103 protein-coding genes, 3 tRNA genes and 1 riboswitch (1 of these 107 cut by a window edge) are annotated in these 113,290 nt (G+C 56.2%); of the genes, 53 read left to right on the top strand and 53 right to left on the bottom strand.

All coding sequences use genetic code 11. The features are described 5' to 3' along the window. On the bottom strand, positions 1-170 hold the 5' portion of the coding sequence (locus QEP11_RS11025) for a phage major capsid protein, P2 family (RefSeq protein WP_284336699.1). The gene continues 847 nt to the left of window position 1, outside the view; 170 of the gene's 1,017 nt are visible here — the first part of the coding sequence; its start codon is at positions 168-170; the stop codon falls past the left edge of the window. A 41-nt stretch (positions 171-211) separates the two neighbouring features. After that, positions 212-1,039: a GPO family capsid scaffolding protein gene (locus tag QEP11_RS11020; RefSeq protein ID WP_284336698.1), complete on the bottom strand. Its 828-nt coding sequence runs from the start codon at positions 1,037-1,039 to the stop codon at positions 212-214. Positions 1,040-1,198: 159 nt separating this feature from the next. On the opposite strand from QEP11_RS11020, the gene QEP11_RS11015 reads away from it, so the two are divergent. Both QEP11_RS11015 and QEP11_RS11010 read left to right on the top strand, forming a co-directional pair. Next, positions 1,199-3,055: a terminase large subunit domain-containing protein gene (locus tag QEP11_RS11015; protein WP_284336697.1), complete on the top strand. Its 1,857-nt coding sequence runs from the start codon at positions 1,199-1,201 to the stop codon at positions 3,053-3,055. Next, positions 3,055-4,053: a phage portal protein gene (locus QEP11_RS11010; protein ID WP_284336696.1), complete on the top strand. Its 999-nt coding sequence runs from the start codon at positions 3,055-3,057 to the stop codon at positions 4,051-4,053. Before QEP11_RS11015 ends, QEP11_RS11010 begins: the two co-directional genes overlap by 1 nt. A 304-nt stretch (positions 4,054-4,357) precedes the next feature. On the opposite strand, the gene QEP11_RS11005 is transcribed toward QEP11_RS11010, so the two are convergent. Then, positions 4,358-4,708: a hypothetical protein gene (locus tag QEP11_RS11005; RefSeq protein WP_284336695.1), complete on the bottom strand. Its 351-nt coding sequence runs from the start codon at positions 4,706-4,708 to the stop codon at positions 4,358-4,360. Positions 4,709-5,129: 421 nt separating this feature from the next. Between QEP11_RS11005 and QEP11_RS11000 the strand changes: the two genes are divergently transcribed. The 4 genes from QEP11_RS11000 (at position 5,130) to dcd (ending at position 11,207) form a co-directional block, all read left to right on the top strand. After that, positions 5,130-6,956: an ATP-binding protein gene (locus QEP11_RS11000; RefSeq protein ID WP_284336694.1), complete on the top strand. Its 1,827-nt coding sequence runs from the start codon at positions 5,130-5,132 to the stop codon at positions 6,954-6,956. Positions 6,957-7,870: 914 nt separating this feature from the next. Continuing rightward, positions 7,871-8,977 (top strand): BMP family ABC transporter substrate-binding protein, encoded by a 1,107-nt coding sequence (locus QEP11_RS10995; protein WP_284336693.1) that lies wholly within the window; start codon positions 7,871-7,873, stop codon positions 8,975-8,977. Positions 8,978-9,154: 177 nt separating this feature from the next. After that, positions 9,155-10,453 carry a guanine deaminase gene (gene guaD, locus QEP11_RS10990; RefSeq protein WP_284336692.1) on the top strand — a complete coding sequence of 433 codons (1,299 nt, stop codon included), beginning with the start codon at positions 9,155-9,157 and terminating at the stop codon, positions 10,451-10,453. Positions 10,454-10,640: 187 nt separating this feature from the next. Further along, the gene (gene dcd / locus QEP11_RS10985; protein ID WP_284336691.1) at positions 10,641-11,207 is read left to right on the top strand and encodes a dCTP deaminase; all 567 of its coding nucleotides are present in this window, start codon (positions 10,641-10,643) and stop codon (positions 11,205-11,207) included. Between the two features lie 65 nt (positions 11,208-11,272). Here dcd and QEP11_RS10980 read toward each other — a convergent pair whose 3' ends face one another. Continuing rightward, the gene (locus QEP11_RS10980) at positions 11,273-12,967 is read right to left on the bottom strand and encodes a sensor domain-containing diguanylate cyclase (RefSeq protein WP_284336690.1); all 1,695 of its coding nucleotides are present in this window, start codon (positions 12,965-12,967) and stop codon (positions 11,273-11,275) included. Positions 12,968-13,063: 96 nt separating this feature from the next. Here QEP11_RS10980 and QEP11_RS10975 point away from each other — a divergent pair, with 96 nt between their 5' ends. The 3 genes from QEP11_RS10975 to QEP11_RS10965 all read left to right on the top strand — a co-directional run bounded on the left by QEP11_RS10975 (position 13,064) and on the right by QEP11_RS10965 (position 15,867). Continuing rightward, complete coding sequence (locus QEP11_RS10975; RefSeq protein WP_284336689.1) at positions 13,064-13,453, top strand: hypothetical protein; 390 nt, start codon at positions 13,064-13,066, stop codon at positions 13,451-13,453. A gap of 18 nt (positions 13,454-13,471) precedes the next feature. After that, positions 13,472-14,341 (top strand): KPN_02809 family neutral zinc metallopeptidase, encoded by an 870-nt coding sequence (ypfJ, locus tag QEP11_RS10970; protein ID WP_284336688.1) that lies wholly within the window; start codon positions 13,472-13,474, stop codon positions 14,339-14,341. A gap of 110 nt (positions 14,342-14,451) precedes the next feature. After that, positions 14,452-15,867 carry a DEAD/DEAH box helicase gene (locus tag QEP11_RS10965; RefSeq protein ID WP_284336687.1) on the top strand — a complete coding sequence of 472 codons (1,416 nt, stop codon included), beginning with the start codon at positions 14,452-14,454 and terminating at the stop codon, positions 15,865-15,867. 70 nt (positions 15,868-15,937) lie between these two features. Here the strand turns inward: QEP11_RS10965 and QEP11_RS10960 are convergent, their stop codons facing one another. Further along, entirely contained in the window at positions 15,938-16,783 is an 846-nt protein-coding gene (locus QEP11_RS10960; protein ID WP_284336686.1) for a symmetrical bis(5'-nucleosyl)-tetraphosphatase, read from the bottom strand. Positions 16,784-17,025: 242 nt separating this feature from the next. On the opposite strand from QEP11_RS10960, the gene QEP11_RS10955 reads away from it, so the two are divergent. Together QEP11_RS10955 and QEP11_RS10950 are read left to right on the top strand one after the other, a co-directional pair. Next, positions 17,026-17,316, top strand: coding sequence for an H-NS histone family protein (locus QEP11_RS10955; protein WP_284336685.1), 291 nt, complete (start codon positions 17,026-17,028; stop codon positions 17,314-17,316). Between the two features lie 224 nt (positions 17,317-17,540). Further along, a complete protein-coding gene (locus tag QEP11_RS10950; RefSeq protein WP_284336684.1) occupies positions 17,541-18,752 on the top strand; it encodes an FAD-dependent monooxygenase in 1,212 nt (403 codons plus the stop codon). A gap of 71 nt (positions 18,753-18,823) precedes the next feature. On the opposite strand, the gene QEP11_RS10945 is transcribed toward QEP11_RS10950, so the two are convergent. After that, a complete protein-coding gene (locus tag QEP11_RS10945) occupies positions 18,824-20,077 on the bottom strand; it encodes an MFS transporter (RefSeq protein WP_284336683.1) in 1,254 nt (417 codons plus the stop codon). 112 nt (positions 20,078-20,189) lie between these two features. Between QEP11_RS10945 and QEP11_RS10940 the strand changes: the two genes are divergently transcribed. Further along, positions 20,190-20,732 carry a methylated-DNA--[protein]-cysteine S-methyltransferase gene (locus QEP11_RS10940; RefSeq protein ID WP_284336682.1) on the top strand — a complete coding sequence of 181 codons (543 nt, stop codon included), beginning with the start codon at positions 20,190-20,192 and terminating at the stop codon, positions 20,730-20,732. A 76-nt stretch (positions 20,733-20,808) separates the two neighbouring features. On the opposite strand, the gene QEP11_RS10935 is transcribed toward QEP11_RS10940, so the two are convergent. From QEP11_RS10935 to QEP11_RS10925, 3 genes are all read right to left on the bottom strand, one after another. Beyond that, positions 20,809-21,456, bottom strand: coding sequence for a 3'-5' exonuclease (locus QEP11_RS10935; RefSeq protein ID WP_284336681.1), 648 nt, complete (start codon positions 21,454-21,456; stop codon positions 20,809-20,811). A 16-nt stretch (positions 21,457-21,472) separates the two neighbouring features. Then, complete coding sequence (gene kynB / locus QEP11_RS10930) at positions 21,473-22,108, bottom strand: arylformamidase (RefSeq protein WP_284336680.1); 636 nt, start codon at positions 22,106-22,108, stop codon at positions 21,473-21,475. 73 nt (positions 22,109-22,181) lie between these two features. Then, positions 22,182-23,543 carry an amino acid permease gene (locus QEP11_RS10925; RefSeq protein ID WP_284336679.1) on the bottom strand — a complete coding sequence of 454 codons (1,362 nt, stop codon included), beginning with the start codon at positions 23,541-23,543 and terminating at the stop codon, positions 22,182-22,184. Positions 23,544-24,464: 921 nt separating this feature from the next. Here QEP11_RS10925 and QEP11_RS10920 point away from each other — a divergent pair. Then, positions 24,465-25,166 carry a hypothetical protein gene (locus QEP11_RS10920; RefSeq protein ID WP_284336678.1) on the top strand — a complete coding sequence of 234 codons (702 nt, stop codon included), beginning with the start codon at positions 24,465-24,467 and terminating at the stop codon, positions 25,164-25,166. A 191-nt stretch (positions 25,167-25,357) separates the two neighbouring features. Here QEP11_RS10920 and QEP11_RS10915 read toward each other — a convergent pair whose 3' ends face one another. From QEP11_RS10915 to QEP11_RS10900, 4 genes are all read right to left on the bottom strand, one after another. Continuing rightward, positions 25,358-25,684 carry a YkgJ family cysteine cluster protein gene (locus tag QEP11_RS10915; RefSeq protein WP_284336677.1) on the bottom strand — a complete coding sequence of 109 codons (327 nt, stop codon included), beginning with the start codon at positions 25,682-25,684 and terminating at the stop codon, positions 25,358-25,360. A gap of 10 nt (positions 25,685-25,694) precedes the next feature. Next, positions 25,695-26,060, bottom strand: coding sequence for a YkgJ family cysteine cluster protein (locus tag QEP11_RS10910; RefSeq protein ID WP_284336676.1), 366 nt, complete (start codon positions 26,058-26,060; stop codon positions 25,695-25,697). Between the two features lie 475 nt (positions 26,061-26,535). After that, on the bottom strand, positions 26,536-27,459 hold the full coding sequence (gene argF / locus QEP11_RS10905; protein ID WP_284336675.1) for an ornithine carbamoyltransferase: 924 nt from the start codon (positions 27,457-27,459) through the stop codon (positions 26,536-26,538). Positions 27,460-27,476: 17 nt separating this feature from the next. Beyond that, complete coding sequence (locus QEP11_RS10900; RefSeq protein WP_284336674.1) at positions 27,477-28,673, bottom strand: aspartate aminotransferase family protein; 1,197 nt, start codon at positions 28,671-28,673, stop codon at positions 27,477-27,479. A gap of 240 nt (positions 28,674-28,913) precedes the next feature. Between QEP11_RS10900 and QEP11_RS10895 the strand changes: the two genes are divergently transcribed. After that, entirely contained in the window at positions 28,914-29,228 is a 315-nt protein-coding gene (locus tag QEP11_RS10895; protein ID WP_284336673.1) for a DUF3579 domain-containing protein, read from the top strand. A 200-nt stretch (positions 29,229-29,428) separates the two neighbouring features. On the opposite strand, the gene rpsT is transcribed toward QEP11_RS10895, so the two are convergent. Then, a complete protein-coding gene (gene rpsT, locus QEP11_RS10890; RefSeq protein ID WP_284336672.1) occupies positions 29,429-29,722 on the bottom strand; it encodes a 30S ribosomal protein S20 in 294 nt (97 codons plus the stop codon). A gap of 230 nt (positions 29,723-29,952) precedes the next feature. Between rpsT and murJ the strand changes: the two genes are divergently transcribed. Together murJ and QEP11_RS10880 are read left to right on the top strand one after the other, a co-directional pair. Further along, positions 29,953-31,515 (top strand): murein biosynthesis integral membrane protein MurJ, encoded by a 1,563-nt coding sequence (gene murJ, locus QEP11_RS10885; protein WP_284336671.1) that lies wholly within the window; start codon positions 29,953-29,955, stop codon positions 31,513-31,515. A 56-nt stretch (positions 31,516-31,571) separates the two neighbouring features. Then, positions 31,572-32,420, top strand: a complete 849-nt coding sequence (locus QEP11_RS10880; RefSeq protein ID WP_284336670.1) for a SirB1 family protein — start codon at positions 31,572-31,574, stop codon at positions 32,418-32,420. 70 nt (positions 32,421-32,490) lie between these two features. Here the strand turns inward: QEP11_RS10880 and QEP11_RS10875 are convergent, their stop codons facing one another. Beyond that, complete coding sequence (locus QEP11_RS10875) at positions 32,491-33,552, bottom strand: AI-2E family transporter (RefSeq protein WP_284336669.1); 1,062 nt, start codon at positions 33,550-33,552, stop codon at positions 32,491-32,493. Positions 33,553-33,575: 23 nt separating this feature from the next. Beyond that, positions 33,576-34,628: a phosphoribosylformylglycinamidine cyclo-ligase gene (gene purM / locus QEP11_RS10870; protein ID WP_284336668.1), complete on the bottom strand. Its 1,053-nt coding sequence runs from the start codon at positions 34,626-34,628 to the stop codon at positions 33,576-33,578. A 362-nt stretch (positions 34,629-34,990) separates the two neighbouring features. Between purM and hda the strand changes: the two genes are divergently transcribed. Genes hda through folK form a run of 4 tightly spaced genes read left to right on the top strand, consistent with a single transcriptional unit; the run spans position 34,991 to position 38,493 of the window. Continuing rightward, complete coding sequence (hda, locus tag QEP11_RS10865; RefSeq protein WP_284337018.1) at positions 34,991-35,689, top strand: DnaA regulatory inactivator Hda; 699 nt, start codon at positions 34,991-34,993, stop codon at positions 35,687-35,689. Positions 35,690-35,744: 55 nt separating this feature from the next. After that, the gene (locus QEP11_RS10860) at positions 35,745-36,446 is read left to right on the top strand and encodes a histidinol-phosphatase (protein WP_284336667.1); all 702 of its coding nucleotides are present in this window, start codon (positions 35,745-35,747) and stop codon (positions 36,444-36,446) included. Then, positions 36,443-38,002, top strand: a complete 1,560-nt coding sequence (gene pcnB / locus QEP11_RS10855; RefSeq protein WP_284336666.1) for a polynucleotide adenylyltransferase PcnB — start codon at positions 36,443-36,445, stop codon at positions 38,000-38,002. Before QEP11_RS10860 ends, pcnB begins: the two co-directional genes overlap by 4 nt. Next, positions 37,999-38,493, top strand: a complete 495-nt coding sequence (folK, locus tag QEP11_RS10850; RefSeq protein WP_284336665.1) for a 2-amino-4-hydroxy-6-hydroxymethyldihydropteridine diphosphokinase — start codon at positions 37,999-38,001, stop codon at positions 38,491-38,493. The genes pcnB and folK overlap by 4 nt, the downstream gene beginning before the upstream one ends. Positions 38,494-38,681: 188 nt before the next feature. Here the strand turns inward: folK and QEP11_RS10845 are convergent, their stop codons facing one another. Beyond that, a complete protein-coding gene (locus QEP11_RS10845; protein ID WP_284336664.1) occupies positions 38,682-39,140 on the bottom strand; it encodes a RidA family protein in 459 nt (152 codons plus the stop codon). Positions 39,141-39,226: 86 nt separating this feature from the next. Here QEP11_RS10845 and QEP11_RS10840 point away from each other — a divergent pair, with 86 nt between their 5' ends. The 3 genes from QEP11_RS10840 to QEP11_RS10830 all read left to right on the top strand — a co-directional run bounded on the left by QEP11_RS10840 (position 39,227) and on the right by QEP11_RS10830 (position 44,367). Next, the gene (locus QEP11_RS10840; RefSeq protein WP_284336663.1) at positions 39,227-41,590 is read left to right on the top strand and encodes a DNA internalization-related competence protein ComEC/Rec2; all 2,364 of its coding nucleotides are present in this window, start codon (positions 39,227-39,229) and stop codon (positions 41,588-41,590) included. A 125-nt stretch (positions 41,591-41,715) separates the two neighbouring features. Continuing rightward, positions 41,716-43,260, top strand: coding sequence for a circularly permuted type 2 ATP-grasp protein (locus tag QEP11_RS10835; RefSeq protein WP_284336662.1), 1,545 nt, complete (start codon positions 41,716-41,718; stop codon positions 43,258-43,260). Between the two features lie 144 nt (positions 43,261-43,404). Then, entirely contained in the window at positions 43,405-44,367 is a 963-nt protein-coding gene (locus QEP11_RS10830) for an alpha-E domain-containing protein (protein ID WP_284336661.1), read from the top strand. Between the two features lie 70 nt (positions 44,368-44,437). Here the strand turns inward: QEP11_RS10830 and bfr are convergent, their stop codons facing one another. Then, positions 44,438-44,920 (bottom strand): bacterioferritin, encoded by a 483-nt coding sequence (bfr, locus tag QEP11_RS10825; RefSeq protein WP_284336660.1) that lies wholly within the window; start codon positions 44,918-44,920, stop codon positions 44,438-44,440. Between the two features lie 241 nt (positions 44,921-45,161). Between bfr and ahpC the strand changes: the two genes are divergently transcribed. From ahpC to chrA, 3 genes are all read left to right on the top strand, one after another. Continuing rightward, positions 45,162-45,725: an alkyl hydroperoxide reductase subunit C gene (ahpC, locus tag QEP11_RS10820; protein ID WP_284336659.1), complete on the top strand. Its 564-nt coding sequence runs from the start codon at positions 45,162-45,164 to the stop codon at positions 45,723-45,725. A 96-nt stretch (positions 45,726-45,821) separates the two neighbouring features. Then, the gene (ahpF, locus tag QEP11_RS10815) at positions 45,822-47,378 is read left to right on the top strand and encodes an alkyl hydroperoxide reductase subunit F (protein WP_284336658.1); all 1,557 of its coding nucleotides are present in this window, start codon (positions 45,822-45,824) and stop codon (positions 47,376-47,378) included. Positions 47,379-47,555: 177 nt separating this feature from the next. After that, positions 47,556-48,767, top strand: a complete 1,212-nt coding sequence (chrA, locus tag QEP11_RS10810) for a chromate efflux transporter (RefSeq protein ID WP_284336657.1) — start codon at positions 47,556-47,558, stop codon at positions 48,765-48,767. A 31-nt stretch (positions 48,768-48,798) separates the two neighbouring features. Here the strand turns inward: chrA and QEP11_RS10805 are convergent, their stop codons facing one another. Then, a complete protein-coding gene (locus tag QEP11_RS10805) occupies positions 48,799-49,758 on the bottom strand; it encodes a LysR family transcriptional regulator (protein WP_284336656.1) in 960 nt (319 codons plus the stop codon). A 65-nt stretch (positions 49,759-49,823) separates the two neighbouring features. On the opposite strand from QEP11_RS10805, the gene QEP11_RS10800 reads away from it, so the two are divergent. After that, entirely contained in the window at positions 49,824-50,438 is a 615-nt protein-coding gene (locus QEP11_RS10800) for a LysE family translocator (protein WP_284336655.1), read from the top strand. A 178-nt stretch (positions 50,439-50,616) separates the two neighbouring features. On the opposite strand, the gene QEP11_RS10795 is transcribed toward QEP11_RS10800, so the two are convergent. The 3 genes from QEP11_RS10795 to QEP11_RS10785 all read right to left on the bottom strand — a co-directional run bounded on the left by QEP11_RS10795 (position 50,617) and on the right by QEP11_RS10785 (position 54,410). Continuing rightward, the gene (locus QEP11_RS10795; RefSeq protein WP_284336654.1) at positions 50,617-51,582 is read right to left on the bottom strand and encodes a tripartite tricarboxylate transporter substrate binding protein BugE; all 966 of its coding nucleotides are present in this window, start codon (positions 51,580-51,582) and stop codon (positions 50,617-50,619) included. Positions 51,583-51,818: 236 nt separating this feature from the next. Then, positions 51,819-53,072: a CaiB/BaiF CoA transferase family protein gene (locus tag QEP11_RS10790; protein ID WP_284336653.1), complete on the bottom strand. Its 1,254-nt coding sequence runs from the start codon at positions 53,070-53,072 to the stop codon at positions 51,819-51,821. Between the two features lie 147 nt (positions 53,073-53,219). Then, on the bottom strand, positions 53,220-54,410 hold the full coding sequence (locus tag QEP11_RS10785; RefSeq protein ID WP_284336652.1) for an acyl-CoA dehydrogenase: 1,191 nt from the start codon (positions 54,408-54,410) through the stop codon (positions 53,220-53,222). A gap of 212 nt (positions 54,411-54,622) precedes the next feature. Between QEP11_RS10785 and QEP11_RS10780 the strand changes: the two genes are divergently transcribed. Continuing rightward, positions 54,623-55,567 (top strand): LysR family transcriptional regulator, encoded by a 945-nt coding sequence (locus QEP11_RS10780; protein ID WP_284337017.1) that lies wholly within the window; start codon positions 54,623-54,625, stop codon positions 55,565-55,567. A 144-nt stretch (positions 55,568-55,711) separates the two neighbouring features. Here the strand turns inward: QEP11_RS10780 and QEP11_RS10775 are convergent, their stop codons facing one another. After that, the gene (locus tag QEP11_RS10775) at positions 55,712-56,668 is read right to left on the bottom strand and encodes a LysR family transcriptional regulator (protein ID WP_284336651.1); all 957 of its coding nucleotides are present in this window, start codon (positions 56,666-56,668) and stop codon (positions 55,712-55,714) included. Positions 56,669-56,757: 89 nt separating this feature from the next. Here QEP11_RS10775 and QEP11_RS10770 point away from each other — a divergent pair, with 89 nt between their 5' ends. Beyond that, positions 56,758-57,717 carry a DMT family transporter gene (locus QEP11_RS10770; RefSeq protein ID WP_413788717.1) on the top strand — a complete coding sequence of 320 codons (960 nt, stop codon included), beginning with the start codon at positions 56,758-56,760 and terminating at the stop codon, positions 57,715-57,717. A 40-nt stretch (positions 57,718-57,757) separates the two neighbouring features. On the opposite strand, the gene QEP11_RS10765 is transcribed toward QEP11_RS10770, so the two are convergent. From QEP11_RS10765 to QEP11_RS10735, 7 genes are all read right to left on the bottom strand, one after another. After that, on the bottom strand, positions 57,758-58,480 hold the full coding sequence (locus tag QEP11_RS10765) for an LrgB family protein (RefSeq protein WP_284336650.1): 723 nt from the start codon (positions 58,478-58,480) through the stop codon (positions 57,758-57,760). Then, entirely contained in the window at positions 58,477-58,839 is a 363-nt protein-coding gene (locus tag QEP11_RS10760; protein WP_284336649.1) for a CidA/LrgA family protein, read from the bottom strand. The genes QEP11_RS10765 and QEP11_RS10760 overlap by 4 nt, the downstream gene beginning before the upstream one ends. Positions 58,840-59,127: 288 nt before the next feature. Further along, positions 59,128-59,577: a LexA family protein gene (locus tag QEP11_RS10755; RefSeq protein ID WP_284336648.1), complete on the bottom strand. Its 450-nt coding sequence runs from the start codon at positions 59,575-59,577 to the stop codon at positions 59,128-59,130. Between the two features lie 14 nt (positions 59,578-59,591). After that, complete coding sequence (locus QEP11_RS10750; protein WP_284336647.1) at positions 59,592-60,899, bottom strand: Y-family DNA polymerase; 1,308 nt, start codon at positions 60,897-60,899, stop codon at positions 59,592-59,594. Between the two features lie 604 nt (positions 60,900-61,503). Beyond that, positions 61,504-61,977 carry a MarR family winged helix-turn-helix transcriptional regulator gene (locus QEP11_RS10745; protein WP_284336646.1) on the bottom strand — a complete coding sequence of 158 codons (474 nt, stop codon included), beginning with the start codon at positions 61,975-61,977 and terminating at the stop codon, positions 61,504-61,506. 109 nt (positions 61,978-62,086) lie between these two features. Next, complete coding sequence (locus tag QEP11_RS10740) at positions 62,087-63,052, bottom strand: Bug family tripartite tricarboxylate transporter substrate binding protein (RefSeq protein WP_284336645.1); 966 nt, start codon at positions 63,050-63,052, stop codon at positions 62,087-62,089. Positions 63,053-63,297: 245 nt separating this feature from the next. Beyond that, complete coding sequence (locus QEP11_RS10735; protein WP_284336644.1) at positions 63,298-63,777, bottom strand: Lrp/AsnC family transcriptional regulator; 480 nt, start codon at positions 63,775-63,777, stop codon at positions 63,298-63,300. A 235-nt stretch (positions 63,778-64,012) separates the two neighbouring features. Between QEP11_RS10735 and hppD the strand changes: the two genes are divergently transcribed. Next, entirely contained in the window at positions 64,013-65,095 is a 1,083-nt protein-coding gene (hppD, locus tag QEP11_RS10730; protein WP_284336643.1) for a 4-hydroxyphenylpyruvate dioxygenase, read from the top strand. 71 nt (positions 65,096-65,166) lie between these two features. Here hppD and maiA read toward each other — a convergent pair whose 3' ends face one another. From maiA to QEP11_RS10695, 7 genes are all read right to left on the bottom strand, one after another. Beyond that, positions 65,167-65,817 (bottom strand): maleylacetoacetate isomerase, encoded by a 651-nt coding sequence (gene maiA, locus QEP11_RS10725; protein ID WP_284336642.1) that lies wholly within the window; start codon positions 65,815-65,817, stop codon positions 65,167-65,169. A gap of 16 nt (positions 65,818-65,833) precedes the next feature. Then, the gene (gene fahA, locus QEP11_RS10720; protein WP_284336641.1) at positions 65,834-67,162 is read right to left on the bottom strand and encodes a fumarylacetoacetase; all 1,329 of its coding nucleotides are present in this window, start codon (positions 67,160-67,162) and stop codon (positions 65,834-65,836) included. Between the two features lie 93 nt (positions 67,163-67,255). After that, positions 67,256-67,795, bottom strand: a complete 540-nt coding sequence (locus QEP11_RS10715) for a VOC family protein (RefSeq protein ID WP_284336640.1) — start codon at positions 67,793-67,795, stop codon at positions 67,256-67,258. A 36-nt stretch (positions 67,796-67,831) separates the two neighbouring features. Beyond that, the gene (locus QEP11_RS10710; protein WP_284336639.1) at positions 67,832-68,026 is read right to left on the bottom strand and encodes a DUF2783 domain-containing protein; all 195 of its coding nucleotides are present in this window, start codon (positions 68,024-68,026) and stop codon (positions 67,832-67,834) included. Between the two features lie 20 nt (positions 68,027-68,046). Next, positions 68,047-69,744 carry an FAD-dependent monooxygenase gene (locus QEP11_RS10705; protein WP_284336638.1) on the bottom strand — a complete coding sequence of 566 codons (1,698 nt, stop codon included), beginning with the start codon at positions 69,742-69,744 and terminating at the stop codon, positions 68,047-68,049. A 483-nt stretch (positions 69,745-70,227) separates the two neighbouring features. Continuing rightward, positions 70,228-70,683 (bottom strand): RrF2 family transcriptional regulator, encoded by a 456-nt coding sequence (locus tag QEP11_RS10700; RefSeq protein ID WP_284336637.1) that lies wholly within the window; start codon positions 70,681-70,683, stop codon positions 70,228-70,230. A gap of 16 nt (positions 70,684-70,699) precedes the next feature. After that, positions 70,700-71,929: an NnrS family protein gene (locus QEP11_RS10695; protein WP_284336636.1), complete on the bottom strand. Its 1,230-nt coding sequence runs from the start codon at positions 71,927-71,929 to the stop codon at positions 70,700-70,702. Between the two features lie 365 nt (positions 71,930-72,294). Here QEP11_RS10695 and napE point away from each other — a divergent pair, with 365 nt between their 5' ends. Genes napE through ccmI form a run of 14 tightly spaced genes read left to right on the top strand, consistent with a single transcriptional unit; the run spans position 72,295 to position 82,927 of the window. Continuing rightward, positions 72,295-72,453 carry a periplasmic nitrate reductase, NapE protein gene (napE, locus tag QEP11_RS10690; RefSeq protein ID WP_284336635.1) on the top strand — a complete coding sequence of 53 codons (159 nt, stop codon included), beginning with the start codon at positions 72,295-72,297 and terminating at the stop codon, positions 72,451-72,453. A 12-nt stretch (positions 72,454-72,465) separates the two neighbouring features. Next, a complete protein-coding gene (locus QEP11_RS10685; protein WP_284336634.1) occupies positions 72,466-72,741 on the top strand; it encodes a chaperone NapD in 276 nt (91 codons plus the stop codon). Beyond that, positions 72,734-75,229 (top strand): periplasmic nitrate reductase subunit alpha, encoded by a 2,496-nt coding sequence (gene napA, locus QEP11_RS10680; protein ID WP_284336633.1) that lies wholly within the window; start codon positions 72,734-72,736, stop codon positions 75,227-75,229. The genes QEP11_RS10685 and napA overlap by 8 nt, the downstream gene beginning before the upstream one ends. Positions 75,230-75,250: 21 nt before the next feature. Then, positions 75,251-75,739, top strand: coding sequence for a nitrate reductase cytochrome c-type subunit (locus QEP11_RS10675; protein ID WP_284336632.1), 489 nt, complete (start codon positions 75,251-75,253; stop codon positions 75,737-75,739). 14 nt (positions 75,740-75,753) lie between these two features. Next, on the top strand, positions 75,754-76,392 hold the full coding sequence (locus QEP11_RS10670) for a cytochrome c3 family protein (protein WP_284336631.1): 639 nt from the start codon (positions 75,754-75,756) through the stop codon (positions 76,390-76,392). A gap of 4 nt (positions 76,393-76,396) precedes the next feature. Further along, a complete protein-coding gene (gene ccmA, locus QEP11_RS10665) occupies positions 76,397-77,077 on the top strand; it encodes a cytochrome c biogenesis heme-transporting ATPase CcmA (protein WP_284336630.1) in 681 nt (226 codons plus the stop codon). Then, positions 77,074-77,730, top strand: a complete 657-nt coding sequence (gene ccmB / locus QEP11_RS10660; RefSeq protein WP_284336629.1) for a heme exporter protein CcmB — start codon at positions 77,074-77,076, stop codon at positions 77,728-77,730. Before ccmA ends, ccmB begins: the two co-directional genes overlap by 4 nt. Position 77,731: 1 nt before the next feature. Further along, positions 77,732-78,499 carry a heme ABC transporter permease CcmC gene (ccmC, locus tag QEP11_RS10655; RefSeq protein WP_284336628.1) on the top strand — a complete coding sequence of 256 codons (768 nt, stop codon included), beginning with the start codon at positions 77,732-77,734 and terminating at the stop codon, positions 78,497-78,499. After that, the gene (ccmD, locus tag QEP11_RS10650) at positions 78,499-78,627 is read left to right on the top strand and encodes a heme exporter protein CcmD (RefSeq protein WP_284336627.1); all 129 of its coding nucleotides are present in this window, start codon (positions 78,499-78,501) and stop codon (positions 78,625-78,627) included. Before ccmC ends, ccmD begins: the two co-directional genes overlap by 1 nt. Next, complete coding sequence (gene ccmE / locus QEP11_RS10645) at positions 78,627-79,070, top strand: cytochrome c maturation protein CcmE (protein ID WP_284337015.1); 444 nt, start codon at positions 78,627-78,629, stop codon at positions 79,068-79,070. Before ccmD ends, ccmE begins: the two co-directional genes overlap by 1 nt. Next, complete coding sequence (locus tag QEP11_RS10640) at positions 79,067-81,070, top strand: heme lyase CcmF/NrfE family subunit (protein WP_284336626.1); 2,004 nt, start codon at positions 79,067-79,069, stop codon at positions 81,068-81,070. Before ccmE ends, QEP11_RS10640 begins: the two co-directional genes overlap by 4 nt. Then, positions 81,067-81,594 carry a DsbE family thiol:disulfide interchange protein gene (locus QEP11_RS10635; RefSeq protein ID WP_284336625.1) on the top strand — a complete coding sequence of 176 codons (528 nt, stop codon included), beginning with the start codon at positions 81,067-81,069 and terminating at the stop codon, positions 81,592-81,594. Before QEP11_RS10640 ends, QEP11_RS10635 begins: the two co-directional genes overlap by 4 nt. After that, positions 81,591-82,052, top strand: coding sequence for a cytochrome c-type biogenesis protein (locus tag QEP11_RS10630; RefSeq protein WP_284336624.1), 462 nt, complete (start codon positions 81,591-81,593; stop codon positions 82,050-82,052). The genes QEP11_RS10635 and QEP11_RS10630 overlap by 4 nt, the downstream gene beginning before the upstream one ends. After that, positions 82,049-82,927, top strand: a complete 879-nt coding sequence (ccmI, locus tag QEP11_RS10625; RefSeq protein ID WP_284336623.1) for a c-type cytochrome biogenesis protein CcmI — start codon at positions 82,049-82,051, stop codon at positions 82,925-82,927. Before QEP11_RS10630 ends, ccmI begins: the two co-directional genes overlap by 4 nt. 226 nt (positions 82,928-83,153) lie before the next feature. On the opposite strand, the gene QEP11_RS10620 is transcribed toward ccmI, so the two are convergent. From QEP11_RS10620 to QEP11_RS10610, 3 genes are all read right to left on the bottom strand, one after another. Further along, positions 83,154-83,238, bottom strand: a tRNA-Leu gene (locus QEP11_RS10620). 53 nt (positions 83,239-83,291) lie between these two features. Further along, positions 83,292-83,368 (bottom strand) — tRNA-Met (locus tag QEP11_RS10615). A 43-nt stretch (positions 83,369-83,411) separates the two neighbouring features. After that, positions 83,412-83,496, bottom strand: a tRNA-Leu gene (locus QEP11_RS10610). 39 nt (positions 83,497-83,535) lie between these two features. Here QEP11_RS10610 and cysM point away from each other — a divergent pair. The 3 genes from cysM to QEP11_RS10595 all read left to right on the top strand — a co-directional run bounded on the left by cysM (position 83,536) and on the right by QEP11_RS10595 (position 85,703). Next, positions 83,536-84,444: a cysteine synthase CysM gene (gene cysM, locus QEP11_RS10605; protein ID WP_284336622.1), complete on the top strand. Its 909-nt coding sequence runs from the start codon at positions 83,536-83,538 to the stop codon at positions 84,442-84,444. A 202-nt stretch (positions 84,445-84,646) separates the two neighbouring features. Beyond that, positions 84,647-85,258 carry an NUDIX domain-containing protein gene (locus tag QEP11_RS10600; RefSeq protein WP_284336621.1) on the top strand — a complete coding sequence of 204 codons (612 nt, stop codon included), beginning with the start codon at positions 84,647-84,649 and terminating at the stop codon, positions 85,256-85,258. Positions 85,259-85,475: 217 nt separating this feature from the next. After that, positions 85,476-85,703, top strand: a complete 228-nt coding sequence (locus QEP11_RS10595; RefSeq protein WP_284336620.1) for a sulfurtransferase TusA family protein — start codon at positions 85,476-85,478, stop codon at positions 85,701-85,703. Positions 85,704-85,784: 81 nt separating this feature from the next. On the opposite strand, the gene galU is transcribed toward QEP11_RS10595, so the two are convergent. From galU to hemC, 6 genes are all read right to left on the bottom strand, one after another. Further along, positions 85,785-86,672, bottom strand: a complete 888-nt coding sequence (galU, locus tag QEP11_RS10590; protein WP_284336619.1) for a UTP--glucose-1-phosphate uridylyltransferase GalU — start codon at positions 86,670-86,672, stop codon at positions 85,785-85,787. Positions 86,673-86,746: 74 nt separating this feature from the next. Continuing rightward, the gene (locus QEP11_RS10585) at positions 86,747-89,635 is read right to left on the bottom strand and encodes a valine--tRNA ligase (RefSeq protein ID WP_284336618.1); all 2,889 of its coding nucleotides are present in this window, start codon (positions 89,633-89,635) and stop codon (positions 86,747-86,749) included. Positions 89,636-89,814: 179 nt separating this feature from the next. After that, entirely contained in the window at positions 89,815-91,098 is a 1,284-nt protein-coding gene (locus tag QEP11_RS10580; protein WP_284337014.1) for a heme biosynthesis HemY N-terminal domain-containing protein, read from the bottom strand. 23 nt (positions 91,099-91,121) lie between these two features. Then, on the bottom strand, positions 91,122-92,222 hold the full coding sequence (locus QEP11_RS10575) for a uroporphyrinogen-III C-methyltransferase (RefSeq protein WP_284336617.1): 1,101 nt from the start codon (positions 92,220-92,222) through the stop codon (positions 91,122-91,124). Continuing rightward, positions 92,209-93,003: a uroporphyrinogen-III synthase gene (locus tag QEP11_RS10570; RefSeq protein WP_284336616.1), complete on the bottom strand. Its 795-nt coding sequence runs from the start codon at positions 93,001-93,003 to the stop codon at positions 92,209-92,211. Before QEP11_RS10570 ends, QEP11_RS10575 begins: the two co-directional genes overlap by 14 nt. Before the next feature lie 9 nt (positions 93,004-93,012). Further along, complete coding sequence (gene hemC / locus QEP11_RS10565) at positions 93,013-93,948, bottom strand: hydroxymethylbilane synthase (RefSeq protein WP_284336615.1); 936 nt, start codon at positions 93,946-93,948, stop codon at positions 93,013-93,015. A 93-nt stretch (positions 93,949-94,041) separates the two neighbouring features. Here hemC and ppc point away from each other — a divergent pair, with 93 nt between their 5' ends. Beyond that, positions 94,042-96,894 carry a phosphoenolpyruvate carboxylase gene (gene ppc / locus QEP11_RS10560; protein WP_284336614.1) on the top strand — a complete coding sequence of 951 codons (2,853 nt, stop codon included), beginning with the start codon at positions 94,042-94,044 and terminating at the stop codon, positions 96,892-96,894. Between the two features lie 326 nt (positions 96,895-97,220). Here the strand turns inward: ppc and QEP11_RS10555 are convergent, their stop codons facing one another. Together QEP11_RS10555 and QEP11_RS10550 are read right to left on the bottom strand one after the other, a co-directional pair. Beyond that, positions 97,221-97,673 carry a Fur family transcriptional regulator gene (locus QEP11_RS10555; protein ID WP_284336613.1) on the bottom strand — a complete coding sequence of 151 codons (453 nt, stop codon included), beginning with the start codon at positions 97,671-97,673 and terminating at the stop codon, positions 97,221-97,223. Between the two features lie 122 nt (positions 97,674-97,795). Beyond that, a complete protein-coding gene (locus QEP11_RS10550; RefSeq protein ID WP_284336612.1) occupies positions 97,796-98,809 on the bottom strand; it encodes a cytochrome-c peroxidase in 1,014 nt (337 codons plus the stop codon). Positions 98,810-99,134: 325 nt separating this feature from the next. Between QEP11_RS10550 and QEP11_RS10545 the strand changes: the two genes are divergently transcribed. Next, positions 99,135-100,781 carry an acyl-CoA synthetase gene (locus QEP11_RS10545; protein ID WP_284336611.1) on the top strand — a complete coding sequence of 549 codons (1,647 nt, stop codon included), beginning with the start codon at positions 99,135-99,137 and terminating at the stop codon, positions 100,779-100,781. An 82-nt stretch (positions 100,782-100,863) separates the two neighbouring features. Then, positions 100,864-100,982: riboswitch (TPP riboswitch) on the top strand. Between the two features lie 303 nt (positions 100,983-101,285). After that, entirely contained in the window at positions 101,286-103,220 is a 1,935-nt protein-coding gene (thiC, locus tag QEP11_RS10540) for a phosphomethylpyrimidine synthase ThiC (RefSeq protein WP_284336610.1), read from the top strand. A 98-nt stretch (positions 103,221-103,318) separates the two neighbouring features. On the opposite strand, the gene QEP11_RS10535 is transcribed toward thiC, so the two are convergent. The 5 genes from QEP11_RS10535 to QEP11_RS10515 form a co-directional block, all read right to left on the bottom strand. Then, complete coding sequence (locus tag QEP11_RS10535; protein WP_284336609.1) at positions 103,319-104,530, bottom strand: ABC transporter substrate-binding protein; 1,212 nt, start codon at positions 104,528-104,530, stop codon at positions 103,319-103,321. A 145-nt stretch (positions 104,531-104,675) separates the two neighbouring features. After that, positions 104,676-105,839 carry a lytic murein transglycosylase B gene (mltB, locus tag QEP11_RS10530; protein WP_284336608.1) on the bottom strand — a complete coding sequence of 388 codons (1,164 nt, stop codon included), beginning with the start codon at positions 105,837-105,839 and terminating at the stop codon, positions 104,676-104,678. Next, positions 105,836-107,863, bottom strand: coding sequence for a transglutaminase TgpA family protein (locus tag QEP11_RS10525; protein WP_284336607.1), 2,028 nt, complete (start codon positions 107,861-107,863; stop codon positions 105,836-105,838). The genes mltB and QEP11_RS10525 overlap by 4 nt, the downstream gene beginning before the upstream one ends. 54 nt (positions 107,864-107,917) lie before the next feature. After that, the gene (locus tag QEP11_RS10520) at positions 107,918-108,937 is read right to left on the bottom strand and encodes a DUF58 domain-containing protein (protein WP_284336606.1); all 1,020 of its coding nucleotides are present in this window, start codon (positions 108,935-108,937) and stop codon (positions 107,918-107,920) included. Next, positions 108,937-109,854 carry an AAA family ATPase gene (locus QEP11_RS10515; RefSeq protein ID WP_284336605.1) on the bottom strand — a complete coding sequence of 306 codons (918 nt, stop codon included), beginning with the start codon at positions 109,852-109,854 and terminating at the stop codon, positions 108,937-108,939. The genes QEP11_RS10520 and QEP11_RS10515 overlap by 1 nt, the downstream gene beginning before the upstream one ends. A gap of 42 nt (positions 109,855-109,896) precedes the next feature. On the opposite strand from QEP11_RS10515, the gene QEP11_RS10510 reads away from it, so the two are divergent. From QEP11_RS10510 to QEP11_RS10500, 3 genes are all read left to right on the top strand, one after another. Continuing rightward, positions 109,897-110,850, top strand: a complete 954-nt coding sequence (locus QEP11_RS10510) for a histone deacetylase family protein (RefSeq protein WP_284336604.1) — start codon at positions 109,897-109,899, stop codon at positions 110,848-110,850. A 3-nt stretch (positions 110,851-110,853) separates the two neighbouring features. Then, positions 110,854-111,630, top strand: coding sequence for an enoyl-CoA hydratase (locus QEP11_RS10505; RefSeq protein ID WP_284336603.1), 777 nt, complete (start codon positions 110,854-110,856; stop codon positions 111,628-111,630). Between the two features lie 89 nt (positions 111,631-111,719). Continuing rightward, positions 111,720-113,024, top strand: a complete 1,305-nt coding sequence (locus QEP11_RS10500; protein ID WP_284336602.1) for a mechanosensitive ion channel family protein — start codon at positions 111,720-111,722, stop codon at positions 113,022-113,024. Positions 113,025-113,290: the final 266 nt, after the last annotated feature.

Below are 113,290 nucleotides of genomic sequence, written 5' to 3'. Positions count from 1 at the left end.
ATGTTGATTTTGCTCAGGAACTCGCTGGACTCCTGCACGGCAGTTTCCAGCTTTTGCTGCACGCTGGGCGCCACAGAGAAAGTTTTGTCGGTGTCGCCGAGGGCAACGGCAGAGAGAGTGGCTACGCGGTCCAGGTATTTGTTGAATGCAATGCGGCTTTCGTTACGCATGATGAAATCCTTTGGTGTGTGATGGGGCGGATGGGTGCGGCTTAGAAGTCGGCTTGCACGTCACCGTTGCCGCCGCTGGCAGTGGGGCGCCGGGTAGGGAGTTCGGTGGTGTCGAGCTGGGCGTATTGCGTCTGGAGCTTTTCAACGTCAGAGCGCAAGGTGGCCAGGGCTTGGTCAGTGGTGGCCTGGTGTTTGGCAACATGGCCCGCATGCGCTGCAAAGCTGTCACCCATTTGCACCATGGTTTCGGCTACGACGTCAAAGCGGGCGTCGTCAGCAGCGCCTTTGCCGGTGAACTTGGCCATGGCTGCTGTCAGCTTGGCCTTGAACTTTTCAAGCGCCCCGGCGTCAGCTTCGTCCTCAAACTCCAACGCCACGGGCTCGGCGGCGGTGAACAAGTCATCGGGGTGTTCTTTGCGCAGCTTGAAGGGGTTGGCGTTGGGGTTCTGGGCTGCGAACTGCAGCATTTCGGTACCCAGGCTGGCGGGGTTGTCGGTGACAGCCATGCCCACCAAATAAGCCTCGCCGGTGTCGGCAAAGCTGGGGCGAATTTCAATGGAGCTGTAGATTTTCTGGCGGCGTTTGTTCAGGTCAATCAGCTCATCGGTGGCATCGATCTGGGCGTAGAGCGCCAGCTTCTTTTTGCCGCCGATATCCACTTCTTCGGTTTTGACGGCCAGTACATCGCCATAGGCGCGGAAGTCCCCAGCGGGGTTCAGCCCGCGGATGTGTTCGAGGTTGATGCGGGCGCCATAGACCTTGGGGTCGTAGTTCTTGGCGATTTGCAGCAGTAGTTCACGGTCGATGGTGCGGCCATCAGAGGTGGCACCTTCTACGGCTACGCGGAAAAACCGGGTTTTCTTGGGCATGGGGCAGGGCCTCGCTGTGGTGGGTGAAAGTCTTGGTGGATTGCAAAGACTTCATGGTGCGTAGCGGTGCAGCGGCCCTCAAGCAGAGGTTGTTGTGGCGGTTTAGGTGACGGATTCGGGCGCTGGAGCGTTGCCAGTGCCCCCGGAACACTTCCTGCCATGCAGGAAACGATCACACCACAACAAGCCTCGGTTGATATGCAGCCGGACTTAGCCGCACTGCTGGCCGCGCAAGCCCATGTTGATGGCGCCGCACGCCAAGTAGCTGCGCTGGCCGATGGCTCCCAGCCGCGCACCGTGGCGCGGCACATGTACTGGACGGGCTGGCGCATCAAGCTGATTGCCGAGCACCTGGGCCTGCCTGCCAGCACGGTCTACGGCTGGTGCAAGAGCGAGAAATGGGACGAAGCCAAGCCGCTGGAGCGTGTGAACGGCACGCTGGAGCTGCGCTTGGTGCAACTCATCATGCGAGAGAGCAAGACCGGGGGAGACTTCAAAGAGATTGACCTGCTGGGCCGTCAGCTGGAGCGCACAGCCCGCATTGAGCGCTACCAGGACAGTGGCAAGGAGGGTGACCTCAACCCCAATATTGCCCGGCGCAATGCCACTCCCAAGCGCAAGCCCAAGCGCAACGAGTTTTCGCAGGAGCAAATTGACCAGCTGGTGGAAATCTTCCACGCGGGCAATTTCGTGTACCAGAACCGTTGGTTTGAGGCGCAACAGGAACGTATCCGAATCTTACTTAAAGCCCGGCAACTCGGGGCGACTTGGTACTTTGCACGGGAAGCACTGATTCGCGCTATCACGGAAGGCCGCAATCAGATTTTTCTGTCTGCATCAAAGGCCCAGGCGCACCAGTTCAAGAACTACATGATTGCTTTTGCGCGTGAAGTGGATGTGGACTTGAGCGGTGACCCCATCATGCTCTGGAACAACGCAGAGCTGCATTTTCTGGGTACCAATGCGGCCACGGCGCAAGGGCGCAGCGGGGACTTTTATTTTGATGAGTTCTTCTGGGCAGGGAACTTCAAGGTGCTCAACAAGGTGGCAAGTGCCATGGCCACGCACAAGCACTGGCGCCGGACTTACTTTTCAACGCCATCTGCCAAGAGCCATGAAGCCTATGCGTTCTGGACGGGGCAGGATCGCAACAAGGGGCGAGACCAGTCCAAGCATTTGCAGCTGGATGTGAGCCACAGGGCGCTGGCTGCAGGCATGCGCTGTGCGGACGGGCGATTCCGTCAGATTGTGACGATGGAGGATGCAGTGCGCCAGGGCTTCAACCTGGTGGACTTGGAAGAGCTGCAGGATGAGTACCCAGCGGACGAATACGCCAATCTGTTTGACTGCGAGTTCATCGACGATAGCAATTCGATTTTCACGCTGGCTGCCATGCAGTCGTGCATGGTGGATGCGTGGGTCGAGTGGGCCGATGACTGGAAGCCCTTGGCACAGCGCCCGTTTGCCCGCAAGCCTGTGTGGGTGGGTTATGACCCCTCATATACCGGCGACACCGCCGCCCTGGTGGTGATCGCTCCACCGGAAGTGCCTGGAGGCAAGTTCCGGCTGCTGCATCGTCAGCAATTTCGCGCTGTGGACTATGAGGACCAGGCGAAATACATCTACAGCATTACCGAGCAGTACAACGTGGCCTTTATGGGGATGGACACCACGGGCATGGGACATGGCGTGTACCAGCACGTCATCAAGTTTTACCCGCAGGCACGGGCGTACCACTATGACCTGGCGCTCAAGTCTCGTCTGGTACTCAAGGCGCAGCATGTCATCACCAAAGGGCGGTTGCAAATGGACCATGAATGCACGGACGTGGCCGCCGCATTCATGGCCATCAAAAAAGTGCTGACCCCGAGCCAGCGGCATGTGACTTATCACAGCGGTCGATCGGATGACATTGGTCATGCGGATTTGGCCTGGGCGGTGATGCATGCGCTGGATAACGAAAACCTGGCCGGTGATGTGCTGGGCGGCAATTCTTCTGTGGAGATTTACGAGTGATGAAAGCAATGAACAAAGCGGCCTCCTTGGGTGTGGGCGAGATGGAGGTGTTCACCTTTGGTGAGCCAGAGCCCATGGACCGGATGCGCTTGCTGGACTATGCGGAGGCTATGTTCAATGGGCGCTGGTATGAGCCGCCATATCCGCTGGATGGGCTGGCGAATGCGTTTCGAGCGTCACCGCACCACAGCTCTGCGATTTTCCTGAAACGCAACCTGCTGACATCGCGCTTTGTGCCGCACCCGATGCTTTCGCGTGAGACATTCAGCGCCTGGGTGCTGGACTTTCTGATTTTTGGCAATGGCTACCTGGAAAAACGGCGGGCACTGACAGGGCGTGTGCTGCGCTATGAGCATGCACTGAGCCGCTACACGCGGCGCGGCAAAGATGATCGCTTTTTCTACGTTCCCAACTACGCGGAAGAACACGAGTTTGCTCCGGAGTCGGTGTTTCAGCTGCGCGAATACGACATCAATCAGGAGCTGTATGGGTTGCCGGAATACATCAGCTCCATTCAGGCTTCCATGCTGAATGCGTCGGCCACCATGTTTCGCCGCCGTTACTATGAAAACGGCAGTCACGCAGGTTTCATCATGTACCTGTCAGACGCAGCAGTGGGCAACACCGATGTGGACAAGCTGCGCGAACAACTGCGCCGCTCCAAGGGCCCAGGTAACTTCCGCAACCTGTTTGTGCACGCACCGAACGGCAAGCCAGACGGCCTCAAACTGATTCCAATCAGCGAGGTGGCTGCCAAGGATGATTTCAGTGCGATTAAAAACGCCAGCAAGGAAGACGTGCTGGCCGCGCACCGCGTACCACCGGGCCTGCTTGGCATCATCCCCAACAACACCGGCGGCTTCGGCAACGCCGCGGAGGCCCGTCAGGTGTTCATCGAAAACGAAATTGAGCCGCTCAAAACCAAGTTCATGGGTATCAATGAGTGGGCACGGGAGGAGCTGGTGAGGTTTGTGGAGGAGCGTGGCGGTGAGGGGTGATTAGTTGTAGGCTTTTGATGGTCAGAAGAGGTCTGTTTTGCAGCGATTGCTGCGGCTCATGTCGGCTGCCCGAACAGCCGGTTCCAGCCTGATAGCAGCCACCCCAAGTACATCTTCGGCAAACCCTCACAGGCTGGTTTCAGGTGAGTAGCGGACAGTGACCAAGATGGGGGGGCAATGTCCGCTCTCACGGGATTTGAAGTGGCGTTATCGACCCTGAGCAGACAGCCAAATTACTAAGGTTTGACTTCAGCGGACCAGCCAGCGTAGCTGGCGCAGGTCCACTGTAAGGATGGGTTAGCAGTCATTTGCGATAGAAGCCAGCGGCTTGAAGCTGAGGCAAACGCCGTTTGATCGGGTGATACATCGCAGCGAAACACAGGCCGAAACAAAGCATAGGCCAAAGCATGGCTGGAAGCTCAATTAGATCGGGCAGATGAAGCTTAGTCACGGCGATCCATCCGAACAGCGGTGCCACACCCATTGCACTGAGCAGGAGCCATAGCAATGCCCCAATGGCAACCCGAAACAAACGAGGAAAGCCACCGATGACCAGCAACCCGCGAACGTAGACCCGAGTAACCACAAGCAACAATGCGGCACACATGCCGAACCAAATCGGTGGTGCGAGCAACTGAACGACAAAGGAGAGCATGATCGCTAACTTGATTTAGAAGACTTGCGATGCGCATGCCTAGTTCGCCTAATACTATATGAGTGTGCAACTCCACAGGCAAATTCGCTGTTGCAGCGTTTAGGCTCACCTAAAAATTTTGATCTTAGTCTTTGGCGGTGCCTGAAGATCAGAGTCCGAAAGACTGCTTCTGGCCGAGAGCGCCATTTCGGTCAATCCCCCGAAGGCAGGCGCTAGTTAGTTTGCTCCTGCTAGTGATTGACAGCTTTGGGGAGCCATGACGATCGCATGCTTCCGGCCAGGAGTTGACCGTCAGATAGGTACGCCGAGACCGGATATATGTAGCTTCGTTGCGTACCATCATGCCTTGGCAAGACTCATGGGTGTGCGATGATAAACATGTAAAAAAATGTTTTATCTACCATGCATGAGGGTGAGACGAATGCGCTTGAGGACTGTAACGATTAACAATTTCCGTTGTTATAGGGAAGAAATCAATATAGATTTTTCTGACCTCACTACCTTTGTCGGGCGAAACGACATAGGTAAGTCAACGGTTCTGGAAGCTTTAGAGATTTTCTTTAACAACAGCATAGTCTCAATTGAACAAAGCGATGCGCATGTACACAGCGGCATTGAAAAGGTCGAAATCACTTGTGAATTCACAGATTTCCCTGATTCGCTAACCCTCGACGCTGGAGCTGAAACATCCCTGGCGGAGGAGTACTTGTTGACGAACACTGGAACCCTAAAGCTTCGAAAAATTTATGACTGCGGCAATAAGAAGCCTTCGGTTGAAATTTTCGTGCTTGCCAATCACCCTTCTGCCGCAGGCTTTCAAAACCTTCTCGAACTGAAAGAAAAAGAACTGCAGGCAAAGGTCAGGGAATTGAAGCTGGATGTACCACTGAAGGGCAATCCTGGAATGCGTAAGGCAATTTGGGCTGCGGGTGGTAATTTGCAGCTCAGAGAAACCGCCATCCCCGTGAGTAAAGCAAAGGAAGACGCAAAGAGAATTTGGGATCAGATCGAAAGCTACCTTCCAATGTTCGCCCTTTTCCAAAGCGACAGAAGCAGTAAGGACTCCGATGACGAAGTGCAAAGCCCAATGAAAGTGGCTGTGGCTGCTGCATTAGCCGAAGTTCAAGCAGATATAGCAAGGATTCAGCAACGTGTCCAAGAAAAGGCTGAGGAAATTGCCAAAAACACCCACGAAGCACTAAAAACCATTGACCCTGGGCTAGCTAACGAGTTGAGTCCAGAATTCACTCCACCAACCGCTGCCAAGTGGCTTGGCTTGTTCTCCATCGGACTTAACACTGATTCCGGCATCCCCCTGAACAAACGTGGTAGTGGTGTCCGGCGGCTGGTTCTCGTTAGTTTTTTTAAGGCTGAGGCGGAACGTCGTCTGAAGACCAGTAACCGTCGCAGCATCATCTACGCAATCGAAGAGCCGGAAACCGCACAGCATCCCAATAACCAACGGATATTGATTGAATCATTCAAATCCCTCGCTTCGGAATCTGGATGTCAGGTCGTTCTTACCACGCACAGCCCTGGGTTTGCCGCCGAGCTTCCAAATGAAAGCATTCGCTTTATTTTTCGGGATGGTGCTACAGGAAAGCCTGTTATCCAAGCTGGTGCCGACGTCTTCGGTGCTGTCGCGGAAACTCTTGGAGTGACACCTGACAGTCGCGTCAAGGTATTGCTATGCTTAGAAGGCCCCACTGACGTTAGCGCATTAAAAGCCCTCAGCAAGGCGCTACACGCAGAGGACAACTCGTTGCCGAACCTTGAAAACGATGACCGAGTTGCTTTCATCGTGCTCGGGGGGGGGAACCTAAAGCATTGGGTTGATGAGCACTACTTACGCGGACTTAGCCGAAAAGAAGTTCATATCTATGACGGCGATGTCGCTAGCTATGCTGCGTCAGTCGCAACGATAAATGCTCGCGGAGATGGTTCCTGGGCTGCTCAGACCATCAAGCATGAAATTGAGAGTTACCTTCATTCCGATGCGATCAATGATGCATTCAACGTATTAGTGGAAGTCACCGACCATCCTGTCGATGGCAAAGCAACTCCAAAACGCTTCGCAGAGGCGTATTCTGCAGCACAGAATTACGACGGCGTAATGAAAGACGGCACAGCCAAGATTCGGCTAGCAGAGCGGGCCTTCCCTTTGATGACCGCCGCTCGAATTCATGCCCGTGATCCAGAAGGTGAGGTCGTAGGATGGATGCGGAGAATTAGAGACATGCTCCAGTAAACCGTGCCAGAGTTTGCCATATTTGGAAGTGTTTGGATCAGAACTATTGCGCAACGTACGAATCAAACCTCATCTTCTCGATTTCCATAATGTCGCCTTTGAGTCGCAGCACCAATTCAACTCGTGCAATAGCTGTCACTCGGAGCTCGTCAGAGTCCTGTGACTGCTTTGAGGTGCATAACGGACCTGTAAGGAGGAATCAATGCAATGACTGCTTTGGGTAGCAGCAGTCATTGACCTTGCAGGATTGACCGACTGCAAGCAGCCTGAAGCGATCTACTAAACAATCGCATTGTGTGATCGCTTTTGCCCATATTCGGCCCATCTGATTCATCGCACAGGCAAGTCGATGAATGACCGATTTGTTATCCCAAACAGGTGCTGCTAGCGCCTTTTTGTGGGAGTTCTTTGCGCCTGATCGAGTATCCACACGGGGGTTCTTAGGTCTCTGAATACGCTTTTCAAGTAGATGCACACCATTGCCTTCTCAACCCCACGGCGCGCCACATCGCCCCCACCGCGCCTGCCCGCTTCGTGTACTGCAAATTACTTGCAGGTCGCTGGAGCCTGAATGGCTCCAGGCTTGGCGCTGACGCCAGTTTCACGGCCTAGCTTAATTACGGGGAATTACGAGAAATTTTTACGAAGCCGCTGGGTAAGTAAGATCAATCTTTTAGCCGTGGATGACGGTTTGTAGGGTGTGTTGGGCATCTCAGAAAAAATGATGCTTTTTCCCCTCATAATCACGCCCTCGTGACAGTTTTGCTCTGCACTGTCACCAAACTGTCACCGTAAGGCGACTGTGTGAATTTTGATAAGCAGAGTTTTTTGCTTAAGCAATTGTTTTTATTGATGAAAAACTTGCTTAACGCCTTTAGCCTAGGCGATTAAATTGGCTCATGTAGAGGAACACCATGTACAAAAACCTCGCAGCCACGCTCGTGGCCGCCTGCGTTATTGCCCCCGCTTTTGCACAGCCTTCGGCAACGCTCAAATCCCCCCCCTCAGATTCACCACCGCTCAAGGCTGCTTTTGTCTATGTCACGCCGGTTTTGCCTGCAGGTTGGACACGTCAGCACGAGGAAGGCCGTCTGATGTTGGAAAAAGCCTTGCCTGGGAAGGTGCATACGACGGCGGTGGACAACGTTCCCGAAGGGCCGGACGCCGAGCGGGTGTTGCGCGATTTGGTGGCGCAGGGCAACCAGCTCATCTTTACCACCAGCTTTGGCTATATGGAGCCTACGCTGCGCGTGGCCAAAGAGTTTCCAGCGGTGAAGTTTGAGAACATCACTGGTTACAAGCAAGCAGCCAATGTGGCCACCGCCAATGCGCGTTATTACGAAGGTCGCTATCTGTCGGGGATTGTGGCAGGGCGCATGAGCCAAAGCGGCGTGGCTGGCTTTGTGGCGGGGTTTCCTATTCCCGAGGTTGTGCAGGGCGTGAACGCGTTTGCGCTGGGCATGCGCAGCGTCAATCCCAATGCGCAGGTCAAAGTGATCTGGCTTAACACCTGGTTTGATCCGGCACGTGAGCGCGATGCTGCGATGAGCTTGATGGACCAGGGCGCAGATGTGCTGTCTTTCCAGGTGGCGAGTACGGCAGTCATGGCGGCGGCGCAAGAGAGGGGCAAGATGGCCATTGCTTTTCACTCCGACATGCGCAAGGACGGTCCGGATGCCCAACTGCTGGCTGTAACCCACCATTGGGGCAGCTACTATGCCGAACGCGCCAAAGCCGTGCGAAACGGTTCATGGCAGGCTGGCGATGTATGGGGCGGTGTCAAAGAGGGCATGGTGAAGGTTGAGCACTTTGGCCCAAGCTTGCCCGAAGCAGTGCGCAAGGAAGTGCTGGCACGCCAAAAAGCGATGGCACAAGGCAGACTCCAGCCATTCCACGCTGTGGATGCGGATGTGCGCGACAACCACGGCCAGTTGCGTATTCCCAAAGGTACGCAGTTGACAGATGCGCAATTGCTGCAAATGGATTGGCTGGTGCATGGCGTGGTGGGTAGCGTGCGCTAGCCTTCACAAAAGCCAGCGCTTGTGTGGGCGGTAAGTACGTAGCCTGCAGACAGCGCATTCACTGGAAAATCGGGGGTTAGCTGCGCGAGCAGTCTCAGGTATGGGGCTAGCTACACGTGCCAAAGCCTTGAGGGCCAAACGCTCGTTACTTCTATTATTTTGGGATTGCCAGAACTTATGTCCACCACCATCTATCGCAGTGCATTGCTCCGTTTTTCCGAAGATGGCTGCCCGCTTTACGACAGCGATGGTTTGCTGGCAGTCCGAGCGGATGCCCATGGGCAGCAGCGTGTTGTGGCTGCCGGTAGCTGGCAAGCGCTTCAAGCTCAGTATGTAGGGCAGGCCGATACTGAACTGGTGGAGTTTTCGGGAAAGCTGATTGCCCCCGGTTTTGTGGATATGCACATTCATTACCCGCAAACCGATGTGATTGGCGCACCTGCCGATGGCCTGCTGCCTTGGTTGGAACATTACACTTTCCCGCATGAATCTCGGTTTCATGACCGTGCATATGCCGACAGCGTGGCGGAATTCTTTTTGGATGAACTGCTGCGCAATGGTGTGACCACGGCGCTGACTTTTGCGACCTCTCATCCTGCATCCGTGGATGCCATCATGGCGGCTTCGCAATCGCGCGGTATGCGCATGATGGCTGGCAAGGTGCTGCAAGACCGCCACAGCCCTGATGGGGTGCGCGACGAGACCGAGCAAGGCTTGATCGATACCGAAGCGCTGATTCAGCGCTGGCACGGCATGGATCGGCTAGGTTATGCGATCACCCCGCGTTTTGCACCCACCAGCAGCCCAGCGCAATTGAAGGGCGCGGGCGAACTGGCGGCCAAATATCAAGACGTTTGGATTCACTCTCACGTCTCTGAAAACCTGGATGAAATTCGCTGGGTACGTGATCTTTATCCTGAGGCCCGCAGCTATCTGGATGTTTACCAGCGTTTTGGTTTGATGCGCGAGCGTGCCGTGTATGCGCACTGCATTTGGTTGGATGAAACAGACCGGGCATTGATGCGTGAGACACAGACTGCGGCAGCCATCAGTCCAACCAGCAATCTGTTTTTGTCCAGTGGTTACTTTGATTACCGCAAAGCCGATGCTGCGGGGTTTATGTACGGCCTGGCCAGTGACGTTGGTGGAGGGATGAGCTTTTCTCCTTTCCGAACCATGCAGGCAGCCTATGTTGTTGGGCGTGAGCACCACAGCAAAGAGGGGCTGAGCCTCAAGCCTAGTCACCTTTGGTGGCAGCACACCGCCGGTGCAGCCAAGGCGCTGGGCCTAGCGGGTGTGGTTGGTAATCTGCTGCCAGGTTGCGAGGCTGATTTTGTGGTGATCAACCCTGCATGCACGCCTTTGCTTGCGCGCAAAACACAACAGACAACCTCGCTGGATGAGTTGCTTTTTGCCATGATTGTGCTCGGAGATGACCGCTTGATTGAGCGAACCTTTGTCTCTCAAGCAAAATAGCGTTATTGCGCGTAGACCCGCCAACACCATCTTTGATACATCGTTGCTTCGTCTTGCCGTACCTGATGTACTGTCTGCGGCTTTGCGCTTTGTTTCAAACAACAGCCTTCGAATGGCTGGATGGTGTGAGCGTCTTTGATCAGGTCGTGCACACAGCTATAAAAAATTCAGTGAACAGGACACCTTCATGAGCATCATGAGCGACAAGTGGATCCGCAAGATGGCGGAAGAGCACGGCATGATTGAGCCGTTTGAGCCCGGCCAGATCCGCGAAGCCGATGGAAAAAAAATTATCAGCTATGGCACATCGAGCTATGGCTACGATATTCGTTGCGCACGTGAATTCAAGGTGTTCACCAACATTCACAGCACTGTGGTGGATCCCAAGAATTTCGATGAAAAAAGCTTTGTTGATTTCGAAGGTGACTACTGCATCATCCCACCCAACAGTTTTGCCTTGGCGAGAACAGTGGAGTACTTCCGCATTCCGCGTGATGTGCTGACGGTGTGTCTGGGCAAGAGCACTTACGCACGCTGCGGCATCATTGTGAATGTGACTCCTTTTGAGCCCGAGTGGGAAGGCTATGTGACGCTGGAGTTCTCCAATACAACGCCTTTGCCTGCCAAGATTTATGCAGGCGAAGGCTGTGCTCAGGTGTTATTTTTGCAGGGCAATGAGCCGTGTGAGACCAGCTACAGAGATCGTGGGGGCAAGTACCAAGGTCAGCATGGAGTGACCTTGCCACGCACTTGATTGCGCTGGAAGTTTGCAAAAAAGCCGACTTGGAGTCGGCTTTTTTTGTGTATGTGGGCGAGGCATCAGTCCATGCGGCAAACGCGGTTGCGACCGTTCTGCTTGGCCTGGTACAGGGCTTCGTCACTGCGCTGAAGCATGGCGTCAATATCGCCTGCATCTTTGCTGCGCAAGCTGCTGACGCCAACGCTGATGTGGACAGTGCCCACTGGAGGAATATCCAGTGCTGCAATGCTTTGACGTAGTGTTTCGGCCAGATGCATGGCGGAGTCCCCGTCGGTATCTGGAAGTAGCAGCACGAATTCTTCGCCGCCAAAGCGGGCAATGAGATCCGCTTGCCGTGTGCGTTGGGTCAATGCCTGTGCCACTCGTTGAAGTACCAGGTCGCCTACGCCGTGGCCAAAGCTGTCATTGATGCGTTTGAAAAAGTCAATGTCCAATGACAGTGCGCTCAAAGGCCGTCCACTGCGTCGCGCCAAGGCCAGAGCCAAGGCCGCTTGTGATTCGAAGCCACGTCGGTTGAGTAACCTGGTCAAGGGATCTGTGCTGGCCTGACGCTGCAATTCTGCGTTGACAATTTCAAGCTCTTTGGTGCGCTGGCGCACCTGTTCTTTCATTTCTTCATTCGCACGCAACAGCTTTTGGGTCATATGGGATAAGGCGTGCGAAAGCTGTCGTACTTCGCGACTGTCCCCGGTGACAGGCAAGGGCGTGTGAACCGCACCTTCTTGCAAGAGCTCTGCTGCTGAGGCCAGGGTCTTGAGGTCTTCACTGAGGTGCTGAGCCAATCGCCAGGCCACAATGGCGGCGAGCAACCCCACAAACAAGCCTATTGCCAAGGCTAGCCAGATAATGCGGTTGGCCCCTGCAAATGCAGTCTCGATAGGCTGACGGGCAACGATCCACCAGTCTAAGTCTGTGATGTTGTCGGGCAACTGGACGGCAGTGGTGAGAAAAGGCTGCGTTCTGTCTTTCCAAACAGCTTGTACTGGCACGCCAGCCGCAGCATCACGCAGTGATTTGGGATCAAGCGGGAGGCGTTGACCCAATTCTGTATATGGAGACATGAGCCCGGAGGGGGCGTAGATCAATTCACCGTATTGATCAAAGATGAAAATATCTTGTTGCAAGGCGTGGCCTGCACCTTGCAACAAACGCTCGACCGAGTCGCGAACCCAATCCCAGCTGGTATGAAGACCGAGCACGCCTACAACGCGGCCATCTGGGCTATAGATGGGAGCCGAGAAATCTACCAGCCGCAATGGCTCTCCATGAAGTCCGCGAGGCAGCAAATCAGCCAGGAGCTTTGCGGGATGCACCTCGCTGATGAAAGGGCTGTTCAAACCTTCTTGAAACCAGGGACGGGAAGAGACGTCTGTTCCTTGCAGCATGCCGCCAGTGGCGTTGAGTATGGTGCCTTGGGCATTGGCAACGCCAATCCAGACATTGTGTGGATTGATGTGTTGCACGCGGTTGAGCATGGTGCTCACGCTGTGTGCTTGTAAGCCGTTTTCCCATAGCTCCTTAGAACGTGCCAGAACTTGGGTTCTGTGACTTTGCTGCGCAATCTCTTCATGCAGCAAGGTGGCTGCATTGCTAGCCACCATGCCAAGCATGGTGGCGGCTTGCTGTTGCAGCCGCAGCTTGAGCAGTTCACCGGCGGACAAACACAGAGCAATTGCCAGCAGGGCAGTGAAACCTCCAAAAACCAAGGCAATTTGCGTGCGAAGACTGCTCGAGGAAGAGAGGCGCTTACTCATGAGGGAATGGGGCGTAAGAGTCATGCATGGTCGTTCTCCGAAGTGGCGGCAGTGGCCCATCGCTGTCAGATACTTTTGAACGTATAGTGCGCTGTCTTGTTGACAAGCTGGCAACGAAAACTTTTCCTACATGTAATTGGCGTGCAGCCAACATCGCAACTCAGAAAGAAAAAACTAGCATTTGGGCAAGTTTTTATGAGTGTTGCTATGGATGCAAACAAGTTTGAAAAGTCGAGGCAGAAGCCATTGCTGCGTTGGGGTTTGGCAGTGCTTGGCCTGGGATTGGTAGTTTGGCAATTTTTCACATTCTTGGATATTGTGGAAGTGCACACTGCGCATGCGCAAAAAATTAGCCAATCTGCCAGCTGGGCCGGTCAGCCAGTGGGAGTGATGCCGCAGGTCCAGCCAGAAGCGGGCGCAGGGTTGGTGCCGCTAGATCATGCGCAGATCCCAAATACAGGCATGATGCGCGCTAATTTGCCTTAGTGCGATGAGGAGAAAATTATGAAATGGGAAGGCAATCGCCAATCCAGCAATGTGGAAGATAGACGCAGTGGCGGCGGTGCCCCCATGTTCGGCGGTCGCAATATCGGTATTGGCACCATTGTCATTGCTTTGGTTGGTGGCTGGGCCTTGGGTATCAATCCGTTGACAATCTTGGGGGTGCTCAGTGGAGGTGGCGGTGCGCCAGTGGCACAGCAGAACACTCCCGCACAAGGGCCACCTGCCAACGACAGCATGGGGCAATTTGTCTCAACCGTATTGGCGGATACCGAGGATGTTTGGGGCTCACTCTTCAAGCAAGCAGGCGTCAACTACGAGGAGCCCAAACTGGTGCTGTTTCGGGGGGCGGTGGGCACGGCATGCGGCACCGGTCAAGCAGCCATGGGGCCGTTTTATTGCCCTGGAGACCACAAGGTTTATATCGATCTCTCTTTCTATGATCAGCTCAGGAGCCAATTGGGTGCTCCTGGTGACTTCGCGCAGGCTTATGTGATTGCCCACGAAGTGGGTCACCATGTGCAAAATCTGTTGGGTATTTCGGGCCAGGTTGACCAAAGGCGCAGTCGTGTCAGCCAGGTGGAATACAACAGGTTGTCTGTGAAGCTGGAATTGCAAGCAGACTGCTTTGCAGGCGTTTGGGCACACCATGCCCAGAACCAGCGCCAGATTCTGGAGCAAGGTGATGTGGAAGAGGCAATGAATGCTGCGGCCAAAATTGGTGATGATGCCCTCCAGCGTGCTCAGACTGGACAGGTGGTGCCGGACAGCTTTACCCACGGCTCAAGTGCACAACGTCAGCGCTGGTTCAAAACCGGTCTGGAGACAGGCTCAATGAAGGCTTGTGATACTTTTTCTGCAGCCAGCTTGTAACAAGTCTTGCGTATAAGTGCGGCTTTATTTCCACGGAATCCGCGAAGTCACGCTGGATTTAATGACCCCACATAGTGCTTGGCCCGCACAGTGCGACAATAGCAGGCTCAATGACAAGTTCTTTTTCCTCTTTACTCTTGGCGGAGCCACTGGCACGCGCCGTGGCCGAAATGGGCTACGAGTCCATGACACCCATCCAGGCCCAGGCGATTCCGGTGGTACTAACCGGCAAGGATGTGATGGGTGCAGCGCAAACCGGGACTGGTAAAACAGCCGCTTTTTCGCTGCCGCTGCTGCAACGTTTGATGCGGCATGAGAACAGTTCGGCCTCGCCCGCACGCCACCCCGTGCGTGCCCTGGTGCTGTTGCCGACGCGTGAGCTGGCCGATCAAGTGGCCCAGCAAATTTCCCTATATGCCAAGCACACCAAGCTGCGCAGCACCGTGGTGTTCGGCGGCATGGACATGAAGCCTCAGACCATTGAGCTGAAAAAAGGCGTGGAAGTGCTGGTAGCCACACCAGGCCGCTTGCTGGATCACATCGAAGCCAAAAACGTGGTTTTGAATCAAGTGGAATATGTGGTGCTGGACGAAGCAGACCGGATGCTCGATATTGGTTTCCTTCCGGATCTGCAGCGAATCTTGAGTCATTTGCCCAAGACGCGTACCACCCTGCTGTTCAGTGCGACGTTTTCGCCGGAAATCAAGCGTTTGGCAGGCTGTTACCTGCAAGATCCTGTCACGATTGAAGTGGCACGTCCCAATGAGACAGCATCTACGGTTGAGCAGCGCTTTTACAGCGCCAACGATGATGACAAGCGCCGGGCTATTCAAGTGGTGCTGCGTGACGAAGGGATTCGTCAGGCATTCATCTTTTCCAACAGCAAGCTGGGATGTGCCCGCCTGACACGTGCGCTGGAGCGTGATGGCTACCGTGCTGCCGCGCTGCACGGTGACAAGAGCCAGGACGAGCGCTTGAAGGCCCTGGAAGCTTTCAAACAAGGCGAAGTGGATTTGCTGGTATGTACCGATGTGGCTGCGCGGGGCCTTGACATCAAGGATGTGCCGGCGGTGTTTAACTACGATGTTCCCTTCAATGCGGAGGACTATGTACACCGCATCGGCCGAACAGGGCGCGGTGGTGCCACTGGTCTGGCTGTCACCATGGTGGGCTCGTCAGACAGCAAGCTGGTGGGTGAAATTGAAAAGCTGATCAAACAGAAGATCAATATTCAAAGCATTCAGCTGCCTGAATCTCGACGTTTCAGAGATCGTGACAGTCAACGTGATGTGGCAGGTCGCGAGGAAGTGCAACGTAGTGCGTCAGCCCACGGTACACGTCCTGCGCGTGGAGCACGTCCCATGCGCAGTGCTCCGGCGGACCCTTTCTTTGACAAGCCATACCAGGCAACTGACTCACATATTCCTGCCTGGGATGCCGCTGGTAAAGCGTCGCCCAAAACATCGCCAGGGACCAAAGCCAAACGCAAGGTTGCTGCGCTGTTCAAGCCCATGGGTAGCTTCTAAGGCCTGCTACAGAATCTTTGTGGAAAAAGCCATGTCATGTGACGTGGCTTTTTTGTATGGACTGTGTGGTTTAGCCTGGCTTTTGCTCCTGCGTGCACCGAATCTGGTGCAGCTGGCGCTCTTGAAAGTCGTCGCCAATTTCCATGGCACTCAAACAGCCTCCCCAGATGCAGCCTGTATCCAGGGCGATCAAGTTGGGTCGATTGATCAGTCCAAGTGTGGACCAATGGCCAAAAGCGATCGTGTCTTTGGCTGTTTGACGGTTGGGACACTCAAACCAGGGCATTAAACCTGCAGGCGCTGCATTGGCAGATTCTGAGCTTCCAAAGTCCATTATTCCGTCTGCATTGCAAAAACGAATACGTGTCAGGGCATTCACAATGACACGAATTCGCTCACCACCGGTTAACAGTGGATCCCATTGATTGGGAAGGTTGCCATACATATGCATTAAGAAAATTGGCAAAGCATCGCCTTTGACTTGCTGGTGTACTTCGTCTGCCAGTTGCAATGTGTCTTCAAAGCTCCACTGAGGCAATACGCCCGCATGAACCATCAATATGCGTTGTCCTTGTCCATTTTCCAAGTAGCGTGCCAAAGGTTGTTGTGATACCCAATGCAGTAGAGCCTGCCTATCTGGTGCACTCAAAATACTTTGCAAGGTATCTCGTTTGCCCGGTTTGCGAATCCCATGGGCACTTGCCAGCAAATGCAGATCATGGTTTCCCAATAATGGTTTGATTGCATCCCCCACTTCCATGCATCGTCGTAAAACTTCAGCAGATTGAGGGCCTCGGTTGACCAGGTCACCCAGCAAATACACAGTGTCTCGGCTTGGGGAGAAGGAGATGTGTTGCAGAATTCGTTCGAAAGCTGCATTGCAGCCTTGGATATCACCAATCAGGTATGTACTCACTCTGTATCTTTCTAATGACCTTATCAAAGGTGTGCAGACATTGTCTTATTGACATGTAAGTGAATTTTAAGTCGGTTGTCGCGCATGCATGATGTAAGCCACTTCTTTAAGGCCTGTAGCTTGTGTTTTTGTAATATGGCTGTCATGGCATAAATGTAAAAATATCTTTTGTGCGATAAACGATTGTTGGATTTATTTATATATATATCTATAATTTGATGACCAACTGAAAGGAATCGGCAATGAGTTCTTATAAAGATCTTTTGAAGCAGCGTGATGATTTGGAAAAGCAAATTCAGGAGGCTCGCAAGCGTGAGTTGGCTGAAGCTGTCGGCAAGGTGCGCGCTTTGATTGAAGAACATGGATTGAGTGCAGAAGATGTATTCCCGCCAGCTCGTTCTTCGCGCGGTGCCAATGCGGGAACCAAGGTCGCACCTAAGTATAAGAATCCAGAAACCGGTGAGACTTGGACAGGACGCGGCAAGGCTCCAAAATGGATCCAAGATCAAGATCGCAGCAAGTTTGAGATCTGATTATGTGTAAGAAAAGGCCTGAATCTAAAGGCCTTTCTTACTTGCCTCATCAGACCGTCAATTATTCTTGCATTCAATCTGTAATAAAGTGTTGATTTGTTTTTTCTATTTTTGAAGCCCGCTGTGGTATCGCCGCTTCATTTGTGCGCGGTGTTTGCTTCTTATCAGCCTTCTGCAGGGCCTTCAGTGCACGCGCAGTGCAATTCAGCGCCACAATTTAGCGCATGAAAAAACAAGTATTGATTGCTGGCGGTGGCATTGCGGGGATGGCTGCGGCTTTGGGTGCATCGCACGCAGGCTGGGACGCACGCTTGTTTGAACGGGCAGCTGAGTTTTCGGAAGTTGGCGCTGGCGTGCAACTGGGGCCCAATGTAGTGCGTCGCCTACAAGCTTGGGGGTTGCAAAGACCTTTGCTCCAAGTGGTCGCAGTGCCCCAGCAACTGGTCGCCCGGAGTGCTGTCAATGGCCAGGTTTTGGCTTGTGCTCCGCTGGGGCAATCCATGGTGGAGCGTTATGGCGCAGCATATGTGACCATCCATCGTGCGGATCTGCATGGTGTGCTGTATGAAGCTGTGCAAGAGCGTGCCGATACTTTTATCAACCAAGGTCAAGAAGTCGTTGAGGTGCTGGGCACCGAGCGTGTCACCACAGTCAGACTTTCCAACAACAAAGAAGTTGAAGGTGATGCACTGATGCTGGCGGATGGTGTCTGGAGCAAGCTGCGAGGTCCCTTGCTGGGAGATCTCAGCCGTCCCCGGGTCTCTGGGCACTTGGCATACCGTGCGCTGTTGCCGATGTCGGACGTTCCTGCTGGCTGGCGCAGCAATGAGGTGACCGTGTGGTTGGGGCCGCACATGCATGCGGTTCACTATCCTGTGCGCCGGGGTGAGATGATGAATATCGTGGTCATCATTGAAGGCCCTGCTCCGCAAGATCTGGAGCAATGGGATCATGCAGGCAATGCACAGGTGCTGGAGCAAGCGTTGAAAAACTGCAGCAGCAATTTGCAGGATTTGATCCGCAGTGTACCCGCTGCAGGTGCGCAATGGCGTTTGTGGCCTTTGTCGGACCGAGCACCTATCCAGGGTCCTGAAGCCATGGTCAAAGGGTTGGTCGGCTTGATTGGCGATGCAGCTCATCCCATGCGGCCTTATTTGGCGCAGGGTGCAGGTATGGCTATTGAAGATGCCGCTGAACTCCAGCGAGCCTTGGCTATGGATGACCTGGATATTGAATTGCGCCTGAGCCGATATGCCTTGAATCGCTGGGCCCGCAATGCACGCGTGCAAGCGCGTTCCATACGCAATGGCAAAATTTTTCATGCCACAGGCCCGGTGCGTTGGGGACGAGATTTGGCGATGCGCACTTTGGGGGCCAAGCTGATGGATGTGCCGTGGCTCTACAGTGGAGAGGGCTCCAGCGCCAGCATCTTGTAAGCGCTGCTCTTTTGGTATTTGACGGTGATCGGCCTATTTTCTTTGGGGAATAGGCCGATTGGTTTTTCAGCTCACACCTTGGCTGTTCGCAGCAACGGCGATGCCGGCAGAAGGCGGTAGGCAATGGATGCTATGGCCAGCCACAGTGCAATGGTGAGCGCAACAGCGGTATAAGCTTCCCAGCCCTTGCTTATAGCCCAGGCGGCAACGACACCGGTAAACCACTGCATCAACGCGATACCTAAAAACATGGACATGGTGTAGAGCGACAGCGCCCGCCCTGTCATATGGCTGGGATAAGAGGCTCGCACATCGGCATATTGCAGCAATCCATAGCCTGAGAGCATGGCCATCAGCACGATGGTGAGCACATTGGCTGTTGCTTGGTGCCACAGGGCAAGGGTGACGAACAATGCCGCCATGCCCAGTGATAGGTTCGCCAGCCACTGGCGTCGTTTATATATGCCCGGATCCAGTCGACCAAAAATGGCTGGCGTAAATAGAGAAATAAGTGACACCACAAAAGCCACATGCCCGCTGTGCACCAGGCTGAATCTGTGGCGCTCCATGAGTAGTGGCGCAATCCAAAGTCCGCGCAGCGACAGAAAGGCTGCGTAACAAGACATGCCAAGCACCAAAATACCCCAGGTGTGTGGCAGTGTTAGCAGCTCGGCCATGCGTATGAACGCATGGCCCCATGTTTCTTTTGGGGGGCTGTCCGTATTAGGTAGTGCAGGCTCATGAACTTTGAAGAAGATCAGCAGCCAAGATAGTGCGCACAACAGGCTCAGCAGCCAAAAAGCACTGCGCCAGCCATATGATTCAACAACCCATGCCAGAGGCGTGCCTGTAAACAGAAGGCCCAGGCCCCCAAAACCTAGAGACAGGCCAGAAATAAACGCAAAGCGTTCTGCGGGGAAATGGCGTGCAATGAAGATGGTGCAGGCCAGAAAGGCTGGAGAACAGCCTACGCCGATCATCAGCTGGCCGAGCATCAGCCAGCCATAGCTGGGTGCCGCAGCAGACACCACAGCTCCCAGCGTGGCAAACGGGAAGGCATACAGCACCGTGCGGCGCAGACCATATAAGTCCATACCAATGCCCATCAGCAATTGAACAACACCAAAGGACAAGCCAAACAAGCCCGCAAAAGCTCCCAATGAACTGGCACTGATGCCAAAGTCTTGTTGCAAGCCCTGGGCCAGGATGGCCGTGATGGTGCGAAAGGCTTGGCTGAGCGCAAACCCGGTGAGTAATGCCAAAAGCATGATCCACAATGGGCGCTGCTGGCTGGGTTGAGCGAAGGTTGCTTGATTGGTCGACATCCGGTGACTATCTCCTGCTGGTAAGCCTAGCTTTAAGCTGTGCAGTGAACTGTCACCCCTGTGTGGGGATTTACCCTTGGCGAGCCTGCGCAGCTGACATAGAGTGGAAACTATGAGCACACGCACTTCTACACCCGTTGAAACTCTGGTTTTGCACTACACCGTGCGCAGATGTCCTTTGGGGCAAGTATTGGTTGCAGCAACACCGAAAGGGATTGCGGCAGTGTTGCTGGGCGACAACAAATCTGCATTGATTGAGGATCTGCAGCAACGTTACCCAGGTGCACAGCTGAACACAGGAGGCCCTGTGCTGCACCGCTGGAGTGATACGGTGCTGGAGATTCTGGAGCACCCCACGTTGCAGCATGTGGTGCCGCTGGATGCGATCAGTGGCACAGATTTCCAGCGCAAAGTGTGGAAGGCCCTGCGGGGTATTCCTGCCGGGCAAACGCGTACCTATACCGAACTGGCCCAGGCCGTAGGCCAGCCCCAAGCCGTGCGTGCTGTGGCGAGTGCTTGTGCAGCGAATCCTTTGGCGGTGCTGGTTCCATGCCATCGTGTGCTGCGCAGTGATGGCGGGTGGGGGGGCTATCGCTGGGGACTGGAACGCAAGCAGCAATTGCTTCAGCAAGAAGGTGCTATTGCAAAGCCATAGTTGATGGTGGAGGGCGGCGCATCTGTGTGGCTTATGCTGCGGCTGTGTGTCCTGAAATTGGGCATTGACTAACACCTTACACCGTCAAACCGGGTAGCTGTGGCTGGGTTTGCAAGGCCGCAGTGCGTCGCAGCAGGTGCGGGATATGCTGACGCTGGCTGGTCTGTATTTCACAGAGCAAGCGGTGAAGCGGTAGGGGAATATGCCAGCGGTGCTGAAGATCGCTTTGCATGCGCAGCAACAAGTGAGCGGTCATTTCAGCGTCGGCCAGCGCGCGGTGGGCTTTGTCTGCTGATGGGAGGCCCAGATAGCGGACGATACGGCCCAATGAATGGCTCGGCGCTTCAGGGTACAGGCGGCGTGACAGCAGAACTGTGCAGGCGAAAGGATGCATGGGCGCGCACCCGACGCGCTGTAATTCATCAATCCAGAATTTGCGATCAAACGAGGCGTTGTGAGCCACCATTGGCGTGTTGCCCACAAAGGTTGCCGCATCCCGCATGACAGTGGCGGCAGCTGGGGCAGCTTGCAGCATGGCATTGCTGATGCCGGTCAGCTGTGTGATGTTCCATGGCATGTGCTGGCCTGCGTTCATCAGGCTTTGGAAGCGATCAACTATCTGTCCACCCTCGATCAGCACAATACCGATTTCCGCGGCACGAGCACCGTGTGCGGGACTCATGCCTGTGGTTTCAAAGTCGATGATGGCAATGCGTTCGGTCATACAGGGCTATGCAAGGTCAAAGGCTGCGCAAGATGGCACGTACCGGTGATGCCTCTGCCTGCATCAGCTTGAGGGGCAGGGCAATCAGCTCGTAATCACCTTCGGCCACGCCGTCCAGTACCAGGTTTTCCAGCACATTCAGATTGCGCGTGCGCACAAGCATGTGACTGTCCAGGCTGCGGCTATCTGCAGGATCAATGCTGGCGGTGTCGATGCCGATCAACCGCACACCCAAATCAGCCAAGCGCTCCACAGTGGACGGCGCAAAGGCGCTGAGGTGTTCATCCCAGTACTCGGGTACTTGCTGATAAGTGCGGACCAGCACACGTGCAGGCAGTGGCGTGTGTGTAGCGTGTGCAATGTGCTCCCACTCAATCAAGGGCCCGCAATGCATGGCGTGAATGACGCGGCAGCGGCCTATATAGGGCTCCAAGTTGACTTCACCCATGCTTTGTCCCTGCGCATCGTAATGCAGTGGGGCGTCAGCATGGCTGCCAATATGAGGGGACATGCTGATGGTACTGACATTCACCGGGCATTGCGGACTAATGCTGGACGACCAGCTTTGTTGATAGGGCGAGTCACCGGGGAAGACCGGGCTGGCACTGTGAATGGGGGCTGAAATATCCCAAATCTGTCGGTGAGTGGTCATATGGAGCCTCTAAGAGCTGTAAAAAAAAGCCCGCACCATGAGTGGCACAGGCTTGAAAGTATGCGTGCAGCGCTTACTTTTTGCGACGCAAAAGGTAAATCACACTCAATACAAGCAGCCATGGCAAACCAAATGCCAGTGTGAGACGGAACTCGGGAGTAAATGCCGTCGTGATCAGCACTGCAGCCATCAACATTGCACCCAGCAAGGTCAGCCATGGAAATCCCCACATGCGAAACGGGACTTGCCCAGCCCCTTCACGCTCGCGGCGGGCGCGGAATGCAAGGTGGGTGACGAACACCATGAACCACGCAAACATGGCGCCAAACATGGCGATTGACATCATCCACATAAAGGACTGCTCGGGCCAGAATGCGTTGATCACCATGGCCACAGCAGCGCCGAGGCTGGAAATCAGAATGGCTGCGACGGGCACGCCATTGGCATTGGTTTTGCCAAATGTGGCGGGTGCTTGACCAGCACGCGCCAGACTGAACATCATGCGCGAGGTAGTGTAGAGCTGGCTGTTCATGGCAGACAGAGCGGCCACCAGCACCACAAAGTTCAGCACAGCTGCAGCGTAGGGAATATTGATGATTTCCATCACGCGCACAAAAGGACTGGTCTGGGTGGCGGCCTCGGTCCATGGAACGATGGCAAGCATCAGTGCCAGCGTGAGCAGATAAAACAGCACCAGACGCAGCACCGTGGTTTTCATGGCGCTTTGCACCGCTTTTTGCGGGTGCTGTGCTTCACCTGCAGCCACGGCAATGGCTTCCACTCCCAGATAGCTGAACATGGCCACAATCACGCCCAGCCACATCCCGCTGATGCCTTTGGCCCAGAAACCACCACCAGCTTCGTAGTTTTGCAGGCCAATGCCTGGTATATGGGCACCAAACACCACATAGGCACCGATAAGTACAAAAGCGACAATGGCGGCAACTTTGATTGCGGAGAATGCGTATTCGGCTGCGCCATAAACTTTGACGCTGCGTAGATTGATACCAATGAGCATGGCAGAGAACAAGGCAACCCAGATCCACTGTGGAACATCCGGGAACCAGTACGCCATGTACATCCCTACAGCCGTGACTTCCATGCCCACGGCAAGCACCAGGGCGGCCCAGTAGGCGTAGCGCAGTACAAAACCCGTCATTGGACCGAGGTAATACTCCGCATAAGCGCCAAAGGATCCGGAAGTGGGGTGGGCGACGGTCATTTCACCCAGGCAGCCAATGAGCAACAAGGCAATGAAGGCGCCAATTGCGTAGCTGATCAGCACCGCTGGACCTGCAAAACCAATGGCAAATGCACTGCCCATGAACAGGCCGGTACCTACGGCACCTCCGATGGCAATCATCACCATCTGGGCACTGGTCAGATGCTGCTGCAGCCCTTTTTCGCGTTGTTGTATATCTTGGAAGTCGGCCATGTATGCCTAGATTGAAGTCGAAACGAAACCTCCAAGTATCGACGCAGGCGCTATTTGTTGCATGCACAGGGAGATGACCCGGATCACAAATCGTTGGAGTTGTTGTCTGTCAATGTTTGCTCCATGCTCATCACCGCTGCCAACAAGCCCGCCACAATCAATGCACTTGCAATCACCATAAGAAATGTGAACATGGCAACCTCCTGGAGTGGGAGTGATGGGTGAGTACAGTATGGTCGGACATTGCATTTTTGTCTGCGCGTGCTTGCCCTGAGTGTGTGCAAGCGCAGCGCTTACAGCGTTTGTAGCATCTGACTTCGTGCTCTCTTATCGTGGGGCTTGTTGCGCCGATTGCTATGGTTTGAAGCGGCACCATCCTTGGCAAAAGGCGCTGCTTTGTCTGGAGCGACACCACCGGAGCCTGATCGACCGTACGTATCTTTCCTGCGCTTGAAGCTTTTGGAACTCTACCCAAACCTGAATGAGTGTGCCATCAATGTTGAAGTGCTCATGGGACAAGCATTGCAGTGCTCAGCAATCTGCACGAGGTCGCTGAGGAACGCGATGACAGTGTGCCGTGTTGAGCCAGCCGTTTGTGTTTTGCTGAAGACTGTGGCTCCCGTATGGTATTGAGCGTGGGCAGGCTGATGAGCCAGTTGGATTTGTTGGGGGGGCACAAGCGAAGATTGCTTCAAATAAAGTATTCAAGATTGCGCATATTGAACAGGCACTAGAAACTGATAGATGACGGTATTGATGCCTTGTACAACGATGACATTCTGTAGGCGGGGACGTGAAGGGACGGCCAACTACATCACCACTGAGGGTGCACGGCAGGGAGAATATCTGTGAGATAACACCTGAGTTGTGATTCTTACTATGTAACGTGGATGGACTACAGCGTCAGAAAGTTTCAGTTTTGTGAAAAAAATACCCCAAAGACTCTTCGGATTGTTGAGCCGTATCTTTGCCTGCGGGATGAGCGCCATCCTGATGGCAGGATGTCATGTTGCGACCCACCGTCCCTCCGAAAAGGCTATCGTCAGATTTGCAGGTAATCTTGGTGTTGGTAGCCTCATATTCCGTGTAGACAATCCGTACAACGGATCGCAGTCGCGTATCACGGTTTATGAAGTCCTTCAGGTTGCGGGGATGGAAAATGACTACGTGTTGACTCGTCCCGTCGTAAGAACCGATGGTAGAGATATGAGCCAGCAGGACTACAAGGACTTGATGGCTGGTATCGGTTCCGGACAAATCCGGCAGTGGGATATCGCCCCTCCTGGCCATGCTGTAAAGCAATCGATATCACCGATCGAGGATTTTCGTACCTATAAAGCGGCGTTGGCTGCCAAGCAGAGTGCGGATCGGGCGGCCCGCTATTACATCCCGTGCAATCTCGAGATCAAGCATATCTATAGCCGGTCCGGTATAGAGACTCAAGGGGAGCTTCAATGGTACAAGCCGTGGTGGAGCGCTAGGTTGGATGGCAGGAGGATAGCGATGCTCGGCCAGTACATCGAGGAGGTGACGGAACCTATTTTGGAGAACACTGGCACGTGCCGTGACCTCGGGAATTGGTCCGCGCGCTTTGAGGCGCCAGAATCCAAACAACGTCGATAGACAAAAAAATTTGAAAGCTATTTCTGCTGGGGGCTGGATTACTTAATTCACAGCACTAGAACTAGAGATAGTCTGGAGCAAGCCGGGTGCTTATTCACAGGCGGCACATTGCCGCTGTGATCACAGCTTGTATTAAAAAAATTGCAGTGCGGGTACAAATTGCGATAGCGATGGAGATGCCTAGAGAACGCTTAGAGCAAGCCACTGGTCAACGCGGGCATGCCGTGGCGTAGACGCACGCGGTTGCAGGCGTCAGAGCCTGCTGCGAATTCTCGGCATGGAGATGGGCGCCACTCGTAAATACCGCAAGCAGCTTTTTCCCCTACCTTGCCTGTCAGTGCAGCACACCGAGGACGGGCGTAGTCTGTACCACGCATGCGACAGGTGTAATCCGTCACTTCTTCAATCAGGCCGCGAGGAACGCGACCACCATTTTCTTCGGATTCATGGATCGAGAAGTCAACGCGAAATGAGGCGCAGCATGCGCCACAGGATAGACAAGGGTGTGGTTCAGACATGGCAGAGTGCTCAGGCAATCGCAGTCCAGCGTTCGACTTCTTCTTCGGTCAGTTCTGTCATGCCAAACTTGGCGCGTGTGTCATGGCAGCCGTAGGAGGCGAATGGAAAGTCGCGGCACGGGCGTGAGCGTTGCTCGTAAATGCCGCAGCCCACGCAGCCTTCGCCAAGGTGAGGAAGCTCTGATAGCGCAACGCAGCGCACGGGATGGCGTTCGGTGCCGTTCATGCGAGCACGGTTGCCTTTGCCTGGGACTTCGTGGGCCATGTGGTCGGGGACGGTGCCGCCCATGGATTGCAGCTCGTAAATAGAAAATTCCACGCGGTAATTGGTGCAGCACACGCCGCAGGTCAGGCAGGGATGAATGGCTTCGGACATAGGGAAGCGAGAACTTTAGGTATGGTCAATAGGCAAAAATCCAGGACTCACGGCACACACGCATGCCACGGATTCAGCCTGTGCTTGCAGAAAAGCAAGACACAGACCAACCCACGGCAAGCGCAATGCATGCAGTGAAAAGCAATGAATAAAGGCCCTAGGTGTGTCCCAGGAGATAGCGCGGTGTTTTCAGCAAGTGGCTGCAAGCAATGGCGTGCATTGCGCAGCGCCTGCGTGCAAAGCGGCGAAAGTCCAGGCTCCGCGTGCCGCTGGCGGAGCAGGAAAAGGGTTGTTGCGCACGCAGCGCGTTGAGGGGGCTGCGAAGCTTAAATGAGAAAAGAGCTGCCAGTGCAAATCCTGCCTTGCTTTTCAAGCAAAAGACGCGAGAAAGCATGAGCAGGCGCGCATAGGCAGCTCCTTTTGGGGTGAGAGGCGAGCTATGGGCGCGCATCACTGGAATGGAGTTCCGTAAGGCTTAGTCCGCCAGCTTGCCCAGCAGCAGGTACTCCATGAGCGCCTTTTGCACGTGCATGCGGTTTTCCGCCTCGTCCCAGACCACTGACTGAGCACCGTCAATAACTTCGGCAGTCACTTCCTCGCCACGGTGTGCAGGCAGGCAGTGCATGAATACCGCTTCTGGTTTTGCAGCCTGCATCATTTCCTGATCGACGCACCAGTCAGCAAAGGCTTTCATGCGCACGGCATTTTCTGCTTCGTAGCCCATGCTGGTCCACACATCGGTGGTGACCAGATCGGCGCCTTTGCAGGCTTGCAGCGGATCCTTGAAAACCTTGTAGCAACCTTCGCGGGGCGTTTTCCCATTGAACGCAAGTTTTTCGTCCACCTCATAGCCACCAGGGGTGCTGACATGTACGGTAAAGCCCAGCAGGTCGGCAGCTTGCAACCAGGTATTGGCCATATTGTTGCCATCACCCACCCAGGCGACGACCTTGCCTTGGATGGAGCCGCGGTGCTCAATGAAGGTAAAGATATCCGCCAGGATCTGGCAAGGGTGAAACTCGTTGGTCAGTCCGTTGATCACGGGCACGCGCGAGTGCGCCGCAAAGCTTTCGATCTTGTCCTGGCCGAAGGTGCGAATCATCACCAGGTCGGTCATGCGGCTGATGACGCGGGCGCTGTCTTCGATGGGCTCCGAACGGCCCAGCTGGCTGTCACCGGTGGTCAGGTGCACCACCGAGCCACCCAATTGATACATGCCAGCTTCAAAGCTCACACGAGTACGCGTACTGGCTTTTTCGAAAATCATGGCCAGCGTGCGGTCGCTGAGTGTGTGATGCTTCTCGTAGTTCTTGAACTTCTTTTTGATCAATGCTGCGCGTGACAGCAGATAGTCGTATTCGTCAGCGGTGAAGTCGCTAAATTGCAGGTAATGCTTCATGCAGTATTCCTTGGGTTTTAAGCGGCCAGCAGGGCTTGGACCAGAGGCTTGAGTTTGGTGACGATTTCGTCAGCTTCATCCTTGGTCAAGATCAGTGGGGGCACAAGACGGATCACGGTGTCTGATGTCACGCTCAGCAGCAGGCCCGCTTCGGCAGCCTGCTCGATCAGCTGGCCGCAAGGCTTGGTCAGTTCCACACCAATCATCAGACCCTGGCCGCGAACTTCCACAAAACCATCCAGGTCACTGAGTGCGGTTTCCAGCTTGGTTTTGAGGTAGTCACCCACTTCGGTTGTGTGGGCCAGAAGACTGTCTTCTTCCATGATGTGAATGGTTTCCACTCCGGCACGCATGGCCAGCGGGTTGCCGCCGAAGGTGGAGCCGTGGTTGCCTGCAGTGAGTACTTGCGCAGCCTGGTTGTGGGCCACTACCGCCCCCACGGGCACGCCAGAGCCCAGGCCCTTGGCCAGCGTCATCACATCAGGAACGATGCCAGCCCACTGGTGGGCAAACCACTTGCCGGTGCGGCCCATGCCTGCTTGCACCTCATCCATGATCAGCAGCCAGCCCTTGGCGTCGCACAGGTCACGCACCTGCTTGAGGTAATCGACACGCATGGGGTGCAGACCGCCTTCGCCCTGGATGGGCTCCATCATCACGGCCACAATATTGGGATTGTCCTCGGTGGCATCCACCAACGCCTGGTAGTCGTTGGGAGCTACGCGGGTGAATCCGTCGAGCAAGGGGCCAAAGCCGTTGCGTACCTTGGGGTTGGCCGTGGCCGACATGGTAGCCATCGAGCGACCGTGGAAAGCATGGTCATAGACCACGATTTCAGGCTTATCAATGCCCTTGTCCACGCCGTACTTGCGTGCAATCTTGATTGCTGCTTCGTTGGCCTCCAAACCGGTGTTGCAAAAGAACACATTGGTCATGTGGCTGCGTTCAGTCAGCAGTGTGGCCAGTTGCTCCTGACCAGGGACGTGATAGTAGTTGGAGGTATGGATCAGCTTGGTCAGCTGCTCTTGCAGCGCGGGAACCAGCTTGGGGTGGTTGTGCCCCAGTGTGTTGACAGCGATGCCGCCCAGCGCGTCCAGGTATTCCTTGCCGTTCACATCCCATACGCGGCAGCCTCGGCCTCGTTCCAGCGCGATAGGTACGCGGCCGTAAGTGGGCATAACGTGGGGCGAGGCAGCCTCAATGTGAGCGGTCATGAATCAATCTCCTGACATGGCAGTCGTGGCACAACTTTTGCAGGTTTTGCAAAAGACAAGGGAATGATTTTAGAGCCCTGCAAGCATTGCGGCATGTTTGTGCAACATATTTGGAATAAAGCTATGCAGGGTTGGCAATCCCTAGTGAAGTGCTCGTGTCTTATATAAGAGTTAGAATTGATGAGTCGGTGCACAAGGCGGCGATCCCGCAGCGCACCCCGTCTTACCGGATTGATCTTGATGGTTTCCCCAAGCTCCAAAGAAATCTTCATCCAAGGTGTGACCTTGGAGGGAAAAACTTTTCGCCCCAGTGATTGGGCTGAACGTTTGGCGGGGGTGATGAGCCAGTTTCGTCCCGGTGGCGCCCAGCGTGGCAGCCATTTGGGCTACTCCCCGTGGTGTATTCCCACCACCATGAATGGCTTTAAATGCATTGTGGTGCATCGTGATTTGCAGGCGCATGAACCGATGGCCTGGGACTTTGTGGTGAACTTCGCGCGCGACAACAATCTTCAAATTGTGGAAGCGTGTCTGATTCCAGACGAGAAGAAATGAGTCGCTGGTTTTAGGTAAAAGTATGTGAAATCAAGCCGCCGTAGGGCGGTTTTTTCATGCCTGTTCGTTGTGAACTCAGAAGAGATCTTCATGCAATGGGTACAAAAAAACCGCCGTGAGGCGGTCCTTTTGTTTCGCTGGCAGCGCACCCGAAGCAAACGGCGAATGGCTAGGCCATTCGTGCGATGCCTAAATGTGGATTAGACGGCCAGTGCCAAGGCCTTGACCTTGGAAGACAGACGGCTCTTGTCGCGAGCAGCCTTGTTCTTGTGGAAGATGCCCTTGTCAGCAACGGTGTCCAGCACGGACTGCGCCTTGGCGAACAGTTCGGTAGCCTTCACCTTGTCACCGGCCAGAACAGCCTTCTCGACGTTCTTGACAGCAGTACGGTACTTGGAACGCAGCGATGTGTTGGCGGCGTTCAGCTTGACGTTTTGGCGTGCGCGCTTGCGGCCGGAGGCCAAGCGGGGGTTCTTTTTGGCTTTAGTTGCCATGATGTAATTCCTTTGGTTGTCTGGGGATGATGCCAGCGAAGCCAGCCATTATAGCAACGCTTGCGCAAAGCTGCAGGATCAGGCGGTAATGCATTGGAATGGTGCGTTTGTATGTATTTGGTGCATGCGTGCACCAAACTGGGCTGATGGTGGCGTGTTGTTGTTACAACTTGAGGTGTTGTACGCGCGCACAGTGACTTTGGATGGCCGCGCATAGCTACACTGCGTGGGTGTCACTCCTTAAATCTGCTTCCACCGTTTCGTTGCTGACCCTGGCCTCTAGAGTCACGGGCTTGGTTCGTGATCTGATCATGGCGTCCATGTTCGGTGCCAATGCGCTCACGGACGCATTCAACGTCGCGTTCCGCATTCCCAATCTGTTTCGCCGCTTGTTTGCCGAAGGTGCGTTCAGCCAGGCTTTTGTGCCGGTGCTGGCGACCACCAAGACGCAAGAAGGCGAAGAGCGCACACGCCAGCTTGTTGGCAACGTGGCGACTGTGTTGTTCTGGGTGCTCCTTCTAACCTGTGTGCTGGGTGTGGCGGGCGCCCCAGTGCTGGTCTGGCTGCTGGCCAGCGGTTTTGAAAGCGGCCATGCCCAGGAAGCTGCTGTGCTGATGACGCGCTGGATGTTCCCCTACATTGGCTTTATGTCCATGGTGGCGTTGTGCGCCGGGGTGCTCAATACCTGGAAGCAGTTTGCCGTGCCAGCAGCCACCCCGGTATTGCTCAATGTGTGCATGATTGCTGCGGCCTTGCTTTTGGCTCCGTGGCTGGATCGTCAGGGAATCGAGCCCATTTATGCCATGGCGGCGGGCGTGATGCTGGGAGGTGTGCTGCAACTGGGGGTGCAACTGCCAGCGCTCAAGAAGATTGGCTTGCTGCCGCGTATTGGCTTTTCTGTGTCCGCTGTGCAGGAGGCTTGGCATGACGGCGGGGTGCGCCGCATCCTGTCGCTGATGGCGCCGGCCTTGCTGGGGGTGGGTGTTGCGCAAGTGAGCTTGATGATCAACACGCAAATTGCGTCCTACCTGACGCCGGGCAGCGTGACGTGGTTGTTTTACGCAGATAGGTTGATGGAATTTCCTACTGCTTTGCTGGGCGTGGCTTTGGGGGTGGTGCTGACGCCTCAGCTTGCATCGGCCAAGGCTGCGGGTGACACGCAACGCTATTCACAGATGCTGGACTGGGGTTTGCGCTTGGTGGTTTTGCTGGCTGTGCCATGTGCGGTGGGCTTGTTGGCTTTTGCTGAACCGCTGGTAGCCACTTTGTTTCATCGTGGCGCCTTGCACAGCAGCGATGTTGCCAAGATCGCCTTGGCGCTGATCGGCTATGGCGCGGGGCTGGTGGGGCTGGTGGCAATCAAGGTGCTGGCGCCTGGTTACTTTGCCAGTCAGGACATGAAAACACCCGTGAAGATTGCAGTAGCCGTGCTTGTGCTGACTCAAATCATGAACGTGGTGCTGGTACCCTGGCTGGCTCATGCGGGGCTGGCGCTTTCGATCGGCCTGGCTGCGCTAGTCAATGCCTGTTGGTTGTTGATTGGATTGCTGCGCCGGGGTGCTTATCAGCCTGGCAAGGGGTGGCTGCTGTATGCCTTGCAGGTGCTGGCAGCCTCCATGTTGCTGGCGGCATTCCTGCTATGGGGCACCGAGCATTGGGACTGGAAGGCCTTGCAGGCGCAGGAGTTGCAGCGCGTAGGCTTGATGGCGCTCATGATGCTGGGGGCTGCTGTGATTTATTTTGGTGCGCTATTGGCATCCGGCCTGAAGCTGCGCAGTCTTTTGCGTCGCTGATCAGTGCGAGGAAGGTGGGTGCTTGGCATGCAGCGAAATCGCGGTAGAGTGCAGTCATGCCGCTGAAATTCGAAGTCCCCTCCACGCTAGACCACTTTGCTTGCTTGGTCGGGCATGATGTGGCTTTTCCATTGCTGGAGGCTGCGGCAAGTCTGGCGGTTGATGCAATGCCAGAGCTGGATGTGCAGGATGTGCTGCTGCAATTGGATGGATTGCTTGCACGCCTTCGCAAATCCATTCCCAGCGGTGCAACGCCAATGCAGCGTTGCTACACGCTCAATGAGTTTTTCTATGAAAAACTTGGCTTTGCAGCGAATGCCAACGATTTTTCTGATCCGGCCAACAGCTATATGCACCATGTGCTGCACACGCGCCGAGGCATTCCCATTTCTCTGGCAGTGCTGTGGATGGAACTGGCGCAGGGCATCGGACTCAGGGCCGATGGCATTTCTTTTCCCGGACACTTTCTGGTGAAGGTGTATGTGGATGAGGGCATCATCATTCAAGACCCCCTGACTGGGCGCGGCCTGACGCAAAACATGCTGTCTGAGCGATTGGAGCCTTTTCGGGAAGGCTGGGGTCTGGCGGAGGAAGAAATTGCACCACTGCATCTTTTTCTGATGCCTGCCAGTGGACGCGAAATCATAGAGCGCATGTTGCGCAATCTAAGAAGCGTGTATGAACAGGAGCAGCAACTGTCCTTGTTGCTCGGTGTATTGCATCGGCTTGTGATCTTGCGTCCGGATTTTGCAGAGGCTTACCGTGATCGTGGACTGGTGTTGGCGCAGATGGGGCAGCGGGATGCAGCCTTGCAGGACCTGCAAACTTATGTGCGCACAGCCCAGGCGCCACAGGATTTGCCGGTGATCGAGGCGCACATTGAGCTGCTTCGGGCAGAAGGCTAAAGTCAAAAAACAAGGAAAAAAAAGAGAGCGCTTAGCGCTCTCTTTTTGGAAACCGTGTGCGAGTTGCGACTCAGACCAGTCGAGCGGCTTCCAACTCCTTTTTGAGATAAGCGTAAAACAGGGGGGCGGCCACGAGACCTGCAGGACCGAAGACGGATTCAGCGATGAACATCACGGTCAGCAACTCCCATACTGCCATGTGGGTGCGCTGACCAACAACACGCGCGTTGATGACATATTCCGCTTTGTGAATCAGGATCAAAAAGCCCAGACATACGGCGGCTGCCAAGGGCGATACCGATAGCCCCACGATAGTGAGCACCACATTGCAAAACAGATTGCCCACGATGGGGATCAATCCTGCAATAAAGGTCAACATGATCAGCGCTGGTGTGTAAGGCAGCGCCATGTCGAACACTGGCAGGATAAGCAGTAGAAACAGCGCGGTCAGGCAGGTGTTGAACAATGCAATCCAAAACTGCGCAGCCACAATCTGGCGGAAGGCTTCACCCAGCAGCATGACACGGCGTTGCAGTGCCTGAGTCAGAGGTGCTCGCGGTAGTGTGCGTGGACGTACAGCAGCCAAAGTGCCGATCAGCAAGCCGACGTAAGCGTGTAAAAGACCTCCAAGCCAAGCTTTGCCTGCCATGGCAAGGGCTCCTGCTTTGGTTGCCAGGTTGGTTGCGATAGCTTGCTGAATTTCTGCAGCACCCTGCGGAAGCAGAACGCCAAGCTCAGGAGGGAGCTTTTGTTGCAATTCAAGAACGGTGTGCGCAAGGAAGTCCAGCAATTCCTTGTACTGGTGAGGAATATCGGTCAGATAGCCGCGTGAATGTGTCAAGGCAATGCCTATCCAGATCAGCGGGGCAAAGATGACCAAAGTGGCTGCGGTGACCTGGGCCCAGCGGTCTGGCGTTGGCCCGGGGGGGCGGCGGTCTATCCGTGCCAGCAATGAAGCAAGTGCACGGGTCAATAAAAAGCCCAGGCATGCGCAAAGCAGCCCGGGCAGGAGCTTTTGCCACATGACCAGCAGCAATGTGCAAGCCATGAGCAGGTAGCTGGCAATCATGACGTTGCGCGAGGGCTGCGCGGGGGACGGGCAAACGGACGGAAGTTGATGCGGTGTCCCCATGGCTGATTGCTTAAGAAGAAATACTATTTGACTTGGACTGCGGCGCCTTCGCTGCGTTCCGTAATGTTACCGATCGTATAGACAGTTTCACCCAAATTGCGCAAAGTTGCGGCGGTTGCCTGTGCATCTTCTGGGGCTACCACCAACACCATACCAATGCCGTTGTTGAAGGTGCGGTTCATTTCCACATCGTCAATGCCTGCGGTTTTTTGCAGCCAGGCAAACAACTCTGTCTGTGGCCAGCTACCAGACTTCAAATCGGCGCCGGTACCTTCGGGCAGCACGCGAGGAATGTTTTCCAGCAGACCTCCGCCTGTGATGTGGGCCAGAGCCTTGATCGGGTGTTGAGCCAGTGCAGCCAGCACGTTCTTGACGTACAGGCGGGTGGGTTCCATCACTGCTTGCTTGAAAGGTTTGCCATCCAGTGTTTCAGGAATGGTGTTGTTGGCCTGGGCACGCTCGATACACTTGCGTACCAGCGAGAAGCCGTTGGAGTGCACTCCTGCCGAAGCCAAGCCCAGCACCACGTCGCCGGGCTTGACGTTTTGGCCCGTCAGAATCTTCGACTTTTCAACCGCACCCACTGCAAACCCGGCCAGGTCGTACTCGCCATCAGGGTACATGCCGGGCATTTCAGCGGTTTCGCCACCAATCAGTGCGCAGCCAGACAGCTCGCAACCCTTGGCAATGCCTCCCACTACGGCGGCGGCGGTGTCCACATCCAGCTTGCCGCAGGCAAAGTAGTCGAGGAAGAACAGGGGTTCTGCGCCTTGCACCAGTACGTCGTTGACGCTCATGGCAACCAGATCAATCCCCACGGTGTCATGCATATTCCATTCAAATGCCAAGCGCAGCTTGGTGCCCACACCATCGGTGCCAGAGACCAGTACAGGTTCTTTGTAACGCTTGGGTACTTCAAACAACGCACCAAAGCCGCCAATACCGGCCATCACGCCTTCACGCATGGTTTTTTTGGCCAGCGGTTTGATACGTTCAACCAGTGCATCACCTGCGTCGATGTCAACGCCAGCGTCTTTGTAAGAAATGGGAGTGGATGGGGAGGCAGAGGAGCTCATGGGGTCAATCTGTGCAAGGAGGGAGCCACGCGGGCGGGTGAGACTGGGCGATTCTAAGTCTAGACCTAAGGGTATGTCCCCCATATCGGGCAAAGGAGGCAGGGCATCGCAGCTTGAGAGTGCCTGCGCAAGGCGACTTTGCTAGTGTAGCGATCAGGGTTCTATCTGTGAGTTTGATGGAAGCAGACTAAAATACGCAAATTGCCGTAGCCAATGGCTAAATGGCTTGAATGCCCCCTGCCAGTTCGCGCAGGGCTTTTTCGTTCTTTCTTCCCCATGCCTACGTTGTTGCCTTTGATTGCTTTGATAGTGCATATGCGCTTGCTCGATCACAGGCAGGATGTGGTGATTGCATGCCCTCTATGAAGCAACTGGCGCTGGATATTGGCTTGCCCACAGGGCCTTCCCTTTCGCGCTTTTATGCTGGCCGCAACAAGCCGGTGGTCAGCCACCTCCAAAATTGGGTCAGCGACGGCTTTGGCGCAGCACCACGTTCGCCAGTACCCACTTATTTGTGGGGGGCTTCGGGCTCTGGCAAAACGCATTTGCTCAAAGCAGTGCGCGAAATGCTGCGCGAACAGGGTGCGCAAGTTGGCTGGATGGATGCCTCCACAGGCTTTCCTCCAGAGTTTGATGAGCGCTGGTCGGCGGTGGTGATGGACGATGTGCATATGTACACGCCCATGCAGCAGTCCCGTGCCTTTAACTGGTTCGTGAATGCCATCAATCCGCCTAGCGGTTCTCCGCGCTGGATTTTGTCAGCGGGTGATGCGCCGCCTGCGGCCATGGTGGTGCGCGATGATTTGCGCAGCCGTCTCGGCTGGGGGCATGTGTTTCAGCTGCATGTACCCAACGAGGAAGAGCGCCGTGAAGTGCTCAAGACCGAGGCCGCAGCCCGCGGTGTGACCTTGAGCGCGGATGTGGTGGACTACATGCTCAAACGTTTCTCGCGTGACTTGGCCAGTCTGATGCAATTGCTGGATATGCTCGATGAGTTTGCGCTGCGCAACAAGCGGGCCATCACTATTCCATTGCTCAAAACCATGCTGGAGACGGAGTGAGTTGGGTGCTGAGTGTGTCTGATTCTTGCGTCTTTGTTCTTATTTGAAAGTCTTCATGTCTTCTGTTCCCCAGACTCAGCGGTCACGCTTGGCACTGTTTGATCTTGACCACACGTTGATTCCCATGGACTCTGACCATGGTTGGGGAGAGTTTGCGATTGCCATTGGCTGGTGTGATCGTGAGGAGTTTGGCCGTCGCAACGATGAGTTTTTTGCCCACTACCAAGCGGGCACGCTGAATGTGCACGATTACGTGCGTTTTGCAACGGAAGCTGTCGTGCAGCGAGGTCAGGTGCAATCACAGGCCGCGCATGAGCGCTTCATGGAGGCAGTGATTCGCCCCGCGATGAAACCGCAAGCCATCGAGCTGGTGCAAAGCCATTTGCGTGCGGGAGATACGGTGGTGATCACCTCAGCGACGAATGAGTTTGTGACCCGTCCTATTGCGGCTGCTTTCGGCGTCAAGGAGTTGATCGCTACCGAGCTGGAGCGTGATTCCAGCGGGTGGTTCACCGGTGCAGTGAAAGGCCTGCCCAATATGCGTGAAGGCAAGGTCGCGCGCATGGATGCATGGCTGGCTGCTCGCGGTCTGAGCTGGGATGCGGTGGAATCGACGTTCTACAGCGACTCCATGAATGACGTGCCTTTGCTCGAGCGTGTGAATCACCCCGTGGCTACCAACCCAGAGCCCCGCTTGCGCGCATTGGCGCAAGAACGTGGATGGCGCGTGCTGGATCTGTTTACTGAAAACCCATGATTAAAACCATCATTGATAAATTGCTGGGCAAAGAGCCCGCCACCCGTTCGCGCAAGCCGCGTTTTGGCAAGCGTGAGGAGGTGTCGGCCAGCGTGCACGGCATTGATCCGCAACTGGTGGACCCGCGTGCCGTGGATGTGGTGCGTACTCTCAAAGATGCCGGCTATGAGGCCTACATCGTCGGTGGAGCTGTGCGCGACTTGCTGCTGGGCCTGCGTCCCAAAGACTTTGACGTGGCCACCGATGCCACTCCTGAACAGGTGAAAAGCCTGTTTCGCCGTGCCTTCATCATTGGCAAGCGTTTTCGTATCGTGCACGTGGTTTATGGCCGTGGGCGTGAGCACGAGGTGATCGAAGTCTCCACTTTCCGAGCTTTTCTGGACAACAGCCAGGCTGAGCAAGTCAGTGGCAATGAGCGCACCAGCAAGCTGGCGTTGGCGCACATGAAGCACGCGGTGGATGCCAGTGGCCGCGTGTTGCGCGACAACGTATGGGGGCCGCAGGACCAAGACGCCACGCGCCGTGATTTCACCGTGAATGCCATGTATTACGACCCAGAGACACAGGTGGTCGTGGATTTTCACAAAGGTATTCAGGACGCGCAAAAACGTGTGTTGCGCATGATTGGTGATGCCGCCACGCGTTACCGTGAAGACCCGGTGCGCATCATTCGCGCGGTACGCTTTGCGGCCAAGCTGAGCCCGCTGGGCTTCAAGCTGGAGCCCAAAACGGCAAAGCCCCTGGTGGAGTCGGAGCATTTACTCAAGGAAGTGCCCCAAAGCCGGCTGTTTGATGAAATGCTCAAGCTGCTTCAGACGGGGCACGCGCTGGCGTCGATCGAGCAGCTCAGGAAGCAGGGGCTGGACAAGGGCATTTATCCTTTGCTGGATGTGGTGGTCGAGCGCGCAGAGCATCCTTTTGTGCAAGCCGTGCTGGCCGATACGGATCGTCGCGTGGGTGAGGGCAAGCCGGTGGCACCCAGCTTCATGCTCGCTTGTGTGCTGTGGCAAGACGTCAAGGCCGGTTGGGAGCGCCGCCTGAAAAAAGGCTACAACGCATTCCCAGCATTGAGCGAAGCCATTGACGAGGTGTTTGACCAGCGTATTGGTGATGTGTCGGGTCGCGGCAAGCTGGCCGCAGACATGCGTGAAATCTGGGTAATGCAGCCACGCTTTGACAAGCGCACAGGCGCTTCGCCATTCGGCATGGTGCTGCAGGCGCGTTTTCGTGCCGGTTTTGACTTTCTGCGCTTGCGTGCGGACGTGGGCGAGGTGGACGAGGCACTGGCGCAATGGTGGCAGGACTTCCAGTCTGCCGATGATGCCCACCGGGAAGACCTGGTGGCCCAGGCACGCGAGGAGCAGCGTCAAAAGCAAAAAGCCGCGCAACCCCGCAAAGCGCCTCGCCAGACCGAGACTGCAGCATCCCCGCTGGATGCCGTTGCGCATGAGGGTAGCGAAGCCATGGGTGAGGCCCCTTCCAAGAAACGGCGTCGCCGTCGTCGCAAGCCAGCCGCAGCCAGTGGTGCTGGCGCAAGCGGCAACGTCGACGCATGAGCGTGCAGGTTTTTGTTGGTCTTGGGGCCAATCTGGGTGACCGGGGTGAGGCTTTACTGCAGGCCCTGAAAGGCATGGCAGTGTTGCCGCAGACGCAATTGCTGGCAGTTTCATCGCTTTACAGCAGCGCACCGGTGGACGCTACCGGACCAGATTATTTGAATGCGGTGGCGATGCTGGAAACAGCGCTGTCGCCTGAGGCTTTCTTGCAGTTGCTGCAGGCGCTGGAGCAGGCCGCTGGCCGCGAGCGCCCTTACCGCAATGCGCCGCGAACGCTTGATCTGGATGTACTGCTGTGGGGTACACAGCAGTTGAACACCTCAAATTTGATAGTGCCCCATCCCCGGATGTACGATCGCGCATTTGTGCTCAAGCCCCTGGCGGAGTTGGATGCAACACAAGTGAGTGCAGCCCAGTTGGCTGCAGTGGCGGATCAGCGTATTACCGTGGCACAAGATGCACAGTGGGCTGCTGCTGCGCTGCCCACCTGAGTGGCCACTGCGATGTGAGCTTGTGAAACTGATCAAAAAAGCGCCCTGGAAACCAGGGCGTTTTTTTGTTGGTACATCACATTGTCGTTGTACACATGTGCGAAGCGCACGAGAGCAGGTTGTAGCGGCAGAGATGACTTGCGTGTCTGGTCTGCGTTGCCTGCCCGGCGCAGTTGGGCATGTTGCAATCAGCCAATTTCGGCGATCAACTCAATTTCCACGCAAGCCCCCATGGGGATTTGTGCCACGCCAAAAGCACTGCGCGCATGGGTACCCTTGTCACCAAATACTTCCGCGATCAATTCAGAACAGCCATTGGTTACCAAGTGTTGTTCTGTGAAGCTGGCGGTGGAGTTCACCAGACTCATGACTTTTACAACGCGCTTGACGCGGTTCAAGTCACCACCACAGGCCACTTGCAATGTTCCAAGCAAATCGATAGCCACAGCACGTGCGGCTTGCTTGCCTTCTTCGGTGCTGATGTTGGCGCCTAACTGACCGGCCCACACCTGGCCGTCTTTCTTGGCAATGTGGCCGCTCAAAAAGACCAGGTTTCCGGTCTGCACAAAAGGTACATAGGCCGCTGCTGGTACGGCGACGGGAGGGAGCTGAATGTTCAGGGCTTGCAGTTTGTCATAGATGCTCATGGAGTTTTCCTTTCGTCTTCTCTGAATGGGATTGGTCTGGGTGACCGGCTTTGCCAACCCAGCGTGTGCATCGCATGCTTGCCAGTATGCCAAGACATTGCGTTGCTGCTGCACAAGTCCCCGTCACCGGCGTGTGTGCCATGTGTGGTGTTGTGGTGGGCGTTGCCTTGCAGTTGCAGCAAGGCGTGCTGTGGTCGGCATGGGTGTACGCATGCATCGGCATGGTGGCATTGCTAGCCTCGGTAGGGGGATGGAAGTGGCGCAACAGGCGCATTTCCTGGTTGATTTTTGCATTGACCATGGTTGTCGCTGGTGCCGGTACGGGCTGGCGTGCCGCCATGTTTCAAGCCAACGCCATGCCTGCACAGTGGGAAGGGCGCGACGTGCGCGTGGTGGGGGTGATTGATGCGATGCCGCAGACTGTGGAGCGTGGCGTGCGCATGCATTTTCAGGTGGAACGCGCTTGGGTTGCGCAGCAGCCAGTGCCGCTGCCGCCATCTATTGTGCTGACGTGGTATGGCCCAGCTCCTCCGCAGGGCTTGCGCGCTGGCCAGCGCTGGGAGTGGACGGTAAGGCTGAAGGCGCCCCATGGTGCGCGCAACCCTCACAGCATGGATTGGGAGTTATGGCTGTGGAGCCATGGGATACAGGCGACGGGCTATGTTCGCCCCACAAAGGGAGATGCCGCTGCGCTATGGCTGGGGCAGACATGGCATGCGCCGATGGCCCAGTGGCGCGGGGACTTACACTGGTCCATGCAAGCTCCTGAAGAAGCCTTGGAGCGCGAGCAAGCCTCCAGGGGCGTGGTGCAGGCGCTGGTGACAGGGGCTCAGTCCAGCATAGGCCGTGCAGACTGGCAGTTGTTCCGTGATACCGGCGTTGCGCATCTGGTCAGTATCAGTGGATTGCATATCACCATGTTTGCCTGGCTGGCCATTGCGGTGGTGAACGCCATTTGGCGGCGTTCGATGCGCTTGTGTCTGTGGGTGCCAGCACCCATTGCAGCAGCATGGGCAGGCTTGGTGCTGGCAGCAGTCTATGCGCTGTTCAGTGGCTGGGGGATACCGGCACAACGCACCATCGGCATGCTTTGCATTGTGGTTGTGCTGCGTGCGAAAGGGTATGCCTGGCCCTGGCCTTATGTGTGGTTGGTGGTGTTGACGGCTGTAGTGGTGGCAGACCCATGGAGCCTGTGGCAAGCAGGTTTCTGGCTGAGCTTTGTAGCCGTTGGTGTGCTGTTCGCCGCGCACCCCCAAACGCACAGTCCGGTTGCACATCGCTGGTGGCATGCTGGCAAGCGATTACTGCAAGAACAGTGGACAGTGGGGCTGGCATTGGCTCCGTTGACGCTGCTACTGTTTGGTCAGATATCCGTGGTGGGGATGTTGGCCAACTTATGGGCCATTCCATGGGTGACGCTGGTGGTCACTCCGTTGTCTATGCTGGGGGCCCTGTGGTCGCCACTATGGACTCTGGCAGCGCATGCGGTGACAGCCATGGTGTGGTTGCTGGAGTACATGGCTGCGTGGCCGCTGGCGGTACTTTTCTTTGCGCAACCAGCACCTTGGGCCGCAGCCGCAGGAGTGTTGGGGTGTTTATGGCTGGTCATGCCTCTGGGGTGGCGCTGGCGATGCTTGGGACTTCCGGCCATCGTTCCCATGTTGTGGTGGCAGCCTCCTGCGCCGGAATGGGGGCAATTCGATGTGCTGGCGCTGGACGTGGGGCAGGGCAGCGCGGTTTTGCTCCGAACCCGACAGCATAGCTTGCTGTTCGATGCAGGCCCGCGCTGGTCTGAGCATTCAGATGCCGGGGAACGTACGGTAGTTCCGGTTTTGCGGGCATGGGGTGTAGATCTCACAGCACAAATGATCAGCCATGCAGATAGCGACCACGCAGGAGGCGCACAGTCTGTGCAGCAGGCATTTCCGAATGCGCAGTGGATGGGGGCTGGCGGTGAGCCGTGTCAGCAAGGACAGTCCTGGACGTGGGATGGTGTATTGTTTCAGGTGCTCCATCCTTTGCAGGTAGTGTCAGGCAGAGCAAATGCTAAAAACAATGCCAAGAGTTGCGTGCTCAAGGTGCGCAGTGAGACAGGGCGCAGTGTTTTGTTGACTGGAGATATTGAGGTACAGCAAGAGCGTGCCTTGCTGCGAGCGAGCGTTGATTTACGCGCAGATATTCTGCTGGTGCCTCACCATGGCAGCACGACCTCTTCAAGTGCTGCTTTCATTGCTGCGGTACAGCCCCGGATTGCCATTGCGCAGGCAGGCTATCGAAACCGGTTTGGGCATCCGGCACACAGCGTGGTGCAGCGTTACCTGGAACAGCGGGTCACATGGGTCTCCAGCCCAAGCTGTGGTGCGGCATGGTGGCGTTCTTCGCATCCTGAGTCGGTGCAGTGCGAGAGGGTGATTCGGCGAAGGTATTGGTCGGCTGTGAACACAGATTGAAAAGCCTGTTGCTACACTAAATGCAACATCAAGTGCCATAGCTGGCTGGCTTTCAGAAAAAGTGGAAGTAGCAGGCCTGATTCTTGCTGGAGACGTATCTATCCCATCGCAGGAGGCGTGCGAATATGCAGAAGTTCGATGAAATGTATGCAATGCTGCCCTTTGAAGGCAGTGATGTGCGGCCACATTACAAGGCATACGCCCGGTGGCTGGCGCGCCAGACGCAAACCTCCATGCAAGCCAGGCAGGCCGAAGCAGAAATGATCTTTCGCCGCGTGGGCATTACCTTTGCAGTCTATGGAGAAAAGGACGAGAGTGGCGCAGGCACCGAGCGCTTGATTCCGTTCGATCTGATTCCCCGCATCATTCCAGCCCAGGAGTGGCAGCGCTTACAGCAAGGGCTGGTGCAGCGTGTGACAGCGCTCAATAGGTTCATCGGTGATATTTACAACGGACAGGAGATTCTGCGCGCTGGCATCGTGCCACGGGAGTTGATTGACGGCAATACACAGTTCCGTCCAGAAATGCAGGGCTTGCAGGTGCCTGGCGATATCTATGCGCACATTGCAGGTATTGACATTGTGCGAGCGCCGAATGGGCAAGGCGAGGGCGAGTACTACGTGCTTGAGGACAACCTGCGTGTGCCGTCCGGCGTGTCGTACATGCTGGAAAACCGCAAGATGATGATGCGCCTTTTTCCCGAGTTGTTCAGCACACATGCGGTGGAGCCGGTTGCGCATTACCCCGATCTGCTTCTCGACACTTTGCGTGCCAGTGCGCCACCTGCGGCCGCTGCAGCTTCGGCCACAGTGGTGGTGCTGACTCCCGGCATGTACAACAGTGCCTACTTCGAGCACGCTTTTTTGGCCCAACAGATGGGTGTTGAGCTGGTGGAAGGCCAGGATCTGGTGGTGCGGGACAAGGTGGTCTATATGCGAACCACTCGTGGGCTGCAGCGTGTGGATGTGATTTACCGTCGTGTAGATGATGATTTTCTGGACCCGGATGTTTTCAGGCCCACATCCAGCCTGGGTTGTGCGGGATTGATGGAAGCGTATCGCGCAGGCAATGTCACGATTTGCAATGCCGTGGGCACGGGCATTGCCGATGACAAATCCGTCTACCCCTACGTGCCGGACATGATTCGTTTCTATCTGGGCGAAGAGCCCATTCTGAACAATGTGCCAACCTGGCTGTGCCGCAAGCCCGATGATCTGCAGTATGTGCTCGATCACCTCGGCGAGTTGGTCGTCAAGGAAGTCCACGGAGCGGGCGGCTATGGCATGTTGATTGGACCAGCGGCGAGCAAAGCGGAGATTGAGGATTTTCGTCAGGCCTTGCTGGACAACCCCGCTGGCTATATTGCGCAGCCCACGCTGAGTCTGTCGAGCTGTCCAACGATGGTGGAAGCGGGAATTGCGCCGCGCCATATCGATTTGCGCCCCTTTGTGCTGAGCAGCAGTCAGGGGGTGAGGATGGTGGCCGGGGGGCTGACGCGGGTGGCCCTTAAGGAAGGATCGCTGGTAGTCAACTCCTCGCAAGGAGGCGGAACCAAAGATACCTGGGTATTGGGCGATGACAGCAGCGGGGGCATTCAGCAAACACTGGGCGGTATGACACAAAGCATGGGAGTGTTCGGCATGCAGCAATCGCTTCATGGAGGCCTGTGATATGTGCCGCAACCACTCAAGCTTCACACTTTGCCGGGTGAGCGATGTAATGCGCGTGCCCGCCCCAAATGCGCTTGTCGCAAAGCGCGATCTGACTGCGCAACCGATACCGCAATCGTTACAACGTTTGCATAAGGAGAGCCCATGCTAAGTCGCACTGCCGATCATCTGTTCTGGATGTCCAGGTACACCGAGCGGGCCGAGAATACTGCCCGCATGCTCAATGTCAGCTATGACACGTCAATGCTGCCCATGCGTCCAGAGGTTGCCATGCAGGCATGGCAAGGGGTGCTGTCTATCAGTGAATTGATTCCCGCATACCAGCAGCGATACCGCGATATCACGCGGGATAACGTGTTGTATTTCATGGCGGCTGATGAGAGCAACCCGGCATCCATCGTCTCTTGTTTGCGTGCTGCACGAGAGAATGCACGCGCGGTGCGCGGGGCATTGACAACGGAGGTGTGGGAGACCCAAAACCAGACCTGGCTGGCCCTGCGCAAGCAGCTCAAGGATGGCGCTTTGGGCAAAGATCCTGGACAGTTTTTCGAGTGGGTGAAATATCGCTCCCACCTGTCGCGCGGAGTTGCGCTGGGCACGATGCTGCAGGACGAGGCATTCAACTTTGTGCGTCTGGGGACCTTTCTGGAACGGGCGGACAATACCGCCCGCCTTCTGGATGTGCGCTTTCATGCGCTGCAGCGCGACTACCACGGTATTGATCCGCAGCGAAAGAGCGCGCAGCAATTCGATTACTACCATTGGAGTGCGTTGCTGCGCAGTGTTTCGGCCTTTGAGGTGTATCGCAAGGTGTACCGGGATGTGATCACTCCTGAGCGTGTGGCCGAACTGCTGGTCTTGCGGCCTGATATGCCACGCTCATTGCATGCCTGCATGCGAGAAGTGGTGCAGAACTTGCAGGCCGTGGCGCATGAAGGTGCGCTGGACAGTCAGCGCAAGGCCGGGCGTTTGCTTGCGGATGTGCAGTTCATTCGCATTGATGAGATTTTGGATACTGGCTTGCATGCCTACCTCACTCAATTTCTGGATCGGGTCAATCAGCTGGGAGAGCTCATCACCAAGGATTACCTGGTGCCGGAGTTGTAAGCAGCAAGCACAGACGAAAAAAAGGAGCCATTGGCTCCTTTTTTGTGGCAAGCGATGCTGCAATTTCGTCTTAGTGAGCTTCGCTTTCACCCATCTGAGTTTGCAGATAGTTTTGCAGACCCACTTTTTCAATCAGATCCAGCTGGGTTTCGAGAAAGTCGATGTGTTCCTCGGTGTCGTCAAGAATTTTCAGCAGCAAGTCGCGTGAAACAAAATCATGGGCTGCTTCGGCTGTCTTGATGCCATCTTTGATGGTGCTTTGTGCTGCTGTTTCCAGGTTCAGGTCGCACTGCAGAGCCTCAGGCACGTCTTCACCAATTTGCAGCTTGCCCAGATCTTGCAGGTTGGGCAGGCCGTCGAGCATGAGGATACGGTCCATCAGCCAGTCGGCATGCTTCATCTCGCCGATCGACTCCTTGTATTCCACCTTGGCAAGCGCATCCAGACCCCAGTGCTTGAACATGCGGTAGTGCATGTAGTACTGGTTAATGGCGGTCAATTCGTTTTTGAGTTGTGCTTGCAGAGCTGCAATGACTTGCGGGTCGCCTTTCATATGGGGCTCCTTTTTTTGATGTCTAGGTAGGCATTATTGTCAGCTAAGAAGCGATATCGGTTTGCACAAGTCCACACTGCAGCGTATTGGCTGCGGCTGAGGGTGAGTCGTGTTTGCGTTTGAAAGTTCATTAGTTTATGACTATCAACTTGATAATGTCAATTGATTAGTAGTATTGATTGTTAAGCCTTAGACTACATACTGTTTTCAGTCGCACATCGCATCTCATAAAGGAAACGACATGTCCGTTATCAATACCGTTATCAAGCCTTTCCAAGCTTCCGCCTTCAAGGACGGCAAGTTCATCGAAGTGTCCGAAAAGGACGTGCTGGGCAAGTGGGCTGTGTTCTTCTTCTACCCTGCCGACTTCACATTCGTTTGCCCTACAGAGCTGGGCGACGTTGCTGACCATTACGCTGAATTCCAGAAGCTGGGCGTGGAGATCTACTCTGTGTCCACCGACACTCACTTCGTGCACAAGGCATGGCACGACTCTTCCGAGACCATCGGCAAGATCAAGTACACCATGCTGGGTGACCCAAGCGGCGTGATCACCAACAACTTCGAAAACATGCGTCCCGGCGTTGGTCTGGCTGACCGCGGCACATTCATCGTCGATCCTGATGGCGTGATCCAGGCTGTGGAAATCACAGCTGAAGGCATTGGCCGTAACGCAGAAGACCTGCTGCGCAAGGTGAAGGCTGCTCAGTACGTGCGCAACCACCCCGGTGAAGTTTGCCCAGCCAAGTGGAACGAAGGCGATGCAACTCTGGCTCCTTCGCTGGATCTGGTTGGCAAGATCTAATCTGATTGCCCAAAAAAGCCTGGGCATTGCCCGGGCTTTTTTACAGCTGCGCTATCTATAACTATCAAAAAAGAATTTTATTAGGATTTGACTATCATGCTGGACGCCAATCTCAAAACTCAACTCAAGGCATATCTGGAGCGCTTGCAAAAACCTCTGGAAATTACCGCCACGCTGGATGACAGCAAGGCGGCTGGCGAAGTCAAGTCCCTGTTAGCCGATCTGGTTGCGCTGAGCGACAAGATTACCGTTGTCGAGAACAATGATCTGCAGGTTCGCAAGCCTTCGTTCCTGATCGGCAATCCTGGTGTTGACACTGGCGTGCGCTTTGCCGGTGTTCCTCTGGGCCACGAATTCACCTCTCTGGTATTGGCACTTCTGCACGTGGGCGGCCACCCTTCCAAAGAGTCTGCAGACCTGCTGGAGCAAGTGAAGGCCATTGACACGCCTTTGAACTTCGAGACCTACTACTCGCTGTCTTGCCACAACTGCCCTGACGTGGTGCAGGCGCTGAATCTGATGTCTGCGCTGAACCCCAATATCACGCACACGGCCATTGACGGAGGCTTGTTCCAGGACGAAGTCAAGGAACGTGAAGTCATGGGCGTGCCTACCGTATTTGTGAACGGCGAGCGCTTCGGCCAAGGTCGTATGGAACTGGCCGAGATCGTCGCCAAGGTGGACACTGGTGCCGCAGCGCGTGAAGCCGCCAAGATTTCTGCCAAAGACGCATTTGACGTGCTGGTCGTGGGCGGTGGCCCTGCGGGGGCGGCTGCAGCGATTTACTCGGCTCGCAAGGGCATCCGTACCGGTATTGCAGCAGAGCGTCTGGGTGGCCAGGTGCTGGATACGGTGGACATTGAAAACTTCATCTCGGTTTCCAAGACTGAAGGCCCCAAGCTGGCTGCAGCCATGGCTGCCCATATTCGAGACTACGAAGTGGACATCATGAACCAGCAAACCGGAGCCAAGCTGATTCCTGCTGCCACCGAAGGTGGCTTGATCGAAGTGCACACCGAATCGGGTGCCGTGCTCAAGGCCAAGACCGTGATCCTGTCCACAGGTGCTCGCTGGCGCAATATGAATGTGCCTGGGGAAGAGCAGTACCGCACCAAGGGTGTGACTTTCTGCCCCCACTGCGACGGCCCCTTGTTCAAGGGCAAGCCTGTGGCCGTGATCGGCGGCGGTAACTCGGGTGTGGAAGCTGCGATTGACCTGGCTGGTATCGTCAAGCACGTGACCCTGCTGGAGTTTGCCGATACCCTGAAGGCCGATGCTGTGTTGCAGAAAAAGCTGCACAGCTTGCCGAATGTGACTGTGATCACCAACGCCCAGACCACCGAAGTGAATGGTGACGGCAAGAAGGTCACTGGCATCACTTACAAGGACCGCGTGACTGAAGAGGTTAAGACCATCGCTTTGGACGGCATCTTTGTGCAAATTGGCTTGCTGCCCAACACTGGCTGGCTCAAGGGTACTGTGAACCTGAGCCGCTTCGGTGAAATCGAGATCAATGCCAAGGGCGAGACCAATGTGCCAGGCGTGTTTGCTGCAGGTGACTGCACCAATGTGCCTTACAAGCAGATCATCATCGCCGCTGGCGCAGGCGCTACCGCTGCACTGTCGGCATTTGATCACCTAATTCGCCATTGATCGGTTTAACGGCAAATGTGCTGCTAGCGCTTGTCAAAAAAGCGTAGCTGGCTGTCAAAAGAAAAAGGACTGCTCGAAAGGGTGGTCCTTTTTGTTTTTCATGGTGGAATCATTTCGGCGAGGAGCAGATGCTGAAAGCGATGCTTCTGCATTGAAATGCATGGAAAATCCTTTGCTATGAATCTTCGATCCACCGCGAAGGGGCCAGTCAAGGGCTCTTTTTTAGAGGTATTTCTGGCTTTTCTGAAGCTGGGATTAACGTCTTTTGGTGGACCTGTCGCTCATCTGGGCTACTTTCGCACCGAATTTGTAGAACGTCGAAAGTGGCTGGACGACAAAAGCTATGCAGATTTGGTCGCGCTGTGCCAGTTTTTGCCCGGCCCTGCCAGCAGCCAGGTGGGGATTGCGTTGGGACTGGGGCGCAGTGGCTGGCGTGGCGCATTGGCGTCGTGGACGGGCTTCACGCTGCCCTCTGCGGTTGCTCTCATTCTTTTCGCCTTGGGGATTTCGCAATGGCCCGAGGTTGCGCAATCCGGAATCATCCACGGCCTCAAGGTTGCTGCGGTCGCTATCGTTGCACATGCGGTCTGGAGCATGGCCAAGACGTTGTGCCCAGACTGGCCACGGGCAGGGATTGCCATTGCGTCAGTGATCATGGTGATGGCGATACCTTCCACGACGGGGCAAATCATTGCGCTGGTGTCAGGCGGTGCGTTCGCGATGCTGATGCAGCAAAGAGGGCAGGGCTCGCCAGTCCAGCATCATGACTATGGCCTGAGCAGGTTTGCTGGGGGGATTTTGCTGATCATTTTTGCTATGTTGCTGGTGGCGCTACCGCTTGCCAGTGCATGGCTTCAGTTGCCCGCACTTACGATGTTCAAGGATTTTTATCAGGCGGGCGCCTTGGTGTTTGGGGGTGGGCATGTCGTGCTGCCGTTGCTGCAGGCTAGCGTAGTGCCCAGTGGCTGGGTGTCGAGTGACATCTTTCTTGCAGGCTACGGTGCTACCCAGGCGATTCCGGGTCCATTGTTCACATTTGCCGCTTACCTTGGGGCGGTCATGCCCAGTCCTTTTGGCGGCTGGATGGGGGGCTTTGCTTTGCTTCTGGCAATTTTCTTGCCTGCCATGCTGCTGGTTGCTGGCGCATTGCCGTACTGGGAAAGGTTGCGTCAGCATGCAGGTCTACAACAGGCCATGGCCGGAGTGAACGCGGCCGTGGTTGGTGTATTGGCTGCGGCTTTGTATTCGCCGATGTGGACAAGCTCCATTCATTCAATATCCGACCTTGGGGCGGCCTTGCTGGCATTTGCGTTACTGGTCTACGCACGTCTTTCGCCGGTGCTGGTGGTAATGCTGACAGCATTTTTGGGGTGGCTGCTTGCACTCTGAAGCCAGCACGTCCCATGCCTTCCGAGGCAACCTAGTCTGTCGTATCTGGGGCGTCTAGCGGGCCTGGTGAAGCCGTGTTTTTCAACCAGTCCAGCAAGATGGCTTGAGGCCCATGCTGATGCGCAGCCGGCGAGGAAAACAGGCAGTATTGAGAGCCATCGTTCACGAAACCCAAAGGAGCGGCCAGCAAGCCACTTTGGAGGTCGTTGCACACCAGATGCCAGGGGCCGATGGCAACGCCCAAGCCTGCAACGCTTGCTTGCAAGCTGAAATAAAAATGCTCAAAAAGATGGCTGTTTTTTTTGGGCACAGCTTTCCTGGTTACCCTGGACCAGTCCGACCATGCCGTTGGACGCGTGGAAGTGTGCAGCAGCGGCGTTTCAGGGTGTAGTTGCTGGCACTTGCTGTCTGAAACAAACCAATTTTTCACCTTGTCAGGTCGGCATACAGGTCCGATTTTTTCTGTGAAAAGTGGTTCCACCTGATAGCTGGCAGGCCAGGAGAAGTCGTTGCGGCGTATCGCAAAGTCAATGCCATGGGCAAACGAAAATTCACCACCACCGGCCATGAGATGGATATCAACGTCAGGATGTTGTGCTTGGAACGATGGCCATCGAGGAATAAGCCAACGCATCAGCAAAGTCGGTTCGCACGACAGTACCCATGGTTTCGCTTTGCGCGCATTTGCACGTATATCGCTCAAAGCATTGCGGATGAGTCCAAAGCCTCCCGCCACAGCGTTCGAAAGCTGGCGCCCCGCATCAGTGAGGTAGACGCGCCGGCTGCGTCGTTCGAACAAAGCAATGCCCAGATCATCTTCTAGCAGGCGGACCGCCCGGCTGACTGCTCCGTGCGTGAGGTGAAGTTCGTCGGCGGCACGGCTGAAATTTTCCAAACGAGCGGCAGCTTCAAAACAGCGCAGTGCCAAAAGGGATGGCAGGCGTGAATTGGTTTTTTGTGAGTTCAGTTCACCGTTGATGTCAGAAATCATCGTTATGAATCGGCCCTTCATCTGCATATTATTGGAATTATTACCAATGACTGAAGTGTATTCGCATGACTGAATTGATAGCTGTGGTCACAATAACCTTGCTTGCTGTGATAAGCCCCGGGCCGGACTTTGCCATGGTGAGTCGCAACAGCCTGCTCATGTCCCGGCGCTCAGGGGTACTTACTGCGTTGGGGATTGGTTTGGGCGTGCTTTTACATGTCAGCTACACCTTGATAGGTGTGGGTCTGCTCATTCAGCAGTCCATGTGGCTGTTCAATGCCATCAAACTTTTGGGTGCGCTGTATCTGATTTATCTGGGCTGCAAGATGCTCAGAACCCAAGGAGGGGGTGAGCTGGTAACTGCAAAAGTTGCGCCAATGTCAGACTTGAAAGCCTTGCGCATTGGTTTTCTGACCAATGCCTTGAACCCCAAGACCACGGTGTTCATCGTGAGCTTGTTTCTCCAAGTGGTGCACCCAGACACATCGCTTGCATTGCAAGTGGGCTATGGGGTGTTCATCTCGGTGGCACATATGGCATGGTTTTCGATAGTTGCCTTGTGTTTTTCAGCTGATGCTGTGCGGGTGCGCTTGCTCTCAGTGCGTCACTGGATTGACCGCGCTTTTGGCGGCATGCTGGTTCTTTTTGGAGTCGGCTTGGGAGTTGCCAGCAACGCGTAATGTGTGGAGGCTTTCGCAAGAGCCCTTCGGTGCCCTAGGCATGATGTGCCTGGATCACCATGGCCGTTCGCAATTGCGCTCAGCCATCAGTTCATACCTTTCAAAAAATCAACGGCTGCCTCTGGCAGCCGTTTCTTGCTCCACTGCAGCGCAGGTCATGCCAGCAGTAGCGGCAAGCTTAGTCCATGGTCAGCTTTTGCTTGTCCACCACTTCCTTGTAGGCGGTGTATTCGGCCTTGATTTCCTGGGCGAACTTTTCGGGGGTGTCGGCCACGATCAGCGAACCGGTTTCTTCAATGCGTTTGCGCACGCCGGGGTCTTGCAGTACCTTGTGTACCGCCTTGTTGACCTTGTCCACGATGTCCTTGGGCATGCCCTTGGGGCCGACCACGCCGTAGTACGCCATGCGGTTCACGCCAGGCGCACCGACTTCGGCCAGGGTCGGCACATCAGGCAGCACTGCCAGTCGCTGTGGCGCGGCCACTACCAGCGGAGTCAGGCGCTTGCTTTGCACAAACGGCAGGGTGGAAGGGAAATTGTCAAACAGCAGCGGAATCTGACCAGCTACCGCATCGTTGAGCGCAGGACCAGAGCCGCGATAAGGCACGTGCTGCATTTGGGTGCCGGTGGCCAGCATGAACATTTCCATCATCAGGTGGCCAATGGACCCCGTGCCTGGTGAGCCAAACGAGTGCTTGCCGGGGTTTTTCTTGATTTCATCCAGGAAGCTCTCGTAGTCCTGACCGACAAACTTGGGATTGGCCGCGATGATGTTGGGCGTGGCCGCAATGTTCACGATGGGAGTGAAATCGGTGAAAACGTTGTAGGGAATCTTGGGGTTGATAGCAGGGTTGGTGGCTGTGGTGGATACGGTAGCCAGCCCGAGGTTGTAGCCATCGGGCGCGGCGCGGGCCGTCTCTGCTGCACCAATGGCGCCGCCACCACCGCCCTTGTTTTCCACAATCACGGGTTGGCCCAGTTCACGGCCCAGAGGGTCTGCTACCACACGGGCAATCAGGTCGGTGGTGCCGCCTGCGGCAAAGGGCACCAGCAGCTTGATGGGTTTGTTGGGGTAGCTGGCTTGGGCGTGGGCTGCGCCGAGGGTAGTCAGTGCGGCCAGGGCCAAAAGGGTGCGACGCATCATGTGCAGGTCTCCATGTCGTTGTTGTGTTGAACGTTGGAAATCCTAATGAGGCGGCTGTCGCTTGTGGGCGAAAAATCTTAAGTGCAAACCCTTGATCGAGGGTTTTTTCTAGGATAAAAAACGCGATTTTTGGTGCGTGTTTTTCCCTGGCAGCAACGGCCATGATCTGGGTCGTGTCCAGAGTCTTCGGCACTGTGCGCAAGCCCTGCAGCTTGTGCACAGCAGGGACTGCAAGGCTAAATCACTTGGCGTGACTGCAGTCTGGCAATCGCCTCGGCATCCAGCCCCATGGCTTGCAAAACCTCATGCGTGTGTTCACCAAGCGCAGGGGGGGCGCTGCGGTATTGCACAGGTGTGGCGGAAAGACGCATGGGGTTGGCAACGGTTGCAATTTCAGCCATGCCATCACCTTTGGTGCATGGCAGCGTTTGCCGAATATTGCGATGGCGCACTTGTGGATCATCAAACGCCTGGGCAATGGTATTGATGGGGCCGCAAGGCACGGCCTTGTCTTCAAATAAAGCGATCCAGTCTGCCGTGCTGCGGGTTTGCATCAGCGGCTGCATGAGCTTCAGCAAGGCATCACGGTTCTGTACCCGCGCGGTGTTGGTGGCGAAGCGAGGGTCCTGCGCCCAGGCAGCGTGTCCGACTGCATGGCAAAAGCGGGCAAACTGACCGTCGTTGCCAATGGCCAGCAGCACATTGCCGTCCAGCGTTGGGAAGTCTTGGTAAGGGGCCAGACTGGGGTGAATATTGCCTGCGCGTGTCGGTGTTTGCTCGGTGGCCAGATAGCCTGCAGCCTGGTTGGCAAGCACAGCCATGCCAACGTCCAGCAGTGCCATGTCGATGTACTGGCCTTCGCCGGAGCCATTGCGCACATTGTCGCGTGCATTCAGGGCTGCCAGGATGGCGTTGCTGGCGTAAAGGCCTGTGAACACGTCAATGACCGCCACGCCCACCTTGAGTGGACCCCCGCCGGGTTGATTGTCGGCATGGCCGGTGATGCTCATCAGGCCACACATGGCTTGCACCATCAGGTCGTATCCAGCGCGTTCTGCATACGGTCCATCCTGACCAAAGCCGGTGATGGAACAATAAACAAGTCGAGGGTTCAAGGCTTTGAGGCTATCGTAATCCAGGCCATATTGCCTGAGTCCGCCTACCTTGAAATTCTCTACCACCACATCCGCCTCTTGGGCCATGCGGCGCAGCAGGGCCTGGCCTTCGGGATGGGCCATGTCCACGGTAATGCTGCGTTTGTTGCGGTTGCAGGCAGTGAAGTAGCTGGCCTCGCGCGTGTCATTGCCTTGCGAGTCTTTAAGGAAGGGTGGTCCCCAGTGGCGCGTGTCATCACCGGCCAGTGGTCGCTCGACTTTGATCACATCTGCGCCCAGGTCGGCCAGCATCTGGGTGGCCCAGGGGCCCGCGAGCACGCGTGACAAATCCAGTACCTTGATGCCTGCCAGTGCACCTTGTGCTGTCGTTGGCATGATTCGTCCTTGGAAAAGAGAAGCTGCTGGCGCTTGCTAAGCAGCAGTTGCAGAGCTTGTGAGTGCTACAAATGCCTTTAGTGGTGCGCGAGCAGCTTCTGAACATAGAGCGCATGTGCATACGCCCTAGGAGACAACAGGTAAAAATCAGTTGGCAAAGGCTGCGATGCCGGTTTGCGCACGGCCCAAGATCAGGGCGTGCACATCGTGGGTGCCTTCGTAGGTGTTCACCACTTCCAGATTCACGAGGTGGCGGGCAACGCCGAACTCGTCGGAGATGCCGTTGCCGCCCATCATGTCGCGTGCCAGGCGGGCCACGTCCAGGGCCTTGCCGCAGTTGTTGCGCTTGATCAGCGAGGTGATTTCGATCACGTTCTGGTACTCGTCCTTCATGCGGCCCACGCGCAGGGCAGCTTGCAGGCCCAGCGTGATTTCAGTCTGCATGTCGGCCAGCTTCTTCTGGATCAGCTGGTTGGCGGCCAGGGGACGGCCAAACTGCTTGCGGTCCAGTGTGTACTGGCGGGCAGTGTGCCAGCAGAACTCGGCAGCACCCATGGCGCCCCAGGCAATACCAAAGCGGGCGCTGTTCAGGCAGGTGAAGGGGCCCTTCAGGCCACGCACTTCAGGGAAGGCGTTTTCTTCGGGGACAAACACATCGTCCATGACGATTTCGCCGGTGATCGATGCGCGCAGACCCACTTTGCCGTGGATGGCGGGGGCGCTCAGGCCCTTCCAGCCTTTTTCCAGAATGAAGCCGCGGATCTGGCCCACGTTGCCGCCTTCGGACACTTCCTTGGCCCAGACAACGAACACGTCTGCCACAGGGCTGTTGGTGATCCACATCTTGGAGCCCTTGAGCTTGTAGCCGCCATCAACTTTATAAGCCCGGGTGGCCATGGAGCCGGGGTCGGAACCGTGGTCAGGCTCGGTGAGGCCAAAGCAGCCGATGTATTCGCCCGATGCCAGCTTGGGCAGGTATTTCTGCTTCTGCTCTTCGGTGCCGAACTCGTTGATGGGCACCATGACCAGCGAAGACTGCACCGATGCCATGGAGCGGTAGCCCGAGTCCACGCGCTCAATTTCACGCGCCACCAGACCGTAGCTCACGTAGTTCAGGCCAGCGCCACCGTATTCGGTGGGAATGGTGGGGCCCAGCAGGCCCAGCTCACCCATCTCGCGGAAGATGGTGGTGTCCGTCTTTTCATGGCGGAACATGTCCTGTACGCGAGGCATGAGTTTGCCTTGACAGTATTCATAGGCTGCATCGCGGATCATGCGCTCGTCGGCAGTCAGTTGCTGATCGAGCTGGAAGGGGTCGTTCCATTGAAAGTTGGACATAAGGGCTCCTTGGATCTCTGTGTTGTTGCTTGCACCACATTGAATGCGTTTATTTGCATGGCAGTGCTGTCATGGAATGCATCCTACGTAGGGGATGAGTGCTTCGCAAACGATTTGTTTGCATCCAGGTATGAGCTTCTTGCATGTCTTGCTTGATATGGTCATGCAAATCAGGCAGCATGCATGCCTCTTGCATTGCTCCTGTCTTCCCCATGCGCCGCTCTATTCCCTCCACCCAAGCCCTGGCATGCTTTGAAGCTGCTGCGCGCCATGAAAGCTATACCCGTGCAGCGCAAGAGCTGGCGCTTACGCAAGGAGCAGTTTCGCGCCAGGTAATTGCGCTGGAAGAATTTGTCGGAGTGCAGCTGTTTCGTCGCACCCGCCATGGCGTTGCGCTGACCTCAGCGGGCGAGGTTTATGCGCGCAAAGTACGTAGCTGGCTTTTGGGCATGGAGCGCGACACGCTGGACTTGATGGCGCACCAGGGCTCTGGCGGCACCATCAAGCTCGCAGCCGTTCCTACCTTTGCCACCCGTTGGCTGATGCCGCGCTTGCCGCTGCTGGCGCAAGCCCATCCAGACATCACAGTGCACATCGATGTGCAAACCCGCCCGTTTCTGTTTGCCGACACAGGTTTTGATGCAGCTCTGTATGCGGGCACGCCCGAGCAGGTGCGCAACTGGCCGGGGATTGAGGCTGTACACCTTATGGATGAGGATGTGGTGCCCGTGTGCAGTCCGCGCTTGCTGGATCGAGCGACGCAGCGTGCACCAGGGCGAGCCTGGCAGCCACTGCCGCCGCAGGCACTGGCGGAGCTTCCTTTGCTGCAGCAAAGCACGCGCCCCCAAGGCTGGGTGCAGTGGTTCCAGTCGGTGCGCGTGGATGCTCCGAAGGCTATGGACGGACCACGCTACGAACTATTTTCCATGCTCGCTGTGGCTGCCGCGCAAGGTATGGGTGTGGCGCTGATCCCTCCCATGCTGGTGGAGACGGAGCTGGCACGTGGTGAGCTGGTGCTGGCCAGCGCCCAGGCTCTGCGCGGAGAGCGCGGTTATTACCTGATCACACCTACGCAGCAAATGCCTTCCGCAGTGCTGCAAACCTTTTCCCGCTGGCTGCAATCCATGGCGCAACAAAGCCTGTCTCTTGCGCCCTGATGGATGCTGCTTAAAAAAGCATCAATCGTTTGAAAGTGCTTATGGTTGAGTGACTTAGGTCGCTTATGCAGATGGAGCAGCAGGCTTATCCACAGGCTTGTGGCCTGTATTTGGGGAGAACTTCAATGGGTGAGGCGTGGCGACTCAATTGGTGTTGCCTGCTGTGACCAGATGGTCAATCAAGGCGCGCACTTTCAGAGGCAGGTAGCGCGATGGGGCATAGAGTGCATAGGCGGTGCGCGGGGCGTAATGGCCGGTGAGCTGCCAGTCAGGCAGAACCTGTACCAACTCCCTGCGCTGTAGCGCGGACTGCGCCGCAAAGTCTGCAACCACGCCGATACCCTGGTGCTGCAGCGCCAACTGGATGATGCCGGTGCTGCTGTCGATGGTGAGCGGGGTGTGGACGCTGACTTCCAAAGGCTCAATGGCTTTTGTTTCTGAAGCTGTGGTGCTGGCTCTGATCCATTGGAGCCGATTTTGAAACTCCCCATAGCCCAGAGTGATGCAGGCAATGCCATGCTCTGGAGCGAGATCGGCGGGATGTTGCAAAGGCTTTTTCAAAGCTTGCAGATAGTCTGGTGCTGCCACTGCGATATAGCGAACCTGACGCAGTGCTCGCGCCACCATATTGGGAGGCAGCTTTTCCGGCTGAGTAAGGCGTATGGCCATATCCAGACCATGTTGCGCCAGATCTTGCATCTGGTCGCTGAGGCTGACCGCAATTTCCAGTTGCGGCCATTTGCGCCGCAGTGCGGGCAGCTGTGCGCTGAGCCAGATTTCGCCAAAGATGGTGGGCGCGGTCAGGCGAACAATGCCCCGCGGCACGCCACTGTAATGGCCTGCAATGGTGTGGATATTGCTGGCAGTCTGGGCTAGCTGACTGCAGGCTGCGTACACCTCGGCACCCAGTTCGGTCAATGAGAGCGAGCGTGTGGTGCGATGCAGCAGTTTCACTCCCCAGTGAGCTTCCAGGCGGGCCACGCTGCGGCTGACGGCCGAGGTCGTCAGCTCAAGCTGACGTGCGGCGGCTGCAAAGCTGCGCAACTCCACAACCTTGGAAAAAACCAGCATCTCAGGTACCAGCCGCGTATCTAGACTCATCGTTGATAGGCTTATTGTTGATCTGCGTGCAATAGTAATTTGAATTTTTACATATTGATGAATGGTTGTGTCTGGTTCACGATCAAGGCATGACTTCACATCATTCTTCCACCCAGTCTCCAGAGTCCTCCTCAGCGTCCGAATCTGCGCTGCAAACTTCAGTGCTTTGGCCCTCCAGCGGCAGCCAAGGTGGTGTTTGGCGCATGGTCCTGGCCATGGGCTTGTCGGGCACGATTGGTTTGCTGGTAGTGGAAAGTGGCTTACCCACGCTGTGGGTGGTGTGGCTGCGTTGTATTTTGGGTGGTTTGGGGTTGCTGGCCTGGGTGTGGGGTACACGATTGTGGCTACGCCCCACGCGTGGCGAAAGTGTCTGGCTGCTGCTGGGTGGCGCAGCCCTGATCTTGAATTGGTTGTGCCTGTTTAAGGCCTATCACTACAGCGGGATTGCAGTGGCAACCGTGGTCTACCACGTGCAGCCTTTTCTGTTGCTACTGCTCGCTGCAGTGTTGCAAGGCGAACCTGTGCCAACGCGCCGTCTGCCCTGGTTGTTCATGGCTTTGCTGGGGGTGGTGTTGAGCAGTGGCTGGCTAGGCGCAGGCGATGCCCGGCATATGCAGTGGCAAGGCATGGCGTTGGCATTGCTGGCTGCCAGTCTTTATGCGCTGGCAACGTTGGCCACACAACGACTTCGGCGTTTGGCTCCTGCGCAGATCGCCATGCTGCAAATGGCAGTAGGGGTAATCATTTTGCTGCCAGGGGCGTGGATACAGCATGGTGATGCACACTTGACGCTACGTGCCTGGGGCGCTGTACTTGTGCTGGGTGTGGTGCATACCGCCTGGATGTACGTGCTGATGTACACGGCTTTTCAGAGATTGCCAGCCCAGGCGATTGCCGGGCTGTCTTTCATCTACCCGGTCATGGCACTTCTGGTGGATGTAGGATGGTTTGGCACCCAGCCATCGCCCGTGCAGTGGTGCGGCATGGCCGTGATTTTGGGCGCAGTCTGGATGTACCGGCGCAGCGATCACAGCATCCGCAAAGCCTAGTAAACCTAGCAGGCACTGTCAGGCTGGGGGCGCGCACATACTAGAGCAGCCGAAACAAGGCTACGCACAAAGGCATCAACAAGGCTGTGAGCACGCCGTTGAGCCCCATGGCCAGCGCGGCAAAAGCGCCTGCTGTGGGATTGATCTGCATGGCGCGGGCGGTGCCGATGGCGTGTGAGGTCAGCCCTTGTGCAAAGCCTTCGACGGCCGGGTCCTGGCTGCGCACCACGCGCAACAGAAAAGGGGCCAGCATGCAGCCGCTGATACCTGTGATTGCCACTGCTACCGCTGCCAGCGAAGGCAAGCCGCCAAAGCGCTCGGCCATGGGCAGCGCAATGGGAATGGTGGCAGATTTTGGGGCCAGGGAAATGATGGTTTCCCAGCTGCCGCCCAATGCCCAGGCAATACCCATGGCAGAGAACAAGGCCACCACGCAGCCCGCGAGCAGGGCGACGCAGATTGGACGCCATAGTGCACGAATGCGCGTGCGCTGTGCGTACAGTGGAATGGCCAAAGCCACCGTGGCCGGGCCAATCAAAAGATTGAGCCATTCCACGCCGTGCTTGTAGGTGGCATAGGAGGTGTCAGTCGCCAAAAGCACGCAGACCACGATGATCACGGAAGGGAACACCGGGATCAGCATGGGGTGGCATTGAAAGCGCTTGTATACGGCCATGGTGGTCAGGTACACGGTCATGGTCAGCACCAGCCAGGGAAGATGGGAGGCAGACAGATTGCTGAGCAAGGTTTCCCATTGGCTCATGCTGCCTCCTTGCTGGTCTGTTTTTCTCGAGCCAGCATCCATTTGAAGGTCCAGGCGGTAACCGCGAAAGTGATTGCCGCTCCGGCAATGCCCGCCACCAGGAACGGCAGCCATTCTTTGGCGATGCGCTCAAAGTGCAGCATGACACCCGCGATGGTGGGAATGAACAGCAGCATCATGTTCTGCAGCAGGGTTTGCGATGTGCTTTCCAGCGCAGCAGGCAGGCGGCCATACATCAGCAGCCCCAGCAGCAATAACAAGGCCCCGAGCAGTGCGCCGGGAAAGGGCAACTGGAAATACTGAACCAAAGCCTCGCCTACCAACTGAAAAGCAAACAAAGCCGCAAGCGCATACAACATGACAACCACTCCTCCAAGCAATGGCTGCGCAGTCTAGGCGGTGTGCCAGATTTGGCAATCTCCGATTTGTAGCTCAGGTGACTAAAAGCCTCGCCTGTCATGAAAGCTGGAGCAGTATTGTGACTGCGAGAGCTAATGTTGCCTGCTTTGTGTGCAGCTTAAGGGCTGCTGAGTGAAAACAAGGGCTTAGCACGGGATATGCTGATTGTCACAAAAGTTGTCCACAGCTTTGTCCATAGGTTTCGTGGAGAAGCTAGGGTTTGTACTTACATTAAATGATTGCCGCGTTTAAGTCGTCTGTTTGACAAACGGCAGGATGCAGGCTGTGACCACCCCCCAGACTTCCAATGTGTTTTCCATGCCAAAGGTGATGCGTGGATAGGCATCATTGGCAGGGTGCAGCTCGCAGCAACCATCACGACGGTACAACTGCTTGACTGTGAATTCTCCATCCACGATGGCCACCACAATGTCTCCATGTTTGGCAGATAAAGAGCGGTCAACCGTAATCAGGCAACCATCACGGATGCCTGCATCTTGCATGCTGTCGCCCCGCACACGCATGATGAAAGTCGAGACAGGACGTGGCGCAATATGCGCCATCAGATCAAATAGTTTCCCCGGCACATCGTCTGCGGGACTGGGAAAGCCGCAGCGCACGCTGGCTTCGATGAAGGGCAGTTGCAGCGACGTCGTCGCTGGCAGGATGGGGCAGGAAAGATGAAGGGAATCAGTCATAAAGCGGTGTGTGATCAGGCTTGGGCAATCGGCAAGTCCCCATATTTCATGGTGTAGAGCGGGCTGAGCCGGGCCTGCTTCATACGCCAGCCTGCGATGTCCTGATGAGGAAGGCCGTTGCTGGCCAGATGAATCGTGTTGTTGCCAAAGCGCTGATTGATGGCATCAATCGTGGGCATGAGCTGCGCATGCCGGGACATCTGACCGGTATCTTCAAACAAGTCGGCATTGCGCGATTGGCTGCATGGCACCAGGTCCAGCAAGATCACCCCAGCCTTACTCAGTTTGTGGCCAGCCTGGTAAAAGCTATGCACGGCACGCGTGGCGGCTTCAACAATGGCATAGCTGTCATTGCAGGGCTGCGGCAACGCAATGGTGCGCGCGCCATGCCAAGGGCGCTCGTTGCGAAACGGTGAGGTATACGCAAACACATGCACTTGGCAAGCCAGCAGTCCAGATTGGCGAGATTTTTCTGCAGCCCGCGAGGCATAAGTGCTGACGGCTTCCAGCAGCGGCTGCATGTCGTCAATGGCATGCCCAAAACTGCGGGTGCAGGCGATTTGCTGCTTGGCGGCGGGGGCGTTTTCCAGTGTCAGGCAGGGTATGCCTTGAAGTTCGCGAACCGTGCGCTCCAGCACCACACCTGCAATACGACGCGCGCTTGGAGCTGGTAGTTGCATCAAATCCGAAGCCGTGAAGCACCCATAGACGGCAAGGCGCTGTGCCAAGCGTTTGCCAATGCCCCACACTTCGCTGGCGGGTGTCTCGCGCAGCAAGCATTGTTGCTGCGCGGACGATAGCTCTTGCCAGTTGCACACTGGTGCCTGATAGGCTGGATGGGTGTGGTGTCCCCTGCGTTCAGCGGATTTGGCCCAGTGATTGCACAGTTTTGCCAGGGTCTTGCTGGGAGCAATGCCCACACAGCAAGGAATGCTTAGGCAACGCTCAATACGCTGACGAATGGCTAGGGCGCGTTGTGTGAGTTGCGCAATGCCTTCGAGTCCACCGATAAAGCTTTCATCAATGGAGTAAATCTCTTGTTGTGGTCCCAGCGCCGCAGCCAGACGCATCATGCGTGTGCTCATGTCTCCATAGAGCGCAAAGTTGGCAGACAGCGCGGTCACATCTTTGGTCGCTAAATCTGCTTGGATTTGATAGAAGGGCTGGCCCATTTTGATGCCTGCACTTTTGGCTTCTTCGCTGCGCGAGATCACACAACCATCGTTGTTCGAAAGCACCACCACGGCGCGACCACGCAAACGCGGGTTGAAAGCGCGTTCGCAGGAAACGTAGAAATTGTTGCCATCGATCAGTGCAAACATGCCAATACTGTACATCTGTACAGTTGTTTGCGATCGTAAATTCGCCCTAGTCCAAGCTGTGCTACTGTCTTGCGAGCAGTGTGGAATGGGATAACTTGGATTTGTATTGGATGCTGTGTTTAGGGAAGTTCGTCAGAAGGGAATGGCTGCTGAAGCGGCGTTCCATGGTATTTGCCAACATGGCTGTATCGACGCCTGTGCCATCCTTTTGCACTTATAGCTCGGCACGCTATGGTCTCTCGGGGGTCATATTTCCAGGCAAATTTGTTTGTCGCAGCCTGTGCAATTCGGGTACTGATGCGACCACTTGCCCTGTACCCACGGCAACCAGCTTCGCTACGCGTTAATGCAAGCTGCTCGATACGCTGTCCTGGCATGCCGTGAGAAGCATACGCATGCCTGGTTGGGGTGCCTGGTGAACTCACGCGGCCTTCTTGATAATTGATCAAGGCTTGCGGCGCCGCCCCCTGCAGGTGAACTCGACCCTCTTTGAGGCCAAGCCACGCGCGCAATCCTGTGACTATCTCAAAAATGAGAGATGGTACTTGTCCAGAGGAGGGGGGAAGCTCGATACCTACTCGCTATTTAGGAGCGGCAATTCACATCAGCCCTCTGATGCTGAATTGCTCATGCGTGCATGAGCCACCAGCTTGTCCAGGATAGTGTCGAGTTGTTGGGCTTCTTTGGCGTTCAAGCAGGATGTGATTTCCTGGTTGCGGCGTGTGACAAGTCGCATGGTGCGCTCCCATACTTTTTGGCCTTCAGCGGTCAGGTTCAAGAGCACACCGCGGCCGTCCGTTGGGCTGCTGACTTTGAGAATCAGCGCTTTCTCTACCAGTGCCTGTGCTGCGCGGCTTGCTTGGGCTTTGTCCAGATTGGCACTGCGTGCCAAATCTTTGACCGAGAGTGGAGCGAAGTTGCCAATCGCAGCCAAACAACGCGCCTCATGGGCAGGAATGCCTGACTCTTGCTCATACGCGGTTTGCGTGATGCGGTCAGCCAGCTTCATCAGAGTATGCAAACGGTGGGTATAGGTGCGGTCTAGAGGGACCCATTCTTGGTGATCGCGTGAATACATGGCCGCTACTATTCAAATAAAAAGCCTGCCCACAGTGGACAGGCCTGGAAATGCTCTCATTTTCGCCGGGCTATGGTGTGATGCACAAGCGCAGTAATTGCGCGTGCAATCAGTCCAGCTTGATTTGGCTGGTTTCAATCACTTGGCGCCATTTTGTTCGCTCTGAAGTGGCATAAGCGTCCATTTCTTGGGCTGTGCTGGGCGTAACCTCCAGCGCCATTCCTTCAAGCTTGGCTTTGATTTCAGGCTTCTTCAGCGCGCCTTGCAGGGCATCTGACAATTTGGCGATACGGTCTTTGGGGGTTGCTGAGGGTGCCACGATGCCTTGCCACGCATAAGCTTCAAAACCTTTCAGACCTTGCTCGTCCAGCGTAGGCACATCGGGCAATGTGGGCAGGCGAGCAGGGCTTGCCACTGCAATGGCGCGGATCTTGCCTCCTTGCACGTGCTGCAGACCAGCAGCGCTGTCGACAAACATGAACGGAAGCTGTCCTGTCACCACGTCTTGCACTGCAGGTGCTGAACCGCGGTAGGGGACATGCACAAAGTTCAACCCGCTTTTTGCACGCAGCATTTCCACAGCAAGGTGGTGGGGGCTGCCTGCCCCTGGCGTTCCGTAAGACACTCCTTGGGTTTGCTGTTTGGCCCAGTTAACGAATTCTGCATAGTTTTTAACTGGGAGATTGCTGTTGGTGACAAGCAGCATGGGAAAGCGCACCAGCAAGCCGACTGAAGTGAAGTCTTTTTCAGCGCTGTAGCTGAGCTTTTTATAGAGGTAGGGATTGGCGGCCAGGGTGCCTGTGTCGCCCGTCAAGATGGTGTAGCCGTCAGCGCGTGCGCGCGCAACGATGTCTGCGCCGATGTTGGTGGCCGCGCCCGGCTTGTTAGAGACGATGACGGATTGGCCCAGCGCCTTGCCAATGGGCTCGCTCAGTACGCGCGCCACGACGTCGGTGCCCCCTCCTGCGGCGTAAGGGACAACCCATTCAATAGGCTTGCTGGGGTAAGTGTCAGCCCATGCCGTGAACGGCAAGAGCATGGAGGAAATGACAAGGCTGCGTCTGGTGAAAGACATGGGGAAAGTCTCCGTGGAGCACCTCAAGGCACTCGTTTTTTATGGATCTAAAAATGTTGTCTGATGGTGGCAACACGTCGACTTTAGTGAAGAAGGTTGCGTGCGCAACCAAGAGGTTTCCCCAGTTTTTTATTGGTTCGTTGATTTTTGGAGTGGAAAAATGAAAGTAAATGGTATAGCCGAACTTCTGGCTATTAAATCCAATCAATGGCACCTTATGGCCTTAGGGATCAGGCAGTTTGTCTTCAGGCGGATAAAGGCACTGCGCTGGTGCATTTGATTTCATCCATGCACACACTTGATCGCACAGCGGCAACGCCAGGCAAGCGCATCAGCGTGCCCGTCAAGAAACGTGACAGCGAAGGCAGATCGCGTGCAGTGACTTTGAGCACATAGTCGAAGTCACCGGTGACGGAGTAGCACTCCAGCACTTCGGGCAATTGGCGTACATGCACCAAAAATTGCTCCAATTCACGCACATGACTTCGCTCCATGGATACATGGATAAAGGCTGTCACCGACCAGCCCAGCGCTGCAGCTTCGAGCCGGGTTTCATAGGCGCGAATCAAACCCAACGCTTCCAGACGTTTGTGGCGACGATGGCATTGCGCAGGGGAAAGTTGCACAGCTTGTGCCAGCTCAATGTTGGTAGCACGCGCATGCGCCTGGAGATGGTCCAGAATTTTCAGGTCGATACGGTCAAGTGTGCTTGTTGTCTCAGTCATATGAAATCTTGTCTCTCTAAATTGGGTTTTTTGTGATTTTTATCTCTTCTTTAAGGGGAAACGAGGGCTTCAAATAAAAGCTCTTTGTATCCCTGAGTTTTTAGAATTTTCCTCTGAATTTGATCACTGACAAGCTCTTTTTGACGGCTGTTTGGTAATTCAAAAGGATGAAATATTTTTGCGCCAAATGAGTGAAGTCTTGCCAGTCAGTGGTGTTCGAAACAAGGAGACAAAAATGACCGGTTTGCATGACAACCCCATGGGACTGTGCGGCTTTGAATTTGTAGAGTTTGCTTCCCCGCAAGCCAATGTTCTGGAGCCCTGGTTTGAACGAATGGGCTTTACCCTGGTGGCCAAGCATCGCTCCAAAAATGTTGTGCTCTATCGCCAGGGCGATATCAACTTCATCGTGAATCGCGAGCCCAAAAGTATCGCCAGCTACTTCGCTGCAGAGCATGGGCCTAGCGCATGTGGGCTGGCCTTCCGAGTCAAAGATGCCCACTACGCTTACCAGCGTGCGCTGGAGCTGGGTGCACAACCCATCGAGATTCCGACAGGCCCCATGGAGCTGCGCCTGCCTGCTATCAAAGGTATTGGTGGTGCACCGCTGTACCTGATTGACCGTTTTGAAGATGGAAAGAGTATTTACGACATCGACTTTGAGTTCATCGAAGGCGTTGGCCGTCACCCCGCAGGACATGGTTTTAAGCTGATTGACCACCTTACGCACAATGTTTACAAGGGGCGTATGGCGTTTTGGGCGGAATTTTATGAGTCATTGTTCAACTTCCGCGAGATTCGTTACTTTGACATCAAGGGTGAATACACCGGACTGACATCAAAGGCCATGACGGCGCCTGATGGGCTGATCCGCATTCCGCTCAATGAAGAGTCGGGCAAGAACGGCGGGCAGATTGAAGAGTTTCTGATGCAGTTCAATGGCGAGGGTATCCAGCACATTGCCTTGCTGACTGATGACTTGATCGCCAGCGTAGACGCCTTGCAAATGGCGGGCGTGCCTTTGATGACTGCACCCAACGACATTTATTACGAAATGCTGCAAGAGCGCTTGCCTGGTCACAATGAGCCGGTGCCCGAGCTGCAAGCGCGTGGGATTTTGATGGATGGATCGACTGCGAACGGAGAAAAGCGCTTGCTGCTGCAAATTTTCTCGCAGCCCATGCTGGGGCCGGTGTTTTTTGAGTTCATCCAGCGCAAAAACGATGAAGGTTTTGGGGAGGGCAATTTCAAGGCCTTGTTCGAATCGCTGGAGCGTGACCAGATTCGCCGTGGCGCACTGGCAGTTGATAGTGAATAAGGAAAATGCATAAAGCCTAGCAATAGAAAAGGGCTGCAGCAGTGCAGCCCTTTTCTTTGGAGTGGTCGTTGCTATTTGGGAGCAGGTGCATCCGGCTGCCGCCATGGTGATGCCTTGGCAAAAGCCTCCAGTGTTGCGCAGTGGGCATCAATGGCTGAAATAAGCGGCCAGCGTGATAGGTCTACCTTGAAGCGGCGGGCGCTTTCCACCTGGGGAATCAGATAGACATCAGCGACTGTTGGGGCGTTGCCCCAGCTGAAGGCGCCGCGGTGGGGCTGTTGCGCCAGCAAGGCCTCGTAGGCATCAAAGCCAGCGGTGATCCAGTGACCACACCATGCATTGACAGCCGCCTCATCGGCACCGAATTGCTGGCGCAGATACTGCAGGATGCGGCGGTTGTTGACGGGGTGGATGTCGCAAGCCACCAGCGCCGCCAGCGCACGCACCTGGGCGCGGGCATGGGGATCAGAGGGCAGCAGGGGCGGGTCTGGATAGCGCTCTTCCAGCCATTCGATGATGGCTGGTGACTGCGTCAGCACTTCGCCGCTGTCCAGGACCAGGGCAGGCACCAGACCCTGTGGATTGATGGCGGTGAACTCTGCTTGCAGGTGGTCTTCGGCCAGTAGGTCCACAGGAATGTATTCGGCTGCCACCCCTTTGAGGTTGAGCGCAATGCGAAGGCGGTGCGAGGTTCCACTGCGAAAGTAGTTGTAATGCTTCATTCACTGCCTCTCGCGCTCAAACGGGCTGCTTGGCAGGCAGCACGGTGCCCCGGCATTCGCCAAAGCCGATGCGTGCAAAGCCTTGTTTTTCACACCAGCCGCGCAGCACGATGGCATCACCGTCTTCAAGGAAGGTGCGCTTTTCGCCATTGGGTAATTGGATGGGGTGCTTGCCGCCACTGGTCAGCTCAATCAAGGCACCAGCCTGATCAAGGGTGGGGCCGGACAAGGTGCCGCTGCCCAGCAGGTCACCAGGCTGGAGGTTGCAGCCATTGACCGTGTGGTGCGTGACCATTTGCGCCATGGTCCAGTAGGCATGGCGGTAGCTGGTCAGGCACAGGCGTGTTTCAGACTTCGGATCCTGCTCGCGCATCTGCCGGGTTTGCAGGCCTACCTCCAGCTGGATGTCGAGGGCGCCCTGGTTGCGGTTGGCCTCGCTGTCCAGATAGGGCAGGGGCTGCGGATTTTCTGCTGGGCGCTGCAGGGCGGCGCGGTAGGGCGCCAATGCTTCCAGCGTAACCACCCAGGGAGAAATGGTGGACGCAAAGTTCTTGGCCAGGAACGGGCCCAGGGGCTGATACTCCCAGGCCTGGATGTCGCGGGCCGACCAGTCGTTGAGCAGGCAGATGCCGAAGACATGATCTTCGGCCTGGTCAATAGAGACAGGACTGCCCAGCTCATTGCCCTGACCGATGAACACGCCCAGCTCCAGCTCGATGTCCAGCCGCTTGCTGGGTGCCAGCACGGGGGCATCTGCATCAGGCGCCTTGATCTGTCCGCAGGGGCGCGCAAACGCCTGCCCTGAGACCGCAATGCTGGAAGCGCGGCCATGGTAGCCAATCGGCACCCAATGGTAGTTGGGCATCAATGGATTGTCTGGGCGAAAGAGGCGGCCGATGTTGGTGGCATGGTAGATCGAGGTGTAGAAGTCGGTGTAGTCACCGATCTGCGCTGGCAGGCCGTATTCAACCTCGGCCTGCGCCACCAGGCAAGCCTGCAAGGCAGACTGCTCAGCCGCCCCCTCGCGCAAGGCACGCGACAGGGCCAGGCGCAGGGCGCTCCAGTGGGTTTTGCCCAGCGCCATGAGGGCGTTGAGCGTGGGCTGGCAGGCCGCTTGCAGGGCCTGTGTGGCATCTCCTGCAAAGACGCCAGTGCGGGCTGCTGCTGTCAGGTCCAGCACCTGGCTGCCAATGGCAACGCCCACGCGCATGGTCTCGTTGCTACCCTTGCGCCTGAAGCTGGCAAAGGGCAGGTTTTGTATGGGGAAGTCGCAACCGGCCTGGTTGGCGCAGGCTACCCAGCTACGCAGTTCGGGGTCATAGGTTTCGTTCAGGAGTGTGGTCATCGTTGGCACTTCAAACACGGGGCATAAAAACACAAGCCGCAGTGGCCGTGACGGCGCGCACTGCGGGTCAAATCAACAAGTGCTGGGGCAGTCTTACTGCTTGCTCAGGCTGCCGTCATGCATCCAGGCAGCGTGCCGCGGTGCACGCTTGGTCTGGCTCCACTCCTCGAGCATGGCCCATTTCACTTCATCGAGCTTTTGGTACATCTCTGGAGTGCCCACTTCGGCGGCCAGCTCAATACGGTGACCATTGGGATCAAAGAAGTAAATGGAGTGAAACAGGGTGTGATTCACAGGGCCGATGACGGAAATGCCTGCCGCCTGCAGACGTTCTTTGGTGGCTACCAGCACGTCCATCGATTCCACACGCAAAGCCAGGTGCTGCACCCAGGCCGGGGTATTGGTGTCGCGGCCCATTTCGGGCTGTGTGGGCAGCTCAAAGAATGCGAGGATGTTCTCGTTGCCTGCATCCAGGAAGATGTGCATATAGGGATCAGGCGCTTTGGTGGAAGGCACTTCGTTTTCGGCAATGGCCAGCACGAACTTCATGTCCAGGTGCTGGGTGTACCACTCGACGGTCTCTTTGGCGTCTTTGCAGCGGTAGGCGACATGGTGGATTTTTTGAATCAGCATGCTTGTCTCCTTGATATCGGGCTGATGTTCATAGATTTACAGGTCCTTGAGTGCATTGGCAATATGCTGCTCCAGGGGGGCCACATGGCCGATGGCATGGGCTTGCACAAAAGCCAGCTTGAGCAGGAAAAGCTCGGTTTTCTCGGGGCCAGCCTGATCAATGGCTTGCGCCAATGTGTCATACATGGCTTCGACCGTCGCTATGTCCGGTGCTTGTGGGTTGCGGGTCATCGGATCTGCTCCTAAGCGGTCTAGCATTTTTGTAAATGGTCAAAAGTGGATTGCAGGCGCAACGCATCCAGTTGCCGCCAGCGCGCGCAGACATGCTGGTCGGGGCGCAGCAAATAGGCGCAGCCTTCATTGATGGCGCCATAACGCTGGTGCATGCGGCCTTCCGGGTCGATTAAGGTCTGGGATGCACCCGCCACTGCGGCGTTGCCGCTGCGGCGAATCGCAGTGACGCGCACCGGCCAGCCGTGCTCTTGAAGCTGCGCCAGCGTCTGCACCATCGCTTCTGGCAGGGCATCACGCTGCGTGAAGTACAAAAGATCGAAGCAACCGCCAATATGGTCCAACAGAAACTCTTCGCAGCCGAGCCGAATATTTTGCGCAGGAGCGCCGTTTTCCAGACCACCGCTGAACAGCATGTTGTCGTCATGAGGACTGTTGAGTTGCGAATCCGCATAGACATGCGGTCGCGAGGTGCGCCAGTGATAGAGGGGGCGCACGAAATCCTGACTGAGGGACAGTGACAGCACGGCATCACGCATGAGCCGGAAGCCTTTGGTCTGCGGAGTCATGAAGCGGGTGCTCTTGCCGGCTTCATCAATGATTTCACGCGCCGCGCCCACCCGTTCGCGGCTGTAATTGTCAAGCAGCCTGACTTGGGCCTTGCCGTGCACCACCATGGCCAGATGCCAGGCCAGCGATTGCGCGTCCTGGAAAGCGGTATTTGCGCCGCGCACGCCAAAGATGGGCAGCAGGTGGGCTGCATCGCCCGTAAAGAGCGTGCGACCATAGCGGTACTGGGGCAGGGTCAGGGTGCGAGCAGAGTAGACAGAGGACCAGTCCATCTCCCATGCAATGCCTGGGTAGCCAATCATCGCTAGTTGTGCATCAATCCGCGCTTTCAAAGAGGCTGGTTCCAGCGCCTGTTCAGGCGTCTCACCCGGCGGCAACTGGTAGTCCAGACGCCAGATGCCGTGTGGCTCGCGGTGCATCAGGATGGTGTTGCCAGGGTTCCATTCTGGATCGAAGAATGCCAAACGCTCAGTAGGCAAGGGTAGGTCCACTTTGATGTCAGCAATGACGAAGAAGCCTTCGTACGAGGAGCCTTGCATCTTCAAGCCCATGGACTGCCTGATGCCAGAGCGCCCACCATCAGCTGCAATCAGCCAGTCTGTTTGCAGGGCGTAAGCACCTTCAGGGGTGTCCACTTCCACCGTGACGGTGTCGTTTTCTTGCGAGGTGCTCAATACCTTGTTGCCCCAGCGGAAATCGATCAGCGGCGAGGCCTCGCACGCTTCCAACAAGTACTGCTCCATGTATTGCTGCTGGATATTCAGCATGGGGGGGAAGCGATCATCAGGATCATGCGGTGCCTCCATGCGGAATACACGCTGGCCTCGGTAGAAAGAGTTGCCGAATTGCCAGCTCAGCCCGGACTTGAGCATGCGATCTGCCACTCCGACCTGTTGCAGGATTTCCATGCTGCGACGGGTGAATACGATGGCGCGGCTGCCCTCTGACACCTGTAACTCTGACTCGAGCACTACGCTGCGCACACCCTGGCGCGACAGCTCCAGCGCCGTGACCATGCCCGCCGGGCCGCTGCCAACAATGACAACCTGCTTGCGTGATTGAGGGCCGTGCTCACCGGGCAGCCAAGGCTTGAAAACCTGGTAGTTGTAGTAGATCGATTTGCGCGGTATGGCTGTGGGGGAGTGCATGGTGGTAAGCGGCGAACGAATGCATTGATAAATGTCTAGCAATGCGTAAATAGTTGCATGAGCAACTATTTATTCGAATCGGTGCTTACCCTCGTGGAAGTAAAAAATTTATCTCACAGGCTTTGTTGGACCGGTGGCAAGCTGGTCCACTGCCTTTAGAAGCTTTAGGAAAAACCAATCTGTGCTGAATTCTGAGATCGAGAGTAGAGGTTGAAAGAGTCTGAACGGGCGCGCCATGGAGGTTGAGTATGGATACGGACGCGATAAGTTTTTTGGAGCATTTTTGACGCTCAAATGGCAATCCCACTGCTCGTTCCTGTTGCGCCACAGCAGCCAGTTTGTAATGCAATAACGTCTCATGCCAGCATTTCATGAAAAGATCTTTCCCGCACCATCGACTGCGACTGCAATAGAACTTGCTTGCGGCGAAGGGCTTGGCAGGTTGCGATCCACCACGCACAAGTTTGGGCTCAAGAGCAGTTTTTAGACGCTAGGCAGAGATTTGACGGTGAAGTGCGGAGCACTGTCTTGGTCGTTGGGGTGGACACCAAGCACATCCGCGAGGGTGTAGCAGTCCAGGTGCTGCCAAAATGCTTTCAATGCGCCGTTGAGGATCCAGGTCAGGGAGCAATTGCCAGTCAGCTTGCACTGACTGTTCTTGCCCAGGCATTCCACCAATGCGAAGTCTGGCTCAATGCTGCGGACCACGGCGCCGAGGTTGATGAGTTCCGGTGCCTTGCCCAGATGGAGACCACCATTCTTTCCTCGAACGGTGGTGATCCAGCCTTGCTGTGCCAGCAACTGTGAAACCTTCATCAAGTGCGCTTGCGAGATGTCAAAAGCCTTGGCAATCTCACCGATGGTGCACAGTCGCTCTGTGTTGGAGCCTGCGTAAATCAGAACCCGCAAAGCGTAGTCGGTGAGAGCGGTGAGGCGCATGACAATGTAGGGTGGCTTAAGAACGTGAGAGGTTGATCGGCTTGCCGGGGCGTTTGTCCACACGAGGACGGGTCATCATGGGGATGAAGCGCACCAGATAAATGGCAAATGCAAGCATCCAGCAAGTGGCGCTGGCATGCAGCCAGGCCATGGTAGCGGTGTTTGTGCTGAGTGCGCATACGCGCAAGATGATCGCGATCAGAAGAAGTGCAAATGCTGTCACCATGGCTTTGTCTGCGCGCAGCAGACGTCCGGTATGGCCCAGTGCCGTGCGAGTGATCATTCCAAGAATCAATGCAGCAAAGCCTGCCATGGCAATCAGGTGCACAGGCCAAGACAGTCTGCTGCTCCAGTCCAAGGTGTAGGCTGCAGCAGCAGCCAGTCCCAAGCCGAGTCCCAAATAGCCAAGGTAAAGAATCCAAAGCAGTGGCGTGCCGAGGACAGCCCAGGGTTTCCAGCTCACAAGATGCCATAGCGTGATCAAGGATGCAGCAGTGAACAGCAGGGCAGAAACGGTATTGAAGTCAAAAAGCCAGCTGGCGATGGCGAGTGCTGCACAGCCTGCTTGCCATTGACCGCTGCGTGTATGCCTGTTGAGCTCGAGGCCACTCACTGCACGGCTTGCAAAAAAGGGAATCACGCGTCGTGCCACGATGAGGGTGAGGGTGAGCATGCACAACATGCCTGCAAACAAGTGGTGCATCAGAGTGCTGTAATCCCATTGCATCCAGCAGGCATAAAGAAATGCTGCATTGGCCAGCCCCATGCCTAGTACCAAAGCTGGTAGCGCATAGTTGTGCTGGCTTTGTGCACGCCAAAGGCAGCGTGCCACTGCATATGTTGCCGCGCAAAAAAAGAGGCTTTCTGCTGCGCAGGCCATACCAAATGCGAGTGGGTGGGGTAAGAGATAACCGATGCGGGCGATAAGCCACAGGCAGGCCAGAGCGCCCAGTGCTTTGCCGTGCAAGGGGTTGATACCTGTCCAGTTATTGGTGGCGGTGAGTAAAAAGCCCACGGCAATGGCGGCGACAAAGCCCCAGAGCATTTCATGCGCATGCCAGAACACGCCCGAAAGTATGCCTTGCAGCCAATGAGGGGCAAACACCCAAAAACCGACGCCCACAATGGCCCAGATCGCGCCACCTAGGTAAAGCGGGCGAAACCCCAGTTCTAGAAAGTCACGCCAGGATGCATTGGAAGAAGCATGTTTCAGGGATGGCTCTTCAATTTTCAGAAGGCTTTTCATTGCGGAAGCTTCAGGAATTTCAAAATATTCCTCAAGAATACATATTTCCCGAGTAAATAACAGGGGGTATGGTGATTTATTTGACGTGAATCAAATAACTATTCAGTCTTGGAGCTGTGAGGCAATGCATCAAGAAACATTGCTTATAAATTCGTGGAGAATTAATTGATACTGCTCACTTGCTTTTCTATTTTTTTAAGTAAAGAAATATGAAATTCAAATATCGATTTGATATTCATCAATTCGGGTTGAGCGGAAGGCAAATAGAGTGCAGTCAATACCCACGGTAGCTGTGTGATTGAGCAGGATGGTTGGATGGGTTCTTGGTGCTTCACACAGCGCGCAGTCCTCCAGAAAGGTGGCCCATGTCTGATAAAAAAAATACTTCCACGCGCAAAGAAGAGGTTCGAAGCTTTGCATTCCTCACCATCGTCATGGCTCCTGTGCTGGCGGGAGTGATCATTGCTGCTTATGGCTTCATCGTCTGGTTCTATCAGATGTTTGCCGGCCCTCCACACGCTTAAAGCAGGGATCTCATGAACGATGAACTGCATATAGCCAGTCTGGTAGTGCATGTCAGACCAGAAGCGTTGGAGCTGGTGGAAAAAGCACTGCAGGCAATGCATGACATGCAAGTACACGGGACGCACCCTGATGGCAAGTTGGTGGTCACTCTAGAGGGACCTACCGCAGCCAACATCATGGATCAGGTGGCGGACATTCGACAGATCGAGGGCGTGCTTAACGTCTCATTGGTCTACCAACACACAGAACCCCGGCAATCACTTATCAAGGGAGTCACACATGACTAGCACCCGACGCGATTTCGTTCGCCAATCTGCTGCTGCTGCCGCTGGCGCAGTTGCAGGCATTCCGATTAATGCCATCTCCCAAGAAGCAGCAGCTGCGAATGGCAGCGCTCCCATGAAGTGGTCCAAAGCACCCTGCCGATTTTGCGGGACAGGGTGTGGTGTGATGGTGGCCGTCAAGGACAACCAGGTTGTAGCAACGCAAGGTGACCCGCAAGCCGAGGTAAACCGTGGTCTGAACTGCGTCAAAGGCTACTTCTTGTCGAAGATCATGTATGGCGAGGATCGCTTGACCCAGCCATTGCTGCGCATGAAGAATGGCAAATACGCCAAGGACGGTGAATTTCAGCATGTCTCCTGGGATACCGCTTTTGACGTGATGGCCGAACAGTTCAAGAAGGCACTCAAGGAAAAAGGTCCTTCGGGTGTTGGCATGTTTGGCTCGGGCCAGTGGACGGTGTGGGAAGGCTACGCTGCCTCCAAGCTGTTCAAGGCAGGATTTCGTACCAACAACATTGACCCCAACGCACGTCACTGCATGGCCTCTGCTGTGATGGGCTTCATGCGTACCTTCGGCATGGACGAGCCCATGGGTTGTTATGACGATATTGAGGCAACAGACACGTTTGTTCTGTGGGGCTCGAACATGGCAGAGATGCACCCGGTGTTGTGGACCCGGGTGACGGACCGTCGCCTGAGTGCGCCGAACGTCAAGGTGGCAGTGCTCTCGACCTTCGAGCATCGCTCCTATGAACTGGCAGACATCGAGCTGACTTTCAAGCCGCAGACAGACCTGGCGATTCTGAACTACATCGCCAACCACATCATCACGACGGGGAAGGTGAATCAGGACTTCGTGTCCAAGCACTGCAACTTCAAGCTGGGCAATACCGACATCGGTTACGGATTGCGCCCCGAGCACCCCCTGCAAAAATCAGCCAAGAATGCTGGTGATCCCGGCGGCGCGCAGAGCATGACGTTCGAAGAGTACGCCAAGTTCGTGTCAACCTACACCCTGGACTACACGGCCAAGCTGACGGGTGTGCCAGCCAACCGTTTGCTGGAGCTGGCAGAGCTGTATGCCGACCCTAAGCGCAAGGTGGTGTCGTTCTGGACCATGGGTTTCAACCAGCACACGCGCGGTGTCTGGGCCAACAATCTGGTCTACAACATCCACTTGTTGACCGGAAAGATCGCAACGCCCGGCAACAGCCCCTTCTCGCTGACTGGTCAGCCTTCAGCCTGCGGTACAGCACGTGAAGTGGGTACCTTCTCGCACCGTCTGCCCGCAGACATGCTGGTGGCCAACCCTGAGCACCGCAAGATTGCAGAGAAGATCTGGAAGCTGCCTGAGGGCACCATCCCGGGCAAGCCCGGTTACCACGCCGTGCAGCAGCACCGCATGCTCAAGGATGGCAAGCTCAATGCTTACTGGGTGCAGGTCACCAACAATATGCAGGCTGCGGCGAACCTGGTGGAAGAAGGGTATCCGGGCTACCGTAATCCCGACAACTTCATCGTCGTCTCAGATGCTTACCCCACAGTGACGGCTGTATCTGCCGACCTGATTTTGCCTACTGCGATGTGGGTGGAAAAGGAAGGTGCCTATGGCAATGCAGAGCGTCGCACGCACTTCTGGCACCAACTCGTCAAAGCACCCGGAGAAGCGCGCTCGGACCTGTGGCAGTTGATGGAGTTTTCCAAGCGCTTCAAGATTGAAGAGGTCTGGCCACAGGAGCTGCTGGACAAGGCGCCGCACTTGCGTGGCAAGACTCTGTTTGATGTGCTGTATCGCAATGGTCAGGTGGACAAGTTCCCGGTCAGCGACATTGAGGCAGGTTACAACAATCATGAGGCAGAGCTGTTCGGCTTCTATCCGCAAAAAGGCCTGTTTGAGGAATACGCTGCGTTTGGCCGTGGCCATGGTCATGACCTGGCGCCGTTTGATACCTACCATCAGGTCCGAGGCTTGCGCTGGCCGGTGGTCAATGGCAAAGAGACGAAGTGGCGCTATCGCGAAGGTGCTGACCCCTACGTGAAGCCAGGTAGCGGTTTTGACTTCTATGGGCACAAGGACGGCAAGGCGATCATTTTCGGGCTGCCTTATGAGCCACCAGCAGAGGCGCCAGACAAGGAGTTCCCATTCTGGCTCTCCACAGGTCGCGTGCTGGAGCATTGGCACTCGGGTTCGATGACCCGCCGTGTCCCTGAGCTGCATCGCGCGGTCCCTAATGCGCTGTGTTACATGCACCCTGATGACGCCAAGGAGCTGGGGCTGCGTCGCGGCAGCGAAGTGGAGATTGCATCGCGTCGAGGCTCGATTCGCTCACGTGTGGAAACCCGTGGCCGCAACAAGCCTCCACGTGGTCTGGTGTATGTGCCATGGTTCGACGCCAGCCAGTTGATCAACAAGGTCACACTGGACGCTACCGATCCTATTTCGCTGCAGACCGATTTTAAAAAGTGTGCAGTAAAGCTCACCAAGGTCTAAGAACAAGCACAGGAGCCCACTATGAAACTCATTAGAAAACTGGGAATGGCGCTGATGCTGTGTGCGGGGTTGACCTCTGTGAGCGTGTCGGCGGAACCGCTGTACGACAAGGCCCGGGGCCCGGCCCCTGTGCTGGAGACAACCACGCCTCCAGTGCTGGGAAATGCCGTGAATGACGATGTGCGCCGCACACGTAACTATGCACAGCAGCCACCAGTGATTCCACACCGTATTGACGGTTACCAGGTCGACAAGAACTTCAACAAGTGCATGGACTGCCACTCGCGCTCCAAGGCAGAAGTCTCACAAGCCGTGCCTGTGTCTGTAACGCATTACCAAGACCGCGATGGCAATACGCTGGAGCAGATTTCCACGCGTCGCTACTACTGCGTGCAGTGCCACGTGGGGCAGGAAAACGTGAGTCCTTTTGTGACGAACACCTTCCAGGACGTGGACAGTCTGCTGCTCAAGGCATTGCAGAACCCTGCCAATGCCGCCAAGAAAAACTGATGTAAGGCCCAAGCATGTTTAATTTACTTAAGCGCTATTGGGGAGTCATACGCCGCCCCAGTGTGCACTTCAGCCTGGGGTTCTTGGCGATCGGTGGTTTTATTGCGGGCATCTTGTTCTGGGGTGCTTTCAATACGGCCATGGAAGTGACCAACACCGAGAAGTTCTGCACGGGCTGCCATGAGATGCGCGATAACGTGTTTGCTGAGCTGAAAAGCACCATTCACTACACCAATCGCTCTGGCGTGCGTGCGATTTGCTCTGACTGTCACGTTCCACACAACTGGACAGACAAGATGGCACGCAAGATGCAGGCCTCCAAGGAAGTCTGGGGCAAGATCTTTGGCACCATTGATACGCCAGAAAAGTTTGAAGCCAAGCGTCTGGAACTGGCCAAGCATGAATGGTCGCGTTTGAAAGCCAATGACTCTCTGGAGTGCCGCAACTGCCACAACTATGAATCCATGGACTTCACACGCCAGAGCCAGCGTGCGCAGAACATGCACTCGACGTATTTGGCAAACAAGGAAAAGACCTGTATCGATTGCCACAAGGGTATTGCGCACAACCTGCCGCATATTCCTCCAGGCGAAGGGCCAAGCGATACGCCCGGTCAAGTGATTCCTTCACCCGTAGCAGTTGCCAAGCCTTGAGTCCATGGTGAATGCGTTACCTGCATCCCAAAGCCTGCAAGTGGCGGGCTTTGGGTGCATTCGCAATGGACGTGTGCTGTTGCGAGATATTGACTTGGAAGTGCAGTCGGGCCAGATTTTGCTGCTGCAAGGCGGCAATGGCACAGGCAAAAGCACCTTGCTGCGCAGCCTGGCGGGCTTGATGAGCTGGCGCGCAGGTGAGTTGATATGGTGCGGTCGGCAAGTGACGGCTCGCCACCCTGAATTTCAGCTGCAACTGGCTTATCTGGGGCATCAATGTGCAATGAGCGATGCCCTTAGCGGCATGGAGAACTTGCGCTTTGCCTTGCAGATGCAGGGCGTGTGCTGGTCGGCCAAGCAGGTCGTGCCAGTGCTTGAGCAACTGGGTTTGGCGGATTTGATGCAGCGGCCAGTAGCGCGCCTTTCGCAAGGACAGCGCCGGCGCTTGGCATTGACGCGAGTAATGCTGAGTGGCCGCTCCGTGTGGCTGCTGGATGAGCCAGACAATGCCCTGGATGCGCAGGCTTGCATATGGCTGGCAGATCTTCTGGCTGCGCATGCCCAGGCGGGAGGCCTGAGCATTGTTGTAAGCCACCGTGGAATCACTGTACCGAATACGCCGACACGGGTGCTGGACTTGAGTGCTCAAGCCCCTCAAATGCGCGTGCTGGAGGCTGCAGCATGATGCGCGGCGTGATTGCTCGTGAATTGCGACTGGCCATGCGGCGTCCGGTGGACGCTTTGAGTGGGCTGGCCTTTTTCGTCATGGTCGGCAGTCTTTTTCCTTTGGCTTTAGGGCCAGATGGCGCGTTGCTGCGCCAGATCGCTCCCGGTGTGGTGTGGGTTGCGGCCTTGCTTGCCGTGTTGCTGGGCCAGCACCGTTTGTTTGAAAGTGACTATTCCGATGGCTCGTTGGAGCAATGGACATTGGCTGCCACACCGCTGCCATTGCTGGTGGGCTTGAAGGTATTTGCGCAATGGATGGTCGGCGTGATGCCTTTGCTGCTGGCAGCACCTTTGCTGGGCTGGCAATACGGTTTGAGCAATGAAGTGATTGCGGTGTTGCTGCTGTCACTGGCACTGGGCACGCCCAGCCTGTGCTTGCTAGCCGCCTTGGGGGCAGCGTTGACGCTGGGGTTGCGCGGTCAGTTGCTGCTGACCTTGGTGGTGCTGCCTTTGTGCGTCCCCATCTTGATTTTTGGAAGCCATGCCGTCACGCAAGCCTTGCTGGGGCTGCCTTCGGCTCCCTCTTTGAATTTGCTCGGCGCATGCCTGTGCTTGGCGTTATTGGCTGGGCCATGGGCCATTGCTGCGGCATTGCGTCTGGCGCTGGAATGATATGAATCCTCATACAGGCAAATCTGATTTGCGATCGGTACCTGCTGCGGTGCAGGCAGGTTTTCGCTGGCGACAGCTGGCTTCGCCCCTGGTGTTTGACCACTGGGCCGCTCGTCTATGGCCCTGGCTGGCAGCTGCTGCGTTGGCTTTGGCGGTTGCGGGTCTGTGGGTAGGATTTGGCATTGCTCCCACAGACCACCAGCAAGGCGAGGTCTACCGCATCATCTTCTTGCACGTGCCTGCGGCCTGGATGTCAATGCTGATCTACGTCGCTGCGGCCGTGCATGCGGGTCTGGGACTGATTTACCGCACAAGAATTTCGCCGATGCTGGCGCGGGCGCTGGCGCCCACGGGAGCCTTGTTTACGGTGATTGCCCTGTGGACGGGCGCGGCCTGGGGCAAACCAACTTGGGGTGCCTGGTGGGTCTGGGATGCGCGGTTGACTTCTGAGCTGATCCTGCTGTTTTTGTACCTGGGCTATCTCGGGGTGGTCTCTGCCATTGAAGACACAGAACGTGCCGAAAGTGCTGGCGCCATTGTCTTGCTGGCCGGTGTGGTGAATGTGCCCATCATCTATTTTTCGGTGCAGTGGTGGAGCACCTTGCACCAGGGCGCAACCATCCGCATGGATGCCGCACCGAGCATGACGCACACCATGCTGCTGGGAATGTTGCTCATGACATTCGCTTGCTGGGCCTACACCTTGGCCGTGTGTTTGGTGCGCACGCGGTGTTTGATTCGAGAGCGAGCACAGGAGGAGCAACTGTGATGCAAAGCCATGCTTTTTATATAGCCCTGGCCTATGGCGTCAGTGCGCTACTGCTGCTGGCAGAAGCCATCAGTTTGTGGCTGCGCTGGCGCAAAGCGCAACAGGTGCAGCAGGAGGACGCGTTGTGATGAAACCGCGCAAGAAACGTTTGATGTGGGTGCTGGCGGGCGTGGCACTGGTCGGTTTGGCGGTGACGCTGGTGCTGCGTGCGCTTGATGCCAATGTCATGTTTTTCTATAGCCCCAGCCAGGTGCAGGCGGGGCAGGCACCAGCCGATGCCGCTTTTCGAGTGGGCGGCTTGGTCGAGGAGGGCTCATTGCAGCGTTCTACCGATGGGCTGCAGGTGCAGTTTGTGGTGACCGATGAGGTGCAGCAGGTGCCGGTGCGCTACCAAGGCTTGTTGCCGGATTTGTTCAAAGAAGGCAAGGGCGTGGTGGTGTCAGGCAAGTTGCAAAGCTCAGGCTGGTTTGAAGCCAGCGAAGTTTTGGCCAAGCACGATGAGAACTACATGCCGCCAGAGGCAGCCAAGGCGCTGGAAGATGCAGCCCAGACCGTGAAGGCCCAACCATGATTGCTGAGTTGGGTGTTTTCGCACTGGTGCTGGCCTTGATTGTGGCGGTGGTGCAGTCCACGCTGCCATTGCTGGGGGCGCAGCTGGGCATTGTGGCCTGGGTGCGTGTGGCACGGCCTGCTGCAGTGTTGCAGTGCGCGCTTTCGCTGCTGTCAACGGCAATATTGATCTGGTGTTTCTGGGTGGGAGACTACTCGGTGCTGTACGTGGCAGCCAACTCGCACCAGGATTTGCCCACCATCTACAAGCTCACCGCATTTTGGGGGGGGCATGAAGGCTCCATGCTGCTGTGGCAAGTGCTGCTGGCATGCTGGAGTGTGGCGGTGGCCTGGCGCAGCCAGGCTTTGCCAGAAGATTTCGTTGCGCGGGTACTGGCAGTTCTGGGCTGGATCAGCGTGGGCTTGCTGCTGTTTTTGCTGTTTCTCTCCAATCCATTCCTGCGGCTTGTTCCAGCTGCGCTGGTAGGCAAAGACCTCAACCCATTGCTGCAAGACCCCGGCATGGTGTTTCACCCCCCGTTGCTGTACATGGGCTATGTGGGTTTTGCCGTGCCGTTTGCATTTGCTCTGGCGGCATTGATCTCGGGGGAACTGGGCGCCGCATGGGCGCGTTGGTCTCGCTCATGGACGCTGGCCGCCTGGGCGTTTCTGACGGTGGGCATCTTGCTGGGAAGTGCCTGGGCTTACTACGTGCTGGGCTGGGGTGGCTGGTGGTTCTGGGACCCCGTCGAAAACGCCTCGTTCATGCCTTGGCTGGTGGGGACGGCATTGCTGCACTCTTTGATAGTGACGGATCAGCGGGGCGCATTTCGCAGTTGGTCGGCCTTGCTGGCGATCTGTGCGTTCTCGCTGTGTTTGCTGGGCACCTTCCTCGTGCGTTCAGGGGTGTTGACCTCGGTGCATGCGTTTGCTGTGGACCCTGGCCGTGGCCTGTTTATCTTGTGCTTCATTGTGGCGGTGGTGGGCACTTCGCTGTGGCTGTATGCATGGCGAGCACCCGAGCTGGGCAAGGGCGGCGGCCAGTTCAGCTGGCTGTCGCGAGAGACGCTGCTGCTCATCAACAATGTGTTGTTCACCGCCGGTGCATTGGCGGTGTTGATCGGCACGCTGTATCCGCTGGCGCTGGATGTGCTGCGTGACGAGAAAATTTCGGTGGGGCCGCCGTATTTTGAAGCCGTGTTCCTGCCTTTGGTGCTGCCAGCACTGGCGCTCATGGGTGTTGGCACGATAGCGCGGTGGAAGCAGGGTTGCGCACGCGAGCTGTGGGCCCGATTACGCATGGCGGTCGTGGTGACGGTGGTCTGTGTGGTTCTGCTGTATCTGGCGCAAGGGCAGCAGGGCTGGCAGATATCCACCACAACGTTGCTGGGTTTGGCACTGGGCTTGTGGTGCGTGCTCAGTACTTGGGCACATGCCTGGCAACGCCTGGTGCCTGCCTTGCGACAAGGACAGGGCTGGCAACGCATTGTGCGACAACCTTGGGGCTGGTGGGGCACGCTGATGGCGCATACCGGAGTGGGCATCTTCGTCATTGCGGTCAGCGCTGCCAACGGGCTGGAAACCAAGCGTGAAACCAGTGTGCAGCAAGGCCAGAGTCTGGAGGTCGGAGGTTATCGCTTTCACTTTGAAAGCCTGCAAGCGGTCTCTGGCCCGAACTACGATGCGCAGCGCGCGCACTTTCGCGTAAGCCAAGGTGATGCGCAGTGGGATATGTACCCGGAAAAGCGTGCTTACCGTGTGCAAAGCATGGGCTTGAGTCAGGCCGCCATTGACAGCAACTGGCACAGAGATGTGTTTATTGCGCTGGGCGAGCCACTGGATGCGCAAGGCATGGCCTGGACGCTGCGCGTGCAGATCAAGCCCATGATGGACTGGATATGGCTGGGCACCTTCATGATGGCGCTGGGAGCAGGCTTGAGCCTGATGGACAAGCGCTTTCGCAGCACTCGCCAGCGTGTGCACAACAGCGGGAATTTGGCGATGGCAAGGCAGGAGGCATGATGCGTTTTGCAATTCCTTTGGCGATTTTTCTGGGTCTGGCAGTCATGCTGGGCCTGGGGTTGCAGCGAGATCCGCGTGCGCTGGAATCAGCCTTGCTGGAGCAGCCCATCCCCGCGTTTGAGTTGCCGGTGCTGGGTGCTGCTGACAATGCTGTCCGGTGGCAGCCCCAGGCGCAACAAGGCCAAGTTTGGCTGCTGAATGTATGGGCCTCATGGTGTGCGCCCTGCCGCCAGGAAATGCCGGTGCTGGCGCAGCTGTCGCAGCAAGAGCAAGTGCCTGTATATGGACTCAATTACAAAGACGAGCTGCACAAGGCCCAGGCGCTGTTGCGTGTAGCAGGCAATCCGTATGTGATTTCAGGTGTGGATGCAGATGGGCGTGTGGGCATGGATTTTGGTATTCATGCCGTGCCAGAGACTTTTGTCATTGATGCCCAGGGGCGTGTGCGCTATCGCCACCTGGGTCCTGTCACCCCCGAGGTGTGGCGAGACAAACTGATGCCGGTGGTGAGGGCTGTGCAATGAAAGCGTGGACATTGGTGATGAGTGCGGCCCTGTGCTGCAGCGGAGCATGGGCACAGTCCGATGATTTGGTGGCACGCGAAGCAGCACTGGCTGAGCAACTGCGCTGCGTGGTTTGTCAGAACCAGACGGTGGCAGAGTCTCAGGCGCCAATTGCCAAGGATATGCGCAAGCAGATTGCACAGCAGCTGGCGCAGGGCCAAAGCGATGCGCAGGTGGTGGCCTTCTTTGAGCAGCGTTATGGTTCATTTGTGCGCTATGCACCGCCATGGAAGCCATCGACATGGCTGCTTTGGTGCTTGCCTTTTGTGGCTGTGCTGGGTGGCTTTGCGCTCATGTGGCGTACGCTGCATCGACGCATCCAGGCCAGCTCACCGGGGCTGACGCAGCAGGAGCGCCAGCGTGCCGCGACATGGTTGGCCCAAGGTGATGACATGACGAAAGACAAGGAGCAGCCATGACGGAACTCCATGCATTGTGGTTGGGGGCGCTGGTATTGCTGCTTGTGAGCTTGCTGGTTTTGCTGCCCACACTGTTGAAAGAGCAAGCAGCAGCGCCGTTGCACAGCACGGATGAAACACTGCGCAATTTGTACCGTGCGCAACTCGGTGAACTCGATAGAGAGCTGCACGCAGGTAATTTGAGCGCTGCCGACAGAGCGCAGGCTGAAGATGAGTTGCAGCGTCGTTTACTCGCCGAGCTTGATCAGCGGGCTGCATTGAAATCGTGGAAACACAATCCCTGGCTGATGCGCATGACAGGGTTGGTTCTGGCTGTGCTGGTGCCGGTAGCGGCTTTGGGTTTGTATCTGCAGGTGGGGGACCCACAGGCCGCTGCACGCCTGGCACAAAGTGATGAGCTGGGACATGGTGCCGGACAGGTGCGTGTGGAGTCCATGGTGGATGGGCTGGCGCAGCGCTTGCAGGCCGAACCGGACAATTTGCCTGGCTGGGTGATGCTGGCGCGCTCTTATGAAGTGATGGAGCGCTATGCCGATGCAGATCAGGCATACCAGCGTGCAATTGCACTCGCAGCAAAGCAAGACGCAGGATCGCAGGAGCAAGCGCGTCTGTGGGCGGACAGGGCTGATGCCCAGGCGTCTGCTGGCGGGGGAGATCTGAAAATGGCTGCAGCTTCCATTGAACAGGCCTTGAGCCTTGATGCTGCGCAGCCCAAGGCCTTGGCGTTGGCCGGGGCTGCAGCCGTGCAGCAAGGAGAGTTTGACATAGCCCGTACACACTGGCAGGCATTGCTCGCTTTGCTTGAGCCCGGCTCAGACGTTGCCTTGCAGGTTCAAGATGATTTGATGAAGCTGGACTTGATGCAAAACCCTTAGCGCCCTATGGCCAGAACTCGTACCTGATGGAAGAGGGCTGGCCATGGGCTTTTGCAAGGCGCAGGTGTTTCGGGGTGTATAGGGGAAGGTTTGCAGTGCAGCGTGTTGTCCAGCAGATGGGCATGAACAAAAAAGCCAGCTTGCGCTGGCTTGAATGGAACGGGAAGAACCTTTGAAAACCATCTGGCTTGAGCAGGTGGTAAGACGGCAATCAGAATCAATGTGATGGTGCCCGGGGCCGGAATCGAACCGGCACGCCTTGCGGCGGCGGATTTTGAGTCCGCTGCGTCTACCAATTCCACCACCCGGGCTGAAAGGTAAAACGCCAACTAAAGTTGGCGTTTTTCTGCAAGCTTTATAAACTTGGTTGCGAGGGCTGGATTTGAACCAACGACCTTTGGGTTATGAGCCCAACGAGCTACCAGACTGCTCCACCTCGCGGTAATTCTGGATTGCATATGATGACGACGCTTGCACCATTGTGTGGTGCCCGAGGCCGGAATCGAACCGGCACGCCTTGCGGCGGCGGATTTTGAGTCCGCTGCGTCTACCAATTCCACCACCCGGGCGTCATCAGTGCATGAGCGGAATTATGGCACATTTATGGCATGACAAAAAAATATTCTTCCATTGAAGCTGCCATCGGTTCTACCCCGCTGGTGGCTTTGCAGCGCATTGAAGCCTCTGCCAATGCAGAGCGCGGCAATGTGATTCTTGGCAAGCTTGAGGGCAACAATCCTGCAGGTTCGGTCAAAGACCGTCCAGCGCTGTCCATGATCCAGCGCGCGGAAGAGCGTGGAGAGATCAAACCTGGTGATACGCTGATTGAAGCCACTTCTGGTAATACAGGTATTGCCTTGGCAATGGCGGCGGCCATCAAGGGCTATCGCATGGTGCTGATCATGCCTGAGGACTTGTCGATCGAGCGCGCCCAGACCATGAAGGCGTATGGCGCAGAGCTGATCCTCACGCCCAAGAGCGGTGGTATGGAATATGCGCGTGATCTGGCGGACCAGATGGTTGCGCAGGGCAAGGGCGTGGTGCTGGACCAGTTTGCCAACGAAGACAATCCCCGTGCGCACTATGAGACCACAGGGCCTGAGCTGTGGGAGCAAACCGGCGGTGAGATCACCCACTTTGTCAGCGCCATGGGCACTACAGGGACGATCACAGGCGTAGCCAAGTTCCTCAAGGAAAAGAATCCCAATGTCAGGATTATTGGGGCTCAGCCGTCTGAAGGCTCTCGCATCCCAGGCATTCGCAAGTGGCCGGAAGAATATCTGCCCAAGATCTATGACGCGAGCTTGGTGGATGAGTTGGTCTATGTCAGCCAGGACGATGCGGAAGACATGGCTCGTCGCATGGCTCGCGAAGAAGGTATTTTTGCGGGAATCTCAGCGGCAGGCGCATGCTGGGTCGCGCAGGAGATTGCCAAGCGTGAGCAAAACGCGACGATAGTCTTTGTGGTGTGCGATCGGGGTGATCGCTATCTATCTACCGGCGTATTTCCTGCTTGATCGCTCATCGTTTTGCATGTCACCCTTGCTACGCAGTGATTGAAAGCTGGTGAGATACTTTCTCTTGCTTGCGTCTGACGCTGTGTCTTTGCTGTTGTTAGGTGCTTGTAAAGCGATGGTGCGAAGTGCATGCCGCATGCACCAGGGCCGCGTTTGTTGCGGCCTTTTTTTTGCCAATATTTCTCTGCGAAAAGTCTCTGCCATGAGCCATGAAATGCGTTTTTGCCCCAGTTGTGCCACCCCGCTGCAATGGATGGCACAGCAAGAAGACAGCGGAATGAAAGAGCGTTTGCGCTGCCCCGCTTGTGACTGGACGCATTGGGGAAACCCCACGCCAGTGCTGGCGGCGGTGGTGGAAAACGATGCGGGTCAGGTGTTGTTGGCACGCAATGCCTTGTGGCAGGAAGGTGTATTTGGCTTGATTACCGGCTTTATGGAGGCAGGGGAGTCACCCGAAGCGGGCATTTGCCGCGAGGTATTGGAAGAAACCAATCTGCGTGTGAAAGCGCTACGCCTTCTGGGCGCGTGCGAGTTTTTGCGCATGAACCAAGTGTTGATTGCCTACCATGTGCGTGTGGAAGGTGAGGTCAGACTCTCGTCGGAGTTGGTGGACTACCAGTGGAAGTCAGCCCAGGAGGTGCGCTGCTGGCCTGCTGGCACGGGCTATGCCTTGGCCCACTGGGTGAAAAGCAAAGGCGTGGAGCCGCAGTTTGGTGCATTCAGACCTGGACAGAACCCAGAACCTGATCCGGCCAAATGGCCTGTGCAGCTTTGGCCTCTAGACGAGCGCTTTGTACTGCCACCAAGCTTATAGAGCGGCAGCTAACTTCCTCCCCAGGCTGTTGTTGCTTTTGCATCGTGCTAGCAAGGGCTGCGGATTCACCGTCCTGTCTTTATCGCGCTTTGGGGTGCGATGAGGGTGGTGATATCGTGGCTTGGAATGGATGGGCAAGAGTGCTTGGGTGCACAAATACCGTAGTCATGGGCTTTGTCAGATGCCTACAATGGCATTTCAATAAGGAATAAGTGCCATGGATATCCACCAAGAAATTGACACCCGCGGTTTGAATTGCCCATTGCCTATTTTGAAAGCCAAAAAAGCCTTGGCGGCGATGAGCAGCGGTCAATTGCTGAAGGTGGTGGCAACGGATACAGGCTCCATCAAAGACTTTCAGGCGTTTGCCAAGCAAACGGGGAATGAACTGATTCAGCAAGATACGGTGGGCACGGAATACATCCACATCTTGCGCCGCCGCTAAAGGGTTCCACGTCTTCAAACCATAAAAAAAGCCTGCATCTGGCGCAGGCTTTTTTATGGGTAGTGCATGTCAATATGCAGCTCAGATATGGAGGTTTTTGAGATAGTCACGGAAATGAGCACCCACATCAGGGTGTTGTAGCGCCAGTTCCACCGTTGCTTCCAAAAAGCCTTCCTTGCTGCCACAGTCATAGCGCTTGCCAGTGTATTGGAAGGCGTAGACAGTTTCGTGCGCCATCAAACGTTCGATGGCATCGGTGAGCTGAATTTCGCCACCGACGCCGCTGGGTTGGTTGCGAATTTCATCAAAGATGCGCGGGGTCAGCACATAGCGGCCTGCAACGCCCATCCGAGAAGGCGCTTTCTCCGGTGCGGGCTTTTCCACGATCTCATCCACGCGCATCAGCGGGCCTCCCGCAGGCTCACCTTTGACGATGCCATAGCGCCTGGTGTGCTCCAGCGGCACTTCCTGTACGGCCAGCAGTGAGCGCCCCTGCTTTTGGAACGCATCGGTCATTTGTTTCATGATGCCAGGGCCACCGGCTTCACCGCGCATCAAGTCGTCGGCCAGAATGACAGCGAAGGGTTCGTTGCCAACCAAGGGCTCTGCACACAGCACGGCATGACCCAGACCCAGCGAGCGGGGCTGGCGTACAAAGAGGCAGTTCATGTCGGCAGGCGCGATGCTGCGCACCAGATCCAGCATTGCATGTTTGCCCGTGCGCTCCAGCTCACTTTCCAGTTCATAGGCCGTGTCAAAGTGATCTTCGATGGCGCGCTTGCTACGGCCAGTAACGAAAACCATGTCGCGAATGCCCGCTTCGTAGGCTTCTTCGACGGCGTACTGGATCAAGGGTTTGTCCACTACGGGCAGCATCTCCTTGGGAGAGGCTTTGGTGGCGGGCAAAAAGCGGGTGCCCAGGCCAGCAACAGGGAAGACGGCTTTGCGCACGCGGGTGGAATTAGACATGGTCAATCCTTCTTGTTCTGGATGAACAAAAGGCGCAGAACCCTGCGCCTTTTGTCGCTCAGTGGGCAAGCATATCAGCCCAGGCGAGCCAATTGCTCCTGAATTCGGGCCAGTGTGGCACCAAAGTCGGCGACACGCTTCTTTTCTTGCTCCAGCACAGCAGCAGGTGCCTTGGCGCAGAAAGCTTCGTTGTTCAGCTTGCCGTTGGCCTTGGCGATTTCGCCTTCCAGGCGCTTGGCCTCCTTGCCCAGCCGGACTTTTTCTGCTTCAACGTCAATTTCGACGAACAACGCCAAGCGGGCATCGCCCACCACAGACACAGGTGCGGACTGTGCTTCGGTCTGCCATGCGGCCTCATCGCTGAACACTTTGACTTCGCTGAGCTTGGCCAGGTTTTTCAGCACGGCGGCATTTGCTTGCAGGAACTCGGCCGCTTCTGCACTGTCACCCATGGCCAGCAAAGGCAGGCGTTGGGCGGGGGAGACGCCCATCTCGCCGCGCAGGGTACGGCAGGTGTCCACCATGGCCTTGATCTGGGAGACGTAAGCGATGGCTGCTTCGTCGATCTTCTCGGGCTGGGCTTCAGGGTAGGCTGCCACGGCAATCGATGCGCCTTCACGGCCAGCCACAGGCGCCACCTTTTGCCACAGCTCTTCCGTCACAAAAGGAATGACAGGGTGGGCCAGACGCAGGATGGTTTCCAGTGTGCGGATCAGGGTGCGGCGGGTGGCGCGTTGCTGGGCTTCGTTGCCGGTCTGGATTTGTACCTTGGCAATTTCCAGGTACCAGTCGCAGAACTCATTCCATACAAAGTCATAGATGGTGTTGGCGACGTTGTCCAAACGGAACTCGGCAAAGCCCTTGGCGACTTCGGCCTCGACCTTCTGCAACTGCGAAACGATCCAGCGGTCAGGCTGGCTGAACGACATATAGCCGCCAGCACACTCTGCAGCGGAGTGTTCCTTGAGACCACAGTCGTAGCCTTCACAGTTCATCAATACAAAGCGTGAGGCATTCCACAGCTTGTTGCAGAAGTTGCGGTAGCCCTCGCAGCGCTTGCTGTCAAAGTTGATGGAGCGACCCAGCGATGCCAGCGCGGCAAAGGTAAAGCGCAGGGCGTCTGCACCATAGGCGGGAATGCCTTCGGGGAACTCTTTTTGCGTGTTCTTGCGCACCTGAGGTGCGGTCTCGGGCTTGCGCAGGCCGGTGGTGCGCTTTTCGAGCAGCGGCTCCAGTGCAATACCGTCGATCAGGTCCACAGGGTCCAGCACATTGCCTTCAGACTTGGACATCTTCTTGCCTTGGGCATCGCGCACCAGACCGTGGATGTACACATGTTTGAAGGGCACGCGGCCAGTGAAGTGCGTGGTCATCATGATCATACGTGCCACCCAGAAGAAGATGATGTCGTAGCCCGTTACCAGCACCGAGGAGGGCAGGTACAGGTTGAAGTCGTCTTCTGCTGCGTCCGTCTGCTCGGGCCAGCCCATGGTGCTGAATGGCACCATGGCAGATGAATACCAAGTGTCCAGCACGTCTTCGTCACGGCGCAGTTGCTTGCCAGGTGCTTTGGCCTGTGCTTCGGCTTCGTTGCGGGCAACGTAGATATTGCCTTCTTCGTCGTACCAGGCAGGAATCTGATGGCCCCACCACAACTGGCGCGAAATACACCAGTCCTGGATGTTGTTCATCCACTGGTTGTAGGTGTTGACCCAGTTTTCAGGCACAAACTTCACTTCACCGGAAGCGACTGCATCAATGGCCTTTTGTGCGATGGACTTGCCTGTGGGGTCTTGCTCGCTGACCTTGCTCATGGCGATAAACCACTGGTCGGTCAGCATGGGTTCGATCACCTGACCGGTGCGGTCGCAGATGGGCACCATCAGCTTGTGCTTTTTGATCTCGACCATCAGGCCGAGTTCTTCCAGATCTGCCACGATGGCCTTGCGGGCCACAAAGCGGTCCATACCCTGGTATTTCTCAGGCGCTTCGTTGTTGATCTTGGCAGTCAGGTCCAGCACTGTGATCATGGGCAGGCCGTGGCGGATGCCTACCTGATAGTCGTTCTGGTCGTGCGCAGGGGTGACCTTCACAACGCCGGTACCGAACTCCTTGTCCACATATTCGTCAGCAATGATCGGGATCTGGCGGCCTACCAGCGGCAGCGTCACGGTCTGACCGATCAGGTGCTTGTAACGCTCATCTTCAGGATGAACCATTACGGCGACGTCGCCCAGCATGGTCTCAGGCCGGGTCGTGGCCACCACCAGATTGCCTGCTCCGCTGGTCAATGGATAGGCGATGTGCCACAGGCTGCCGTCTTTTTCCTGGTTTTCCACTTCCAGATCCGACACGGCAGACTGCAATACGGGGTCCCAGTTCACCAGACGTTTGCCGCGGTAGATCAGGCCTTGCTCATACAGCTTCACAAAGGTGTCGGTCACGACCTTGGAGAGCTTGTCATCCATGGTGAAGTACTCGCGACTCCAGTCCACGGTGTCGCCCATGCGGCGCATCTGGGTGGTGATGGTATTGCCGGACTTTTCTTTCCACTCCCACACCTTCTTCACGAACTCATCACGGCCCAGGTCATAGCGGCTCACGCCTTGGGCTTGGAGCTGACGCTCCACCACGATCTGGGTGGCGATACCTGCGTGGTCGGTACCGGGTACCCAGGCAGTGTTATGGCCCTTCATGCGGTAGTAGCGGGTCAACGAGTCCATGATGGTCTGGTTGAACGCATGGCCCATGTGCAGGGTGCCGGTTACGTTGGGAGGGGGCAGCTGAATGGCAAAGTTATTGCCAGCGGCTGCGGCTTCGCTGCTGGGTTTGCCGGTGCCCCGGTAGCCCGCATTGCCGTAGCCGCGCTTTTCCCATTCGGGGCCCCAGTGGGCTTCCAGGGAGGCTGGTTCGAAAGATTTGGACAGGCTGTCAAGGCCTGGCTGGGCAATGGTTTCACTCATGGCGGATTCGCAAATGAAAACGGCATCGCCGCCAAGCGGGATGCCGTCTGATAGCTGTTAGCTGAAATGACGGATTAAGGTTGATTTTAGCGACCGAGCCAGCCTATAGCTGAGGCGGGTCATTGTTGAAGACCAAATTGGCAGAAGGCGCAGATGCAATATGAGCCTTCTGCTCTGGTTTATAGAGGGCTTAGCAACGCCGACTGGCGCCAGGCATGGGCTGCGGCATTGCTGTCTTCGCGTTGCTCCGCGAGCACAGCCAGGGCTTTCCAGGCACTGGCCCGCAAGCTGGTATCACTCAAACGTGGTACAGCATTGTGCAGCAGCTGCTCTCCCTTGCCCCACAGCTGACGTTGAACGCAGGCCATGCCAGCGAGATATTGCAGACGGGGTTCTTGCGGAGCAGCATGCTGTGCGGATTCAATGCGGGCCAACCAGTTGGCATCCAGCCCGTCGAGTGCTTGCTGCATGACAGAGAACAAGCGCTGTGTTTGCAAGGCCGACAAATCCTGGGGATTGCTCAAATATTGCTCCCATACAGGCAGCAGCCAATTGCGAGCCTGGGAGGCATCGCCTTGCAACTCCACCAGTTTGCGCGCTGCAGCCAGGGCAATGTCGGGCGTGTTGCGCTCAGATTGTGGCAAATCCTTCCAGAGACGCTGCAATTGATCTGCATCGTGCGTGTTGTGCAGTTGCTCCAGGATAAGTCCGCGGGTGATGCTGCTGGCAGCTTCCGGCGACAATCCGCCATGCTTGGCCAGCAGGCGTGCTGTGTCCAGAGCGGTCTGGTTGTTGTGGGCCAGCCGGCTGGCCTTGAGTTGAATGCGTAGCGCCATCGTGCGGCGGCGAGCTCCGGCAGGCAGTTGCTCCAGACGGCGCAAGGATTCCTGAGGGTCGCGGTCATCCAGTGCCCAGCGTGCAGCGCGCATTTGTGCACCTTCACGCACTTCTTGTTGCTGCAAGCTGCCGTTCAAAGGTACATCGTCCAAGGCCTGTGCGTAATGCGTATCGCGTGCTTCAACGTCGCGCAGCGCATGAGCGCTATCGGCCGAAAGCATGTGGGCAATGGCTCGCAGGGTGGAGTCCTGCGGGACATTGGCTTGCTCGGTGCGCAGTTCATCACTGAGCTTGAGCAGCACCTGCGCAGATTTGCGTGCGCGAACGAATCGCCCGGCCTGCAGGTGTGAAAGGCTTTCAACCAGGGCCTGGTACATCTGACGCTCTTTTTGTTGCTGGCGCCAGCGCTTGGCCTGGTAGGGCAGCATGAACAGCACTGAGAACGCCCGCATGGCGGCATAGCTGATGGCAAATACTGCCAACAGCACGAACAGAACCATGTTCAGCGACAGATCCACCCGGTATGGATGCCAGAACAGGCTGACCATACCTTGGTTGTTGCCGGCAAATAACGCAACAGCAACGGCCAAAGCAAACAAACCAACAAACCAAAGTGCAGCGCGCATCATGCGGTGATTCCTTTATGCGCTCAAAGAGTCGTGGCCGCTGTAGACAGGGCCGTCAACGTATCGTCCAGCGCAGGCTGCGTGGTGGACTGAATATGGGATTGCAGCTGTGTCAGTACCAGTTGCGCCTGGTGTGTGCGGCGGGAGTTGCTGTCAAAGTACTTGCTCAGCGAAGCTTGGGCGGTACCGATATCGGCGCGAGCAGCATCGTATTGCCGCGCCAGTATGGCCAGGCGGGCATTGAGTAACTTCAGCTTGAGGTTTTCGCGTACAAAGAAGGCCTGTTCTGGCGCCATCAAAATGGCATCCGCATTTTCAATGCGGCTCACGCGCATCAGGTCGCGCGCCTCTTCGCTTGCGGCTTGCCAGATTTTGTGCCCCCAGTCGACCCACCATTGCCATTGCGAAGGACTGCTCGGCGGAGCGGAGACATCTGCGCTGCCAGCAGCGTCAGGCGCTTTGCGCAGTGGTTGGCGCAGCTCACTGGGTACAGGCGCACTGTTTTGCACGTGCATGTCGTCGACCAAGCGAACTATGTCATCAATGCGGGCAAGCAAGCTGGCAGTGTCGGTCACCGAGGTTTGGGACAGGCGCTCCAGGTCGCGTTCCATCGCCTGCTGTACAGGCACCAGACGAGGCTGCGCTGCGCGTTCGATGCGCTTGATGCTGCCTTGCAGTGTGGCAATCAGGGGTTCGTAGCTACCTGTCAGCTGCATTTGCTGCTGCGCCATGCGGATGGCCGACTCAATGTCGACCACCAAGGTCTCGTCACGAGAGCGGGTCAGGTTTTGAACAAGTGCGTCGAGCTGACCACGCTGCAAACTCACTTCATTGACGCGAACTTCCATGACGGACAATTTGGCGCTGGCATCGCGAACCAAATCCTGAGACTCACGCGCCAATGCGCGGGCTTCGGTTGCCTGGGTGGTGGCATCGGCAGATTGGCGGGCCAGCTGTTCTTGCATGCCATCCACTTTTTGCCACAGCAAAACACTGCAGCCTAAACCGGTGGCCCCAACCACCAGCGAGAGCCAGGTCCAGCCAGGTGCTGCGGGACGCGGTGCATGCCGGGTTTCAAAAGGAACCGCTTGAGAAGGGATGGGGGCGCCGTCAGGGGTGGTCATGCAATGATTTTATCGAGGCCGTGATGCTTTGTACGGTAGGGAGTGTCTCAATGACACGTTGAAAGCCTGCTTCGCGCGCTTGCTGGGCGATGCGCGGGTGTGTGGCTAAGGCGGCGTGGCTGTGCCAAGACCATTGAGTGTTGCATTGCACCAAATGTTGCACACACTCTGAGCTGCTAAAAAGCCACACAGCTTGGCGATCACGCAAGCTGGCAATATGTTCCAGCAGCGCAGGTGTAGCGCGAGGAGCCTGGCGTTCGTAAACGGGCGCGAAGTCCACCTGTACGCCGTGCTGCTGTAGTTGGGTTGTCATCCAGGGGCGGCCGTGCCCCACTGCATTGGATCCGTCGCCGCCGCGCACGATCAGTATTTTGTCGCCAACGTGAATATGGTGCTGCGCTTGTGCCCAGAGAGACTCGGAGTCAAATTGCGGGGCATCCTGCGCGGGCTGAACAATGTTTGGAAGAGGAATTCCTTCTGCCAGCAAGGCTTTGGTGGTTCCCGGGCCCGGTGACCAAAACTGCGTGTGGTGAGCAGGCATGAGTGACTGGTTGCGCAGCTGTGTAAAAAAATAACGCACAGCGTTGCCACTGACGAACATGATGGCCTGGTAGCTGCCCAGTCGTTGCAAGGCGGCATGCACAGCAGCGAGAGCTTCTGCGCTCTGGCTGGGACCTATGAACATCATGGGCACTGCGCAAGCAGCTTGGCCTGCGCTTTGCAGTTGCTGCACCCACAGCGATGCATCAGGCTGTGGGCGAGTGACAACAAGTTCGGGCATGCTGCCTGCTCAGGCCTGAGCGCAGACTTTCGCACCACCGGCCTGCAGGCGGGCCGCAACTTCTGCACCTAAAGCTTCGGCTTGGGCAAGGGTGGTGACAGGTGCAGTCTGCTGGACCTGAACCAGGGCTTGCACGCCATCAGGATCGCCCCATGCCGCATCCAAACGCATGGTGTCGCCGTCCAGCACTGCATGCGCGGCCAAAGGAACAGAGCAGCTGCCACCCATGCCGCGGCTAACAGCGCGTTCTGCGGTCACGCGCAGCCACGTTGGCATGTGGGCCAGTGGAGCCAAAGCGTCAGCCAAGTCTTGGCGATCCGCCCGAATTTCAATGCCCAGCGCCCCTTGACCTGCTGCAGGGAGCATGGTTTCTGGTTCAAAAATGCTGCGGATGCGTACCTGCATGCCCAGGCGCTTGAGGCCTGCTGCAGCCAGCACGATGGCATCGTACTGGCCTTCGTCTAGTTTGCGCAGTCGGGTGTCGAGGTTGCCGCGCAATGGCTCAATCTTCAAGTCAGGGCGAAGGGCTTGGAGCAGCACTTGGCGGCGCAGGCTGGAGGTGCCAACCACGGCACCTTGTGGCAATTCGCTCAGGCTGTTGAATTTTGGAGAAACAAAAGCGTCTCGAGGGTCTTCGCGCTCCATGACGCAGGCCAGCGCAAAGCCTTGTGGCATGTCCATGGGGACATCTTTGAGCGAATGCACAGCAATGTGCGCACGGCCTTCTTCCAGGGCCACTTCCAGCTCTTTCACAAACAGTCCCTTGCCTCCCACCTTGGAGAGCGTGCGATCCAGAATCTGGTCGCCCTTGGTCGTCATGCCCAGGAGCTCTACCGTGTGACCACGTGCTTGCAGCAAGGCTTTGACATGCTCTGCTTGCCAAAGTGCTAGGCGGCTTTCACGGGTGGCGATAACGATGGAGAGTGAGGATGTTGCTAGGGTCATGACTTTTCAATTGCTGGCTGAAGCAGCCTTGTAATCAATGGTCGATGCTAGCATGCGCAGTTGCCATACAACCCGGCTGGAGTATTCATAAAAATGACTGCTGCGATAAAGAAAGATCAAGATCAACGTGCCTTGGTTTCGTCTACGAAAAACACGCGTAAAAATGACAAAGACCAGCCGCTGATCGAAGACATACGTCTTTTGGGACGCATTCTTGGGGACATCATCCGTGAGCAAGAGGGGGTTGCGACTTATGAGTTGATCGAGCAGGTGCGTCAATTGTCTGTCGCATTTCGGCGTGATCATGACCACGAAGCCGATAAGGCACTCAAAAAACTTCTCAAGGGTCTGAGTACTGATCAGACCGTGAGCGTGATTCGTGCGTTTACTTATTTTTCGCATCTGGCGAATCTGGCCGAAGATCGTCACCACATTCGTCGCCGCGCGGTGCATGAGCGTTCAGGCAACACCCAGGAGGGCAGTGTGGAGGTAGCGCTGTCACGGCTGCGCTGGGCAGGCATCAAGCCAGATGAGATCGCCAAGACCTTGGCGCAAGCCTATGTCTCGCCGGTGCTGACAGCCCATCCCACGGAGGTGCAAAGGCAAAGCATTTTGCAGGCCGAGCATGACATTGCGCGTCTGCTTGTGGAGCGCGATGACATCGCTGCGCGCGCTCAGCTGTTTAACAGTGCCAAAGATGCCTTGACACCACGAGAGCTGGCCGCCAACGAAGCCAAGCTGCGTGCGCGTGTGGCGCAACTATGGATGACGCGATTGCTGCGTTATTCCAAACTGACGGTGGCCGATGAAATTGAAAATGCATTGAGCTACTACGAAGCTACCTTCTTGCGTGAAGTGCCCAGGCTTTATGCAACGCTGGAAGAGGCACTGGATGGTCAGCCTGTACACAGCTTTCTGCGCATGGGGCAGTGGATCGGAGGAGACCGGGACGGCAACCCGAACGTGACGGCGCAGACTCTGGAACTGGCGCTGCGTCGCCAAAGCGATGTGGTTTTGCGCCACTATCTGACGGAGGTGCATTACCTGGGTGGTGAACTTTCGGTCTCTGCACGCCTTGTGGATGTGTCTGCTGCAATGCAGGCGCTGGCCAATGCCTCCCCCGACAGCAATCCGCATCGCCAAGACGAACCCTATCGCCGTGCTTTGACCAGTATTTATGCTCGTTTGGCGGCTACCTTGGAGGAATTGACGGGTGGGCAGGCCGCTCGCCATGCCGTGATGCCGCAAAACCGCTATCTACAGGCCGAAGAGTTTCTGCAGGATCTACAGGTCATTGCCGATTCCTTGCGCGCCCATCATGGGGAGAGCTTGGCCGCTCAACGCTTGTATCCCCTGATGCGTGCAGTACAGGTTTTTGGTTTTCACCTCTGCACGGTTGATTTGCGCCAAAGCTCGGACAAGCATGAGGCGGTGATGGCAGAGCTGTTGGCTGTGGCGCAGGTACACAGCAGCTACGCGCAACTGGATGAGGCCAGCAAATGCGAGCTGCTGCAGCGTTTGCTCAAAGAAGCACGGCCATTACGGGTGGTGGGGGCGGCATATTCGGAGTTGGCCAGCAGCGAGCTGCAGATTTTTGAAATGGCCAAAACCATGCGTGACCGTTATGGGGACGAGGCCATCATCCACTACATCATCAGCCACACTGAAACCGTGAGTGACTTGCTGGAAGTGTTGCTTCTGCAAAAGGAGGTCGGGCTCATGCAGGGCATGCTGGAGCAAAGCAATGCCAGGTTGGGGCTGATTGTGGTGCCCCTGTTCGAGACGATCGACGATTTGCGTGCCTGCGCTGACATCATGCGGGCGTACTACGCTGTGCCGGGTGTGACAGCGTTGGTGCAAAGTGCCGGTGGCGTTCAAGACATCATGCTGGGTTATAGCGACAGCAACAAGGACGGTGGCATCTTTACCAGCAACTGGGAGCTGTACCAGGCAGAGCTGGCGTTGGTGGAGTTGTTTGATGCACTGCAGTCGCAGCACGGCTTGAGGCTGCGTATGTTTCATGGTCGCGGTGGTACCGTGGGACGTGGTGGTGGCCCTAGCTACCAGGCTATTTTGGCGCAGCCACCTGGCACTGTGCGTGGGCAGATCAGGCTGACGGAGCAAGGCGAGGTCATTGCCTCCAAGTATTCCAATCCTGATATTGGGCGGCGCAACCTTGAAACCCTGGTGGCCGCGACTTTGGAAGCCACCTTGCTGCAACCCACCAAGGCAGCCAGCAAGGCCTTTTTGCAGGCAGCAGAGCGTTTGTCACAGTCCAGCATGTCCGCTTACCGCAAGTTGGTGTATGCAACGCCCGGATTTGCAGAATACTTTTTTGGGGCGACACCCATCCGAGAGATTGCCGAGCTCAATATTGGCTCTCGCCCTGCATCGCGCAAGGCGACGCAGGCCATTGAAGATCTGAGGGCTATTCCCTGGGGCTTCAGCTGGGGGCAATGCCGTCTGACATTGCCCGGCTGGTACGGCTTTGGATCGGCGGTGGAAGCTTTCTTGCAGACGGAAGGCACGGATCCCAGGCGGCAATTGGCTTTGCTGCAAAAGATGTATCGCCAATGGCCTTTTTTCAAAACCTTGCTTTCCAATATGGACATGGTATTGGCCAAGAGCGATCTGGCATTGGCTTCGCGGTATAGCGAGCTGGTGACGGATGCGCGCTTGCGCAAGCGCATTTTTTCCAGTATTGAGGCAGAGTGGCTGCGAACCGCTGAAGCATTGACCAAAATCACCGAAGAGGCGGATCGTTTGGCAGGCAACCCTGCTTTGGCTCGCTCTATTCGCCATCGCTTTCCGTACATCGATCCCCTGCATCATTTACAGGTAGAACTGGTGCGCCGCTGGCGTGCTGGGCAGACGGATGAACGTCTGAAGAACGGAATTCACATTTCCATCAACGGCATTGCTGCCGGTCTGCGCAATACAGGCTGAATGCAAAAGAAAAAGGCCTGCATCAGTGATGCAGGCCTGGCCTCCTCCGCTCTGGTTGGTTCCAGAGCATCCTCGTTTGTTGATTCGCTGTTAGGCGATGGATCAATTGTAGGAATGAATTAACGTTCTGTCAGTATTTTTCGTTATTTTTCATAAAAGATGTCTTATATAAAACATCTTTTGTTTTGATGTTAAAAGTATCTGTTTTTCTTGTTGCTGCTTCTTCAAGTTATTGATTTTTATTGTTTTTATATGATTCAGTAATTTTTGAAGAATTTGTCCTGGCCTGTGGCGATTTGCAATAACCAAGTCGCCCGATCAGTTTCTCAAGATGATGCTGCATGCGTAGCACGCTGGCGCACGCGCACAACCAGGTCGAGGCTTACCAACTCCAGGTCTGAAGAAATGGGAGGGATGGAGGGCCAATGCAAAGGCTCTGAAGGTAAATCCTCCAGCACACCAGTGTCTTCATGGTAAATGTGGGAGTGCGCATCGGTACGGGAGTCATAGACCGTGCGGTCAGTGTCTAGGCGCAGTGCTCGCAACAGGCCTTTCTCTACAAACAGCGGCAATGTGTTGTACACGGTGGCGCGTGAAAGGCTGGGCAGGTAAGCACGCGCGGCCAGCAAGATATCGTCTGCAGTTAAGTGAACGGGGGCTTGCAGCAATACATGAGCAATCGCCAAGCGCTGACGCGTAGGGTGAATCCCCACATCGTACAAACGTGCTTGAACATCGCTGACGATAGTTGAAGAGGGCGTATGCAGTGAAAGATCCATGGAGACCTCGGGTCAAGCCGGTGAAAAAAGAATCCGCTAAAAGGCAGGAAATGCCTTTTGGCGGATGCGTACCACGTCGTGAGTGACTTGCAAGACCCTACTAGCGGGTCTTGACAAGTCGCTTACTTGGCGAAGGGCTGAGGACGTGGGGTCTTGTCGCTAGATGGGGGCAAGATAGGCATCGCGAGCTGAGGCTGATCGCCCGTCAGTGTTTTCAGGAACGCCACAATCTTGGCGTTCTCTTCGGGCGTGAATTTCTTGCCCAACTGAATGCGGCCCATGGTGTCTACAGCTTCACCCAGTGTATCCGCCGCACCATCGTGGAAATAGGGATAGGTGAGCTCAACGTTACGCAGAGTTGGTACCTTGAAGTTGAAGCGGTCGGCATCGGTACCGGTCACTGCCATGCGGCCTTCGGCAGCATTGTCAGTCTTGTAGGGCTCCACGACACCCATGCGCTGGAAGGAGTTACCCCCCACAGCGGCACCGTTGTGGCAAGCCACGCAACCGCTGTCGCGGAACAAGGCGTAGCCTTCAAGCTCGGTTTTGCTCAGCGCTTTTTGATCACCCTTGAGCCATTTGTCAAAGCGAGAGTTGGGAGTCACCAGCGTTTCCTCAAAGGCTGCGATGGCGTCAGTTACCTGATCAATGTCGATCTTGTCTTTCTTGAAGACTTGCTTGAACTCTGCCTTGTAGCCAGGGATGGAGTTCAGCATGTCAACAGCCAATTCGTGGGTGAAGGCCATTTCAGCAGGGTTGGCAATGGGGCCGCCAGCCTGCTCTTTCAGCGAACCAGCACGACCATCCCAGAACTGCGCAACGTTGAGGCTGGAGTTCAGCACGGTGGGCGAGTTGATGGGGCCTTCCTGCCAGTTGTGTCCGATCGAGGTCTTCAGATTGTCGCTACCACCCATGGACAGGTTGTGGCAGGAGTTGCAGGAGATGAAGCCGGACTTCGACAGGCGAGGATCAAACCACAGCTTCTTGCCCAACTCAACCATGGCGGGGTTGGAGACCTCTGGGGCAATCAGTGGAGAGATTGGTTCGTTGTTGGGCTGCATGGCCCAGCTTGGGGCAGCAGCAAAACTAGCAACAACCATCGCAGCGGCAACGAGAGGACGCAGTTTGATTTTCATATGTGGTTCCAGAGCACTTGTCGTTTTCAAATGCGCGCAAGGTTTGCAGCAAACATCGCACGGTTATCTGTGCCGGCTAGCAGTGAGACCTTTTCGCAGCTATCGAGGTAGTGCTTCAGGTTGCACTGTTTAGACATAGTCCAGATAACAATTCCATTTCACTCGATACTGAAATTTGTGACATTGCGCAGCGTCAAGAAAAAAGAGTTTGCGTACGTTGTGCAAGCGGGTTTGTGCCAATGTTGTGAACTGGCCGCGCTGCCTGACAGTGTTTACCTTCAAAACCGTTGAAGACATTACTCACAGCAACAAGGAGACCAGGGAGATGACAAGTAACTATGACCAGGATCTGGACCGCAATGCCGCCAACTTTGCAGCGCTGACGCCGCTGAGCTTTCTAGAGCGCACTGCCAGCGTTTACCCCGAGCGGCTGGCCATTGTCCACGGTGATTTGCGCCAGACATGGGCACAAACCTATACCCGCTGTCGCCAGCTGGCCAGCAGTTTGAAGCGTGCTGGCATTGGTAAAAATGACACGGTGGCTGTGATCTTGCCCAACACGCCACCGATGGTGGAAGCGCATTTTGGCGTGCCTATGGCTGGGGCTGTGCTCAACACGCTCAATACCCGTCTGGATCCTGAAGCCTTGGCTTTTATGCTGGATCATGGACAAGCCAAGGCTTTGATCGTGGATCCCGAGTTTGCCCCCGTCATTGCCAAGGCGTTGAAGTTGCGCACACGTCACGAACCCTTGCTGGTGATTCAGGTGGATGATGTGTTGTACGGTGATGCCGCAGTGCAAGTTGGCGCCGTGCGGTACGACGATTTTGTGGCGCAAGGAGATGCCAGCTTTGTCTGGGAAATGCCCGATGACGAGTGGGATGCCATTGCGCTGAACTACACCAGTGGTACTACGGGCAACCCCAAGGGCGTGGTCTATCACCACCGTGGCGCTGCCATCAATGCCATCAGCAATGTGCTGGAGTGGGATATGCCCAAGCACAGTGTGTATCTGTGGACACTGCCCATGTTCCACTGCAACGGCTGGTGCTTCCCGTGGACGGTGGCGGCCCGCGCAGGTGTCAATGTTTGCTTGCGCAGGGTTGAGGCCAAAGCGATCTTCGATGCCATGCGTGAACACAGCGTTACCCATTACTGCGGTGCACCTATTGTGCAATCCCTGCTGGTGAATGCACCAGCGGAATTGAAAGTGGGTATTCCAGCAGGTGTGAAGGCCATGGTTGCAGGCGCTGCGCCTCCTGCATCCATGATCGAAGGTATGGAGGCACTGGGTTTTGATCTCACCCATGTGTATGGATTGACGGAAACTTACGGTCCGGCCACGGTCTGCGCCAAGCATGAGCGTTGGGAGCAGCTGGGTGTTGGTGAGCGTGCCCGTCTTAATGCCCGTCAGGGTGTGCGTTATCACCTGCAACAGGATGTGCGTGTGATGGATCCTGAGACATTGCAGCCTGTGCCATGCGATGGAGAAACCATGGGCGAGATCATGTTTCGCGGCAACATCACCATGAAGGGCTATCTGAAGAATCCAAAAGCCACAGATGATGCTTTCCGCGGAGGCTGGTTCCACAGCGGAGACTTGGCCGTGCAGTACCCGGATGGCTATATCCAAATCAAGGACCGCAGCAAGGACATCATCATTTCGGGCGGGGAGAACATCTCGTCCATTGAGGTCGAAGACGTGTTGTATCGCCACCCCGCTGTGCTGGCTGCAGCTGTAGTGGCCAAGCCTGATGAAAAGTGGGGAGAAACGCCCTGTGCATTCCTGGAGATCAAAGCAGGCGTGCAAGTGACGGAGGCAGACATCATCGCCCACTGCAAGCAGCATCTGGCAGGTTACAAGGTGCCGCGCGCTATCGTGTTTAGCGAATTGCCGAAAACCAGCACCGGAAAGATTCAGAAGTTTGAGCTGCGCAAGCTGGCAGGCTCTGCCAGTGCTATTGCTGTCTGATTCGGTCAAGGCGCTGAAGAGGCAGAGCCCGGCAGGGGGCGAGTGAGGTATCGACCTGCAGGGAGCTTGCTGACCTATACTTGTCATTGCTCCGGGGTGTGCGCAAGCGCTGAGATGCAAACCGCTGTGAAAACAGCGGCAAGCGAACCCGACGAACTTGATCCGGTTCATGCCGGCGGAAGAAGAGCGGGACCCTGAAGCAGGGCTTATGGACAGACAGGCGTAGTGTTTTCCGAGGCACTGGCAGGTCGTCATTCCTAAGCACAGCACACCCCAGGCGCCTCGCGCACTGGGGTTTTGTTTTTTAGGCAAATCTCAGTGCGCGTTAGCCATGGTCGCAATCAGGTTGCGATGAAAGAAGCTCTGACACTGACTTAGCGGTGTCAAGGCTACTTCCAGGTCCGAGACGGAAGGTGGCACACAGTCACCGACTGCCTCATCAGAGCAGGGCCTGCACTCCACGGAGCGTTTGATGCACTTCAACCGCTTTTTATGGAGACCGCGATGAACGCTTCTGATTCCATCTTTACGCCAGCCGCAGGCAGCACTCCCGACGCAGCACGTTTTACTGAACTGCTGACCCAGTCACGTCAACCATTTCCGGCGTCGACCAAGCGCTATCTGAGTGGAGTCATTCACCCTGATTTGAGAGTGCCTGTGCGTGATATTGCGCTCACCAATGGGGAGCAAATCAGCGTTTATGACACCTCAGGTTCTTACACAGACCCGACAGTGAATATCGATGTGAGGCAAGGCCTGCCCAGCATTCGCGATGCCTGGATTGAGGCGCGCGGTGACAGTGAATCCTATGCGGGCCGCCAGCGCGTGGCGCTGGATGACGGTGGCAAGCAAGGAGAGGAAGACGCACGGGTGTCTCAGCTACGTGCCGAGGCGGCTGGGCTGCAGCGCATGCCACGTCGAGCCAGATCGGGGCACAACGTGACCCAGATGCATTACGCCAAGCGCGGCATCATCACCCCAGAAATGGAATACGTGGCGCTGCGTGAGAATGGTCGCCGTGAATGGATGGCGCAGTACCAGCAGGATGCGGAGCGCGAGGCCCGCCTGGCAGGTAACAGCCTGGGCGCAGCCATTCCCAAGATCATCACTCCGGAATTCGTGCGCGATGAAGTAGCACGCGGACGGGCCCTCATCCCAGCCAACATCAACCATCCGGAGATTGAGCCGATGGCGATCGGCCGCAATTTCAAGGTCAAGATCAACGCCAATATCGGCAACTCTGCTGTCACGTCGAGCATTGAAGAAGAGGTGGAAAAGCTGGTCTGGGCCATACGCTGGGGGGCAGACAATGTGATGGATTTATCGACCGGCAAAAATATTCACACCACGCGTGACTGGATTGTGCGCAACTCGCCCGTGCCAATCGGCACTGTGCCCATCTATCAGGCGCTGGAAAAAGTCGGTGGCGTGGCCGAAGACCTGAGTTGGGAAATCTTCCGCGACACGCTCATCGAGCAGGCCGAGCAGGGTGTGGACTACTTCACCATTCACGCTGGCGTGCGTCTGGCCTATATCCACCTCACGGCACAGCGCCGCACAGGCATTGTTTCTCGCGGTGGCTCCATCATGGCCAAGTGGTGCATGGCTCATCACCGCGAGAGCTTCCTGTACGAACATTTTGAAGACATCTGCGACATCATGAAGCAGTACGACGTGAGTTTCTCGCTGGGCGATGGCTTGCGTCCCGGCTGTGCGTCCGATGCCAATGATGAAGCGCAGTTTGCAGAGCTACGTACTCTGGGGGAGCTGACGCAGACGGCTTGGAAGCACGATGTGCAGACCATGATTGAAGGCCCTGGTCATGTGCCCATGCACATGATTCAGCAGAACATGGCTGAGCAGCTCAAACATTGCCATGAAGCGCCGTTTTACACGCTGGGGCCGCTGACCATTGATATCGCACCTGGCTATGACCATATAGCCAGTGCCATCGGCGCAGCCATGATCGGCTGGTTTGGCACGGCCATGCTGTGCTACGTCACGCCCAAAGAGCATCTGGGCTTGCCTGACCGTGACGACGTGAAGCAGGGCATCATCGCGTACAAGATTGCGGCGCACGCAGCCGATGTGGCCAAGGGGCATCCTGGTGCGCGGTCACGCGATGATGCCTTGTCTCAGGCGCGTTTTGACTTTCGTTGGCAAGACCAGTTCAATCTTGGGTTGGACCCTGACACAGCGCGTGCATTCCATGATGAAACCTTGCCCAAGGACAGCGCCAAGGTGGCGCACTTTTGCTCCATGTGCGGCCCCAAGTTCTGCTCCATGAAGATCACTCAGGAGGTGCGAGATTTTGCAAAATCCCAAGGTGTGGCTGCAGAGCAGGGTATTGCCGTGGGGATGCAGGTGAAGGCGGCCGAGTTCAATCAGGCGGGCGGGGATTTCTACATTCCCATTGCCGCAGATACCACGGCACGCTGATGTGGGGCTGGACGCAGAAAAACATGCCTGAAGTACTTGGTCTGCACAGGCTTTCGACACAGACAAAGTACTGGCTTGTTTCCTGTTCTGTGTTCAGCTTAGCGCCAATACTGGCACTTGCTTTCAGCCTGGGTCGTCCACACCTGCTCGGCGGGCAGTGTTTTGATGAGTTTGTAGTAATCCCAGGTGCCTTTGGATTCAGCGGGTGACTTGACCTCCATCAGGTACATGTCGTGGGCGTAGCGTCCATCGGGGCGGATGCGGCCTCTGCCAAAAAAGTCGTTGATTTCCATACCCTTCCAGGCTGCCATCACTTTGTCAGCATCCAGGGTGCCAGCCTTCTCCACGGCTTTCAGATAGTTCCAGGTGGCAGAGTAGTCAGCCGCCTGGATCTCACTGGGACGACGCTTGGTTTTGGCCATAAATTTGTCGGCAAACTGGCGTGATGCGTCATTCAAGTCCCAGTACCAGCTGGTGGTGAATTGCATGCCTTCGGTGTTTTTCACACCCAGGCTGTGAATGTCACTGAAGAAGATCAGCAGTCCTGCCAGCTTCATGTTTTTGGTGACGCCGAACTCTTTGGCGGCTTTGATGGAGTTGACGGTATCGCCTCCCGCATTGGCCAGGCCCAGAATCTGGGCTTTGGAATTTTGCGCCTGCAACATAAAGCTGGAGAAGTCAGAAGCGTTCAGCGGTGTCTTGACCGACCCAAGTACCTTGCCACCATTACCTTCCACAATTTTGGTGGTGTCAGCCTCCAGGGCGTGCCCGAATGCATAGTCGGCTGTCAAGAAGTACCAGCTTTTGCCGCCGTTCTCGACCACTGCCTTGCCGGTGCCTTTGGCCAGAGCCACGGTGTCAAAAGCGTAATGCACCACATAAGGGCTGCATTGCTCATTGGTCAGTGCTGAAGTGCCAGCTCCATTGTCCACAAAGACGCGCTTTTTCTCTGTGGCCACTTTGGCCATGGCTAAGGCAGTGGCGCTGTTGGTGCCGCCAAACACCAGACTGATGTCTTGCTGATCAATCCACTCGCGGGCCTTGCTGGCGGCGATGTCGGCCTTGTTCTGGTGGTCGGCACTCATCAGTTCAATGGGTTTGCCCAGCACCTTGCCGCCAAAGTCGTCGATAGCCATCTGGATGGCCGTCGCACCGTGCTTGCCTTCCACGTCGGCATACAGGCTGGACATATCGGTGATGAAGCCGATTTTGACCTTGTCGGGCTCTTTGAATTGCGCCTGTGCCGTGCCGGAAAGCAGGCCAAGTGCAAACAAAGTGGCTGACATGGGAATGGGTATCCAACGCTGCATGCTCGTCTCCGTCTTGAGAAATTGGTGAGACATGCAGGGTGCGCTTGTGCAGCGAGAATGGCTACTAGGAGCATCCCATTGAGGGATTGCACGAAAAGTGCAGGTTTGCCCGCTGTGCGCGAGCACATAAATGTGGAAGCGCTTTTTACTGGGCGGTGTCCTCCGTGGAGGCTTCAGTCGACACTGTCACGGTCTGTGGAACCATCACTGGCAAGGCAATGGCAGGAACGCCGCCGTTGCGTGCAGCGGCAACTTCTTCACCCAGATCGTGAACGGCGGTGGCGTAGTAGCTTGACCAGTTGTAACGCGTGATTGTGTAGAAGTTCTGTGTACCCACAATGTAGCTGGGGGCGGAAGTGCCGTTTTTCAGCTCGATGAGTGCCAACAAGCCATCGTGCTGCATGCCTCCTTCAGGCACGACTCCCAAGCCTGCCATCTGCGAGGCAGTAAAAGTGGGGCGTATATCGGGTTCCAGGAGTGTGGGCAGATTCAGGCTGTCGGTATTGAACAGCGCGGGATACCACACGGGTTGCCCCGTAATCCAGCCGTGGGCCTTGAAATAGTTGGCCACCGAGCCGATGGCATCTTCTTCACTGTTGAAAAGGTCGATTCGGCCATCGCCGTCGAAATCGACCGCCCATCTGGCCCAACTGCTGGGCATGAATTGACCCAGTCCCATGGCTCCGGCATAGCTACCAAGCGGTTCGGTGGTGGCGGTGCCTGCCTGGTTCATCATTAGCAGAAATTGCTCCAGCTCGCCTTGGAAGTAGCGCTGGCGCTCGGCAGCACGCGGGTGTGCGCTAGGAAAGTCAAAGGCCAGGGTCGCCAGGCTGTCCAGCACGCGCAGATTGCCCATGTTACGGCCATAGATGGTTTCCACGCCAATGATGCCAACGATCATGGCAGCAGGCACACCAAACTGCGCTTCGGCGCGGGCCAAAGTGTCTGCATGCTCATTCCAGAAGCGCACCCCTGCGTTGATGCGCACAGGGTCAATAAAGCGGCGACGGTAGTCAGCCCAATCACGTGCGGTGGTAGTGGTTTTGGGCGCGGGTGTCATCAGGCGCGGCACTTGCGGCAAAAAGCGTGCTTGAGCCAATTGTTTTTGCACCCATGCTGTGTCCAGGTTATGACGATCAGCCATGTCTTGGGCCCATTGCTGCGCATCGGCACGCTGACCATAGGTCTTGCTCACAGCCGCGCTGCGCTTGTCGGGCTCAGACGCATTATTTTTTGCACTGACAGGAAGATGGATTGCGCAGCCTGCAGCCAGGGCAAGCGAGAACAAAGGAGAGAGCAGGCGTTTCATGGTGTGCGGGATCTAGGCCAATTCAAAGCGCGATAGCGACGCCGCAGAGTGGCCAGCGTGGGAGGCTGAGTGCTATGCGGTGCATAGCGCCATTGTTCCATCTGTAGCAGCCACTGTTGCAGTTGCCGGGATTCATCCCCCCATTGTGCTTGGACGGCTGCAGCCAGCGCTCGCAGTCCCAGGCTGTGGGCATGGGTAATGCCAGCTGCTTGCAGCTTCTGGCGCGCACGCTCCATCAAACGCAGCCAGGGATCGGTTGTGCGCTGGCTGTACCAGCGCTGGGCTCCCCAGCCAGCCAGCAGCATGGCAATAACTGCAACCAGCCACAGCACAGCCTGGGGTGTGCTCCAGCGATCCCAGCGCAAACGGCTTAACAGGTACTCTTGGTCGTTGCGTGAATAGTTCAGCACCCAGTCATTCCAGCGATGGTTGATGGCCTCCCAGCTTGCGCGCAATCGCCAGAGGGTATTGCTGCCGATGACCGTGCCAACAGTGTTCTCAAACATGGTGCTGGGCGCGGCCAAACGCTGCAGCTGCTCTGTGCGCGCCGGCGAGACGGCAGCAGTGGGGTCAATGCGCATCCAGCCTTCATTGGGTAGCCACACCTCAGTCCAGGCGTGGGCATCGCTTTGTCGTACGGTCCAAAGGCCATCGACCGGGTTGCGTTCCCCGCCTTGATAGCCAGTCACGATACGAGCAGGAATGCCTGCTGAGCGCATGAGCACCACGAAGGCAGAGGCAATGTGTTCGCAAAATCCTTTTTGGCTGTCGAACCAGAAGTCATCGGCCGTGTGTGCTGCATCCACTACCCCCGGTTGCAAGGTGTAGACATAGCCGCCACCGCCCAGTTGGGACAAGGCCGCTTGCAGGATGGCAGTGTCGTCATCCCCATGTTGCTGCCTGAGTGTTTGGGCCCACGCAGCTGTGCGCGGATTGCTGTTTGGCGGTAGTTGCAACTGTTGGGTGCGCTGATCGTTGGAAAGCGTCTGCCCATAGGCGAAGTGCAACTGCGCCGAGCCTTGGTAACGGAGGACTTCGGTGACAGGGAGGGCAGAAAGCCATTGCAAATCCGCAGTGGGGTGCAGGCGACGCACCGCCGCTTGCGGTGGTTCCAGTGTGGCTTCCAGTGTCAGCAGCCAGCGCTGTTGGTGAGGTTCCAGCGTCACTTCATAGCCCACGGCATCGCTCAGTCCTTTGGCTGCAATGGAAGAGCCCATGGGAAGCGTGCTTTGCCATGTGTTCATGCTGGCTTTCCAGTGGCGGCCATCGAAGTGGCTGAGCACCGGGCCACGAAAATACAGCAAGCGCTGCTGAGGAGGCTGATTGTTGGGGGTATCAAATCGCACACGCAGGGCCACGCTGCGGTTTTGTGCCAGTTCAGCCACTTGGCCGATGGTCATGTCATTGGATAAGCCTGTTCTTCCTTGTTGCGTATTGGCAGGCAAACCCCACAGCGGTGCATAGCGCGGAAAAGCCAGAAACAGCACCAGCATGACAGGCAGCCCCAGCAGCATCAGTGCGCCTGATGTACGCAGCAACTGCCACACGCTAGGGTAGCCTGCGGGCATGTGCGCGTTGACCAAAGCAGCCAGCAAGCCCCACACCGCCAGCAGCATGACAACTGCCATTGGCAACGATTGTGACTGTAAAAACAGCGTGAGCAGTGTGAAAAAGCCAAGGAAAAAGATCACCATGGCATCTCGGCGTGCACGCATCTCCAAGGTTTTTAGCACCAACAGCAAAACCAGTAGCACCACACCGGCCTCAGGCCCAACGATAGAGCGAAATTGCAGTACCGTCGCACCCACGGCCAGGATCAGCAAGGCAATCAAAACCCACCTCCCAGGCAGGCTTTGTCCGCGATGCACCAACCAAAAGCGCCATGTCAGCATGCCAATCGCAAGCCCGCTGCTCCACAGCGGCAGGTAGGCCACATGAGGCAGCAGTACCAAAGCCACTGCCGCCAGTACCAGCAGCGTGTCGCGGTTTTCCCTGGGAAGGTTGAAGGAGGGGCTGCTTGACATTGTGGGTGTGGATGCGGGGGCGGTAGATATGGTGTGGGAGGAACTGAAGGGCCGCTAATCAGCCGTTGCCGTCTTGCCATCTATTGCCAATGCCGTCAAGCAGGCGTGCAAATGAAGGGGGCCGGATGCCGGTGGAACGCAGTGGCCGCTGGGCAGTCTCAATCCCCATTGCCATTGCTGCGCATAGGCATGGAGCACCCAGGCTGTCAGCCGTGCAATTTGCGCCTCCGAATCACTCAGGCCCGTAGCTTGGGCAGACAGCCACAAAGTCTGGGTATTGGACGCATGACCATCGCGGACCACCAGCTCTCCACTGCCTGTAGCAAGCGCCGTGGCCGTTTTTTTCCAGACCACGACACGCAATGCATCGCCACGTTGGTAGCCGCGCACGCCATCATGTTCTGTAGTGCCTGGGTTGAAAGGGCGTGCTTGACCCTGATCGGGCTCATCGGTGTAGAGGATGGGATGCATCGGTGTCTCTGGAGCGGGATAAACCAGAACACGGCCATCGGGTTGCCAGTAACTCCACAGGCGAAATACGCCCAGTGGAAAACGACTCTCCAGCACGATACGAGGAACGCGATGCCAGCCTCGCAGGTGGGGAGTGCTTCCCAGTTCCACAGTCTGTGTCTGGCCAGCGTCCACATCGGCGTGCACCCATGACAGCTTGCCTTGGGATCGGTTCATGGCCAGCGACAGTCCATGTCGATGGTGAAGTCCCCGGACCACGTGGAGGCGGACAGGAACTTTGGCACGTTCGCCTTGAAATACAGGCTCCAGTGCTCCCAGATGTAGCTCAATGCCGCGGACATTGCGATGGGCCATCCATAAGCTGGCAAGTGCGCTGCCAGCTATTAAAAAAGTGAGCGCGTAACCAAGATTGAGCTGAAAGTTGATGCTGGCCACCAGCAAGATCAGCAAGGTGAGGATCAGAAAGCCGCCTGCTGCAGATGGCAGCACATAGATGTTGCGCTGGCACAGCAGATAGCTGGTGCAGGCCTTTTGTTGACGGGTTATCCAATTATGCAGGGACTGTCGCCATGCACTGCGCGTGGGGCGGTGGACGTTGGACATCAGGGGATAGCCACGGCTTGCAACATGGCTCGTGTTTGTTCGACAGTGCCGCGGCCAGCGCCTGCGACTGCATGCAGACGGTGCGCCATGGTGGGTACAAAGATGGCTTGCACATCATCGGGTGCAACATAGTCGCGACCATGCACCAATGCGTTGGCCTTGGCCGCGCGTATCAGGGCGATACCGGCACGTGGGGATAGCCCTTGCACAAACCATTGACCATTGCGTGAAGCCTCCAGCAAATCTTGCACGTAATGCAGCAGCGGATCTGCAGCATGGATGTTGAGGACAGCTTGTTGCAGCGCGGCCAATTCCTGGGGGGTAATCTGTGCAGACAGTGCCTCAGCCTGAATGCGGTGGCCGTGATGGCGTAGCAATTGCAACTCTGCGGTGCGATCGGGATACCCCAAACTGATGCGCATCAAAAAGCGGTCAAGCTGACTCTCCGGTAGCGGGTAAGTGCCAAGTTGCTCGTGCGGATTTTGGGTTGCAATGACGAAAAACGGGTCGGGCAGTTTGTGCGTGTGCCCTTCAATGGAGACTTGCTTTTCTTCCATGGCCTCAAGCAATGCACTTTGCGTTTTAGGGCTGGCGCGATTGATTTCATCAGCCAGCAGCACTTGCGCAAAGACAGGGCCTGGGTGGAAGACAAAACTTTCGCTGGAGCGGTCATACACAGATACGCCCGTCAGGTCGCTGGGCATGAGGTCAGAAGTGAACTGTACGCGTGAAAACTTCAAGCCAAAGCCATGTGCCAAGGCATGTGCCAGGGTGGTTTTTCCAACGCCGGGAACGTCTTCAATCAGCAGGTGACCGCCAGCCAATAGGCAGGTAACACAGTCTTGTACTTGCTGTTTTTTGCCAACGACTACCGTGTTAAGCTGATTTAAAAGAGACCGGATTTTGTGCAAGTTCATGTGCAAAAACTATCCGAAACAAAGAGATAGGGGACAGGAAAAGTGGGTAAGACAGGCTATTTTTCTCACCGTTCGTGCCGTGAGCATGAAATGGGGCCCGGGCACCCTGAGTGCCCGCAACGTCTCGATGCTATTGAAGATCGTCTGCTCATGACAGGGGTTTTGGATGGCTTGGAGCGCATTGATGCACCTCAAGCATCGTTTAGCGATGTTGAGTTAGCGCATGACCGAATGCATGTGGCTGCATTACGTGGTCTCACGGAGCGCTTGATTGAGGAGCAAGCTGCGGGTGGGCCTGAGTACATGCAACTGGACACTGATACCTCCATCAATGCCCATACTTTTATTGCAGCCCTGCATGCTGCAGGTGCAGCTTTAGCAGCAACGGATGCGGTGATCGATGGGGACTTGGAAAACGCTTTTTGTTCCATCCGTCCCCCTGGACACCATGCCACGCGTGAAAAAGCCATGGGCTTTTGCTTTTTCAACAATGTGGCGATCGCAGCGTTGCACGCTCTGCAGCGTCGTGGCCTCAAGCGCGTTGCCATCGTGGACTTTGATGTGCACCATGGCAATGGCACAGAAGACATTTTGGCGGGTGATGATCGTGTGTTGATGGTGAGTTTTTTTCAGCACCCGTTTTTCCCCTTCAGCGGGGACAAGGAGCCGGCATCCAACATGCTGAACATCCCGGTGTCCGCTTACACGAAGGGTATGGACATTCGTGAGCTGGTCGAGATGTTGTGGATTCCGCGACTGGAAGCATTCAAGCCGGAAATGATCTTTGTGAGCGCAGGGTTTGATGCCCACCGTGATGACGATATGGGGCAACTGAACCTGAACGAAAACGACTATATCTGGCTGACTGAACGCATCAAGGATGTGGCGCGCCGCTTTAGCAAGGGACGTGTGGTGTCATGTTTGGAAGGGGGGTACATGATGGGCCCTCTGTCTCGCAGTGTAGAAGCGCATTTGCGCGTTTTAGCGGATCTTTGAGCCATGAATGACGTACTGCTGCAAACACGAGATGCGCGTGGTGTGGTCACGCTGACCTTGAATGACGCATCACGCTTTAATGCGCTGGGCAGCGCCATGCTGCAGGCGCTGCAAGATGCTCTGGACGAGCTTGCCCAAGATGACAATGTGCGTGTGGTGGTGCTGGCCGCCAATGGCAAAGCTTTTTGCGCGGGGCACAACCTCAAAGAGATGGCGGCTCAGCCTGAGTTGGCGCACTATCAAGATTTGTTTGCTCAGTGTTCGCGCATGATGCTCAGCATCACAAAATTGCCTGTGCCCGTCATTGCGCGTGTGCACGGCATGGCCACTGCCGCGGGATGCCAGCTGGTGGCGCAGTGCGACCTGGCTGTAGCCAGCACCGATGCCAGTTTTGCAACCAGTGGGATTCAGTACGGACTGTTTTGTGCGACGCCCAGCGTGCCCTTGGTGCGTAACATTCCATTCAAGCAGGCCATGGAGATGTTGCTGACGGGAGACTTTATCGACGCCCGCACTGCCCAGGCGCAAGGGTTGGTGAATCGCGTGGTGGCCCCTGATGCACTGGATGCGGAAGTGGAGCAACTGATAAGAGCCATTGTTCAAAAGCCTGCCACGGCGGTGCGTATGGGCAAGGCATTGCTGTACCGACAACGTGAGCTGGGGTTGCAAGCCGCGTATGCATTGGCAGGAGAAACCATGGCTTGCAACATGATGGATGCGGATGCCCAGGAGGGTGCGCAAGCTTTTGCACAAAAACGCACTCCGCGCTGGCGGGCCTGAGCTTTTGTCCGGAAATGTCTTCCTGGCTGACAGACACGACAAACATTGCTTTGAATAATGGCGGGTGTTGATGGAAGCGATTCTTCGCCATGGAAATTTTTGACAAGCTGTTTGATGACTTTCATAACTCCAGCGCCTGGCTGGAGTTTTTTGTCTTGCTGGGAGGGCTGTCGCTGGCCTATGTGATCGTGCGTTGGTGGGGCAGCAGCCTGAAAGGCCAAGGTCGGGCCTATCCCATCTGGTTTGGTCACAATCCCTTGCACGGAGCCATGTTCCCATTGTTGGCGCTGGTGCTGATTTATGCCGCGCAATTGGTGGTGATGCGTTACATGCCGGTGTTCTGGCTGCGGTTGGCAGTTTCTTTGCTGTTCTCGCTGGCAATCATTCGCTTTGTGGCGCGGGTGCTGAGCCAGACGTTTCCGCAGTCAACCAGTATGCGCTTGCTTGAAAGGGTGTTTTCCTGGGCGGTCTGGGGTGTGGCGGTGCTACATAGCCTGGGCTTGCTGCCCTTGGTGCTGGTGGAGCTGGAATCCATCCAGATGACGTTGGGCAAAACTTCCATCAGTTTGCTGAGCCTGATTGAAGGTGTGCTGTCGGCAGGCTTGATGATGGTTTTTGTGCTGTGGGTGGCCAGCCTGTTTGAGCAGCATGTCATCAACCGCTGGGTCAGTGATCTGTCCATGCGCAAAGTTGGCATGAACATCACGCGCGTCGTGCTGATCACAGTGGGTTTGCTGGTGTCTTTGTCCTGGGTGGGGGTGGATCTGACCGCGCTGTCAGTGATGGGAGGCGCTTTAGGAGTGGGGCTGGGCTTTGGCATGCAAAAGATTGCTTCCAACTATGTCAGCGGCTTTCTGGTCCTGGTTGAGCGTGCTTTACGTATTGGTGACAACGTGCGTGTCGATGGTTTTGAAGGCAGGATCACCGATATCAAAACGCGGTTCACGGTGATACGTGCTTCGAATGGTCGAGAGGCCATTGTTCCCAACGAAAACCTGATTACACAAAGGGTGGAGAACCTGACGCAGTTTGATCGGCAGTTCGCGCTCACCACCACCATCGTGGTGGGCATGGACAGCGACGTGGAACAGGTCAGCGCCATATTGCTGGATGCTGCACGTCAGCAGCCTCGCGTACTGCTTCAGCCAGCACCATCGGTGCAATTGGTGGACTTTGTGGAGCATGGACTGCAATTCACGCTGACCTACTACATCAACGATCCGCAAAACGGCCAAGGAAATTTGCGCTCACAGGTCAACTTGGCCTTGCTGCAAGGCTTGCGCAAGGCCGGGGTGAGCACGCCGATCCCAAGACAGGTCGTGCAATTCGTTACCGAAAATGAAGAGGTAGCGTTGCCAATCAGTGCAGCTTCAACTGCTCCAGGCGCGACCTAGGGAAGACCCTTGGTTTGGGCAAATTAGCTGCCAATTACGTGAGTTGCTTGCTTAAAATGGAACGATCGTTCTTTTTTTGTGCAATTGTCTTCGTGAAGTTCACGTATTGGCTTTGCTGCAACGCCGCATAAAATGCTTTTCGATTTACGTTTACGTCAATTCAAATAATCTGCAATTACACCGATTCAAGGAGCAACAGCATGAAGGTATTGGTCCCAGTCAAGCGCGTGGTGGACTACAACGTCAAAGTCCGTGTGAAGAGCGAC

The organism is Comamonas halotolerans (genome assembly GCF_030162935.1).
GTDB classification, from domain to species: domain Bacteria; phylum Pseudomonadota; class Gammaproteobacteria; order Burkholderiales; family Burkholderiaceae_C; genus Comamonas; species Comamonas halotolerans.
The sequence above is the reverse complement of the archived record's forward strand: the minus strand, read 5'-3'. Positions and strand labels throughout refer to the sequence as shown.

Excerpts from the sequence above, each read along its gene's own strand:
- QEP11_RS10570 (WP_284336616.1), bottom strand. The coding sequence starts at position 93,003 with ATGCCCGAACTTGTTGTCACTCGCCCACAGCCTGATGCATCGCTGTGG.
- QEP11_RS10710 (WP_284336639.1), bottom strand. The coding sequence starts at position 68,026 with ATGACCCGCAACCCACAAGCACCGGACATAGCGACGGTCGAAGCCATG.
- ccmD (WP_284336627.1), top strand. The coding sequence starts at position 78,499 with ATGCAAAGCCATGCTTTTTATATAGCCCTGGCCTATGGCGTCAGTGCG.
- QEP11_RS10940 (WP_284336682.1), top strand. The coding sequence starts at position 20,190 with ATGAGCACACGCACTTCTACACCCGTTGAAACTCTGGTTTTGCACTAC.
- QEP11_RS10830 (WP_284336661.1), top strand. The coding sequence starts at position 43,405 with ATGCTAAGTCGCACTGCCGATCATCTGTTCTGGATGTCCAGGTACACC.
- QEP11_RS10520 (WP_284336606.1), bottom strand. The coding sequence starts at position 108,937 with ATGTCCAACGTCCACCGCCCCACGCGCAGTGCATGGCGACAGTCCCTG.
- ahpC (WP_284336659.1), top strand. The coding sequence starts at position 45,162 with ATGTCCGTTATCAATACCGTTATCAAGCCTTTCCAAGCTTCCGCCTTC.
- QEP11_RS10845 (WP_284336664.1), bottom strand. The coding sequence starts at position 39,140 with ATGAGCATCTATGACAAACTGCAAGCCCTGAACATTCAGCTCCCTCCC.
- QEP11_RS10705 (WP_284336638.1), bottom strand. The coding sequence starts at position 69,744 with ATGCACTCCCCCACAGCCATACCGCGCAAATCGATCTACTACAACTAC.
- ccmC (WP_284336628.1), top strand. The coding sequence starts at position 77,732 with ATGAATCCTCATACAGGCAAATCTGATTTGCGATCGGTACCTGCTGCG.
- QEP11_RS10555 (WP_284336613.1), bottom strand. The coding sequence starts at position 97,673 with ATGGATCTTTCACTGCATACGCCCTCTTCAACTATCGTCAGCGATGTT.
- QEP11_RS10550 (WP_284336612.1), bottom strand. The coding sequence starts at position 98,809 with ATGAAAATCAAACTGCGTCCTCTCGTTGCCGCTGCGATGGTTGTTGCT.
- QEP11_RS10945 (WP_284336683.1), bottom strand. The coding sequence starts at position 20,077 with ATGTCGACCAATCAAGCAACCTTCGCTCAACCCAGCCAGCAGCGCCCA.
- QEP11_RS10895 (WP_284336673.1), top strand. The coding sequence starts at position 28,914 with ATGGTTTCCCCAAGCTCCAAAGAAATCTTCATCCAAGGTGTGACCTTG.
- QEP11_RS10770 (WP_413788717.1), top strand. The coding sequence starts at position 56,758 with ATGACTTCACATCATTCTTCCACCCAGTCTCCAGAGTCCTCCTCAGCG.
- QEP11_RS10745 (WP_284336646.1), bottom strand. The coding sequence starts at position 61,977 with ATGTATTCACGCGATCACCAAGAATGGGTCCCTCTAGACCGCACCTAT.
- QEP11_RS11015 (WP_284336697.1), top strand. The coding sequence starts at position 1,199 with ATGCAGGAAACGATCACACCACAACAAGCCTCGGTTGATATGCAGCCG.
- ccmB (WP_284336629.1), top strand. The coding sequence starts at position 77,074 with ATGATGCGCGGCGTGATTGCTCGTGAATTGCGACTGGCCATGCGGCGT.
- cysM (WP_284336622.1), top strand. The coding sequence starts at position 83,536 with ATGACAAAAAAATATTCTTCCATTGAAGCTGCCATCGGTTCTACCCCG.
- QEP11_RS10800 (WP_284336655.1), top strand. The coding sequence starts at position 49,824 with ATGACTGAATTGATAGCTGTGGTCACAATAACCTTGCTTGCTGTGATA.
- pcnB (WP_284336666.1), top strand. The coding sequence starts at position 36,443 with ATGATTAAAACCATCATTGATAAATTGCTGGGCAAAGAGCCCGCCACC.
- QEP11_RS10750 (WP_284336647.1), bottom strand. The coding sequence starts at position 60,899 with ATGTTTGCACTGATCGATGGCAACAATTTCTACGTTTCCTGCGAACGC.
- QEP11_RS10500 (WP_284336602.1), top strand. The coding sequence starts at position 111,720 with ATGGAAATTTTTGACAAGCTGTTTGATGACTTTCATAACTCCAGCGCC.
- QEP11_RS10995 (WP_284336693.1), top strand. The coding sequence starts at position 7,871 with ATGTACAAAAACCTCGCAGCCACGCTCGTGGCCGCCTGCGTTATTGCC.
- chrA (WP_284336657.1), top strand. The coding sequence starts at position 47,556 with ATGAATCTTCGATCCACCGCGAAGGGGCCAGTCAAGGGCTCTTTTTTA.
- rpsT (WP_284336672.1), bottom strand. The coding sequence starts at position 29,722 with ATGGCAACTAAAGCCAAAAAGAACCCCCGCTTGGCCTCCGGCCGCAAG.
- QEP11_RS10880 (WP_284336670.1), top strand. The coding sequence starts at position 31,572 with ATGCCGCTGAAATTCGAAGTCCCCTCCACGCTAGACCACTTTGCTTGC.
- bfr (WP_284336660.1), bottom strand. The coding sequence starts at position 44,920 with ATGAAAGGCGACCCGCAAGTCATTGCAGCTCTGCAAGCACAACTCAAA.
- QEP11_RS10955 (WP_284336685.1), top strand. The coding sequence starts at position 17,026 with ATGAGTTCTTATAAAGATCTTTTGAAGCAGCGTGATGATTTGGAAAAG.
- QEP11_RS10580 (WP_284337014.1), bottom strand. The coding sequence starts at position 91,098 with ATGCGCGCTGCACTTTGGTTTGTTGGTTTGTTTGCTTTGGCCGTTGCT.
- QEP11_RS10595 (WP_284336620.1), top strand. The coding sequence starts at position 85,476 with ATGGATATCCACCAAGAAATTGACACCCGCGGTTTGAATTGCCCATTG.
- ypfJ (WP_284336688.1), top strand. The coding sequence starts at position 13,472 with ATGAAATGGGAAGGCAATCGCCAATCCAGCAATGTGGAAGATAGACGC.
- folK (WP_284336665.1), top strand. The coding sequence starts at position 37,999 with ATGAGCGTGCAGGTTTTTGTTGGTCTTGGGGCCAATCTGGGTGACCGG.
- QEP11_RS10900 (WP_284336674.1), bottom strand. The coding sequence starts at position 28,673 with ATGACCGCTCACATTGAGGCTGCCTCGCCCCACGTTATGCCCACTTAC.
- guaD (WP_284336692.1), top strand. The coding sequence starts at position 9,155 with ATGTCCACCACCATCTATCGCAGTGCATTGCTCCGTTTTTCCGAAGAT.
- ccmI (WP_284336623.1), top strand. The coding sequence starts at position 82,049 with ATGACGGAACTCCATGCATTGTGGTTGGGGGCGCTGGTATTGCTGCTT.
- QEP11_RS10525 (WP_284336607.1), bottom strand. The coding sequence starts at position 107,863 with ATGTCAAGCAGCCCCTCCTTCAACCTTCCCAGGGAAAACCGCGACACG.
- QEP11_RS10805 (WP_284336656.1), bottom strand. The coding sequence starts at position 49,758 with ATGATTTCTGACATCAACGGTGAACTGAACTCACAAAAAACCAATTCA.
- hemC (WP_284336615.1), bottom strand. The coding sequence starts at position 93,948 with ATGACCCTAGCAACATCCTCACTCTCCATCGTTATCGCCACCCGTGAA.
- purM (WP_284336668.1), bottom strand. The coding sequence starts at position 34,628 with ATGAGCTCCTCTGCCTCCCCATCCACTCCCATTTCTTACAAAGACGCT.
- QEP11_RS10755 (WP_284336648.1), bottom strand. The coding sequence starts at position 59,577 with ATGACTGATTCCCTTCATCTTTCCTGCCCCATCCTGCCAGCGACGACG.
- QEP11_RS10695 (WP_284336636.1), bottom strand. The coding sequence starts at position 71,929 with ATGAAAAGCCTTCTGAAAATTGAAGAGCCATCCCTGAAACATGCTTCT.
- QEP11_RS10575 (WP_284336617.1), bottom strand. The coding sequence starts at position 92,222 with ATGACCACCCCTGACGGCGCCCCCATCCCTTCTCAAGCGGTTCCTTTT.
- QEP11_RS10835 (WP_284336662.1), top strand. The coding sequence starts at position 41,716 with ATGCAGAAGTTCGATGAAATGTATGCAATGCTGCCCTTTGAAGGCAGT.
- napA (WP_284336633.1), top strand. The coding sequence starts at position 72,734 with ATGACTAGCACCCGACGCGATTTCGTTCGCCAATCTGCTGCTGCTGCC.
- QEP11_RS11005 (WP_284336695.1), bottom strand. The coding sequence starts at position 4,708 with ATGCTCTCCTTTGTCGTTCAGTTGCTCGCACCACCGATTTGGTTCGGC.
- napE (WP_284336635.1), top strand. The coding sequence starts at position 72,295 with ATGTCTGATAAAAAAAATACTTCCACGCGCAAAGAAGAGGTTCGAAGC.
- QEP11_RS10630 (WP_284336624.1), top strand. The coding sequence starts at position 81,591 with ATGAAAGCGTGGACATTGGTGATGAGTGCGGCCCTGTGCTGCAGCGGA.
- QEP11_RS10535 (WP_284336609.1), bottom strand. The coding sequence starts at position 104,530 with ATGCAGCGTTGGATACCCATTCCCATGTCAGCCACTTTGTTTGCACTT.
- QEP11_RS10860 (WP_284336667.1), top strand. The coding sequence starts at position 35,745 with ATGTCTTCTGTTCCCCAGACTCAGCGGTCACGCTTGGCACTGTTTGAT.
- QEP11_RS11020 (WP_284336698.1), bottom strand. The coding sequence starts at position 1,039 with ATGCCCAAGAAAACCCGGTTTTTCCGCGTAGCCGTAGAAGGTGCCACC.
- QEP11_RS10635 (WP_284336625.1), top strand. The coding sequence starts at position 81,067 with ATGATGCGTTTTGCAATTCCTTTGGCGATTTTTCTGGGTCTGGCAGTC.
- QEP11_RS10675 (WP_284336632.1), top strand. The coding sequence starts at position 75,251 with ATGAAACTCATTAGAAAACTGGGAATGGCGCTGATGCTGTGTGCGGGG.
- ppc (WP_284336614.1), top strand. The coding sequence starts at position 94,042 with ATGACTGCTGCGATAAAGAAAGATCAAGATCAACGTGCCTTGGTTTCG.
- QEP11_RS10765 (WP_284336650.1), bottom strand. The coding sequence starts at position 58,480 with ATGAGCCAATGGGAAACCTTGCTCAGCAATCTGTCTGCCTCCCATCTT.
- galU (WP_284336619.1), bottom strand. The coding sequence starts at position 86,672 with ATGTCTAATTCCACCCGCGTGCGCAAAGCCGTCTTCCCTGTTGCTGGC.
- dcd (WP_284336691.1), top strand. The coding sequence starts at position 10,641 with ATGAGCATCATGAGCGACAAGTGGATCCGCAAGATGGCGGAAGAGCAC.
- QEP11_RS10875 (WP_284336669.1), bottom strand. The coding sequence starts at position 33,552 with ATGGGGACACCGCATCAACTTCCGTCCGTTTGCCCGTCCCCCGCGCAG.
- QEP11_RS10760 (WP_284336649.1), bottom strand. The coding sequence starts at position 58,839 with ATGTTGTATGCGCTTGCGGCTTTGTTTGCTTTTCAGTTGGTAGGCGAG.
- QEP11_RS10790 (WP_284336653.1), bottom strand. The coding sequence starts at position 53,072 with ATGCCAACGACAGCACAAGGTGCACTGGCAGGCATCAAGGTACTGGAT.
- mltB (WP_284336608.1), bottom strand. The coding sequence starts at position 105,839 with ATGAAACGCCTGCTCTCTCCTTTGTTCTCGCTTGCCCTGGCTGCAGGC.
- argF (WP_284336675.1), bottom strand. The coding sequence starts at position 27,459 with ATGAAGCATTACCTGCAATTTAGCGACTTCACCGCTGACGAATACGAC.
- kynB (WP_284336680.1), bottom strand. The coding sequence starts at position 22,108 with ATGACCACTCACCGACAGATTTGGGATATTTCAGCCCCCATTCACAGT.
- QEP11_RS10640 (WP_284336626.1), top strand. The coding sequence starts at position 79,067 with ATGATTGCTGAGTTGGGTGTTTTCGCACTGGTGCTGGCCTTGATTGTG.
- QEP11_RS10780 (WP_284337017.1), top strand. The coding sequence starts at position 54,623 with ATGCGCCGCTCTATTCCCTCCACCCAAGCCCTGGCATGCTTTGAAGCT.
- QEP11_RS10840 (WP_284336663.1), top strand. The coding sequence starts at position 39,227 with ATGCCAAGACATTGCGTTGCTGCTGCACAAGTCCCCGTCACCGGCGTG.
- QEP11_RS10670 (WP_284336631.1), top strand. The coding sequence starts at position 75,754 with ATGTTTAATTTACTTAAGCGCTATTGGGGAGTCATACGCCGCCCCAGT.
- fahA (WP_284336641.1), bottom strand. The coding sequence starts at position 67,162 with ATGACCACACTCCTGAACGAAACCTATGACCCCGAACTGCGTAGCTGG.
- QEP11_RS10950 (WP_284336684.1), top strand. The coding sequence starts at position 17,541 with ATGAAAAAACAAGTATTGATTGCTGGCGGTGGCATTGCGGGGATGGCT.
- QEP11_RS10935 (WP_284336681.1), bottom strand. The coding sequence starts at position 21,456 with ATGACCGAACGCATTGCCATCATCGACTTTGAAACCACAGGCATGAGT.
- QEP11_RS10910 (WP_284336676.1), bottom strand. The coding sequence starts at position 26,060 with ATGTCCGAAGCCATTCATCCCTGCCTGACCTGCGGCGTGTGCTGCACC.
- QEP11_RS11010 (WP_284336696.1), top strand. The coding sequence starts at position 3,055 with ATGAAAGCAATGAACAAAGCGGCCTCCTTGGGTGTGGGCGAGATGGAG.
- ccmA (WP_284336630.1), top strand. The coding sequence starts at position 76,397 with ATGGTGAATGCGTTACCTGCATCCCAAAGCCTGCAAGTGGCGGGCTTT.
- QEP11_RS11000 (WP_284336694.1), top strand. The coding sequence starts at position 5,130 with ATGCGCTTGAGGACTGTAACGATTAACAATTTCCGTTGTTATAGGGAA.
- maiA (WP_284336642.1), bottom strand. The coding sequence starts at position 65,817 with ATGAAGCATTACAACTACTTTCGCAGTGGAACCTCGCACCGCCTTCGC.
- QEP11_RS10915 (WP_284336677.1), bottom strand. The coding sequence starts at position 25,684 with ATGTCTGAACCACACCCTTGTCTATCCTGTGGCGCATGCTGCGCCTCA.
- QEP11_RS10795 (WP_284336654.1), bottom strand. The coding sequence starts at position 51,582 with ATGATGCGTCGCACCCTTTTGGCCCTGGCCGCACTGACTACCCTCGGC.
- thiC (WP_284336610.1), top strand. The coding sequence starts at position 101,286 with ATGAACGCTTCTGATTCCATCTTTACGCCAGCCGCAGGCAGCACTCCC.
- QEP11_RS10925 (WP_284336679.1), bottom strand. The coding sequence starts at position 23,543 with ATGGCCGACTTCCAAGATATACAACAACGCGAAAAAGGGCTGCAGCAG.
- QEP11_RS10785 (WP_284336652.1), bottom strand. The coding sequence starts at position 54,410 with ATGTCCAACTTTCAATGGAACGACCCCTTCCAGCTCGATCAGCAACTG.
- QEP11_RS10980 (WP_284336690.1), bottom strand. The coding sequence starts at position 12,967 with ATGAGTAAGCGCCTCTCTTCCTCGAGCAGTCTTCGCACGCAAATTGCC.
- QEP11_RS10600 (WP_284336621.1), top strand. The coding sequence starts at position 84,647 with ATGAGCCATGAAATGCGTTTTTGCCCCAGTTGTGCCACCCCGCTGCAA.
- QEP11_RS10740 (WP_284336645.1), bottom strand. The coding sequence starts at position 63,052 with ATGTCTTTCACCAGACGCAGCCTTGTCATTTCCTCCATGCTCTTGCCG.
- QEP11_RS10685 (WP_284336634.1), top strand. The coding sequence starts at position 72,466 with ATGAACGATGAACTGCATATAGCCAGTCTGGTAGTGCATGTCAGACCA.
- QEP11_RS10715 (WP_284336640.1), bottom strand. The coding sequence starts at position 67,795 with ATGCTGATTCAAAAAATCCACCATGTCGCCTACCGCTGCAAAGACGCC.
- QEP11_RS10775 (WP_284336651.1), bottom strand. The coding sequence starts at position 56,668 with ATGAGTCTAGATACGCGGCTGGTACCTGAGATGCTGGTTTTTTCCAAG.
- QEP11_RS10515 (WP_284336605.1), bottom strand. The coding sequence starts at position 109,854 with ATGAACTTGCACAAAATCCGGTCTCTTTTAAATCAGCTTAACACGGTA.
- QEP11_RS10965 (WP_284336687.1), top strand. The coding sequence starts at position 14,452 with ATGACAAGTTCTTTTTCCTCTTTACTCTTGGCGGAGCCACTGGCACGC.
- QEP11_RS10545 (WP_284336611.1), top strand. The coding sequence starts at position 99,135 with ATGACAAGTAACTATGACCAGGATCTGGACCGCAATGCCGCCAACTTT.
- ahpF (WP_284336658.1), top strand. The coding sequence starts at position 45,822 with ATGCTGGACGCCAATCTCAAAACTCAACTCAAGGCATATCTGGAGCGC.
- QEP11_RS10700 (WP_284336637.1), bottom strand. The coding sequence starts at position 70,683 with ATGCGCCTCACCGCTCTCACCGACTACGCTTTGCGGGTTCTGATTTAC.
- QEP11_RS10505 (WP_284336603.1), top strand. The coding sequence starts at position 110,854 with ATGAATGACGTACTGCTGCAAACACGAGATGCGCGTGGTGTGGTCACG.
- QEP11_RS10735 (WP_284336644.1), bottom strand. The coding sequence starts at position 63,777 with ATGACTGAGACAACAAGCACACTTGACCGTATCGACCTGAAAATTCTG.
- hppD (WP_284336643.1), top strand. The coding sequence starts at position 64,013 with ATGACCGGTTTGCATGACAACCCCATGGGACTGTGCGGCTTTGAATTT.
- hda (WP_284337018.1), top strand. The coding sequence starts at position 34,991 with ATGAAGCAACTGGCGCTGGATATTGGCTTGCCCACAGGGCCTTCCCTT.
- ccmE (WP_284337015.1), top strand. The coding sequence starts at position 78,627 with ATGAAACCGCGCAAGAAACGTTTGATGTGGGTGCTGGCGGGCGTGGCA.
- QEP11_RS10585 (WP_284336618.1), bottom strand. The coding sequence starts at position 89,635 with ATGAGTGAAACCATTGCCCAGCCAGGCCTTGACAGCCTGTCCAAATCT.